The organism is Aeromonas sp. s4 (genome assembly GCF_040907855.1).
GTDB lineage: Bacteria > Pseudomonadota > Gammaproteobacteria > Enterobacterales > Aeromonadaceae > Aeromonas > Aeromonas caviae.
In genome coordinates, this window is the sequence record NZ_JBFOCP010000019.1 from 169,041 (window position 1) to 271,742 (window position 102,702).

The 102,702-nt window shown below is 61.0% G+C and carries 97 protein-coding genes (1 of these 97 cut by a window edge); 43 read left to right on the plus strand and 54 right to left on the minus strand.

What is annotated here, in order from left to right; genetic code table 11:
- The 5 genes from AB5Y89_RS05055 to AB5Y89_RS05075 form a co-directional block, all read left to right on the plus strand.
- Positions 1 to 314: the 3' portion of a hypothetical protein gene (locus AB5Y89_RS05055; protein WP_010673441.1), read on the plus strand. It extends 232 nt beyond the left edge of the window; only the last 314 of its 546 coding nucleotides appear in the window; the start codon falls outside the window, past its left edge; its stop codon occupies positions 312 to 314.
- 57 nt (positions 315 to 371) lie between these two features.
- Complete coding sequence (locus tag AB5Y89_RS05060; protein WP_010673440.1) at positions 372 to 1,430, plus strand: glycosyltransferase family 2 protein; 1,059 nt, start codon at positions 372 to 374, stop codon at positions 1,428 to 1,430.
- Positions 1,427 to 1,798 carry a GtrA family protein gene (locus tag AB5Y89_RS05065; protein WP_010673439.1) on the plus strand — a complete coding sequence of 124 codons (372 nt, stop codon included), beginning with the start codon at positions 1,427 to 1,429 and terminating at the stop codon, positions 1,796 to 1,798. Before AB5Y89_RS05060 ends, AB5Y89_RS05065 begins: the two co-directional genes overlap by 4 nt.
- Positions 1,798 to 2,964, plus strand: a complete 1,167-nt coding sequence (locus AB5Y89_RS05070; RefSeq protein WP_029313951.1) for a membrane protein — start codon at positions 1,798 to 1,800, stop codon at positions 2,962 to 2,964. The genes AB5Y89_RS05065 and AB5Y89_RS05070 overlap by 1 nt, the downstream gene beginning before the upstream one ends.
- A gap of 207 nt (positions 2,965 to 3,171) precedes the next feature.
- Positions 3,172 to 5,295, plus strand: a complete 2,124-nt coding sequence (locus tag AB5Y89_RS05075) for an alpha-amylase (RefSeq protein ID WP_324040747.1) — start codon at positions 3,172 to 3,174, stop codon at positions 5,293 to 5,295.
- Between the two features lie 63 nt (positions 5,296 to 5,358).
- Here the strand turns inward: AB5Y89_RS05075 and AB5Y89_RS05080 are convergent, their stop codons facing one another.
- Entirely contained in the window at positions 5,359 to 5,985 is a 627-nt protein-coding gene (locus AB5Y89_RS05080; protein WP_139700598.1) for a glutathione S-transferase, read from the minus strand.
- Between the two features lie 158 nt (positions 5,986 to 6,143).
- Between AB5Y89_RS05080 and AB5Y89_RS05085 the strand changes: the two genes are divergently transcribed.
- The 4 genes from AB5Y89_RS05085 (at position 6,144) to AB5Y89_RS05100 (ending at position 9,737) form a co-directional block, all read left to right on the plus strand.
- The gene (locus AB5Y89_RS05085) at positions 6,144 to 6,788 is read left to right on the plus strand and encodes a response regulator transcription factor (protein ID WP_045523565.1); all 645 of its coding nucleotides are present in this window, start codon (positions 6,144 to 6,146) and stop codon (positions 6,786 to 6,788) included.
- 159 nt (positions 6,789 to 6,947) lie between these two features.
- A complete protein-coding gene (locus AB5Y89_RS05090; RefSeq protein ID WP_039039448.1) occupies positions 6,948 to 7,529 on the plus strand; it encodes a TetR/AcrR family transcriptional regulator in 582 nt (193 codons plus the stop codon).
- A gap of 72 nt (positions 7,530 to 7,601) precedes the next feature.
- Positions 7,602 to 8,459, plus strand: a complete 858-nt coding sequence (locus AB5Y89_RS05095) for an alpha/beta hydrolase (protein ID WP_069785620.1) — start codon at positions 7,602 to 7,604, stop codon at positions 8,457 to 8,459.
- A 117-nt stretch (positions 8,460 to 8,576) separates the two neighbouring features.
- On the plus strand, positions 8,577 to 9,737 hold the full coding sequence (locus AB5Y89_RS05100) for a patatin-like phospholipase family protein (RefSeq protein WP_010673432.1): 1,161 nt from the start codon (positions 8,577 to 8,579) through the stop codon (positions 9,735 to 9,737).
- Between the two features lie 27 nt (positions 9,738 to 9,764).
- Here AB5Y89_RS05100 and AB5Y89_RS05105 read toward each other — a convergent pair whose 3' ends face one another.
- On the minus strand, positions 9,765 to 11,717 hold the full coding sequence (locus AB5Y89_RS05105) for a monovalent cation:proton antiporter family protein (RefSeq protein ID WP_010673431.1): 1,953 nt from the start codon (positions 11,715 to 11,717) through the stop codon (positions 9,765 to 9,767).
- Between the two features lie 193 nt (positions 11,718 to 11,910).
- On the opposite strand from AB5Y89_RS05105, the gene AB5Y89_RS05110 reads away from it, so the two are divergent.
- Positions 11,911 to 12,837 (plus strand): GGDEF domain-containing protein, encoded by a 927-nt coding sequence (locus tag AB5Y89_RS05110; RefSeq protein WP_069785593.1) that lies wholly within the window; start codon positions 11,911 to 11,913, stop codon positions 12,835 to 12,837.
- Between the two features lie 42 nt (positions 12,838 to 12,879).
- Here AB5Y89_RS05110 and tilS read toward each other — a convergent pair whose 3' ends face one another.
- Positions 12,880 to 14,214, minus strand: coding sequence for a tRNA lysidine(34) synthetase TilS (gene tilS / locus AB5Y89_RS05115; protein WP_368223017.1), 1,335 nt, complete (start codon positions 14,212 to 14,214; stop codon positions 12,880 to 12,882).
- A gap of 129 nt (positions 14,215 to 14,343) precedes the next feature.
- Between tilS and AB5Y89_RS05120 the strand changes: the two genes are divergently transcribed.
- The 4 genes from AB5Y89_RS05120 (at position 14,344) to AB5Y89_RS05135 (ending at position 19,610) form a co-directional block, all read left to right on the plus strand.
- Positions 14,344 to 16,374 carry a M13 family metallopeptidase gene (locus AB5Y89_RS05120; RefSeq protein ID WP_368223018.1) on the plus strand — a complete coding sequence of 677 codons (2,031 nt, stop codon included), beginning with the start codon at positions 14,344 to 14,346 and terminating at the stop codon, positions 16,372 to 16,374.
- A gap of 112 nt (positions 16,375 to 16,486) precedes the next feature.
- Positions 16,487 to 16,924 (plus strand): PliI family lysozyme inhibitor of I-type lysozyme, encoded by a 438-nt coding sequence (locus tag AB5Y89_RS05125; protein WP_010673427.1) that lies wholly within the window; start codon positions 16,487 to 16,489, stop codon positions 16,922 to 16,924.
- A gap of 349 nt (positions 16,925 to 17,273) precedes the next feature.
- Positions 17,274 to 19,001, plus strand: coding sequence for an ABC-F family ATP-binding cassette domain-containing protein (locus tag AB5Y89_RS05130; RefSeq protein ID WP_368223021.1), 1,728 nt, complete (start codon positions 17,274 to 17,276; stop codon positions 18,999 to 19,001).
- Between the two features lie 72 nt (positions 19,002 to 19,073).
- Entirely contained in the window at positions 19,074 to 19,610 is a 537-nt protein-coding gene (locus tag AB5Y89_RS05135) for a GNAT family N-acetyltransferase (RefSeq protein WP_124813402.1), read from the plus strand.
- A gap of 43 nt (positions 19,611 to 19,653) precedes the next feature.
- Here AB5Y89_RS05135 and yjeH read toward each other — a convergent pair whose 3' ends face one another.
- Together yjeH and AB5Y89_RS05145 are read right to left on the minus strand one after the other, a co-directional pair.
- Positions 19,654 to 20,934: an L-methionine/branched-chain amino acid transporter gene (gene yjeH / locus AB5Y89_RS05140; protein WP_041211297.1), complete on the minus strand. Its 1,281-nt coding sequence runs from the start codon at positions 20,932 to 20,934 to the stop codon at positions 19,654 to 19,656.
- A 125-nt stretch (positions 20,935 to 21,059) separates the two neighbouring features.
- Complete coding sequence (locus AB5Y89_RS05145) at positions 21,060 to 22,352, minus strand: HAAAP family serine/threonine permease (RefSeq protein ID WP_042864259.1); 1,293 nt, start codon at positions 22,350 to 22,352, stop codon at positions 21,060 to 21,062.
- Positions 22,353 to 22,848: 496 nt separating this feature from the next.
- Between AB5Y89_RS05145 and AB5Y89_RS05150 the strand changes: the two genes are divergently transcribed.
- Positions 22,849 to 23,754 carry a LysR family transcriptional regulator gene (locus AB5Y89_RS05150; RefSeq protein ID WP_039039436.1) on the plus strand — a complete coding sequence of 302 codons (906 nt, stop codon included), beginning with the start codon at positions 22,849 to 22,851 and terminating at the stop codon, positions 23,752 to 23,754.
- Positions 23,755 to 23,860: 106 nt separating this feature from the next.
- Positions 23,861 to 25,252, plus strand: coding sequence for an MATE family efflux transporter (locus tag AB5Y89_RS05155; protein WP_368223023.1), 1,392 nt, complete (start codon positions 23,861 to 23,863; stop codon positions 25,250 to 25,252).
- 80 nt (positions 25,253 to 25,332) lie between these two features.
- Here AB5Y89_RS05155 and accA read toward each other — a convergent pair whose 3' ends face one another.
- The 17 genes from accA to rpsB all read right to left on the minus strand — a co-directional run bounded on the left by accA (position 25,333) and on the right by rpsB (position 44,654).
- Positions 25,333 to 26,283: an acetyl-CoA carboxylase carboxyl transferase subunit alpha gene (gene accA / locus AB5Y89_RS05160; protein ID WP_010673419.1), complete on the minus strand. Its 951-nt coding sequence runs from the start codon at positions 26,281 to 26,283 to the stop codon at positions 25,333 to 25,335.
- A gap of 16 nt (positions 26,284 to 26,299) precedes the next feature.
- On the minus strand, positions 26,300 to 29,779 hold the full coding sequence (gene dnaE / locus AB5Y89_RS05165; protein WP_039039451.1) for a DNA polymerase III subunit alpha: 3,480 nt from the start codon (positions 29,777 to 29,779) through the stop codon (positions 26,300 to 26,302).
- A 53-nt stretch (positions 29,780 to 29,832) separates the two neighbouring features.
- Complete coding sequence (gene rnhB, locus AB5Y89_RS05170; protein ID WP_039039433.1) at positions 29,833 to 30,423, minus strand: ribonuclease HII; 591 nt, start codon at positions 30,421 to 30,423, stop codon at positions 29,833 to 29,835.
- 78 nt (positions 30,424 to 30,501) lie between these two features.
- The gene (gene lpxB, locus AB5Y89_RS05175) at positions 30,502 to 31,641 is read right to left on the minus strand and encodes a lipid-A-disaccharide synthase (protein ID WP_368223025.1); all 1,140 of its coding nucleotides are present in this window, start codon (positions 31,639 to 31,641) and stop codon (positions 30,502 to 30,504) included.
- On the minus strand, positions 31,634 to 32,425 hold the full coding sequence (lpxA, locus tag AB5Y89_RS05180; RefSeq protein ID WP_010673415.1) for an acyl-ACP--UDP-N-acetylglucosamine O-acyltransferase: 792 nt from the start codon (positions 32,423 to 32,425) through the stop codon (positions 31,634 to 31,636). The genes lpxB and lpxA overlap by 8 nt, the downstream gene beginning before the upstream one ends.
- A gap of 2 nt (positions 32,426 to 32,427) precedes the next feature.
- The gene (fabZ, locus tag AB5Y89_RS05185) at positions 32,428 to 32,889 is read right to left on the minus strand and encodes a 3-hydroxyacyl-ACP dehydratase FabZ (protein ID WP_010673414.1); all 462 of its coding nucleotides are present in this window, start codon (positions 32,887 to 32,889) and stop codon (positions 32,428 to 32,430) included.
- 24 nt (positions 32,890 to 32,913) lie between these two features.
- A complete protein-coding gene (lpxD, locus tag AB5Y89_RS05190) occupies positions 32,914 to 33,933 on the minus strand; it encodes a UDP-3-O-(3-hydroxymyristoyl)glucosamine N-acyltransferase (RefSeq protein WP_039039449.1) in 1,020 nt (339 codons plus the stop codon).
- A gap of 3 nt (positions 33,934 to 33,936) precedes the next feature.
- Complete coding sequence (locus tag AB5Y89_RS05195; RefSeq protein ID WP_029313943.1) at positions 33,937 to 34,449, minus strand: OmpH family outer membrane protein; 513 nt, start codon at positions 34,447 to 34,449, stop codon at positions 33,937 to 33,939.
- Between the two features lie 146 nt (positions 34,450 to 34,595).
- Entirely contained in the window at positions 34,596 to 37,019 is a 2,424-nt protein-coding gene (bamA, locus tag AB5Y89_RS05200; protein WP_139736830.1) for an outer membrane protein assembly factor BamA, read from the minus strand.
- Positions 37,020 to 37,053: 34 nt separating this feature from the next.
- Positions 37,054 to 38,406 (minus strand): sigma E protease regulator RseP, encoded by a 1,353-nt coding sequence (rseP, locus tag AB5Y89_RS05205; protein ID WP_039039430.1) that lies wholly within the window; start codon positions 38,404 to 38,406, stop codon positions 37,054 to 37,056.
- Between the two features lie 76 nt (positions 38,407 to 38,482).
- Positions 38,483 to 39,679, minus strand: coding sequence for a 1-deoxy-D-xylulose-5-phosphate reductoisomerase (ispC, locus tag AB5Y89_RS05210; RefSeq protein WP_042864260.1), 1,197 nt, complete (start codon positions 39,677 to 39,679; stop codon positions 38,483 to 38,485).
- A gap of 67 nt (positions 39,680 to 39,746) precedes the next feature.
- A complete protein-coding gene (locus tag AB5Y89_RS05215; RefSeq protein WP_039039428.1) occupies positions 39,747 to 40,604 on the minus strand; it encodes a phosphatidate cytidylyltransferase in 858 nt (285 codons plus the stop codon).
- A gap of 27 nt (positions 40,605 to 40,631) precedes the next feature.
- Positions 40,632 to 41,408: a polyprenyl diphosphate synthase gene (gene uppS, locus AB5Y89_RS05220; protein WP_124814246.1), complete on the minus strand. Its 777-nt coding sequence runs from the start codon at positions 41,406 to 41,408 to the stop codon at positions 40,632 to 40,634.
- A gap of 72 nt (positions 41,409 to 41,480) precedes the next feature.
- Complete coding sequence (frr, locus tag AB5Y89_RS05225) at positions 41,481 to 42,038, minus strand: ribosome recycling factor (RefSeq protein WP_010673406.1); 558 nt, start codon at positions 42,036 to 42,038, stop codon at positions 41,481 to 41,483.
- Positions 42,039 to 42,133: 95 nt separating this feature from the next.
- Positions 42,134 to 42,868, minus strand: a complete 735-nt coding sequence (gene pyrH / locus AB5Y89_RS05230) for a UMP kinase (protein ID WP_010673405.1) — start codon at positions 42,866 to 42,868, stop codon at positions 42,134 to 42,136.
- A 71-nt stretch (positions 42,869 to 42,939) separates the two neighbouring features.
- Entirely contained in the window at positions 42,940 to 43,821 is an 882-nt protein-coding gene (gene tsf / locus AB5Y89_RS05235; protein WP_010673404.1) for a translation elongation factor Ts, read from the minus strand.
- Between the two features lie 104 nt (positions 43,822 to 43,925).
- Positions 43,926 to 44,654: a 30S ribosomal protein S2 gene (rpsB, locus tag AB5Y89_RS05240; RefSeq protein ID WP_010673403.1), complete on the minus strand. Its 729-nt coding sequence runs from the start codon at positions 44,652 to 44,654 to the stop codon at positions 43,926 to 43,928.
- A 358-nt stretch (positions 44,655 to 45,012) separates the two neighbouring features.
- Between rpsB and map the strand changes: the two genes are divergently transcribed.
- From map to AB5Y89_RS05260, 4 genes are all read left to right on the plus strand, one after another.
- Complete coding sequence (map, locus tag AB5Y89_RS05245) at positions 45,013 to 45,801, plus strand: type I methionyl aminopeptidase (protein WP_010673402.1); 789 nt, start codon at positions 45,013 to 45,015, stop codon at positions 45,799 to 45,801.
- A gap of 64 nt (positions 45,802 to 45,865) precedes the next feature.
- Complete coding sequence (gene glnD / locus AB5Y89_RS05250) at positions 45,866 to 48,508, plus strand: bifunctional uridylyltransferase/uridylyl-removing protein GlnD (protein WP_042015535.1); 2,643 nt, start codon at positions 45,866 to 45,868, stop codon at positions 48,506 to 48,508.
- A 178-nt stretch (positions 48,509 to 48,686) separates the two neighbouring features.
- Positions 48,687 to 49,514, plus strand: coding sequence for a 2,3,4,5-tetrahydropyridine-2,6-dicarboxylate N-succinyltransferase (gene dapD, locus AB5Y89_RS05255; RefSeq protein ID WP_010673400.1), 828 nt, complete (start codon positions 48,687 to 48,689; stop codon positions 49,512 to 49,514).
- A 272-nt stretch (positions 49,515 to 49,786) separates the two neighbouring features.
- Positions 49,787 to 50,170 carry a DUF3461 family protein gene (locus AB5Y89_RS05260; protein ID WP_039039426.1) on the plus strand — a complete coding sequence of 128 codons (384 nt, stop codon included), beginning with the start codon at positions 49,787 to 49,789 and terminating at the stop codon, positions 50,168 to 50,170.
- 163 nt (positions 50,171 to 50,333) lie between these two features.
- Here the strand turns inward: AB5Y89_RS05260 and ptsG are convergent, their stop codons facing one another.
- The 3 genes from ptsG to AB5Y89_RS05275 all read right to left on the minus strand — a co-directional run bounded on the left by ptsG (position 50,334) and on the right by AB5Y89_RS05275 (position 54,584).
- Positions 50,334 to 51,767, minus strand: a complete 1,434-nt coding sequence (ptsG, locus tag AB5Y89_RS05265) for a PTS glucose transporter subunit IIBC (protein WP_045523587.1) — start codon at positions 51,765 to 51,767, stop codon at positions 50,334 to 50,336.
- A gap of 429 nt (positions 51,768 to 52,196) precedes the next feature.
- Complete coding sequence (locus AB5Y89_RS05270) at positions 52,197 to 53,171, minus strand: MalM family protein (protein WP_202042135.1); 975 nt, start codon at positions 53,169 to 53,171, stop codon at positions 52,197 to 52,199.
- A gap of 90 nt (positions 53,172 to 53,261) precedes the next feature.
- The gene (locus AB5Y89_RS05275; RefSeq protein WP_041214686.1) at positions 53,262 to 54,584 is read right to left on the minus strand and encodes a maltoporin; all 1,323 of its coding nucleotides are present in this window, start codon (positions 54,582 to 54,584) and stop codon (positions 53,262 to 53,264) included.
- Positions 54,585 to 54,899: 315 nt separating this feature from the next.
- Here AB5Y89_RS05275 and AB5Y89_RS05280 point away from each other — a divergent pair, with 315 nt between their 5' ends.
- Entirely contained in the window at positions 54,900 to 55,040 is a 141-nt protein-coding gene (locus AB5Y89_RS05280) for a hypothetical protein (protein WP_368223027.1), read from the plus strand.
- Positions 55,041 to 55,111: 71 nt separating this feature from the next.
- On the opposite strand, the gene AB5Y89_RS05285 is transcribed toward AB5Y89_RS05280, so the two are convergent.
- The 3 genes from AB5Y89_RS05285 to AB5Y89_RS05295 all read right to left on the minus strand — a co-directional run bounded on the left by AB5Y89_RS05285 (position 55,112) and on the right by AB5Y89_RS05295 (position 56,848).
- On the minus strand, positions 55,112 to 55,552 hold the full coding sequence (locus AB5Y89_RS05285) for a flavodoxin (RefSeq protein WP_042877869.1): 441 nt from the start codon (positions 55,550 to 55,552) through the stop codon (positions 55,112 to 55,114).
- A 184-nt stretch (positions 55,553 to 55,736) separates the two neighbouring features.
- Positions 55,737 to 56,516: a tRNA pseudouridine(65) synthase TruC gene (gene truC, locus AB5Y89_RS05290; protein ID WP_368223030.1), complete on the minus strand. Its 780-nt coding sequence runs from the start codon at positions 56,514 to 56,516 to the stop codon at positions 55,737 to 55,739.
- The gene (locus tag AB5Y89_RS05295; RefSeq protein ID WP_010673392.1) at positions 56,513 to 56,848 is read right to left on the minus strand and encodes a YqcC family protein; all 336 of its coding nucleotides are present in this window, start codon (positions 56,846 to 56,848) and stop codon (positions 56,513 to 56,515) included. Before AB5Y89_RS05295 ends, truC begins: the two co-directional genes overlap by 4 nt.
- Positions 56,849 to 57,045: 197 nt before the next feature.
- Here AB5Y89_RS05295 and AB5Y89_RS05300 point away from each other — a divergent pair, with 197 nt between their 5' ends.
- From AB5Y89_RS05300 to AB5Y89_RS05320, 5 genes are all read left to right on the plus strand, one after another.
- Positions 57,046 to 58,074, plus strand: coding sequence for a DUF3549 family protein (locus tag AB5Y89_RS05300; RefSeq protein ID WP_368223031.1), 1,029 nt, complete (start codon positions 57,046 to 57,048; stop codon positions 58,072 to 58,074).
- A gap of 68 nt (positions 58,075 to 58,142) precedes the next feature.
- Entirely contained in the window at positions 58,143 to 58,439 is a 297-nt protein-coding gene (locus AB5Y89_RS05305; RefSeq protein WP_039039421.1) for a DUF3301 domain-containing protein, read from the plus strand.
- A gap of 59 nt (positions 58,440 to 58,498) precedes the next feature.
- A complete protein-coding gene (locus AB5Y89_RS05310; RefSeq protein ID WP_039039420.1) occupies positions 58,499 to 58,735 on the plus strand; it encodes a DUF2789 domain-containing protein in 237 nt (78 codons plus the stop codon).
- 158 nt (positions 58,736 to 58,893) lie between these two features.
- On the plus strand, positions 58,894 to 59,199 hold the full coding sequence (locus AB5Y89_RS05315) for a DNA-binding protein (RefSeq protein WP_069651743.1): 306 nt from the start codon (positions 58,894 to 58,896) through the stop codon (positions 59,197 to 59,199).
- Positions 59,200 to 59,208: 9 nt separating this feature from the next.
- Entirely contained in the window at positions 59,209 to 59,994 is a 786-nt protein-coding gene (locus AB5Y89_RS05320; RefSeq protein WP_045523591.1) for a Zn-ribbon-containing protein, read from the plus strand.
- 86 nt (positions 59,995 to 60,080) lie between these two features.
- Here AB5Y89_RS05320 and syd read toward each other — a convergent pair whose 3' ends face one another.
- On the minus strand, positions 60,081 to 60,629 hold the full coding sequence (gene syd, locus AB5Y89_RS05325; protein ID WP_368223034.1) for a SecY-interacting protein: 549 nt from the start codon (positions 60,627 to 60,629) through the stop codon (positions 60,081 to 60,083).
- A gap of 105 nt (positions 60,630 to 60,734) precedes the next feature.
- On the opposite strand from syd, the gene queF reads away from it, so the two are divergent.
- From queF to AB5Y89_RS05360, 7 genes are all read left to right on the plus strand, one after another.
- Complete coding sequence (queF, locus tag AB5Y89_RS05330) at positions 60,735 to 61,583, plus strand: NADPH-dependent 7-cyano-7-deazaguanine reductase QueF (protein WP_368223036.1); 849 nt, start codon at positions 60,735 to 60,737, stop codon at positions 61,581 to 61,583.
- A gap of 116 nt (positions 61,584 to 61,699) precedes the next feature.
- A complete protein-coding gene (locus AB5Y89_RS05335) occupies positions 61,700 to 63,970 on the plus strand; it encodes a hypothetical protein (protein ID WP_279966552.1) in 2,271 nt (756 codons plus the stop codon).
- Positions 63,971 to 64,055: 85 nt separating this feature from the next.
- Positions 64,056 to 65,657, plus strand: a complete 1,602-nt coding sequence (locus tag AB5Y89_RS05340; protein ID WP_029313929.1) for a diguanylate cyclase — start codon at positions 64,056 to 64,058, stop codon at positions 65,655 to 65,657.
- A gap of 158 nt (positions 65,658 to 65,815) precedes the next feature.
- Positions 65,816 to 67,171, plus strand: coding sequence for a nucleotide 5'-monophosphate nucleosidase PpnN (ppnN, locus tag AB5Y89_RS05345; RefSeq protein ID WP_010673382.1), 1,356 nt, complete (start codon positions 65,816 to 65,818; stop codon positions 67,169 to 67,171).
- 122 nt (positions 67,172 to 67,293) lie between these two features.
- Positions 67,294 to 68,091 carry a flap endonuclease Xni gene (gene xni, locus AB5Y89_RS05350; RefSeq protein WP_201888479.1) on the plus strand — a complete coding sequence of 266 codons (798 nt, stop codon included), beginning with the start codon at positions 67,294 to 67,296 and terminating at the stop codon, positions 68,089 to 68,091.
- A gap of 142 nt (positions 68,092 to 68,233) precedes the next feature.
- Positions 68,234 to 69,241, plus strand: coding sequence for an isocitrate dehydrogenase (locus AB5Y89_RS05355; RefSeq protein ID WP_010673380.1), 1,008 nt, complete (start codon positions 68,234 to 68,236; stop codon positions 69,239 to 69,241).
- A gap of 120 nt (positions 69,242 to 69,361) precedes the next feature.
- Complete coding sequence (locus AB5Y89_RS05360) at positions 69,362 to 69,805, plus strand: hypothetical protein (protein WP_041211281.1); 444 nt, start codon at positions 69,362 to 69,364, stop codon at positions 69,803 to 69,805.
- Between the two features lie 66 nt (positions 69,806 to 69,871).
- On the opposite strand, the gene rlmM is transcribed toward AB5Y89_RS05360, so the two are convergent.
- From rlmM to dinB, 6 genes are all read right to left on the minus strand, one after another.
- A complete protein-coding gene (gene rlmM / locus AB5Y89_RS05365) occupies positions 69,872 to 70,966 on the minus strand; it encodes a 23S rRNA (cytidine(2498)-2'-O)-methyltransferase RlmM (protein ID WP_042864272.1) in 1,095 nt (364 codons plus the stop codon).
- Entirely contained in the window at positions 70,959 to 71,345 is a 387-nt protein-coding gene (locus tag AB5Y89_RS05370; RefSeq protein WP_010673377.1) for a DUF423 domain-containing protein, read from the minus strand. The genes rlmM and AB5Y89_RS05370 overlap by 8 nt, the downstream gene beginning before the upstream one ends.
- Positions 71,346 to 71,388: 43 nt before the next feature.
- Entirely contained in the window at positions 71,389 to 72,024 is a 636-nt protein-coding gene (locus tag AB5Y89_RS05375) for an alpha/beta fold hydrolase (protein WP_128273287.1), read from the minus strand.
- A gap of 12 nt (positions 72,025 to 72,036) precedes the next feature.
- Complete coding sequence (locus AB5Y89_RS05380; protein WP_029313926.1) at positions 72,037 to 72,957, minus strand: transcriptional regulator GcvA; 921 nt, start codon at positions 72,955 to 72,957, stop codon at positions 72,037 to 72,039.
- A gap of 286 nt (positions 72,958 to 73,243) precedes the next feature.
- Positions 73,244 to 75,379, minus strand: a complete 2,136-nt coding sequence (locus AB5Y89_RS05385) for a methyl-accepting chemotaxis protein (protein ID WP_041214676.1) — start codon at positions 75,377 to 75,379, stop codon at positions 73,244 to 73,246.
- Between the two features lie 67 nt (positions 75,380 to 75,446).
- Positions 75,447 to 76,499 carry a DNA polymerase IV gene (gene dinB / locus AB5Y89_RS05390; RefSeq protein ID WP_010673373.1) on the minus strand — a complete coding sequence of 351 codons (1,053 nt, stop codon included), beginning with the start codon at positions 76,497 to 76,499 and terminating at the stop codon, positions 75,447 to 75,449.
- A 216-nt stretch (positions 76,500 to 76,715) separates the two neighbouring features.
- Here dinB and AB5Y89_RS05395 point away from each other — a divergent pair, with 216 nt between their 5' ends.
- Positions 76,716 to 76,925, plus strand: coding sequence for a hypothetical protein (locus AB5Y89_RS05395; protein WP_214005261.1), 210 nt, complete (start codon positions 76,716 to 76,718; stop codon positions 76,923 to 76,925).
- An 80-nt stretch (positions 76,926 to 77,005) separates the two neighbouring features.
- On the opposite strand, the gene nqrM is transcribed toward AB5Y89_RS05395, so the two are convergent.
- The 9 genes from nqrM to AB5Y89_RS05440 all read right to left on the minus strand — a co-directional run bounded on the left by nqrM (position 77,006) and on the right by AB5Y89_RS05440 (position 84,831).
- Positions 77,006 to 77,230 (minus strand): (Na+)-NQR maturation NqrM, encoded by a 225-nt coding sequence (gene nqrM / locus AB5Y89_RS05400; RefSeq protein WP_010673371.1) that lies wholly within the window; start codon positions 77,228 to 77,230, stop codon positions 77,006 to 77,008.
- A gap of 11 nt (positions 77,231 to 77,241) precedes the next feature.
- The gene (locus AB5Y89_RS05405) at positions 77,242 to 78,279 is read right to left on the minus strand and encodes an FAD:protein FMN transferase (RefSeq protein ID WP_029313924.1); all 1,038 of its coding nucleotides are present in this window, start codon (positions 78,277 to 78,279) and stop codon (positions 77,242 to 77,244) included.
- Between the two features lie 3 nt (positions 78,280 to 78,282).
- Positions 78,283 to 79,506 carry an NADH:ubiquinone reductase (Na(+)-transporting) subunit F gene (gene nqrF, locus AB5Y89_RS05410; RefSeq protein ID WP_010673369.1) on the minus strand — a complete coding sequence of 408 codons (1,224 nt, stop codon included), beginning with the start codon at positions 79,504 to 79,506 and terminating at the stop codon, positions 78,283 to 78,285.
- A gap of 17 nt (positions 79,507 to 79,523) precedes the next feature.
- Entirely contained in the window at positions 79,524 to 80,120 is a 597-nt protein-coding gene (gene nqrE / locus AB5Y89_RS05415; RefSeq protein ID WP_005303538.1) for an NADH:ubiquinone reductase (Na(+)-transporting) subunit E, read from the minus strand.
- A gap of 3 nt (positions 80,121 to 80,123) precedes the next feature.
- Positions 80,124 to 80,756, minus strand: coding sequence for an NADH:ubiquinone reductase (Na(+)-transporting) subunit D (locus tag AB5Y89_RS05420; protein WP_005303545.1), 633 nt, complete (start codon positions 80,754 to 80,756; stop codon positions 80,124 to 80,126).
- On the minus strand, positions 80,749 to 81,537 hold the full coding sequence (locus tag AB5Y89_RS05425) for a Na(+)-translocating NADH-quinone reductase subunit C (protein ID WP_045523606.1): 789 nt from the start codon (positions 81,535 to 81,537) through the stop codon (positions 80,749 to 80,751). Before AB5Y89_RS05425 ends, AB5Y89_RS05420 begins: the two co-directional genes overlap by 8 nt.
- Positions 81,527 to 82,756 (minus strand): NADH:ubiquinone reductase (Na(+)-transporting) subunit B, encoded by a 1,230-nt coding sequence (locus AB5Y89_RS05430; RefSeq protein WP_010673367.1) that lies wholly within the window; start codon positions 82,754 to 82,756, stop codon positions 81,527 to 81,529. Before AB5Y89_RS05430 ends, AB5Y89_RS05425 begins: the two co-directional genes overlap by 11 nt.
- Positions 82,757 to 82,759: 3 nt before the next feature.
- A complete protein-coding gene (locus AB5Y89_RS05435; RefSeq protein WP_368223041.1) occupies positions 82,760 to 84,103 on the minus strand; it encodes a Na(+)-translocating NADH-quinone reductase subunit A in 1,344 nt (447 codons plus the stop codon).
- A 419-nt stretch (positions 84,104 to 84,522) separates the two neighbouring features.
- Positions 84,523 to 84,831, minus strand: a complete 309-nt coding sequence (locus AB5Y89_RS05440; RefSeq protein WP_010673364.1) for a BolA family transcriptional regulator — start codon at positions 84,829 to 84,831, stop codon at positions 84,523 to 84,525.
- A gap of 207 nt (positions 84,832 to 85,038) precedes the next feature.
- On the opposite strand from AB5Y89_RS05440, the gene AB5Y89_RS05445 reads away from it, so the two are divergent.
- The 6 genes from AB5Y89_RS05445 to AB5Y89_RS05470 all read left to right on the plus strand — a co-directional run bounded on the left by AB5Y89_RS05445 (position 85,039) and on the right by AB5Y89_RS05470 (position 90,231).
- Entirely contained in the window at positions 85,039 to 86,172 is a 1,134-nt protein-coding gene (locus AB5Y89_RS05445; protein WP_368223042.1) for a methyltransferase, read from the plus strand.
- Between the two features lie 24 nt (positions 86,173 to 86,196).
- Complete coding sequence (locus AB5Y89_RS05450; protein WP_039040711.1) at positions 86,197 to 86,769, plus strand: YajG family lipoprotein; 573 nt, start codon at positions 86,197 to 86,199, stop codon at positions 86,767 to 86,769.
- A gap of 14 nt (positions 86,770 to 86,783) precedes the next feature.
- On the plus strand, positions 86,784 to 87,335 hold the full coding sequence (locus AB5Y89_RS05455; protein ID WP_010673361.1) for a peptidylprolyl isomerase: 552 nt from the start codon (positions 86,784 to 86,786) through the stop codon (positions 87,333 to 87,335).
- 114 nt (positions 87,336 to 87,449) lie between these two features.
- The gene (locus AB5Y89_RS05460; RefSeq protein WP_042015623.1) at positions 87,450 to 87,779 is read left to right on the plus strand and encodes a hypothetical protein; all 330 of its coding nucleotides are present in this window, start codon (positions 87,450 to 87,452) and stop codon (positions 87,777 to 87,779) included.
- Positions 87,780 to 87,966: 187 nt separating this feature from the next.
- Positions 87,967 to 89,268 (plus strand): MFS transporter, encoded by a 1,302-nt coding sequence (locus tag AB5Y89_RS05465; protein ID WP_227263739.1) that lies wholly within the window; start codon positions 87,967 to 87,969, stop codon positions 89,266 to 89,268.
- A 156-nt stretch (positions 89,269 to 89,424) separates the two neighbouring features.
- Positions 89,425 to 90,231 carry an outer membrane protein OmpK gene (locus tag AB5Y89_RS05470; RefSeq protein WP_010673358.1) on the plus strand — a complete coding sequence of 269 codons (807 nt, stop codon included), beginning with the start codon at positions 89,425 to 89,427 and terminating at the stop codon, positions 90,229 to 90,231.
- A 103-nt stretch (positions 90,232 to 90,334) separates the two neighbouring features.
- On the opposite strand, the gene AB5Y89_RS05475 is transcribed toward AB5Y89_RS05470, so the two are convergent.
- On the minus strand, positions 90,335 to 90,817 hold the full coding sequence (locus AB5Y89_RS05475; RefSeq protein ID WP_010673357.1) for a YajQ family cyclic di-GMP-binding protein: 483 nt from the start codon (positions 90,815 to 90,817) through the stop codon (positions 90,335 to 90,337).
- A gap of 358 nt (positions 90,818 to 91,175) precedes the next feature.
- On the opposite strand from AB5Y89_RS05475, the gene AB5Y89_RS05480 reads away from it, so the two are divergent.
- Together AB5Y89_RS05480 and AB5Y89_RS05485 are read left to right on the plus strand one after the other, a co-directional pair.
- The gene (locus AB5Y89_RS05480; RefSeq protein ID WP_045523610.1) at positions 91,176 to 92,123 is read left to right on the plus strand and encodes a ketopantoate reductase family protein; all 948 of its coding nucleotides are present in this window, start codon (positions 91,176 to 91,178) and stop codon (positions 92,121 to 92,123) included.
- A 30-nt stretch (positions 92,124 to 92,153) separates the two neighbouring features.
- Complete coding sequence (locus AB5Y89_RS05485; protein ID WP_323950472.1) at positions 92,154 to 92,729, plus strand: DJ-1 family glyoxalase III; 576 nt, start codon at positions 92,154 to 92,156, stop codon at positions 92,727 to 92,729.
- A gap of 117 nt (positions 92,730 to 92,846) precedes the next feature.
- Here AB5Y89_RS05485 and AB5Y89_RS05490 read toward each other — a convergent pair whose 3' ends face one another.
- The 8 genes from AB5Y89_RS05490 to AB5Y89_RS05525 form a co-directional block, all read right to left on the minus strand.
- Positions 92,847 to 93,590, minus strand: a complete 744-nt coding sequence (locus AB5Y89_RS05490; protein ID WP_368223043.1) for a hypothetical protein — start codon at positions 93,588 to 93,590, stop codon at positions 92,847 to 92,849.
- Complete coding sequence (locus AB5Y89_RS05495; protein WP_323950470.1) at positions 93,590 to 93,787, minus strand: hypothetical protein; 198 nt, start codon at positions 93,785 to 93,787, stop codon at positions 93,590 to 93,592. Before AB5Y89_RS05495 ends, AB5Y89_RS05490 begins: the two co-directional genes overlap by 1 nt.
- Positions 93,788 to 94,085: 298 nt before the next feature.
- The gene (locus AB5Y89_RS05500; protein ID WP_368223045.1) at positions 94,086 to 94,829 is read right to left on the minus strand and encodes a hypothetical protein; all 744 of its coding nucleotides are present in this window, start codon (positions 94,827 to 94,829) and stop codon (positions 94,086 to 94,088) included.
- A gap of 11 nt (positions 94,830 to 94,840) precedes the next feature.
- Positions 94,841 to 95,095: a hypothetical protein gene (locus tag AB5Y89_RS05505; protein WP_368223047.1), complete on the minus strand. Its 255-nt coding sequence runs from the start codon at positions 95,093 to 95,095 to the stop codon at positions 94,841 to 94,843.
- A 60-nt stretch (positions 95,096 to 95,155) separates the two neighbouring features.
- Positions 95,156 to 95,887 (minus strand): hypothetical protein, encoded by a 732-nt coding sequence (locus AB5Y89_RS05510; RefSeq protein ID WP_319891313.1) that lies wholly within the window; start codon positions 95,885 to 95,887, stop codon positions 95,156 to 95,158.
- The gene (locus AB5Y89_RS05515; protein WP_368223050.1) at positions 95,887 to 99,069 is read right to left on the minus strand and encodes a T6SS effector BTH_I2691 family protein; all 3,183 of its coding nucleotides are present in this window, start codon (positions 99,067 to 99,069) and stop codon (positions 95,887 to 95,889) included. Before AB5Y89_RS05515 ends, AB5Y89_RS05510 begins: the two co-directional genes overlap by 1 nt.
- Positions 99,066 to 99,935, minus strand: a complete 870-nt coding sequence (locus AB5Y89_RS05520; RefSeq protein WP_368223052.1) for a DUF4123 domain-containing protein — start codon at positions 99,933 to 99,935, stop codon at positions 99,066 to 99,068. The genes AB5Y89_RS05515 and AB5Y89_RS05520 overlap by 4 nt, the downstream gene beginning before the upstream one ends.
- Positions 99,935 to 101,980, minus strand: coding sequence for a type VI secretion system tip protein VgrG (locus tag AB5Y89_RS05525; protein WP_368223054.1), 2,046 nt, complete (start codon positions 101,978 to 101,980; stop codon positions 99,935 to 99,937). Before AB5Y89_RS05525 ends, AB5Y89_RS05520 begins: the two co-directional genes overlap by 1 nt.
- A gap of 45 nt (positions 101,981 to 102,025) precedes the next feature.
- Between AB5Y89_RS05525 and AB5Y89_RS05530 the strand changes: the two genes are divergently transcribed.
- Positions 102,026 to 102,271: a hypothetical protein gene (locus tag AB5Y89_RS05530; protein WP_128274078.1), complete on the plus strand. Its 246-nt coding sequence runs from the start codon at positions 102,026 to 102,028 to the stop codon at positions 102,269 to 102,271.
- 62 nt (positions 102,272 to 102,333) lie between these two features.
- Here AB5Y89_RS05530 and hcp1 read toward each other — a convergent pair.
- The coding region (hcp1, locus tag AB5Y89_RS05535) for a type VI secretion system effector Hcp1 (protein ID WP_368223056.1) at positions 102,334 to 102,702 on the minus strand (369 nt) is incomplete at its 5' end.

Below are 102,702 nucleotides of genomic sequence, written 5' to 3' on the forward strand. Positions count from 1 at the left end.
AGCCCAGCGAGCAAGGCACCGAGCTGAGCGGTCAGGGCGGTCTCTATTTCGTGCTGCCCAAGCAGCAGGCCCAGCCGGAGCAGCTCACCATCCAGGCCAGGATCAACAGCCCCCAGGCTGGTGCCCTGCTCAAGGTGGCGCTGGGTCATGATTTCACCACCACGGTCAAGCTGGCCAAGGCGGGCATCAACGAGATCCGCCTCAGCCTGCCGGGCGACTCCCTGACCGCCGATCCCAAGCGTCCCAACTTCCTGGCGCTCTCCGCCCCGACACCGCTCAACGTCCAGTCCGTGCGACTGACCGTGGCTCAGTGAAGCGGAATGCCCCAAGTATCTGTTCCGTAAAATAATTCTTTCAATAAGGAAGTTCCCATGTCCCGTGCCGATTTTCGACTCTCTCTGGTCGTTCCCGTTTACAACGAGGAAGAGAGCATAGACGCCTTCATCAGCGCGATAGATACCGAACTGGCCCCGCTCAAAGACCAGCTTGAAATCGTGTTCGTCAACGATGGCAGCCGTGACCGCACCCGTGAGGTGGTCGAGCAGGCCATCGCCCGGGATCCCCGTGTGACCCTGGTCAACCTGGCCCGCAACTTCGGCAAGGAAGCGGCCATGACCGCCGGCCTGCACCAGGCCAAGGGCGACGCCATCGTCCCCATGGACGTGGACCTGCAGGATCCCCCCTCTCTCATTCTGGAGTTCGTCAAGCTGTGGCAGACCGGCGACTATGACACCGTCTACGGCATCCGGGTGGATCGCAGCGCCGACACCCCGATGAAACGCCTGACCGCCGGTGGCTTCTACCGCTTCTTCAACGCCCTCTCCACCAGCACCAAGCTGCCGGAGAACGCCGGTGACTTCCGCCTCATCGATCGCAAGGTGGTCGAGGCCATCAAGCAGTTGCCGGAGCGCAACCGCTTCATGAAGGGGCTGTTCGCCTGGGCCGGTTTTCGCGCCGTCGGCGTTCCCTACGAGCGCCCGGCCCGCCATGCCGGCGAAACCAAGTTCAACTACTGGAAGCTGTGGAACTTCGCCCTTGACGGCCTGATGAGCTTCTCCAGCTGGCCGCTGCGGGTGTGGAGCTACATCGGGGTCGGTGTCTCCTTCATCGCCTTCCTCTATATCCTCAAGATCATCACCCAGGTGCTCTTCTTCGGCATCGACGTGCCCGGTTACGCCTCCCTGATGTCGGTTATGCTGTTCCTCGGCGGCATCCAGCTGCTGTCGCTGGGCATCATCGGCGAGTACATCGGCCGCATGTTCGTCGAGGTGAAACAGCGCCCCGTCTACCTCATCGAAGGGGTCTACGGCCAGTACGCCAAGCAGGATGAAGAGCAGAAGCAGGAAGTGCCCACCACCAGCAAGAAGAGCGCTGGCAAGAAGGCCGCCGCGAAAGCCGCTGATGATCAGCAGGAGCAGGCGTCTCAATGATCTCCCGCGAGGAATTCTGGCGGCTGGTTCGCTTCGGTTTTGTCGGCGGGGGGGCCACCCTCGTCGATCTGGGTACCTCCATCGCCCTGTTTCATACCTGGCCGGCCATCTCCGAGCACCTGGTCACGACCCTGGCCTTTGCCGTGGCGTTCTGGTTCTCGTTCTTCGGCCATCGCTACATCACCTTCCAGAAACAAGGTGCCGCCAGCAAGTTCTTGCTGGTCGCCCTCTTCTCGCTGGCGGTGCGTAACCTGATATTGAGCGGTCTGCTGTTTGCCGGTCTTTCCGGCCTGTTGCCGGTGGTGATCGCCACCCTGACAGTCACCGTGCTCACCTACGTTCTCTCCCGTATCTGGGTTTTTGCCTGATGAATGATATGACCAATACCGCCCCGTCAACCGGGGCTGCACTCCCCTATCGCCCGTCACTGCGCATCAGCGGCCGCGACTGGCTGATGATTGTCGCCGCCTTTGTGCTGAGCCGGGTGGCGCTCTATGGCATGGGCTATTTCGGCGTCCAGCTCTATGGCGCCACCGACATCGGGCCGCTGCAGGCCTACTGCCAGTTCGACTGCGTCTGGTTCCAGCGCATCATCGAGAATGGTTACGACCTCTATCCACGCTGGTTGAGCAAGGGCAATGCGGCGAACTGGGCCTTCATGCCCCTCTATCCCATGCTGGCCGGCGGTCTCTCCAGCCTGTTTGACATGGAGAGCCTCATCGGCCTGATGCTGGTGGCCAACATCGCCTTCTTCATCAGCTTGCCCCTGATGCTGCTGGTGCTGCGCCAGCTCAAGCTGGGGGACGACACCGCCCGCTTCGGGGTCTGGCTGCTGGCCTTCTCCCCCTTCTCCGCCTATTTCGTCTCCGGCTATACCGAGCCCATGTTCATGGCCTTGATGCTGGGAATGTTCCTGTTCGCCTACCGCGAACAGTGGCTCATGGTCGCCTTCCTCGGCATCTTCATCTCCGCCACCCGCAACCTGGGGGTGATGATGGTGTTCCCGGTGCTGATCCTGGCCCTGCAAGCCTACGGCTGGCGCGAGTTCTTCCGCTTCACCGAGCGGGCCTTCAAGGTGGTGTTCACCCTCTGGCTCATTCCCCTCGGCCTCTTCTCCTACATGGTCTATCTCTATCACCTCACCGGGGATGCCCTGGCCTTCAAGCACATCCAGGTGGCCTGGGGCCGCTATATGGACAGCCCCCTGGACTGGTGGCTGAGCGGCTTCGAGCTGGGGGGGCGCAAGGCCTATCTCTCCATCATGGTGATCTTCGGCTGGTGTCTGAATGGCTACCTGTTCAGCCAGAAACGCTGGGCCGAAGCGACCCTGATGTTCATCTGCTGCACCATCCCCCTGATGACCGGGCTCAACGCCATGCCCCGCTACATGTTCGGCCTCTATCCGACCCTGCTGGCCATCGTGCTGCTGGCCCATCGCTGGCCTGCCATCCGCCCCGCGGTGCTCTGCATCAGCGGCATGGTTGCCTCCTTCATCGCGGTGGCCTTCGTCAACTTCAAGTTCTTCACCGTGTGACGCCACCCCGAATGCCTACAAGCCGGTCAACTGACCGGCTTTTTTCATGGCCGCGACACCCGGTTCACACTTTTCCATTCTTGAAAACGTAACCATTTGAACTGACGTCACAAATCGGTATTTTACCGGTCCAAGCCTGCCCCAGCGCACCCTAGAATGAGTGCCTCAACGGACCCTGCTCCTCACACTCTGCTCAAGGAATGGCTTATGCGTCTCTCTTCGCGCCCCGCTCTTCGCCCATCACCCCTGTGGCTGGCCGTGCTCGCCACACCGCTGTTCATCAGTCAGGCGATGGCCGCCCCCGAGGTCTATCTCCATGTGGATGGCAAACCGGTGGCCGAGGCGCTGACGCTGGACAAGGGCACCGTCACTCTGACCCACAGACTGGACAAGGGGAGCCACCAGATCCGCATCAGCGATGCGGGCAACAGCTGCGGCACCAGCTTCGGGCCAACCGAGGCCAAGCCCCTTCCCTTCGGCACCGCCCAGCCCATGGACAAGTGCAGCAAGGGGACAGACTTCAATCTGAGGGTGATGCTGGCGGGGGACTACGAGTTCACCTTCAACCCCGATACCCCCAGCCTCAAGGTGTTGCGGGCAACCAAAAAGAGCGAGTTCAAACGCCAGCCCCCGGAAGAGCCCTGCATCAGCTGGGATGGCGGCCCGGTCACGACATCACTCAAGGGCGTCTGGCCCGACGGCACCCGGTTGCGGGATGCCTACTCGGGACAGGAAGCCGTGGTCAAGGGCGGCAAGATCACCCTGACACCGAGCAAGGAGAGCGGCGGCCTGCTGCTGCTCGAGCCGGTCAAGGCCGCCAAGCCTGCTCCCTTCAGCTGGGATCAGGCGAGCGTCTATTTTCTGCTGACCGACCGCTTCCACAACGGCGATCCCGCCAATGATCACAGCTTCGGTCGTCAGAAGGATGGTCAGGACGAAGTGGCCACCTGGCATGGCGGTGACTTCAAGGGGCTGACCGAGAAGCTCGACTACATCAAGCAACTCGGCATCAACGCCATCTGGATCACCCCCATGGTGGAACAGGTCCACGGCTTCATCGGCGGTGGCGAACAGGGGAACTTCCCCTTCTACGCCTACCACGGCTACTGGGCGCTCGACTTCACCAAAATCGACCCCAACTACGGCGACGAAGAGAGCCTGAAAACCCTGGTGGACGAGGCCCACAAGCGCGGCATGCGGATCATCCTCGACGTGGTGATGAACCACGCAGGCTACGCCACCCTCGCCGACTTGCAGGATCTGGGGCTCACCGATCTCACCCAGAACACCGGCAAGCTGCCGAGTCGCTGGAACGAATGGCGCCCGAGCGGCGGCCTCAACTGGCATGGCTACAACCAGTTCATCGACTACCAGTCATCCCACTGGGACAAGTGGTGGGGCCCTGACTGGGTGCGGGCCGGCCTGCCCGGCTACCCGCAACCCGGCACCGACGACGTCACCGGCTCGGTGGCGGGACTGCCGGACTTCCTGACCGAATCCACCAGATCGGTGGGGCTGCCACCGCTGCTCGCTGCCAAAAAAGACACCAGGGCCAAGGCCCTGCCCAACGCCACAGTGAGCGATTACCTCATTGACTGGCACACCGACTGGGTGCGCCGATTCGGCATCGACGGCTTCCGTGCCGACACCGTCAAGCACCTGGAGCCCGCGGTCTGGGCCAGGCTCAAGCAGGCGGGCACCGACGCGCTCAAGGAGTGGAAGGCCGCCAACCCGGGCAAGGCCCTCGATGACCTTCCCTTCTACATGGTGGGCGAGGTGTGGGATCACGGGGTCGCCAAGGACTTCTGGTACCAGCACGGCTTCGATTCCCTGATCAACTTCGACTACCAGCGTGAATTCGCCCTGCCCCAGGCCCAGTGCATGGCGGGGGCAGAGCCCACCTATGCGAGCTACGCCAGCCGCATCAACCAGGATCCCGAGTTCAACGTGCTGAGCTACATCAGCTCCCACGACACCAAGCTCTTCTTCGGCGACTACCAAGACGTGGCGCTGCAACGGCGGGTGGCCAACAGCTTCATGCTGCTGCCGGGGGGCATCCAGATCTACTATGGCGACGAGTCCGGCCGGGGACTGGCCAAGGATGGCGGCGTGTTCGATCAGAGCGTGCGCTCGGACATGAACTGGCAGGAGCTGGCGAGTGGCGAGAAGGCGGAGCTGGTCAAGCACTGGCAACGGCTCGGCCAGTTCCGTGCCGCCCACCCTGCCATCGCGGCGGGCAGCCACAAGAAGATTTCCGATGCCCCCTACGGCTTCGTGCGGGAGAAAGGAGAAGACAAAGTGGTCGTGGTCTTCGCAGGTCGGCAGAAATAGCGACCTGGCCTGAATAAAAAGGGGAGCCGATGGCTCCCCTTTTTTGTCTTGCCGACGCCCGCATCAATCAGACTGGCGGGCCGCCTTTGGCCACTGCAACCTCGCCCTGAGCAGGGTTTCCTGCCACAGGGGCCAGGCCAGCAAGGCCTGCTGATAGGCGCCAGCCTGACCGGGCAGCGAAATGCCATAGCTTGCCAGCCGATAGGCCATCACCGCATAGAAGGCATCCAGAATGCTCGCCTCGTCGAAATAGAAGCGCCCCCGCGCCTGGGACCAGAGGGTCTGCAACCGGGCCAGCTCGTCGATGACCTCCACCGGCGGTTCACTCTGGGTGGGCGCCCCCAGGAAGAAAGGCAGCAGGGTGCGGATCTGGCGAAAACCGGCGTGCAGCTCGGCGCACAGGCTGCGGGCCAGGGCCCGTTCGGCCTTGTCCACCGGATAAAGGTGACGCTCCGGGCAGCACTCGTGGAGATATTCGGCGATGGCCAGAGAGTCGTGAATACGCAGCTCACCGTCGTCGAGCCAGGGCACCAGGCCGGCGGGGGCCGTGCGCTTGAGCCGTTGCAGCTCCTTGGCATCTTCCAGATCGAAGACCTGCTCCTGCCACTTGAGCCCGCTCATGGCCAGCACCAGCGCCGTTCTCATTGCCCAGGTGGAGCCCGTGCCCACCGTCAAAACCAGGGATCCCATCGATTGCCTCCTGCATGGGTTGTTTACTGGCCATCCCGCCGGCCCCGTGGCACGACATCCGATGACCACCTCACATTTGCGTACTGGCGGGTTTGACCCACTTGGGTAGCAGTGCTAGTTTGATTTTTCAAAACAATCAGTTAGCAACAATGTGAGCTATGGACAGCCAATTTACCATCGTCATCGCAGATGACCACCCCCTGTTTCGGGGCGCCCTCTATCAAGCGGTGCACATGGCCATCGACGACGCCAGATTGCTGGAGGCTGACTCCATCGACAGCCTGAGCCACCTGCTCGATGAACATCCCGACGTCGACCTGCTGCTGCTGGATCTCAAGATGCCGGGGGCCAACGGCTTCGAGGGGCTGGCCTATCTGCGCGGACACCACCCGGATCTCCCCATCGTCGTGGTCTCGGCCTCCGAGGATCCCGCCATCATCCAGCAGGTGCTGCGCCTGGGCGCGCTCGGCTTCATTCCCAAGTCCGTCCCCATGAAAGAGCTGGTCAGCGCCCTCAATACGGTGATCGGGGGGGACAACTGGGTGCCGGAAGGCATCTCCCTCCATCCCGAGCCCAGCGAAGGGCCCGATTTCGCCACCAAGCTGGCCAGCCTCACCCCCCAGCAATACAAGGTGCTCATCATGTTGCGGGATGGCAGCCTCAACAAACAGATCGCCTGGGAGCTCAACGTCTCCGAGGCGACCATCAAGGCCCATATCACCGCGATTTTCCGCAAACTTGGGGTCAAGAACCGCACCCAGGCAGTCATCGCCCTGCAGCAAATGGGCATCAAGGACGACTGAGCTCGTCCCCGGCTGACTCGTAACAAGCCAGCCACACCCGCCTCCCAGAAGACTCTCTGGCCCCCCGCGGCAGCCGGAAACGGCCTCCCTGCACCATTTGCGGCTCGACAATTAGCACGGTCGTACTTTATGCTGCCAACCCAGAGAGAGGAGAGCCGGATGAGCAAGGGACGTCTGACCCGCGACACCATTTTGCAGACTGCATTCGAGCAGGCGAGCCAGCAGGGGCTGGAGAGCCTCACCATAGGCTCCCTCGCAACGGCCTGCGAGATGTCAAAAAGCGGTCTGTTCGCCCACTTCCAGTCCCGCGACAACCTTCAAATCGCCGTGCTCACCCATTCCGCCGAGGTATTTCGGGAGCGGGTGATCCAGCCGGTGCGCCAACAGGGGTACGCCACCCAGCAGGAGAAACTGCTCGCCCTGTTGCAGGCCTGGCTGGCCTGGAACCAGAGTTTTGCCGGCCGCTGCATGTTCCTCGATGCCTGGACCTCCGCCCAGGAGGGTGAGGTCCAGCAGGCGGCACGCGAGCTGGTCCGTTTCTGGCTCGACTACCTGGCACGCCAGGTAGTGCAGGGGCAGGCCAGAGGGGAGTGGCGCAGCGATCTCGACCCCTGGCGCGCCGTCTATCGCCTTTATGGCCTCTATCTCGGGGATCAGGTGTTCCATGCCCTGGGGCTCAGCGAGGATCCGGCCCGCCACTTCTGGCCGGAGGTCACCGCTCTGCTGGCCAGCTGGCGCTGACCCGACGGGCTCTTCTTTTTAAAAACCCGCAAAAAAGCACGATCGTTCGCACACAAAAGACACAGGATGACCATGAGCAGCAAGATCTACTTCAACACACGCCGCTTCAGCCCGAGCAAGTTGCTGCTGGGCCTCGGCACCCGCCTGCATCACGTGCTCGCGCCCACCCACGCCAAGCGCACCGCCAGCAAGCTGCTGCTCACCCCGCAGCGGGCGACCCGGGGCGTCGCAGCCCCAGCTGGCCTGGTCGAGCAGGCCATCCACACCAGTGAAGGGACCCTGATGAGCTACCGGCTCGGGCAGGGGCCGGTCTGGCTGTTGATGCACGGCTGGTCAGGCAGTGCCAGCCAGTTCTATCCGTTGATGAGCCACATCGCCGCCCAGGGCTATACGGCCCTCGCCTACGATCACCCCGCCCACGGCCGGAGCGAAGGGAACAGGGGTCACCTGCCCCGCTTCGTGCGCGCTTTCGACGAGATCCTCGAGCGGGTCGGCCCCGTCCAGGGCGTCATCACCCACAGCATGGGGGGCGCCGTCACCCTCAGCAGCCGTCACCCGGCAATCGATACGCTGCCGCTGCTGCTCATCTCCCCGGTGCTCGACTACGTGCCCCAGCTCTACGGCATGGTGGCGCGCTCCGGCTACTCCATCCGGCTGTTCGATGCGGTGGTCAAGGAGATAGAACACGAATACCAGCACCCGCTCAGCACGGTTGACCCCCTTGGCCGGCTCGCCCGGCGCAGCGGCGCCGCCCTCATCGTTCACGATGAGGAAGACCGCTTCGCCCCCCACCGGGACTCCCTGCGCGCGGCCCAGGATGGCAGAACCCGACTGGTGAGCACCCGGGGGCTCGGCCATGGCCGTATTCTGGCAAGCCCTCCAGCCTTCGCCGCCTTCGATCAACTGAGCCAGACGCCCTTGGCAAACTGAAAATGAAACGGGCCGCAAAAATTGAGCGTGCGGCCCATTTTTATCCGGTATACAACGTCTTATAGTTGAATTGCGCGGTGGCAACCCGCCCTGGCGATCACGATAAGGCGCACCCTCATGGCCAGACCCAATACTGCTCTTCTGCTGACTGGTGGTGGTGCCCGCGCCGCCTATCAGGTCGGCGCACTCAAGGCGGTGGCCGAACTCTACCCCCGCAACATCGGCATCCCCTTCCCCATTTTGTGCGGCACCTCGGCGGGGGCTCTCAACATCACGGCGCTGGCGTGCTACGCCTCCTGTTTCCATCTGGGGGTGCGCAAGCTGGAGTGGGTCTGGCGACGATTCGAGACCCACCACATCTTCGACTTCCACCCTTGCCAACTGCTGTGGCGCACCCTCTATCAGGGCTCGGCCGGCCTCATCACCCCCCAGAGCAACCGAGCCTTTCACCTGTTTGACAACGCCCCCCTGCGCCGTCTGCTGGATCAGCTCATCGACTATCACCGCATCGATGACAACATCCTCTACGGCAGCCTGGAGGCCATCGCCATCACGGCCTCCGACTACGATGACGGCCTCTCCACCACCTTCTTCCAGGGGCGGGCCGAACATCAGCCCTGGGAGCGCGCCAGACGACGTGGCCTGCGTACCCTGCTCACCTCGGATCATCTGCTGGCCTCGTCGGCGCTGCCCTTTGTCTTTCCCGCCACCCCCATCGGCGATCGCGTCTACGGGGATGGCTCCATCCACCAGCTGAGCCCGCTCAGCCCCGCCATCCACCTGGGGGCGGAGCGGATCCTGCTGGTGACCCTGGACTCCCCTCACAGGGAGAACCCGACTCCCCGCCAGGGGCACCTGACCAGCTCCAACATCGCGAGCCATCTGCTCAACACCGTCTTCTCCGACACCCTCAATTCGGATCTGGAGCGGCTCGGGCGCATCAACCAGACCCTTTCCCTTATTCCGGCACGGGAGCGCAGTCGACTGAAACTGCGCCAGGTGGAGACCTGCGTGATCCGCCCCAGCCAGGATCTCGACCTCATCGCCCTCGAATACCTCCCACGGTTGCCGACCCAGCTGCGCCGTCTGCTGCGAGTGCTCGGGGTCAACGGCGAAGAGAGCAGCAGCCTGGCCAGCTTCCTGATGTTTGACCCCGGCTATTGCCAGCGGCTCATCAAGCTGGGATACCAGGACGCGCTGGATCACCGCCAGCGCATCGAGGCCTTCCTCGACCTGCCGGGCAGCGGGAGGCAGCAGCAGTTTCGCGAAGAGGCCTGAGGGGCCTTATCCCATGGCAAGGAGATCCTAGCGTCCCTCCAGCAGGCGCTGCTCGGCCTGTTCCATGGCCACGGCCGTGCCGAAGAGCACCAGGGTATCTCCCGCCGCCAGTACCAGCTCGCGCCTGGGATCCAGGCTGCGCTCCCCGCGATGAATCGCCTTGATGCGCACCTCTCCCAGGGCGAGATCCCGCACCCTGTGTCCCACCGCCCAGGCCTGGTCGTGCAGCAGCACGGGATGCAGCCGCTCGAGCTGTTGATCCGTCTCCAGATTGCCCGCACTCTTGCCGCCCCAGTAGAAACCGTGCAGAAAGCGATACTGGCTGCTGCGCTCGTGCTCCATGCGCCGGATCACCCGGCCGATGGGAATGTCGCAGTTGAGCAGCAGGTGGGAGACCAGCATCAGGGCTCCCTCCTGGGATTCGGGGATCACCTCGAAGGCGCCGGCCTGCTTGTAGTGTTCAAGGAAACTGTCATCCCGGGTACGCACCAGCACCTTGATCTCCCCCGCCAGCTCCCGGATCAGCGTCAGCATGGCATCGACCCGCTTTTGATCGTCGAAGGTGATGATCACCAGCCGCGCCCGCAACAGACCGGCCGCCAGCAGGATGTCGCGCCGGCTGGCATCGCCGAACGCCACCTGCTCCCCCGCGAGCTTCGCCTCACTCACCCGCTCGGGATCGAGATCCAGGGCCAGGAAAGGTATCTCTTCGAGCTTGAGAAAGCGGGCACAGGTTTGGCCGGTGCGTCCGAACCCGGCGATGATGACGTGCTGGTGTTTGCTCAGGCCCGACTGGGCCACCTCGGCGCGAGAGAGCAGGGCACTGTCGGTGAGGGAGTGGGCAAGCCCCAGCGCCCGCAACACCAGCCAGGGGGTGAGGGCAATGGAGATGACACCGATGCCGATGAGCAGAGAGACCAGCTGGTGATCCAGCAAGCCGTGATGACTCGCCAGCGCCAGCAGCACAAAACCGAACTCCCCGACCTGGCTCAACATGATGCCAGCGGCCATGGCGTCGCGCTTGCGCTCCCCCATCAGGCGGCCCGCCAGCAATATCAACAGCGACTTGCACAGGATGAGCCCCGTCACACAGGCCAGCACCTGCCACCAGGCGTCCGCCACCAGCGCCCAGTCCATGGTCATGCCGATGGTAATGAAGAAGAGCCCCATCAACACGTCGCGAAACGGCTTGATGTCCACTTCGAGCTGATGACGATAGTGGGACTCCCCCAGCATCATGCCCGCCAGGAAGGCACCGAGCGCCATGGAGAGCCCCATCCACTGGGTCAGGGAGGCCGCCAGCAATGCCACCAGCAGGGCACTCAGTACGAAGAGTTCGTCTGAACGTGCGCGCGCCACCTCGAAAAACAGCATGGGCAGCAGCCACTTCCCCACCGCCAGCAGCACGGAGAGCGCAAACAACCCCTTGAGGGAGGCCCAGGCGACCTCCGCCAGCAGGGCGCTGCCCTGCACCTCGGGCTGGGCCAGGATGGGGATCATCACCAGCAGGGGCACCACGGCGAGATCCTGGAACAGCAGCACGCTCACCCCGAGCTGGGCTCGCCGGGTATGGAGCTGCTTGAGCTCGCCGAGCTGCTTGATCACCACGGCGGTGGAGGAGAGCGCCAGGGTGCCTGACACCACCAGCGCCTGGGCCAGGCTCAGCCCCCACCACCAGCCGAGCCCGAAAAACAGCAGTGAGGTGAGCAGCACCTGCAGGCTGCCGACCCCCAGCACCAGCTTGCGCATGGCGAGCAGACGCGGCAGGGAGAACTCGAGCCCGAGGGAGAACATCAGGAACACGATGCCAAGCTCCCCTATGGTCTGCATCATGGCCTGACCCGTGACGATGGCCACGCCATGGGGGCCGAGCAGCATGCCGGCAAACAGATAGGCAAGGATCACCGGCTGGCCGAGGCGCCGGAAAATGGCCACCAGCACAACGGCGAAGATCAGCAGGATCAACACATCGGCGTACACCCATCCCTCTCCTTCATCTGCCCGGCGCCCTCTTCCCTGACACAGCAAGCACAGCGCCCGCTCCCCATATGGCACGCCACTCGCTCAGCGGCAGGAATTTCCCCTCCCGTTTCATCCCGTTAAGCCTAGCCAGCCCCCTTGTTTTTCATCGGACATATTTTAGGCACAGGGCTTGCAGGAGCCTGTGCAATGAATGGAGAGGTGTAAGGGCTGTAACGTGGAAAACACATCGTCATTGAACGGCTTCGGACATGGCATAGAGCAGTGGGTACAGCAGATGGAGCGGCTTGCGCCCTTGACCGGGCAGGACCGCTATCAGCAGATAGAGCAGTTGCTGGGGCAACGGGATCTTGACGCCCTGCTGGCAATCTTTGCCGAGCGGGTGGCAAACATTGTCCGGATCCACTCGCTCCAGTTCGACTGTGGCCAGCCCCATCCCCTCATCTCGCACCCGCCCCAGGCCAGGCTGACCCTGCATGCCTATCGCTTCGAGCTGCGGGGACGACACGAGCAGTTGCTCGGCCACTTGCACTACGAGCTGGAGCACCCTCTGAGCGACGGCCAGAGGCGGTTGCTTGAGCAATATCATCAGCTGTTCAGCCTCCCCCTGCCCCTCTATCTGCGGCTGGATCGGCTGGAACAGCAGGTGCGGCTCGACCACCTGACCGGGCTTGGCAATCGCGCCTACTTCGACGAGGCCATCGGCCGGGCGGTGGAGCAACACAGCCGGGAACCCCACGGCCTGGTGCTGGTGCTGCTGGATCTCGACAGATTCAAGCAGGTCAATGACACCTGGGGCCATCCGGTGGGCGACCTGGTGCTAAGCCGCTTCGCCCAGTTGCTGCAGGGGTGCATTCGCGGGACGGATCAGGCGTTTCGCCTCGGCGGTGACGAGTTTGCCCTGCTGCTGCAACCCGCGGACCCCGAGGCCTGGCGCCCGGTCTGGCTGCGGTTGCAACATGTGCTCCACAGCCACAAGGAGCTCAGCGCCTTCTCTGTGGGGTGCAGCCTGGGAGCCGCCAGCTGGCAGTCTGGCATGGATGTGCAGCGCCTCTACGAGACGGCCGATACCCATCTCTACGCCCGCAAGAAAGCCGGGGGCTCCGGCCTGCCCGAATAGGGCATCCCCCTTCCCCTCCCGGCCCCCTGTCACTCTGCGATGTCAATCCGCATCCTGGGGGACGGGGGGCCGCCACTCCCACGCCACCCCCTCTTCTGGCGCCAGAAATCCGTCGCAGACAAAGAGCCCGGCCACCAGTGCCACCTGTTCACCGTAGTAGAGGATGGGAATGCGCCCCCGCTGCCAGGAGGGCACCCCGTACTCTTGCAGCAGCTTCTTGAGCCGCCGGCTGCCCACCCGCCCCACCGGTTTCAGCATGACGCCGGGGGCGACCTGAAAACGCACCGAGAGCGGCTCGTCCCCCCTCGGTGTCCGCAACCCTTCGCCATCCGTTCTCCAGAGCCTGAACTGCCCGAGCCCGTCCGGCAGAGTGAGCGTCTCTTCCATCCGGATGGGCAGCACCTCCTCGCGGGGGGCGAGATCCGGCGCCACCAGGTACAAACGCCCCTGATAGCGGCGACACGCCAACCCTTGCAGGCTCAGCCTGGGGTTGGCGTCATCACGCGCCAGCGCCACCTCCTGCCACAGCAGGCCCAGCAGCTCGCGGGAAGGCATCTCTCCCCCCTGGCGGCGGATCCAGTGGCGCAGCAGGTTGTTGCGCCGCACGGGGGAGAGGAAGAGGAGTCCGTCAATGCGCAGCCCTTCTCCCTCACCCACCGCCTGCCAGTCCGCCTCGGCCAGCTCGCTGATGAGCGCCTCCTGCTCGGCGCACAGGGCCATGGTGCGCGCCGTCGTCCGGGCCATGGCGGGCCAGCGGTCCTTGAGCAGGGGGATGATCTGCTGGCGCAGGAAGTTGCGGTCATAGCTCGGGTCCTCGTTGCTCTCATCCTCAACCCAGCCATAAGGAAGTGACTGCGCGGCTTGCGCCAGCTCGGCCCGGCTCATGTCGAGCAAGGGGCGCAACAGATGGCCTGCGGCAAAAGGCTGGCTTGCCACCATGCCCGCCAGTCCGCGCAGACCGGTACCCCGCTTGAGCGCCAGCAGCAGGGTCTCCAGCTGATCATCCTGATGGTGAGCGGTGAGCAGCCACTCCCCTTCCCCCAGGTGGGCGGCGAGTCGCTCATAACGCACCGCCCGCGCCTGGGCCTCCAGGCTCTCCCCGTTGCCCCGACAGAGCTGCACCCGCTCCACGATGAGGGGCACCGCCAGTTGCTGGCACACCCCTTCGCAGTGAGCCACCCAGTGGTCGGCATGTGGGCTCAGGCCGTGATGAACGTGCAGGGCGTTCAGGGCGAGGCCGTGGGCGCGGGCAAAACGGGCCGCCAGCACCAGCAAGACGGTGGAGTCGAGCCCGCCGCTGAAAGCCACCAGCAGACCGCGGGAACCTTCCGGCGCGGGCAGGGTCTGACAAAAACGAGAATAAATACGAGAAATCATAGGCTTCCCCAATACGACCAGGCCGATCTTAGCAGAGTCGGGCTTATCAAGCGCTAACCCGGCTGCTAGAGTGAATCGCTCCCTGCGTGGGCAAGGAAGCCATATAACCCGAATTGGAATAAAACCATAATGAACAACAAGAAACACATCCTGGCCACCCTCGTCGGGCTGGCCCTGCTGGCCGGTTGCAGTCAGGCACCGAGCCAACCGGACAAACACTCCGGCCTTGCGCTGGCCAACATGGACACCAGCGTCAAGCCTGGTGACGACTTCTTCCGCTACGTGAACGGCCACTGGCTCGCCACCGCCAAGATCCCCGATGACAGGCCCGCCGACGGCGCCTTCTACCTGCTGCGGGACAAATCCCTGGCGGACGTGCGGGTGCTGGTGGAGGGGCTGGATGGCAAAGCCGCCGCCGGCACCCCGGCCCAGCAGATCCACGACCTCTACCAGAGCTATCTGGATCAGGCCGCCCGCAACGCCAAGGGCACCACGCCCCTGCTGCCGATGCTGAGCGAGATAGAGCAGATCAGCACGCCGCAGGATCTCGCCCGGGCCTTCGCCCAGAGCGCCCGCACCGGTGGCGGCTCCCCCTTCGGTTTCTGGATAGACGCCGACGCCAAGGCCCCTGACAGCTATGCCGTCTACCTCTACCAGGCCGGCCTCGGCCTGCCGGATCGGGACTACTACCTCAAGCGCGACCCCAGCAGCCAGGCGCTGCTGCACAAGTACGAGCAACACATCGCCGCCATGCTGACCCGCTTCGGTGAGACGGATGCCCAGGCCAAGGCGAAACGCATCCTGGCCCTCGAGACCAGGCTCGCCCAGATCCAGTGGGACAACGTGGCCCTGCGGGACAGAGAGAAGAACTACAACAAGGGACCGGTGAGCGAGCTGGGGCGCCTCGCCCCCGCCATCGACTGGGACGCCTACCTGGCCCAGGCCGGCCTTGCGGGGCAGCAGAGCCTGGTCATCGGCCAGCCCACCTATCTCTCGGCCCTGAACGAGGTGATGCAGCAGACCCCGGTCGCTGACTGGCAGGCCTACCTCAAGTGGCAGCTCATCACCGATTACGCCCCCTACCTCGACAGCCAGACCGATGCCCAGAATTTTGCCTTCTTCGGCACCGCCCTGAGCGGCACGCCCAAGCAGCGCGCCCCCTGGGAGCGGGCCCTCGGGGTGCTGGACAACAATCTTGGAGAGGCGGTGGGCAAGCTCTATGTCGAGCGCTACTTCCCGCCAGCGGCCAAGGCCCGCATGGAGCAGCTGGTGGAGAACCTGCGCACCGCCTACGGCCAGAGCATCCAGGAGCTGGACTGGATGTCCCCAGCCACCAAGACCCAGGCCCTCGAGAAGCTCGCCAAGTTCAGACCCAAGATCGGCTACCCGGACAAATGGAAGGACTACAGCGCCATCACCATTCGCCCCGACGATCTGGTGGGCAACCTGCAGCGGGCCCGCGCCTTCGAATACGCCGACAACCTGGCTCGCCTCGGCAAGCCGGTCGATCGGGACGAGTGGCACATGTCACCCCAGACGGTGAACGCCTACTACAACCCGAGCAACAACGAGATCGTCTTCCCGGCCGCCATTTTGCAGCCCCCCTTCTTCGACATGACGGCGGACGATGCGGTCAACTACGGCGCCATCGGCGGGGTGATCGGCCACGAGATGGGCCACGGTTTTGATGATCAGGGGGCCAAATCCGACGGTGACGGCGTGATGCGCGACTGGTGGACGCCGGCGGATCTCAAGGAGTTTCGCTTCCGCACCAGCCGGCTGGTGGCCCAGTACAACCGCTTCGAGCCCATCAAGGGGCAGTACGTCAACGGCCAGTTCACCCTGGGGGAGAACATCGGCGATCTCGGCGGCCTCACCATCGCCCACAAGGCCTACCTGCTCTCCCTGGATGGCAAGGAGGCCCCGGTGCTGGACGGTTTTACCGGCGAGCAGCGCTTCTTCCTCGGCTGGGCCCAAGTGTGGAAGGGCATGTATCGCCCCGAGCTGATGCAGATGCTGCTCGCCTCGGATCCCCACTCGCCGCCGGAATACCGGGTCAACGGCGTGGTACCGAACATCCCCGCCTTCTACGAGGCGTTCAAGATCCAGCCCGGCGACAAGCTCTATCTGGACCCGGCCAAACGGGTCAAGATATGGTGATGACAACCCGGGCAGGGGGCGGCCGACCAGCGGCCCCCTGCCCGCTTCCGACGTGGCAGGGAAGCGTCCCCTGCCCCTCACAGACACACAAGCAGCAACAAGGGTCCTCTCCATGAAAGCCTTATTCCTTACTCTCGGCCTGCTCACCCTGCCCCTCGCCAGCCAGGCGGCGGACGGCTTCTTCAAGCAGCTGACACTCCCCTCCGGCCAGGTGGTGACCGTAAGTGAAGGGCGCGGCGAGCCCGCCTCCACCGGCAGCTACGACGTGCGCCTCTACTCCGGTGCCAACCCCCAGTTTCCGCTGGATCAGTTCATCGACGGCAAGGTGCTGCCGCGCGATGGCAGCATCAAGGAGATCAAGCTGCTGGATCTCAACGGCGACAAACAGCCTGAAGTCATCGTCGTGGTGGAGAGCGCCGGCAGCGGCAGCTACCTGAGCGCCGACGCCCTCACCATCAATCCCCAGGAGGGGCTGGAGAGCTTCAACCACGTGGAGGGACTGGCCCCCAGTGACGATGTGATTGAGGCCCTCAAGACTCCCCGCGACTGACCCCCCACGCCCCGTATCACGGGGCGTTTTTTACCCCGCACCTACCGATGCGGTGCCCACGGCCCCCCACAGGGCGGATGGACGACTGTTTTTTTCTGTGCCTATAATCGCCGCACCCTGCCATAACGAAACACAAGGAGGTAAAAAATGGTTATCCAAGCGTGTCCGATGTTCTCGGCTCGCCTGTTCGGCACATTCAAGTGCTCTTGCCTGCATACCATCGCGCTGCGATAGCGGGTTCGAGCAAAGCCGACTCCCTTCCATACCGAGACCTTTCTCGACTCTGCCGTTGTCGCCAGCGCTCCTGATGACAGGGATTTCCCATCCCGCGATTTAAGAGAGCAAGAGCATGACAACCCTGATGAGTACCCATTCCCTGCAGATGAGTGCGGGGCACCTTCCCTTATTTGATCACCTCGAACTCGGCATTCGCGCAGGCGACCGACTCGGCCTGATTGGCGCCAACGGCTGCGGCAAGAGCACATTGCTCGCGCTGCTGGCGGGCGAGCGCACGCCCCAGGCCGGCCGGGTCGTGCAGGCCGCCGCCTGCCGCTGCGAGTTCGTGGCCCAGCAACTGCCCGCCGGGCTTTCCACCCTCAGCACCCGCGCCGTGCTGCTGGATGCACTGGGCAACGACCCCGCCGCCGAATGGCAGGTGGACAAGCTGCTGGCCGAACTGCAGCTGGAGGCCCAGGCCACATTGCCGGTCAGTGCACTGAGCGGTGGCCAGCACAGCCGGCTGCAGATAGGCCGCGCCCTGCTGCGCCAACCCAACCTGCTGCTGCTCGATGAGCCCAGCAACCACCTGGACTTGCCCGCCTTGCTCTGGCTCGAGCAGTTTCTGCTGGGCTGGCGCGGCGCCTTCGTGCTGGTCTCCCACGACGGTCGCCTGCTGGACAGCGTCACGGATCAGACCCTGATCCTGCGAGACGGCCAGTTGCACCGCTTCGCCCTGCCCTGCAGCCAGGCCAGGGCGGCGCTGGCTGCCGAGGATGAGCAGACCCGTCTGCGCCGGGCGGATGAGCAAAAGGAGATAGACCGCCTGAGCGCCAGCAGCAAACGCCTCGCCATCTGGGGGCGGGAGCATGACAACGAGAAGCTGGTGCGCCAGGCCAAGTCCATGGAAAAGCGCATCGCCCGCCTGCAGGAGGAGCAGAGCCAGGTGGCGGCGCTGGCCCCCTGGCGGCTCGAGCTGCGCGGAGTGAGCCTGCCTGCCGACACCCTGCTGCGACTGGAAGCCCTCGACGTATCGCCGGCACCGGCACTGCCGCCGCTGCTGCGTGCCGAGGGGCTCTGGCTGCGAGCGGGGGACAGGGTCGCCCTGCTCGGTGCCAACGGCACCGGCAAGTCCTCCCTGCTGCGCCAGTGCTGGCGCGAACTGACCATGCAGAGTCCGCAGGCGGGCTGGTACTGCCACCCCGGCGCCAGCATCGCCTATTACGATCAGTCCCTGCAGCAGCTGGCTGACGACGCCACCCTGAGCGACGCGCTGTACCCCCTGGCCCCTCTGCCTGAGGTGACGCGGCGACAGGCGCTGATCCGGGCGGGCTTCCCCTATGCCCGCCACGGCCAGCAGGTGCACACCTTGAGCGGGGGCGAGCGGGCACGGTTGCTGTTCCTCGCCCTGTCCCTCGGCAGCCACCACATGCTCTGGCTCGACGAACCCACCAACCACCTGGATCTGGCGGGCAAGGAGGAGCTGGCCGAGGCGATTGCCGCCTTCCCGGGGGGCGTGCTGCTGGTCTCCCACGACCGGGAGCTGATCGAGCGCAGTTGCAACCGCTTCTGGCTGATACAGGACGGGCGCATCCAGGAGGCTCACAGTGCCGAGCGGGCCTATGCCGAGCTGCTGGGCGATGCCCCCTTGCCGCAGGCGGGCAGCCCGGCTCGATCAGGTGACCCGCAGACCGCGGCCGCCACGGGGGATGACGAAGAGGCGCTGCTGGCGCGCTGGTATGAGCTCGATGCCCTGCTCGCCGCCGATCTGGCCCGCAAGCCCAGGCACCAGACCCCGCGCCTGCAGCAGCAGTGGCGTGACGAGCTGGCGCGCCTTGCCGAGCGCCTCGGCTTTGCCTGACGCCAGCCCGGATCATCCATCTCTTGTTACGCAACACACGCGGCCAGCCACGGCTGGCCGCAAGGAGTCATCATGACATCAGCACCACCCCACATCAGGCTGGATCCCGTCACCGACACCGACCTGCCTCACATCTATCGCGGCCTCTCCGATCCCCGGGTCGTCGCCTACTACGGCGTCAGCTACGACAGCCTGGCGGCATGCCGGGCACAGATGGATTGGTATGCCGAGCTGACCCGCACCGGCCGTGGCGCCTGGCACCTCATTCGCGACCGACTCTCGGGCGAGCCGCTGGGGGCCATCGGCTACAACGATGCCGACCCGACTCACCGGTGTGCCGAGCTGGGCTACTGGCTCTATCCCGAACACTGGGGCAAGGGGGTGATGAGCGCGGCGCTGCAACTCTGGCTACCGCTCACTTACCGCACCACCGACCTGCACCGGCTTATGGCAGTGGTGGAGGAGCCCAACCTCCCCTCAGCCCGCCTGCTGGAGAGGGCCGGTTTTCACTACGAGGGCACGGCGCGGGAGTGCGAGCGCAAGGGGGATGGCTTCATCTCCCTGCGCCACTACGCCATCTTGCGCAGCGACCTGCCCGCCAGCCTGTGACCAGCAACAAAAAGCCCCGCACTGCGGGGCTTTTTTTCGGGAGTTACTTGATGGCGCAGACACCCTCATCGGACGCCGAGCGGCGGCGTCTGCGCCGCCACAGGGAGAAGCCGCCATACCCCAGGCTCAGCACGACGGCATAGAGCACCTGGGTAGCGAGGGCCAGCAGCACCAGGGTGCAGAGCAGCACGCTGAGGCCCGCCAGCCCCTTGCCGGTCCCCGACAGCAAGCGCCAGCCGGCCGCCATGCAGAGCAGATAGACCAGCACGAAGTTGCCGTTGGCGTAGCGGATCAACGCATCGAGGGGCAGACGCAGCCAGAGGATCAGGGTGATGGAGACGAAACAGATGGCGAGCACCCAGGCAAGGGCATGCAGGGGAGCGCCCCGGGCCGAGAGGCGAGAGAGGGAGACCGGCAGTTTGCCCTCCCGCGCCATGCTCCAGATAAGGCGCGCAAAACCTTGCAGGTAGATGTTGATGCTGGCGAAGCAGGAGAGATAGCCCAGCACCGCCACCAGCCACTTGGCGGTGGGACCGAACAACAGGGAGAGCAGGGCCGGAATGGCGGTGGCATTGGTCGCCTCGTCCCCGTAGAGGTCATATTTGAGCACCACCAGGGAGTGCACCCAGTAGATGAGCCCCGCCAGCAGCACGCCCCCCAACAGGGCAAGGGGGTAGTCCCGCTCTGGCCGCTTGAACTCCTCCCCCATGTGGGCGAAGGCCTCGAGCCCCACGAAACACCAGAACATCACCGCCAGCGCCGATCCCATGGCGGGCCATTCGCTCGCCGTTGGCAGAGGCTGGGCGGCATCGCGCCAGCTGAGATCCCCCTTGACCCAGATAAGCAGGGTGAGCCCGAGAATGGCCAGGGCGATCAGCAGTTGCAGGTTGCCGGAGGAGCGCGCTCCCCGCAGCCCCAGCAGAAAGACCCCGAGCAAGGTGAGCAGCTGGATGCCCCAGAGGGTCCACTCCCCCATGTCGAACAGGGCGTGCCAGAAACCGGCGGCGATGGTGAGGGCGGCAGGCAGGCCCACCGGCAGCACCGCCAGAAAGAGGAAAGCGGAGAAGCGCTCGGCGCCGTTGCCAAAGGCGAGGCCAATCAGATGGGGGGCGCCCCCCGCGTGGGGATAACGCCGCCCGAGGCGGGCGAAGGTAAAGGCGATGGGCAGCACCAGGGCAATCAGCAGCAACCAGGCCCACAGCGACGCCCCTCCCGCCAGCGAGGCGGCGGTGGCCGGTACCACGAAGATCCCGGTACCGAGCAGGGAGGTGGCGAGCAGCCCCATCCCCTGCCAGAGCCCGAGATCCTTTTTCAACCCAGACATATCCTGTTGTCCCGTCTAGAAAAACATCCCGCCATGTTAGGCCGCCACCACCGCTTTGTTAAGCATTTGTGCCCATAAAAAAACCGCCCCGGGGGGCGGCTTTCTCACAGGGATGAACGCTGTCATCAGGCAATCAGCTTGTAGATGATGCCGGACATGGCGATGAGGCCGATGAGAGTGACGAAGCCGTTGCTGAGGTTGCCAGCATATTTGCGCATGGCCGGTACCTTGGCGATGGCGTACATCGGCATCAGGAAGAGCAGCATGGCGATGATGGGGCCGCCCAGATCTTCAATCATGCCGAGGATGCTCGGGTTGATGGTGGCCACGGCCCAGGTGGTCAGGATCATGAAGACTGCGGTCACCTTGTTCAGCTGCTTGACGTCGACGTTCTTGCCCTTCTCGCGCAGGGACTTGGCCATCAGGCCGTTCATGCCCTCTTGCGCACCCAGGTAGTGACCCAGGAAGGACTTGCTGATGGCAACCATGGCGATGAGCGGTGCCACGGTGGCGATCACCGGGTTGTCGAAGTGGTTGGCCAGGTAGGAGAGGATGGAGATGTTCTGCTCCTTGGCCGCCGCCAGGTCAGCCGGGGAGAGGCTCAGCACGCAGCTGAACACGAAGAACATCACCGTCATCACCATCATGACGTGGGCGCCCAGCAGGATGTTGCTGCACTTCTTCTCGGCGTTGGCGCCGTAGCGGCCTTTGTTGTCCACCGCGAAGGAGGAGATGATCGGGGAGTGGTTGAAGGAGAACACCATCACCGGGATGGCCAGCCACAGGGTCTTGATGAAGTCGCCGTTGAAGGCCTCACCCAGCGCAGGGGCTTCGGTGATGATGGCACCGTTCCAGTGCGGGATCAGGTAGAGCGCCAGGCCCATCAGGGTGATCACGAACGGGAAGACCAGCACGCTCATCGCCTTGACGATGACCTGGCCGCCCAGGCGAACGATCGCCATCAGACCCAGGATCAGCACCAGGGAGAGGATGGCACGGGGAGGTGCCGTCATGCCCAGCTGGTGCACCATCAGGCTCTCGACAGTGTTGGTAATGGCCACGGAGTACATCAGCAGGATGGGATAGATGGCGAAGAAGTAGAGCAGGGTGATGAACTTGCCTGCGGTCTTGCCGAAGTGCTCTTCCACCACCTCGGTGATGTCGCCGTCACGGGTGGAGCCGGACAGCACGAAGCGGGTCAGGCCACGGTGGGCGAAGAAGGTCAGCGGCAGGGCCAGGATCAGCATGGCGACCAGCGGCCACAGGCCACCGACACCGGCATTGATCGGCAGGAAGAGGACACCGGCGCCGATGGCGGTACCGTACAGACCCAGCATCCAGACCACGTCGGCCTTGTTGATGCCACGGGAGGAGGCTTTGCTCAAGCTGCCTTCAACTGCAATGTTCATGTCAGACATAGGGGTGTTCCTGTCATCAAGGAAAGTGGGATCTTAACTTGTCAGTGGGCCTGGGCCCGGTTCCTTTCCCTGGAACTCCAGCTATTCGTCCTGTTTGTTCCTCCGCCCCGGCCATCCGGCCGCCACTCCCTGTGGCAACCTGATTGCAACAAACACGGGCGGGGAGTCGTAATACAGAGGGGATCGTGCTCGCTCGTTAACAACGGGATAACGCTCACCTCATCCGATGAGATGACTCTAGTTAAAAGGCCCTATTAATCACAGCGTTTTTTTGAATTAATCAACCAAAGTTTGATTGGAATCGCCTTTCCGTCGCTTCAGATCACACTTGAATCGCCATATTGCGATTTTTTTTTAACATATAAACTTTTTGGTGTGATCCACCTCACCCTTGAAACGCGCAACAATTTCGTCACAACCCCCTCATTGCCCCCCGATTGTCTCCCGTCGCCCCATGGCGTACCCTTTGTGTCCGCCCCTTTTCTGCGTACCGACCATGACCCTCTCCCGCACCGATCTCGCCGAGCTGGCCGTGTTTGCCGCTGTCGCCCGTCACCGCAGTTTCAGCAAGGCTGCCCTCGAGCTCGGGGTCTCCGCCTCGGCCCTGAGTCATGCCCTCAAAGGGCTGGAGAGTCGCCTGGCCGTCAGGCTGCTCAATCGCAGCACCCGGGCCGTGGTGCCGACCGAAGCGGGCGAACGGCTGCTGGCCCAGGTACTGCCGACCCTGGGGCAACTGGAGGCGGCGCTGGCGGAGCTGACGCGCCACGCGGGCGAACCCGTGGGCAGGCTCAGGCTCTGTGCCCCGCGAGCCGCCATCCAGGAGGTGCTGGCCCCGGTGCTCATCGACTATCTGGTGCGCTACCCGCGCATGCAGGTGGAGGTGGAGGAGCTGGAGCTGATGCCCCGCCTCATCGAGGATGGCTACGACGCCGCCCTCTTCTACGGCGACCTGCTGCCCCAGGAGATGATCTCGGTTCCCCTGGGCCCGCAGCAGCGCTATCTGGTGGTGGGCTCCCCCGACTATCTGGCACGGCGTGGCACCCCTCGCCACCCCTCGGATCTGCGCCAGCACGACTGCATCGGCTACCGGCTCACGCCCCATCACCACTATCGCTGGGCCTTTGCCGCCGAGGGGGAACTGCTGGAGATCGAAGTGACGGGCCCGCTCACCACCAGCACGCCCGCGCTCTATCTGGGGGCGGCCGAGGCGGGGCTCGGGCTCGCCTACTGCCATGAAGGGGAGGTGTTCGACGCACTGGCATCGGGGCGGCTGGTGAGCGTGCTGGATGACTGGAGCCCCAGCTTTGCCGGGTTCAACCTCTTCTATCCGGGCCGGCACCAGCTGGGGCAAGGGCTGCGAGCCCTGATCGACATGCTGAAGGAGTATCACAGGATCCGTTGATTGATGAAATCCATTCAGCAATCCATCAAATGAAAGCCTGATTATCAATTAAACCATAAGAAACTAGACTGTCTGCTCGATTCCGGCCCTTTTCCCGAGTACAGATATGTCCGCCTACTTCCGTCTGCGTCAACGGGCCATGGCCCGCCGTTTCTGGGGCTATGCCCTCCCCTCCGTCATGGCCATGCTGGTCTCCGGCGCCTACTACCTGGTAGACGGCATCTTCGTCGGCCACTACGTGGGGGCCGCCGGCCTTGCCGGCATCAACCTGGTCTATCCGGTCATCATGGTGCTCATCGGCCTCGCCGCCATGATCGCCATGGGGGCCGCCACCGCCATCTCCTTCCAGCAGGGCGCCAGGAACCTCGCTCTGGCCCGCCAGGCTCTGGTCAGCGCCCTCTGGCTGCTGCTGATCCTGGGCACGGTAGCGCCGCTGCTGCTGCACCACTGGCACACCGATATCCTGCAGGCCCTGGGAATGGCCCCCGGCACCGACACCTGGCAGCAGGCCAGCGACTACCTCACCTGGATTGGCGGTGGCACCCTGCTGCTCGCCAGCAACCTGGCGGTGCCCTACCTGCTTCGCAACGACGGCCGCCCTCGTCTCGCCATGGTACTGGTGAGCGGCGGCGCCCTCCTCAACATCCTGCTCAACTACATCATGGTGGGCCGGCTCGGGCTCGGCCTCACCGGCACGGCCCAGGCCACCCTCCTCTCGGAGGCCATGGTCAGCCTGCTCGGCCTGGGGTACTTCTTCACCCACCACGCCCGGTTGCGGCTGACCTGGCGCCAGCTGGTGCCCCGCTTCCCGGCCATGCCCGGCCTGCTCTTCACCGGGCTGCCGAGCCTCATCGCCCAGTTCAATCTGGGGCTGCTGTTGCTGCTGCACAACAGCCAGCTGATGGTGCACGGCACGGTCAAGGATCTGGCGGGCTTTACCGTGGCGGGATACACGGAGGCGGTCTTCATCGTCATCCTGCAGGGACTGGCGTTTGGCATCCAGCCCCTGGTGAGCCAGGCAGCCGGGGCCGGGCGCCATCGCGACCTCCAGTTCCTGATGGCGATGGGGCTCAAGATCACCCTGGTCTATGGCCTGGGGGTCTGGCTGATTGTCCAGCTGCTGCCGCAGCCGGTCGCCATGCTCTACACCGGTGATCAGGACGCAGAGCTGCTCGCCGCCGCCATCAGCAGCCTGACCCTCAACCTCGCTGCCCTGCCCCTGGAGGGGATCGTCATGTTCGGCATCGTGCTGTTGCAGGCCATGGCCCGCACCCGCCAGGCCCTCGTCATCTCCGTGGCCAAGACGGTGCTGCTACTGCCCCTCATCTTCCTGCTGCCCCTCTGGTGGGGGCGCGACGGGGTCTTGATGGCACAGCCCGCCACCGTGCTGCTGCTGACGCCCCCCCTGTGCTGGCTGCTGTGGCGGGAGTGGCGGGCCCTGAGCCCTGCCGGAGGGCGTGCTTCCGTCCGTATGCAACGGGCGCTGACCGCCCCCTGAGGCCCGCCCCGGCGTCCCCCACAAACGTCGCCCATAAAAAAAGTCCCCGCATGCGGGGACTTTTTATTGGAAGCGGCAGATCAGCAGTAGCCGTAACCCAGCAGACGCTGATAGCGCTGCTCCAGCAGTTGCTCGCTGTCGAGGGGGCGCAGGGCATCCAGATCCTGCTTGATGCGCGCTTTCAGGTGCTTGGCCATCTTCTCCACGTCGCGGTGGGCACCGCCGAGGGGCTCCTCGACGATGTTGTCGATGAGCTTCAGCTCCTTCAGGCGCTGGGCGGTGATGCCCATGGCATCCGCCGCCACCGAGGCCTTCTCGGCGCTCTTCCAGAGGATGGAGGCGCACCCTTCCGGGGAGATGACGGAGTAGGTGGAGTACTGCAGCATGTTGACGCGATCGCCGACACCGATGGCGAGAGCGCCGCCGGAGCCGCCTTCACCGATCACGGTGCAGACCACCGGCACGGTCAGGCCGGCCATGACTTTCAGGTTGCGGGCGATGGCTTCGGACTGGCCACGCTCCTCGGCACCCACGCCGGGGTAGGCACCCGGGGTGTCGATGAAGGTGATGATCGGCATCTTGAAGCGCTCGGCCATCTCCATCAGGCGCAGGGCCTTGCGGTACCCTTCCGGGCGCGGCATACCGAAGTTGCGCTTGATCTTCTCCTTGGTCTCGCGACCCTTCTGGTGACCGATGATCATCACGGGCTCGCCGTCGAGACGGGCGATGCCGCCGACGATGGCCTTGTCATCGGCATAGGCGCGATCCCCGGCCAGCTCGTCGAAATCGGTGAAGATCTGCTCGATGTAGTCGAGGGTGTAGGGGCGCTGGGGATGACGTGCCATCTGGGATACCTGCCAGGCACCCAGATCGCCGAAGATCTTCTTGGTCAGCTCTTCGTTTTTCTTCTCCAGCCGGCGAATGTCTTCGCTGAGATCCACGGCACTGTTGTGCTCGCTCACATGGCGCAGTTCATCGATCTGTGCCTGCAACTCGGCGATCGGCTGTTCAAAATCCAGAAAAAGACTCATAGGGACAATAGATCCTCTAATCAAAAACCAATTCAACCCGCTCTCGTCCAAGCAGGACTCGCAAGTCATCTATCAGTTGATCGGTGGGCGTCACCCGCCACTCGGTACCGAGCGTCAATCGCACCCGGGAACCGGGGCGACGATAGTTTACCTGAACCGGACAGACTCCGGCACGGGCGGGCTCCAAAATCTCGCACAAACGCGGGAAAAAGCGCTCGTCAATGCGTTGTTCATCGAGGGAGATGCGGATTGCCCTGGCAAAACGCTCCCTCGCATCGTTGATATCCAGCAACTCGCGGGCCGACATTTTAAGGCCACCGGAGAAGTCATCAAAGCTGACCTGTCCAGAAACCACTAAAATACGGTCTTTTTGCATCAATTCTTCGTATTTTTCCAGCGCTTCACTGAAAAGGGTCACATCCAGACGGCCGGATCTGTCGTCCAGGGTGAAGATCCCCATCTTGTTGCCGCGCTTGGTCACCATGCTGCGCGCCGCGATCACCAACCCCGCCGCCGTGGTCACCGTATCCCGGGAGGTGGGATGCAGATCGCACAGTCGGCCCGAGGTGTAGCGCCGCAGCTCGCTGCTGTACTGGTTGATGGGGTGACCGGTGAGGTAGAGCCCGAGGGTCTCGCGCTCCCCTTCCAGCCACACCTTGTCGGGCCAGTGCGGCACGTTGGCGAACGCCTTCTTGACGTCGTCGATCTCCTCCGTGAGCACGCCGAACATGTCGACCTGCCCCACCGCCTGGGCCTTGGCGTGCTGCTCGGCGGCGCGCATCGCCTCCTCCAGGGTCGCCATCAGGGCGGCGCGGTGGGGGCCGAGCCTGTCCATGGCGCCGGAGAGGATGAGCTTCTCCATCACCCGCTTGTTGAGCTTCTTGATGTCGACCCGGTTGCAGAAATCGAACAGGTCGCGGAACGGACCGTCCCGATCCCGCGCGTCCAGGATCGCCTCGATGGGCCCTTCCCCTACCCCCTTCACCGCGCCGATGCCGTAGACGATGTGGCCGTCCTCGTTGACGCTGAAGCGGTAGCGGCCGGTGTTGACGTCCGGCGGGATCACGGTCAGCCCCATGCGCTGACACTCGTCCACCAGGGTCACTATCTTGTCGGTGTTGTCCATGTCGGCGGTCATCACCGCCGCCATGAACTCCGCCGGGAAGTGGGTCTTGAGCCAGAGGGTCTGGTAGGAGACCAGCGCATAGGCTGCGGAGTGGGACTTGTTGAAGCCGTAGCCCGCAAACTTCTCCACCAGATCGAAGATCTTCATCGCCAGTTCGCCGTCGACGCCGTTCTTGACCGCCCCCTCCTCGAAGCCCGCCCGCTGCTTGGCCATCTCTTCGGGTTTTTTCTTGCCCATGGCCCGGCGCAGCATGTCCGCGCCACCCAGGGTATACCCCGCCAGGGTCTGGGCGATCTGCATCACCTGCTCCTGGTAGAGGATGATGCCGTAGGTGGGCTCGAGTATGGGTTTGAGGCTCTCGTGCTGCCACTTCTCGTCCGGGTAGGAGATGGCCTCCTTGCCGTGCTTGCGCTCGATGAAGTTGTCCACCATGCCCGACTGGAGCGGGCCCGGACGGAACAGGGCCACCAGTGCGATCATGTCTTCGAAGCAGTCGGGCTGCAGCCGCTTGATGAGATCCTTCATGCCGCGGGATTCGAGCTGGAACACCGCCGTGGTCTCGAAACGCTGCAAGAGGGCGAACGACTTCTTGTCGTCGATGGGGATGGCGGCGATGTCCACCGGCGGCTTGCCCTCTTTGGCAAGACGGGGGTTTATCATGCCAAGGGCCCAATCGATGATGGTGAGCGTTCGCAGCCCCAGGAAGTCGAACTTCACCAGGCCCGCGTACTCCACGTCGTTCTTGTCGAACTGGGTGACCGGGTGATGCCCCTCGTCGTCGCAATAGAGCGGCGCGAAGTCGGTGATCTTGGTGGGCGCGATCACCACGCCACCGGCGTGCTTGCCGGCGTTGCGCACCACCCCTTCCAGGCGGCGGGCCATGTCGATGAGGTCCTTGACCTCCTCGTCCTGCTCGTAGAGCTCCGGCAACTTGGGCTCGGCTTCGAACGCCTTGGCCAGGGTCATCCCGGGGTCGGGCGGGATCAGCTTGGAGATGCGATCGACAAAGCCGTAGGCGTGGCCCAGCACCCGGCCGACGTCCCGCACCACCGCCTTGGCCGCCATGCTGCCGAAGGTGATGATCTGGGACACCGCCTCCCGGCCGTACATCTCGGAGACGTGATCGATCACCTCGTCGCGCCTGTCCATGCAGAAGTCGACGTCGAAGTCGGGCATGGAGACCCGCTCGGGGTTCAGGAAACGTTCGAACAGCAGGTCAAATTCCAGCGGATCCAGGTCGGTGATCTTGAGGGCGTAGGCCACCAGCGACCCCGCCCCCGAGCCCCGGCCCGGACCGACGGGGATGCCGTTGTCCTTGGACCACTGGATAAACTCCATCACGATGAGGAAGTAACCCGGGAAGCCCATCTGGTTGATCACTTTGAGCTCGATGTCGAGGCGCTCGTCATACTCGGGACGGCGCTCGGCCCGCACCGCCGGATCCGGGAACAGGAATTCGAGCCGCTCCTCCAGCCCCTCCTTCGACTTCATGACCAGGAAGTCCTCGGTGGTCATGTCGCCGGTGGGGAAATTGGGCAGGAAATACTCGCCAAGGCGCACCGTCACGTTGCAGCGCTTGGCGATTTCCACCGTGTTTTCCAGGGCTTCCGGGATGTCGGCAAACAGCTCCGCCATCTCCTCCTGACTGCGCAGGTACTGCTGGGGGCTGTAGCGGCGCGGTCGGCGCTTGTCCATCAGGGTGTAGCCGTCGTGGATGGCGACCCGGATCTCGTGGGCATCGAAGTCATCGGCGGTGAGGAACACCACCTCGTTGGTGGCCACCACCGGCAGCTCGAACTCGGTGGCAATGGCCACCGCCATGTGGAGGTAGACCTCCTCATCCGGGCGGCCGGTACGCAGCAGCTCCAGGTAGTAGGCATCCGGGAAGTGGGTCTGGTAGAAGGCGAGGCAATGCTCCACCATCTGGCGGTTGCCCTTGAGCAGGAACTTGCCCACATCCCCCTCGCGCCCGCCGGAGAGGACGATCACCCCCTTGGCATGTTCGCCAAGCCAGGCCTTGTCGATGACGGGGCGCCCCTGCACATGACCGCGCTGATAGCCACGGGAGATGAGCAGGGTGATGTTCTGGTAGCCGTCGTTGTCCATGGCGAGCAGGGTGAGGCGAAACTGCTCGTCCCCAAGCTCGTCGCTCTGCACCCAGAAATCCGCCCCGACCAGGGGCTTGATCCCCTTGCCGTGGGCAGAGCCGTAGAAGCGCACCAGGCCGCACATGTTCATCTGGTCGGTCAGGGCCAGGGCCGGCATGTTGTTGGCGGCGGCAGCGGAGACGATGGGACCGATCTTCTGCAGGCCGTCGACCATGGAGAAGTCGGAGTGCACCCTCAGGTGGATGAAACGGGGATCAGCCATGGTCACGCCCTCTCATTGCGCAAGCAGAAATCGTTCAGACAGATCGGCATCGGTTATTCGATCCCCAGGGCGCGGCGCACCGGCTTGAAGCTCTGACGGTATTCGGGCAGCGGACCCCGTTCGGCCAGAATGGCGAGGTGCTCCGCCGTCGGGTAGCCCTTGTGGCGGGCGAAACCGTACTCGGGATGGCGGCTGTCCAGCTCGGTCATCTCGGCGTCCCGGGTCACCTTGGCGAGGATGGAGGCGGCGCTGATGGCGGCCACCAGGCTGTCCCCCTTGACCACGGCGCGGGCCTCCATCGGCAATCTGGGGCAGCGGTTGCCGTCGATGAAGACCAGCTCGGGCGTCACCTTGAGCCCCGCCACGGCGCGCTGCATCGCCAGCATGGTGGCGTGCAGGATGTTGAGCTCGTCGATTTCCGCCGGGCTGGCGCGGCCGATGGCATAGGCCAGCGCCTTCTCTTTGATCTCGCCAAACAGGGCGAGCCGCTTCTTCTCGGAGAGCTTCTTGGAGTCGGCGAGGCCAAGGATGGGATTGGCAGGATCCAGGATCACTGCGGCGGTGACAACGTCACCCACCAGGGGGCCGCGACCCACTTCGTCCACCCCGGCAATCAGCTTGTCTTCGGGAATATCGATCGTCATCTCATAGCCTTGAATCAAAACCGGCCCCGCAGGGCCAGTATCAGCACAACATCACGCCTGACACACAGGCAGAGCCCACTAACGCTCCAGCAGCGCGGCAACCGCTTCCGCTGCCTGCACATCCGCATTGCAGCGGATCTTCTCGTGCAACCGGGTGAAGGTGGCGATGAGCTCGCTGTTGTCATGGTCCAGCAGCTTGCTCACCTCTTCCACCAGGTTGGCCGGGGTGCACTCGTGCTGGATGAGCTCGGGCACCAGCATCTTGTCCGCCAGCAGGTTCGGCAGGGAGACATAATCCGTCTTCACCAGCCACTGGGCCAGCAAGTAGCTGAAGGGTTTGAGCTTGTAACCGACCACCATGGGCTTTTTCACCAGCATGGCCTCGAGGGCCGCGGTGCCGGAGGCGAGCATCACCACATCGGCGGCAATCATGGCCTCGCGGCCCTGGCCGTCCAGCAGCACCATGTCGAGCTCCGGGGCCAACTCGGCCTTGATGGCGAGGAACTGCTCGCGCCGTTTCTGGTTGACCAGAGGCACGATGAAACCGAGATCCGGGTTGTGCACCGTCAGGTGCTTGCACGCCTCGAGGAAGACCGGCGCCATGAAGCCCACTTCCGCCGTGCGACTCCCCGGCAGCACCGCCAGCCAGCGACGGGCGGGATCGATGCCGAGGGCCTCGCGCACCGCCCCTTGATCCGGGACCAGCGGGATGTCGTCCGCCATGGTGTGGCCGACGAAGCGACAGGGGGCATCGAAACGGTCGTAGAAGGCTTTCTCGAACGGCAGGAAGGCGAGCACCATGTCGGTGGCCGCCTTGATCTTGTGAATGCGGCCCTGACGCCAGGCCCAGACGGAGGGGCTGACATAGTGGACCGTCTTGATACCGGCGCGGCGCAGTTTCAGCTCCACCCCGATATTGAAATCCGGTGCATCCACACCGACGAAGATGTCGGGCGGATTGGCGATGAAGTGGCGCAGCAGTTCGCGGCGCACCTGGAGGATGCGGGGCAGACGGCCCAGCACCTCGGTGATGCCCATGACGGAGAGCTCCTCCATCTCGAACAGCGCCTTCACGCCGAGAGCCTGCATCCGCGGCCCGGCGATCCCTTCGAACTGCGCATCCGGGTAGCGGGCTTGCAGTTCGCGCACCAGCCCTGCGGCCAGGATGTCGCCGGAGGTCTCTCCGGCGACGATGCCGATGCGAATGGGATCAGGCACGGATGATCCCGCGCTCGTTGTCCTTGAGGAAATCCACATAGAGCTGGATGGCCGGTTCGCTTTGGGCCATCTCGCTCAGCACGGGCAACACCTCTTCAATGGTCTTGCCGGAGCGGAAGATCTCCTTGTAGGCGCGCTTGACGGCAGAGATCGCCTCGGCGCTGAAGCCACGACGACGCAGGCCTTCGGAGTTGACCCCGAACGGCTTGGCGTAGTTGCCGGCGGCCATCACGTAGGGCGGCACGTCCTTGTTCAGGGCAGCGCAGCCGCCGACGAAGGCGTGGGAGCCGACGCGGCCGAACTGGTGAATGGCAGACAGACCGCCGAAGATCACGAAGTCACCGATGTGCACATGGCCCGCCAGGGTGGCGTTGTTGGCGAAGATGCAGTTGTCACCGATGATGCAGTCGTGGGCCACGTGAACGTTGACCATGAACAGGTTGCCGCTACCCACCTTGGTCAGGCTCTGGTCCTGGGTGGTACCGCGGTGCACGGTGCAGTTCTCGCGAAACACGTTGTTGTCGCCGATCTCGAGGAAGGTGCGCTCGCCGGCGTACTTCTTGTCCTGGCAATCCTCACCGATGGAGGTGTGCTGGAAGATCTTGTTGCCGCGACCGATCTTGGTCGGGCCCTTGATCACCACGTGGGAGCTCACCCAGGTGTTGTCACCGATTTCCACCTCGGCGCCGATGACGGTGAAGGGGCCGATTTCAACCCCTTTGCCGATGACGGCAGACTCATGGACGATGGCGGTGTCGTGGATGATGGCAGTCTGATCGATCACGGTTATACCTCGCGCTTGGCGCACATCAGTTCGGCAGTACAGACCACTTCACCGTCGACGGTGGCGACACCGGTGAACTTGGCGATGCCGCGACGCTCCTTCAGGAACTCCACATCCAGCACCAGCTGATCGCCGGGGCCCACCGGGCGCTTGAAGCGGGCATTGTCGATGGAGGCAAAGTAATAGAGCTCGTTGGGTGACGGCTTGCCCACCATGGTGAAGGCCAGGATACCGGTGGCCTGGGCCATGGCTTCCAGGATCAGCACGCCGGGGAAGACCGGCTTGGCCGGGAAGTGGCCCTGGAAGATCGGCTCGTTGAACGAGACGTTCTTGATGGCGCGCAGGGTCTTGCGCTCATCGCTGATCTCGTAGTTTTCCACCTTGTCCACCATCAGGAACGGATAACGGTGGGGCAGCAGATCCATGATTTCCTGGATACCCAGGCTCTTCTTTTCAGTAGTCAAAACAGTACCCTATACCAATCGTGATTATTCTTGATCCAGCTTTTTCTCAAGCTTGCTCAACCGCTTGTGCATCTCTTCGATACGCATCACCCGGGCGGCGGTCTTGCGCCACTCTTTATTGGTTTGCAGGGGGATGCCGGAAGAGTAGATACCGGGCTCGGTGATGGGACGCATCACCATGGCCATGCCGGTGACGGTGGCCTGGTCGCAGATCTCCATGTGCCCGTTAAAGACGGAGGCACCACCAATGATACAGTATTTGCCGACCTTGAGACTACCGGCCATCACGGTGGAGCCCGCCACGGCAGTGCCGTAGCCGATCTCGACGTTGTGGGCGATCTGGCACTGGTTGTCGATGATGACGTTGTCAGCGATGCGGGTATCTTCCAGCGCACCGCGGTCGATGGTGGTGCAGGCACCGATCTCGACCCGGTTGCCGATGGTCACGCCACCGAGCTGGGGGATCTTGATCCACTCGCCGCGCTCGTTGGCATAACCGAAACCGTCTGCCCCGATCACGGTGCCGGCCTGTACCAGACAGTCCGTGCCCAGGGTCACGTTGTGATAGAGGGTGACGTTGGCCCACAACCGGGAGCGCGCTCCCAGTCGGGTATCCTTGCCAACGAAACAGCCCGGGCCGATACGCACATCGTCACCCAGCACGACGCCGGATTCGATCACCGCATTGGCACCGATGGCCACTCTCTCGCCCAGTTGCACGTCCGCCGCGATGACGGCGCTCGGATGGATATCCATGGCCGGCTGCGGGGTGGTGTCCAGCAGTTGGGCAACCCGTGCAAAGCCCACGTAGGGGTCCTTGAGCACCAGGGCGTTGGTGGGGCAAAACGGCAGGTCTGCCTCGGTGATGAGCACGGCAGTGGCCTTGCTCTGCTCCAGAAAATGCCGGTACTTCTTGTTGGACAGGAAGGCTATCTCCCCCTCCCCGGCTTTTTCCAGTGTCGCGACCTTGCGAATTTCCCGGGTCCCATCCCCATGGACCTCGGCCCCCAGTTGCTGGGCCAGCTGTGCGAGAGTGAATGCCATCAATTAGTTGCTCTTGCTAACCTGAGAAATAACCTGGCCGGAGATGTCCAGCTTGCTGGCTGCATAAGGGGCGGCGTTGCGCTCCAGCACCAGATCGTAGCCATTGCTCTTGGCGATGGCGTCGATGGCAGCCTGCACCTTGGTCAGGATCTTGTTGCGCTCTTCGGACTGACGGCGACCGTTGTCCTGTTCAAACGCCTGACGCTTCTGGTTGAATTCCATCTGCAGCTTGGCCAGCTTCTCCTGGCTCTGCTTTTTCTGCTCGGCGCTCATGAAGGCTTCGTCCTTCTTGAACTTCTCGACCAGTGCCTGACCGTCGGACTCCAGCTTCTGCAGTTCACGCATGCGCGGCTCGAACTCGCCCTTCAGCTTCTTGGCAACGGCTTCACGCTGGGGCAGCTTTTGGAAGACTTCGCCCATGTCGACCACGGCAATCTTGGTCTCAGCGAAGGCAGAACCCATGCCGGCAGCCATCAGTGCAAAGCTCAAACCAGCTACTTTCAACGCTTTATTCACACTTACTCCTTGGTCCCTCGGTCGAGGGCTACCTGATTTACCTGATTGTGCAAGCGATCCACGAGATCGTCTTGTTACCTGGTGAGGCACGCAAACGCGCGACCCATCATGCTTCCCCCGCCATGGCGGGGGGGCGTCCGCTCCCCTTAGAAGGTACGGCCGATGTTGAAGGAGAAGACTTCGGTGTCGTCCCCTTCATATTTCTTGATTGGTCTTGCCAGCACGAACACCAGCGGGCCCATGGGAGAGAGCCACTGCAGCGACAGGCCGGTCGACATCCGGATGTTGCTCGGGTCGGAGTAGTCCATCAGATAGTTGCAACCACTGAAGCAACGGTTCTGATACTGGCTGTAGTCGAAGTGGGTATCCCACACGGAACCGGCGTCGATGAAGAAGCTGGTCCGCAGCTGGGGCTGATAGGTCTCGGAGGCAAAGGGCGTCGGCACGATCATTTCCAGCGAGGCCACCGCCAGGGCGTTGCCCCCGACCGAGCTGTCAGTGCCCTGGATGACGTCGTTGCCGCCCAGGTTGTAGTAGTAGAGCGCCTTCGGACCGACCGTGTTGCTCTTGAAACCACGCAGGGTGTCGAAGCCACCGGCGTAGTAGTTCTCGAAGAACGGCAGGACGTGCTCGTAATCGCCATTGGTGCCGTAGCCATCGCCGTAGGAGGCACGGGCCTTGGCCAGCATGACCCATTTGTGATCGGCATCAAACGGGAAGTAGTGGGCATCTTCGGCGTTGAGCTTGAAGTACTGCAGATCCATGCCGGGCACCGTCACCTTGGCGTTCACCCGCTGGCGGTCACCGGAGGTCGGGAACTGACCCTTGTTGAGGGTGGAGCGGGTCCAGCCGGCGGTGACGTCCACGGTGTTGAACACCATGCGGTTGTCGCCATCCAGATTGCCGTTGTAGACCTTCCAGAACTCGTCCACCTGTACATAGGGGTTGGGCTGGGACAGTTTGTTGTTCTCGTAGCCCAGGCTGAAGTCGAGACGGTTGTTCTCGTTGACCGGGAAGCCGCTGGAGAGACGGAAACCGACGGTGGTGTTCTCGTAGTCCACGATGTTGGCGTCGGCCGCACTGAACTTGTTGTAGTAGAGACGGCCGCCCAGGCTCACCCCGTCCACGGTGAAGTAGGGGTCGTTATAGCTCAGGTCGACGCTCTTGGAGTAGTCGTTGGTGCTGGCGTTGATGCCGATCTTCTTGCCGGTCCCCATGAAGTTGTCCTGCTGCAGACCCGCCTGCAGGCTCAGACCCGACTCGGTGCCGTAGCCGATACCGGCGTTGATGGACCCCGCCGGCTGCTCCTTGACCTTGAAGTCCAGATCGACCTGGTCATCGCTGCCCGGCACCCGCTTGGTGTCCACTTCCGCGGTCTCGAAGAAGCCGAGGCGGTTGAGACGGGTCTTGGACTGCTCGACGTTGTCGGAGGAGAGCCAGGTGCCCTCCATCTGGCGCATCTCGCGACGCAGCACTTCGTCCTTGGTGGTGACGTTGCCGCTGAAGTTGATGTTGCGCACATAGACCCGGGGACCCGGCTCCACGTTGACGATGAGCTCCACTTCCTTGGTCTGGTCGTTGATCTGGGGGAAGGTGACCACTTTCGGATAGGCGTAGCCGTAACGGCCGAGGAACTTGGAGAGCACCTCTTCGGTATGGGTCACCTGACTGGCGGAGTAGACGCTGCCCGCCTCGATGGGGATGAGGCCCTTCATCTCGCCGCCGCGGTCGATGAGGTCGCCCTTGAGCTGGATGCCGGAAACCTTGTACTGCTCCCCTTCCTTGACGTTGAGGGTGACATAGACCCCCTTCTTGTCCGGGGTCATGGAGACCTGGGTGGACTCCTGGGTGAAGCGGATGTAGCCGCGGTCCATGTAGTAGGAGCGCAGCACTTCGATGTCACCGGCCAGCTTCTGCTTCTGGTAGCGCTGATCGCCGGTGAAGTTCCACCAGGGCACGTCGTCCTTGAGGGAGAGCTGGGCCAGCAGCTTCTCTTCCGGGAAGACGTTGTTGCCGACGATGTTGATCTGCTGGATCTTGGCCGCTTCCCCTTCCACGAAGGTGAACTTGAGGTCGACCCGGTTGCGCGGCAGCGGGGTGACGATGGCCTTGACCTTGGCGGAGTACTTGCCCACGCCGTAGTAGAAATCTTCCAGCCCTTTCTCGAGGGAGCTCAGCACGGTGCGATCCAGCGGATCACCCACGCGGATCCCGGAGGATTCCAGGCTCTGGGTCAGTTGCTCTTCCTTGATATCCTTGTTGCCGGAGAACTCGATGCTGGAGATGGTCGGGCGCTCCTTGACTACCACTTGCAGCACCTGACCGTCGCGATAGACCTTGACGTCCTCGAAGTTGCCGGAGGCATAGAGCTTCTTGATGGCGTTCGCCAGGGACACGGAGTCGACGGAATCACCGACCCGCACCGGCAGATTCAACAGGGCGGCACCCAGGGTCACCCGCTGCAGGCCCTCGACCTGAATGTCTTGCACCACAAAAGAGGCCGGGGCAGCCTGAGCCAGGAAGCTGGCCCCCAGCAGGCAACTCAACACCAATGCTTTTTTAACAGCCATTTTGTTCTTATGTGTCCTTGTTGATGCTCTGGCCTCAGAGGCGAGCGAAATCATTAAACAGCGCAATGCCCATCAGTAACATCAGAATGGCGGCGCCTATCCTGAACCCAACTTCCTGAATTTTTTCCGATACCGGCTTGCCGGTGATCGCCTCGATGAGGAAATAGACCAGATGGCCACCATCGAGCACCGGCAGGGGGAACAGGTTGATGATCCCCAGGTTGACGCTGATGAGCGCCAGGAATCCGAGGAAATAGACCAACCCGTAATCGGCGCTGCTGCCGGCCCCCTTGGCGATGGAGATGGGGCCGCTCAGGTTGTCCAAAGAGACGATGCCACCGATCAGCTTGCCTATCATGTCGAAGGTCAGGGTGATCAGGCTCCAGGTCTTCTGGACCCCATGCCACAGGGCTTGCAAAGGCCCATACTGTAACAGAGTTCGATACTCATCCGGTAATGGAACCAGTTGCGGCGACAAGCCCACAAAACCGACCAGCTGGCCCTTCACTTTCTTCCCGTCCGGGGTCAGGGTCAGGGTCATCTCGCTGCCCCCGCGCTCCACCGTCACCTGCAGCGGCTGCGCCGGTGACTGCTGGACACGCTCGACAAACTGGGCCCATTCGGTGATGGCCTCTCCATCGACCCCCTTGATGCGATCCCCTATCTGAAGGCCGGCCTTCTCGCTGGCGCTCGATGGCACCACGGCCTCCACCACCGGCAGCACCTTGCCACCGAGGGGCACTATCCCGAGGCTGCCGATGGGAGACTCCTTGTCGGGGTCAAACTTCCAGCCTGCCAGCTGCAGGGTCTTGTCCACTGCATAGCTGGTGTTGGCCGCCTTGAGCTTGAGCTGGACCGAGTCATCGCCAAGGTGGCTGATGAGGGCGTAGGTGACGCTCTCCCAGTCACCGGTCTCCTCGCCGCCGACGCCGACGATCTCCATGCCTGGCAGGATGCCGGCCTCTGCCACGATGGAGGCGGGACGCACCTCGCCCACCACGGGTTTGACGCTCGGCACCCCTATCATGAACATCAGCCAGAAGGCGAACAGGGCGAACACGAAGTTCGCCATGGGGCCGGCCGCGACGATGGCCATCCGGGCCCAGACACTCTTGTGGTTGAAGGCCTGCGCCTCCTCCCCCGGTTTGAGTTCATCGACCCGGCCATCCAGCATCTTGACGTAACCGCCAAGGGGGATCAGGGCCAGCACGTATTCGGTACCATCCTTGCCAAGGCGACGCCAGATGGCCTTGCCAAAGCCGATGGAGAAGCGCTCCACCTTGACGCCGCAACGACGAGCCACCCAGAAGTGGCCAAATTCATGTACCGCCACCAGCAGCCCGAGGGCCACGATGAAGGCGCCGATATTCCACAGAAGCCCGCCCATCAGCCGCGTACCTCGCGGTCATGTCCAGTCCTGCGCTCGAGAGCATGGAGAGGGGCTGGCTGCCACCACAGTCCGTTCATACGGCAAGCTCCTTTATCAGTTGCTGGGCACGGGCTCGGGCCGTACCGTCCAGGGCGATGAGATCCGCCAGAGAGCCGGCGGCACTGCTGCCCAGCTCGGCCATGACGGATTCGTTGACTCTGGCAATATCCATAAATCCGATCCGCTCTGCAAGAAAAGCCGCGACGGCCTCCTCGTTGGCGGCATTGAGGGAGGTGGTCGCCCCCTGCCCCTGCTGGCACGCCCTCATGGCCAGCGCCAGACAGGGATAGCGCTCATAGTCGGGCCGGATAAAGCTGAACTCTCCGACACTGAAGAAATCCAAAGGTTCCACACCGGACTCGATCCGTTCCGGATAGGCCAGAGCGTGGGCAATGGGGGTGCACATGTCCGGGTTGCCGAGCTGGGCCAGTACGGAGCCATCCTTGTACTGCACCATGGAGTGAATGACGGACTGGGGGTGGATCACCACCTGGATCTGCTCGGGGGCCGCATTGAACAGCCAGCGCGCCTCGATGTACTCCAGCCCCTTGTTCATCATGGTGGCGGAGTCCACCGAGATCTTGGCCCCCATGGACCAGTTGGGATGGGCAATGGCTTGCGCCGGGGTGACATGGTGCAGTTCACCCACATCGGCATAGCGGAAAGGTCCACCGGAGCCGGTCAGCAGGATCTTGCTGATCCCCGCCCCGGCCAGATCGCAGAAACCGGGCTGGCGCTGCACGTCGACCGGCAGGCACTGGAAGATGGCGTTGTGTTCGCTGTCGATGGGTAGCAGCTCGGCGCCGTGCTCGCGCACCGCCTCCATGAAGAAGGCGCCTGACATCACCAGCGCCTCCTTGTTGGCCAGCAGAATGCGCTTGCCGGCGCGCACGGCAGCCATGGTGGGTGCCAGACCCGCCGCACCGACAATGGCCGCCATCACGCTGTGGGCATCGGGGTGAGCAGCCACGTCGCACAGGGCTGCCTGACCGGACAACACCCGGGTGGTGCTGCCGTGAGCCTTGAGCCGACCCGCCAGATCGCTGGCGGCGCCTTCGTCCACCATGACGGCGAACCGGGGGGAGAATTCGAGACAGTCGCGCAGCATGGCGTCCACGCTGCGAGCAGCGGTCAGCGCCAGCACCTGCCAGCGCCCGGGGTTGTGGCGCAGTACCTTGAGGGTGCTCTGACCGATGGAGCCTGACGCTCCCAGGATCACCAGGTTTTGCATCAAGACTCCTGATTGGGTAACAGACTGATGGAGCGGGACGCTCCCGGGATCATCAGTGCGCGAAACATCAAAACTCCGGACCGAGCAACAGGTAGCTGAGCAGGAAGACGGGCAGCGCCGCCGTCAGGCTGTCGATGCGATCGAGAATGCCCCCATGGCCCGGCAACAGGGTGCCGGAATCCTTGATGCCGGCTTCCCGCTTGAACATGCTCTCGGCCAGATCGCCGAGCACGGAGGCCAGCACCGCCAGCAGGGAACAGAGCAGCACGGTGCCCATCTTGGCAGGCACGAAGCCCATGAACCAGGTCACGCCGATGGCCAGCAGGCTGGCGGTAAACAGCCCACCCAGCATGCCTTCGATGGTTTTACCCGGGCTCACGGCCGGTGCCAGCTTGTGTTTGCCGAACGCCTTGCCGAAAAAATACGCGCCAGAATCTGCCGCCCAGACCAGTCCCATCACGAACAGCAGGATCCAGGCCCCCATCATGGGGTCGTGGTAGAAGTTGTAACCGCGAATGGCCACCAGGGACCAGAAGAAGGGAACCAGGGTCACCAGACCGAACAGGGATTTGAGCCAGATGGATTCACGCCACAGCCTGGCGCTTTGCGGGTAGCGCAGCACCAGCAGCAGCCCCAGCAGCCACCAGCTGACAGCGGTCCAGAGCACGCCCATCACCAGCGGATGCAGTTGGGGGATCCAGAGTTGCTCCACGGGCACCCAAAACAGGCTGGCCCCCAGCAGCAGACAGAACACCAGCGGCAACCACTGTTGCGGCTGGGCAGTGACGAAGGCACTCCACTCACGGCTGGCCAGCAGAAAGACCAGGGCGGCGAGCAGGGCAAAGAATTTCAACGGCAGAAAAAACAGCGCCCCCAACACCAGGGGTACTAACAGTAATGCGGTAATAATTCGTTGTTTTAGCAAAAGAAACCTCTCTCTTGGGAGCGGGGTTTAGCCGGTCTGTTGCGCGGCGATCAATTCCCGGATCTGTTCACCCGTACACCCGAAGCGACGCTCGCGAGCAACGAAGGAGGCAATTGCCCCACTGAACTCGGCCTCGTCAAAATCGGGCCACAGGACCGGGGTAAAATAGAGTTCGGCATAGGCGAGCTGCCACAGGACAAAGTTGCTGATGCGATGATCCCCGCCGGTGCGGATCAACAGATCCACGGGGGGCAGATCAGCCATGCAGACATGACGACCCAATGCCGCCTCATCGACCGCCTCGGCATCGAGTTCACCCGCCGCCACGGCCCGTGCCAGGGTCCGGGCCGCCTGGGCGATGTCCCACTGACCGCCATAGTTGGCGGCGATATTGAGGGTCAATCCCTGATTGTTGGCGGTCAGGGCCTCGGCCTTGGCAATCTTGGCCTGCAGCCGCTCGCTGAAGCGGGCAGTGTCGCCAATCACCCGAAGGCGAATGCCGTTGCTGTGCAACTTGCTCACCTCGCGACCCAGCACCGTCATGAACAACTCCATCAGGGCGTTCACTTCTCCTTCCGGACGGCGCCAGTTCTCGCTGGAAAACGCAAACAGGGTCAGCGCCTCCATCTTGGCACGAGCGGCAAAGGCCACGGCCTCACGCACGGATTTCACGCCCGCCTTGTGCCCGGAAACCCGCATCTTGCCGCGGTTCTGGGCCCAGCGACCATTGCCATCCATGATGATGGCGACGTGACGGGGCAAGGACGAGCTGGCGCTATCGCCTAGCGCTGCCAAAAGCGACATTCATTTCTCCCACAAAGACAAAAGCGCCGTGCAGGGGCACTACACGGCGCTCGTAATATACCTGTCGGAGGCTTAGATTTCCATTAGCTCCTTTTCCTTCACAACCAGGGCGTCATCCACCAGCTTGATGAAGGTATCGGTCAGCTTCTGGATCTCTTCCTGGGCGCGACGGTCGTCGTCTTCGGAGATCTCTTTCTCTTTCAGCAGGGCTTTCAGGTCGGCGTTGGCATCGCGACGGATGTTGCGAATGGCAACCCGGGCACCTTCGGCTTCGGCACGGACGATCTTGGTCAGATCACGGCGACGCTCTTCGGTCAGCGGCGGCAGCGGTACGCGCAGAGTCTGGCCGTTGCTGGACGGGTTCAGGCCCAGATCGGAGGTCAGGATGGCTTTTTCCACCGCCTGGATCATGGAGCGATCGAAGATGGAGATGGAGAGAGTACGGGCATCTTCTGCCACCACGTTGGCCAACTGCTTCAGAGGAGTGGCAGCACCGTAATACTCCACCTGGATGCCGTCGAGCAGGCTCGGGTGAGCACGGCCGGTACGGATCTTGGACATCTGGGTCTTCAGCGACTCTACGCTTTTGCCCATGCGGTCCTTGGCGTCGTTTTTAATCTCGTTGATCACAGTGGTTTTCCTTTTGGCGAACGAGCCGACGGGCGGCTCGTATCTATCTTGTTGACTGGCGTAATGGACAAGCGAGCCTGGGGCTCACACTTGCCTTACTTGCTGGCCTGGTGGATCAGGGTACCTTCCGGCTCACCCATGATCACGCGGCGCAGCGCGCCCGGTTTGTTCATGTTGAACACCCGGATCGGCAGATCGTGGTCGCGGGCCAGGGTAAAAGCAGCAAGATCCATCACTTTGAGTTCTTTTTCAAGAACTTCATCATAACTCAGTTCCTGATAGAGCACGGCATCCGGGTTCTTGACCGGGTCATCGGTGAACACGCCATCGACCTTGGTGGCTTTCAGCACGACGTCGGCTTCGATCTCGATACCGCGCAGGCAGGCTGCCGAGTCGGTGGTAAAGAAGGGGTTGCCGGTACCGGCAGAGAAGATCACCACCTTGCCGGCACGCAGCTGGCTGATGGCTTCGGCCCAGCTGTAGGAGTCGCAGACCCCTTGCAGGGAGATGGCCGACATCAGGCGGGCATTCACATAAGCACGATGCAGGGCATCACGCATGGCCAGGCCGTTCATGACGGTCGCCAGCATGCCCATGTGGTCACCCACCACGCGATTCATGCCTGCCTTGGCAAGGCCGGCACCACGGAACAGGTTGCCGCCACCGATGACCAGACCGACCTGAACACCCAGCTCAACCAGCTCTTTGATCTCTTGGGCCATCCGTTCCAGCACCGCCGGATCAATGCCAAAACCCTCGGATCCTTGCAGGGCTTCACCACTCAACTTCAGAAGAACACGTCTGTATGCAGGCTTGGGATTGGTACTCATGTCACTGATTCCTGGTCATATAAAGACCGCGACATAAGTCGCGGTCTGGGGAAACGGAAAAACCGGTTCGATTAGGCCTTCTGAGCGGCCGCGATCTGGGCTGCTACTTCAGCAGCGAAGTCGGTCTCTTGCTTCTCGATGCCTTCGCCCACTTCGAAACGGGTGAAGGAAACAACGTCAGCGCCTTCTTTCTTCAGCAGCTCGGCAACGGTCATGGAAGGATCTTTCACGAACGGTTGACCAGTCAGGGAAACCTCACCGGTGAACTTCTTCATGCGGCCTTCAACCATCTTCTCGGCGATCTCTTTCGGCTTGCCGGAGTTGATGGCGATGTCGATCTGGATTTCGCGCTCTTTGGCAACGACTTCGGCAGACACGTCTTCCGGTTTGACGAATTGCGGGCTGTTGGCAGCAACGTGCATGGCCAGATCTTTGGCCAGCTCGTCGGTACCGCCAACCAGCTTGGTGATAACACCGATGCGGGAGCCGTGAACGTAGGTGCCCAGGTTGTCACCTTCAACCAGCATCACGCGACGCAGGTTCATGTTCTCACCGATCTTGGCGATCAGGTTGGTGATGGTCAGCTCGACGGACTCGCCGTTGCCGAAGTCGGCGGCTTTCAGCGCGTCAACGTCAGCGATTTTCTGGGTAGCAGCGATCTCGACGATCTTCTGACCCATGGCCAGGAAACCGGCATCCTTGGAAACGAAGTCAGTCTCGCAGTTCAGCTCGATCATGACGGCAACGTTGCCTTCGGTACGGGCGAAGATCACACCTTCAGCGGCGATACGGCCAGCTTTCTTGGCGGCCTTGGCCTGACCGGATTTGCGCATGTTCTCGATAGCCAGCTCGATATCACCGTTGGCTTCTTCCAGCGCTTTTTTGCAATCCATCATGCCAGCGGCGGTGCGCTCGCGCAGTTCTTTTACCAGGGCGGCAGAAATGTTTGCCATGTCCAGTATCCTCGGTCTTGAATTGACAAGAAACAGGGGCCACAAGGGCCCCTGCTAACCAATTACATCAGCTTGGTTAATAAGGGCTTTTCAGTCCTTATCAATTACTCAGCTTCAACGAAGCCATCTTGTTCGGCTTGAACAACGATGTCCTGCTCACGGGCTTCCAGAACGGTGTCAGCAGCAGCGTTCAGGTACAGCTGTACGGCACGGATAGCGTCGTCGTTACCCGGGATGACATAGTCAACGCCGTCCGGGTTGGAGTTGGTATCAACGATGGAAACTACCGGGATACCCAGGTTGTTGGCTTCTTTGATAGCGATGTGCTCGTGGTCGGCATCGACAACGAACAGAACGTCAGGCAGGCCGCCCATGTTCTTGATACCACCCAGGCTCTTCTCCAGCTTTTCCATTTCGCGAGTACGCATCAGCGCCTCTTTCTTGGTCAGCTTGTCGAAGGTACCGTCTTCGCTCTGGGTTTCCAGATCTTTCAGGCGCTTGATGGACTGACGAACGGTTTTCCAGTTGGTCAGCATGCCGCCCAGCCAGCGGTGGTTTACATAGAACTGGTCGCAACGCTCAGCGGCTTCTTTGACGGCTTCAGACGCGGCACGCTTGGTACCTACGAACAGTACCTTGCCTTTCTTGGCAGCTACGGAGCTGATGAAGTTCATGGCATCGTCAAACATCGGAACGGTTTTTTCCAGGTTGATGATGTGAACTTTGCTGCGGGCGCCGAAGATGTAGGACTTCATTTTCGGGTTCCAGTAACGAGTCTGGTGACCGAAGTGAACGCCGGCTTGCAGCATGTCGCGCATAGAAACTTTAGCCATTTTATACCTCTGTATTGGGGTTAGGCCTCCACACATCCCATATAACCGACCCGTTAAGGCACCCCGGCATATGTGTCGATGTGTGTGTGTTGTTGAGTAAGGGTGATGGCATGAGGACACGAGTTCCCCATTCCGGCGCGCTTTATACCATAACTTTGGTCATGACACCACCAGCCCGGGTGCTAAAAATGGATCCCGGACCATGGTGCGACCGCCTGATGACGTTGCGATGACGATCACACTGGAAGTAAACGGGGGTTGGGGATAAAATTTCGCCCTGATTGCAAACGCATCTATTTTTCATTACCTGGTTGTTGGGCATCGGCAGGATGCGCAATCAGGCCCCAAGAGAGATCCCATGTCCATTAAAATCAAGACACCGGAAGAGATTGAAAAAATGCGTGTCGCCGGCCAGCTGGCCGCCGACGTGCTGGTCATGATCGCCCCCCACGTCAAGGCGGGCGTCACCACAGACGAACTGAATACCCTCTGCCACGACTACATCGTCGACGTGCAGCAGGCCATCCCCGCGCCGCTCAATTACCACGGCTTCCCCAAGTCCATCTGTACTTCGGTGAACGATGTCATCTGCCATGGCATCCCGAACCACAAGAAGCTGCGGGAAGGGGACATCATCAATCTGGATATCACCGTCATCAAGGATGGTTATCACGGCGATACCTCCGCCATGTTCATCGTGGGCCAGACCACCCCCCTGCGTCGCCAGCTCTGCAAGGTGGCCCAGGATAGCCTCTATGCCGCCATCAAGCGGGTGCGCCCGGGCATGTGCATCACCGAGATCGGCGCCGTCATCCAGCCCATCGTCGAGCAGGCAGGCTTCTCCGTGGTACGCGACTACTGCGGCCATGGCATCGGTGCCGAGTTCCACGAAGAGCCGCAGATCCTCCACTACCGCAACGGCGGCAAGCTGGAGCTGAAAGCGGGCATGTGCTTCACCATCGAGCCCATGGTCAACAGCAAGAAGTACCACTGCAAGGTCAATCCGAAGGATGGCTGGACCGTGACCACCAAGGACGGCGGTGACTCCGCCCAGTGGGAGCACACCCTGCTGGTGACCGAGGATGGCTGCGAGGTCCTGACCCTGCGCCCCGACGACACTATCGAGCGTTTTATCCGCCACGTTTGACATTCAACCCCGGCCGCGCGCCGGGGTTGCTCTTTACCCGGCCCGACCGAGAGTGTGACATGCCATGGATGCCAGCCTGCTTTCTCCCCATCTGCTCCCAGACGATCAGCTCACCCGTGACAACTGCAAGGAGTACCTGAGCCGCTTTCTCGCCTGGCTGCATGAGCGCTTCGACGCCGGTGACAACATCATCGAACTGGTGGCCACCCGCTCCGAATACATGGACGCGCTGCTGACCAGGCTCTGGCACAAGTTCGGCTTCGACAGGACCGAGCTCACCCTGATCGCGGTGGGGGGCTATGGCCGCGGCGAGCTGCACCCCCACTCCGACATCGATCTGCTTATCCTCTATGAAGGGGACGAGCTGGACGAGGTGCTGGGGCTGCGCATCGGCGAGTTCATCACCCTCTTGTGGGATCTCAAGCTGGAAGTGGGGCAGTCGGTGCGCAACGTGGCCGAGTGCATCGAGCAGGGTCGCAACGACATCACGGTTGCCACCAACCTCATCGAGGCCCGTTACATCACGGGTCGCCTGGCGGGATTCGAGCAGTTGCAGGCGGCCACCCAGCCCCAGCACTTCTGGCCGAGCGAAGCCTTCTTTCGTGCCAAACGCGAAGAGCAGGCCCTGCGCCACCAGCAGTTTCTCGGCACCGCCTACAAGCTGGAGCCGGATCTCAAGAACAATCCCGGGGGCCTTCGCGACATCCAGACCCTGGCCTGGGTCGCCCGCCGCCACTTCGGCGCCACCACCCTGTTCGAGATGACCAGCCACGGTTTTCTCAACCGGGCCGAGTACCGGGAGCTGCTCGACTGTCAGAACTTCCTGTGGAAGGTGCGCTTCGCCCTGCACATGGCCATCAACAAGGGGGACAACCGCCTCTTGTTCGACCGCCAGCGCACCGTGGCCCAGATGCTGGGGTTCGAGGGGGAAGGAAACGGCCCGGTCGAGCAGATGATGAAGCGCTTCTACCAGACGGTGCGACGGGTGGCCGAACTCAACGAGATGCTGCTGCAACTCTTTGACGAGGCCATTCTTGGCAACACCGCCATGGACGTGCGCCGCATCAGCGACGAATTCCAGCTGCGCGGCCGCCTCATCGATGCGGTGGACTCCGAGCTGTTCGGCCGGGATCCTGCCGCCATCCTGCGACTCTTCTACCAGATAGCCCAGCACCCGGAGATCGCCGGCATCCACTCCGCCACCTTGCGCCAGTTGCGCGAGGCCAGACGCACCCTCAACTGCTGGCTGCAAGATCTACCCGAGTGTCGCCGTCTCTTCATGGCGCTCCTGCGCCACCCCAACGGCATCGGCCAGCCGCTCACCCTGATGCACAAGTACGGGATCCTCGCGGCCTACCTGCCCCAGTGGAACCTTATCGTCGGCCAGATGCAGTTCGACATGTTCCACGCCTACACGGTGGACGAGCACACCCATCGGCTGCTGCAGAACATCCATCGCTTCCCGAATCCAGCCAGCCGCCAGACTCACCCGCTCTGCCACGAGGTGTTCACCCAGTTGCGCAAGCCCGAGCTGCTCAGCATCGCCGCCCTCTTCCACGACATCGCCAAGGGCAGGCGCGGCGATCATTCCGAACTCGGGGCCGTGGATGCGCTGGAGTTCTGCCAGTTGCACGGGCTGGATCGCTACGAGAGCCGACTGGTCGCCTGGCTGGTGCGCCACCATCTGCTGATGTCGGTCACCGCCCAGCGCCGCGACATCTACGACCCGGATGTGGTCACCGACTTCGCCCAGAAGGTGCGGGATGAATTGCACCTCGACCTGCTCTATTGCCTGACCGTGGCCGACATCTGTGCCACGAACGACAGTCTGTGGAACGACTGGAAGGGCACCCTGCTGCGCGAACTCTACTTCGCCACCCAGAAGGCCCTGCGCCAGGGGTTGGAAAACCCGCCGGACATGCGCCTCAAGATCCGTGAAAACCAGCGCCAGGCCAGGCAGATCCTGACCCAGCGCGAGGTGCCACAGGAGGCGGTCACCGCCCTCTGGAACGACTTCAAGGCCGATTACTTCCTGCGCCACAGCCCGGAGCAGATCGCCTGGCACTGCCGCAAGATCATCGCCCACGGTGACAACCCGGCCCCCCTGGTGCTCATCGGCAAGCACCCCATACGGGGCGGTAGCGAGGTGTTCATCTATTGTCGCGATACTCCCAACCTCTTTGCCACCGTGGCCTCGGCGCTGGATCAGAAGAACCTCAGCATCCACGACGCCCAGATCATGAATTCGCGCAACGACTACGTGCTCGACACCTTCATCGTGCTGGAGCCAAACGGCGAGCCCATCAGCCCCAACCGTACCGCCACCATCAAGAAGGCGCTGGAGAAAGCCCTTCAGGAGCCGGGCAAGCTGGTGCTGCGCAGCAAGCCCCTGTCCAGACGCCACCGCCAGTTCAGCGTGCCGACCAGGGTGGTCTTCCTGCCCCACAAGGGGGAAAACCGCCACACCCTGCTGGAGCTGACGGCCCTGGACACTCCGGGCCTGCTGGCCCGTATCGGTGCCGTGTTCCAGCAGTGCGGCCTCTCCCTCCATGCCGCCAAGATCACCACCATCGGTGAGCGGGTGGAGGACTTCTTCAGCCTCACCACCCTGGCCGGAGAGCCGCTGAACCCGGAGGAGCAGCAAGCCCTCGAGGAGAGGCTGGTCAATCAGCTCAACCCCCAGGAACCGGTTGGCGAGAGTGCCTGACACGCTCGGATGAAGCCTCGAAAGAGGCTTTTTGACATATTGATTCCTCAATCAGAACAAATGGTTGGACCACTCAAGTACAATAAATCGCCCTGATTCTGAAGAAATCGGCGAGAGCCCTTAAAAACGATTGGAAAAGTGTGATACAACAAACAGAATTTTATAAAGGAAACCTGTCATGACCCAGTTGCAACAGACCATCGAAGCGGCCTTCGAGCGCCGTGACTCCATCACTCCCGGCTCCGTCGATGCCGCCACCAAGGCCGCCATTCTGGAAGCCATCGACCTGCTGGACTCCGGCAAAGCCCGGGTTGCCGAGAAGATTGCCGGCGAGTGGGTCGTCCACCAGTGGCTGAAGAAGGCCGTGCTGCTCTCCTTCCGCATCAACGACAACGGCATCATCAAGGGCGACGATGCCCAGTACTACGACAAGGTTCCCCTGAAGTTCTCCAACTACACCGAAGAGCAGTTCAAGGCTGCCGGTGTACGCGTCGTGCCGCCCGCAACCGCGCGCAAAGGCTCCTTCATCGCCCCGAACACAGTGCTGATGCCCTCCTACGTCAACATCGGCGCCTTCGTCGATGAAGGCACCATGGTCGACACCTGGGCCACCGTGGGCTCCTGCGCCCAGATCGGCAAGAACGTGCACCTCTCCGGCGGCGTCGGCATCGGCGGCGTACTGGAGCCACTGCAGGCCAACCCGACCATCATCGAAGACAACTGCTTCATCGGTGCCCGTTCCGAAGTGGTGGAAGGGGTGATCGTCGAGGAAGGCTCCGTCATCTCCATGGGGGTCTTCATCGGCCAGTCCACCCGCATCTATGACCGCGAAACCGGTGAAATCCACTACGGCCGCGTCCCGGCCGGCTCCGTGGTCGTTTCCGGCTCCCTGCCCTCCAAGTGCGGCAAGTACAGCCTCTACGCCGCCGTCATCGTCAAGAAGGTGGATGCCAAGACCCGCGCCAAGGTCGGCATCAACGCCCTGCTGCGCTCCATCGACGAGTAATCCACGCCGATGTCATCAAGGGCACCTCTGGTGCCCTTTTTCATGCCCGCTCTCATGGGCGGGCGCCAACTCCCCTGCCCCACCATCACTGCCCCCCATGAGACGACACCGCTTATGGCAGTACTGACAAGGCGTTCACCTCTCCCCCTTGGCTCGTTGATTAAAAAAGACCTTTTTGACACCAATTTGAATTTGGCGCGCCTGTCACAGGCAAGGCGTCCGGACTCGGGTAAGATAGAGGGGTCAGGATCGTTTCAAACCAAGGAAGCCCGATGTACGAGAATCTCAAGAGCCTGGGGATCCAGGAACCCACCTCGGTGGACAGCTACACCCTGCGCCAGGAAGCCAACCACGACATCCTCAAGATCTATTTCAAGAAGCAGAAGGGTGAATTCTTCGCCAAGAGCGTCAAATTCAAATACCCCCGCCAGCGCAAGACCATGCTGGTCGACTCGGGGACCCATGAGTACAAGGATGTAACCGAGATCAACGCCAACCTCAAATACGTGGTGGATGAGTTGGACAATCTGACCCAGGGCGGCCAGCCTTCCGCCGATCCGGACATCAAGCAGAAGATACTGCGCGACTTGCGTCATCTGGAAAAGGTGGTGCAGAACAAGATCAGCGAGATAGAACGGGATCTCGAAAAGCTTTAAGCCGGTCTGATGCAGCAAAGGCGCCCAGGGGCGCCTTTTTCATTGGATAACACCATGCTGGCGCCGTCAGGAAAGTCCCCGCACATGTCCCGCCACCAAACGCAACCCAGCAAAAAGGGAGGCTTGCGCCTCCCTTTTCGGAACTCGGATATCGGAGCGACAATCAGTTGCTCTTCATCCAGATGTCCATTTCAGTTTTCAGGTTGTCGGACTTGGTGCCGAAGATGGCTTGTACACCGGAACCCGCCACCACCACACCGGCGGCACCCAGCTTCTTCAGACCAGCCTGGTCAACCTTGGCCACATCCTTCACACCGACACGCAGACGGGTGATGCAGGCGTCCAGAGAGGCGATGTTCTCTTTGCCACCGAAGGCGGAGACCAGTGCAGCAGACATCTCGTCCTTGCTTTGACTGGCAGAGGACTCTTGAGCGGCTTCGTCTTCACGACCCGGAGTTTTCAGGTTCATGGCACGGATGACCACAGTGAAGACCACGTAGTAGATGACCGCGTAGACCAGACCCAGACCCACCAGCAGCAGCATGTTGTCGGCACGCGGGGATTGCACCACGAAGTCGATGAAGCCGTTGGAGAAGGTGTGACCGTGAACGACACCCAGCATGTTGGTCAGGACATAGGCCAGACCGGCCAGCAGGGCGTGGATGGCGTAGAGTACCGGGGCCACGAACAGGAAGGAGAATTCGATAGGCTCGGTGATACCGGTCAGGAAGGAGGTCAGGGCAGCAGAAGCCATGATACCTACGATCTTGGCGCGGTTTTCCGGCTTGGCGGAGTGCGCAATGGCAAACGCGGCAGCAGGCAGACCGAACATCTTGAACAGGTAGCCACCCGCCAGTTGACCGAAGCCGTTACCGGCAGCACGGGAAGCGTCATCAGCAGTCAGGAAGCAGGTCATGATGCCGTGTACGGTTTCACCGGCGGCGTTGACGCAGGTACCAGCCTGATAGAAGAACGGCACGTTCCAGATGTGGTGCAGACCGAACGGGATCAGGGAACGCTCAACCACGCCGTAGATACCGAAGGCCAGGACCGGGTTCTGGTTGGCAGCCCAGTCGGAGAAGGCACCGATGGCACCACCAATCGGCGGCCAGATGAAGGAGAGCACGACACCCAGACCGATGGAAACAAAACCGGTGATGATGGGCACGGCGCGCTTGCCAGCGAAGAAGCCGAGGTACTCTGGCAGCTGGATCTTGTAGAAGCGGTTGAACGCCCAAGCAGCCACGCCACCGGCGAGGATACCACCCAGCACACCGGTATCGATCTTCTCGACACCCATCACAGGCGCCATCACAGTCAGGGTGGCGGTCATGATGCCGTAGCCGACGATGGCGGACAGGCCGGAAACACCGTCGTTATTGGTGAAGCCAAGGGCGACGCCCACGGCGAACAGCAGAGCCATCTGGCCGAATACGGAACCACCGGCCTGCTCCATCAGTTGGGAGACGATTTCCGGCAACCAGCTGAAGTGGGCAGCACCCACCCCCAGCAGAATACCTGCAACGGGCAAGACCGATACGGGCAGCATCAGCGCCTTACCGACCTTTTGCAGATTAGAGAAAGCATTTTTTAACATGTGTGCGCTCCTGAATGGATTTTTTTCCGACAACGACTCAGGGCAGTTTATTGATGACGATATGCTTCATCCGTCACTGCGCCAAGTGCGTTTCCCGGGTTGCTTATTTTGACCAGCAGAATATAACCCAGCGGGGGTGGAAATGCCTCTGTCGGAAACAAGGGAATAATAAATTTGGAGGAGAGATCACAAGATAATAAATAAGCAGAGAGGGGACTGTCTTGAATATTATTTCGTATTGTTATAGCTTCACCACAAAAAGAAATAAATCACTTCAAAATAAATCACAAAGAAACCAAATAATACCCAGCGATACTCACTGTAACTGAATGTAACTTATTGCGGATTTATATTATCCAGTCTACCGATTAAAAAGGCCTCCAACAAGGGAGGCCTCCAATAAATATCGATTTTAATAAACCGAGATATTTAGTTCTTCTGTGAACGTTTCACTGCATCAATAAAGACCGATTTCGCCTTGGTTGAACCGGCACGCTCGGCTTCATTCACGAGTTGCATCGCCTTGTCGATGTCACCGGCCTTAACCGCTTTCTCGATCTGGGCGTTGTAGAAGCTCTCGGTCTCGCTCAGCATGGCGGGAGCCGGCTTGCTCGGCGCTGCGGCAACGGCTGCCGTGGTGGCCGCCGTCGCAGCCACGACAGTGGTAGCAGGCTTGGCCTGGCTCATCGCCACCTTGTCGGCGTATTCAGGCTTGAACACGGCTTCCAGGCCTTGTCCCTTGGCCATGTCCGTGACCTTGATCTGTACCAGACCCCAGGGCGAATGGGGGATCACGGGGTCCTTGATATCCGGCTCGACCGTGCCGTTGGCACGGGCAAAGGCCTTCGCGGGGTGCAATATGGTGGTGCTGCCCGCCGTCTCGTTGGCCGGCGCATAGACCACCATATAGGTTTCAGTGGCGGGATTGCCCGGCATGCTGCGGTCCACAAACACACGCCCCTCAATCCTGTCGTTGTCGAGCAGGTGGGCTGGTTGATAGGCAAAGACCGACTCACCCAGCACGCGAGTCACCTTGAACTGGGCATCCAGCATGATCACCTTGGGAACCAGGACCGTCTTGCTGACCTGGGAGGCCAGGGTGATGGCCAGATTGCCGGTATTGGCCGGCAGACGATAGGCGGCAAAATAGCTCATGCCCTCGTCAAACTGATAACTGGGCTGCTTGCCGTCGATGGCCAGCAGCGTCTCGCCTTCCGGCAGGGAGACATAATTGAATTCGTTGAACCCTGTGCAACAACTGGTTGCCTGGGAGAGCGCCTGCTTGGCCTGATCGGCATTACTCAGAATGGAGGCGTGCTCCTGCACGGGCACCACCATGCTACCGGAACAACCGGCCAGCAGCGCGGTAACCATGGCCGCGATAGACATCTTTACCAGTTTCATTCTTCTTATCTCCATAACCCGGTTGCCACATCATGCGAAACAAAACTGCCCCCATAAGGGGGCAGTGACTAACTTAACTGAAGATATTGCTTACCACCAGGCTTCTGCTTGTACGCCAACCTGATAGGTGTCTTTGGAGGTGTTGCCTTCAAAGGCGTTCTGGTCTTCGGTGTTCTTCAGGTAGGTGGCGAACACGCGGATTTCCGGACGGGCCCAGAAGCTGGAGCCGGCAGACCAGGCCTGAGCCAGGGTCAGCTTGTAAGCGCCATCTTTGTCGGTGGTACCGGAAGTGGACTTGTTCTTGTCCTGGAAGTAGCCGCCTTCGAAGATGGTCTTGTTGAAGTCATCCCACTTGTACATCGGGCGAGCGACGACAGACATGGTTTCGTACTTGTCGTTGCCGTTCCACATCTCGTTGCCTACCCCGTAGACCAGCTGGTGACCCATCTCCCAGGAGTTGCCCATCGGGATGACGCCCCAGTTGATGATACGGTAGCCATCGGCACCGGCTTTGGCTTCGGCACCGTACCAGGAACCGTCACCGTAGAAGGCCATGGTCTTGGAGTAGCCTTCGGTACCGTACTGCAGAACGGTCTTGTTGAAGCCACCGAAGATGCCTTGGGTCAGTTCGGCAGTCAGCATGACGCCGTTCTTCATGTTGTCGTTCTTCAGATCTTTCTGGGCGTCTGTCTCATTGACCAGGGCATACATGGCGCCCACTTCCAGAGAGCCGTCCTGCCACAGCGGGATGCCGGCATAACGCACGTCCAGGGTGTTGACGTTCAGATCTTCGTTCTTCTGGTAAACCGGATCACCGTTGCCATCTACACCGGTCTGGGTGTACTGACCGAAGACATCACCCGCGCTGCGGTCGTTGCGGACCCAGGCCAGGGAGAGCTTGCCAGGACCAGCCTGGATGCCTTCGATACCGGCGCCGGCACCGGAGATGTTCCAGTAGTAGAAGTCAGAGATGTGGATGTCGTGACGTTGGTAGTAACGCTTACCGGCCCACAGGGTGGCTTCCGGCGCGAAGCCCAGCAGCCCCTTGGCTTGCACGTTGAACTGACGCAGGGCGAAGTCGGAGTCGCCGTTGCACTGCTTGGCATCGAAGTTACAGACGGTGCCGGTACCTTCCCAGTCGTTGGAGCCGTTGGACGCCATGGCGAACATGGAGTCTACGTAGAAAGTCTTGCCATCTTTGTTGAAGACTTCCTGACCCAGCTGGACTTCGCCGTAGGTATCATTTTCGTTACCCAGACGACCAACCTTGTTGACGTTGTATTTGACCATGTCCCCGTCACCGGAAACACCGACACCTGAACGGAAGTAGCCGTGGAAATCAACGGCGAAGGCGGCTTGGGAAGCCAGGGCTGCGGTTACTGCTGCAGCGATCGGGAGCCACTTTGCTTTCATTTTCATTTTCCTTATTCCCGCTGAGAGGAGTGTGATCCTGATATTCAAGTTCTTATCACCGGAAAAACGTTTTGGTGATAACCGAGGTCGATTATATGTACCCAAATTCCCTGCAAACATGAGCTGATTCACAAAACGATGACAAATCGCACGCCACCCACAACCGCAGCAACAACAACCCAATAAATTTTCACTTCATAGCATTAAAAACCCCATGAACAACAAAAAGAGGAGCAACAACACCAAAGAAAGCGCTTTCAAATATTAATTCGCGACGAGAGTTAAGTGACAAATCCGTGTCGCAGTAGCAAAAACATGACTGAAATCGCTTTCAATGCGGAACTTTTAATTTTTCAATTTGTCGTGGGTGATGATGAATATGGCCAATCGGTTATCATCATTGGCGAGAAAAATAACCGGACGAAAGAGAGGATATATTTGGGGGCTGAGGCGTGACGCCCCAAAAATAAAACACCCCCGTCAGCACGCTCACGGAGGTGAATTTATTCTCGGGGAGAAGGGGCTGGCTACAGTCTATTTTCCCAGGTTTTCAACCAGGCCAGCGCTGCCACTTCAGGCTCATCTTCTACCGTCGCATCGATTTCCAGGTGCACAACCAGTGGCTCGGCAGCCAGCTCCTGCAACAGCGCATCCAGCGTTCGCCCCGCTCCGCAGAAGTGTTCATAGCTGCTGTCTCCCATGGCGATGAGGGCATAGCGCCATCCCTTCATATAAGGAGCACGATCGGCCAGGGCACTGGCAAAGGGCTGCAAATTGGGCGGTATATCCCCCTGCCCCGTGGTGGCGGTCACGATGAGCAGAAAGCGGGAGGCATCGATGTCGGTCAGCGCCGCGTCATCGAAGATCTGGCAGACATGGCCATCGGCTTGCAGGTGGTCACAGAGGGTCTCGGCCACCAGCATGGCAGAGCCGTAGACGGTGCCGACCAGGATGTCGATCTCGGCCATCAGCGACTCCTCAGGGACAGACATTGGGCCCGGCAAGACCGGGATGGGTAGGAAGAGCCCCCCTGAACAGGCGGGGGGTACGCGATTGCGCAGGCGATATCTCGTTGAGCCATAAGTCATTCCTCTGACGTACCTAGGTTACAGCATGCCACAGCCCGGTCAGAGGCAACAGATGGAAAGAGGCTCAGGCGCCGTAGTCTTGCTCGCTGGCAGGCCAGCCCAGACGGGCGAACAGACCCAGCACCTCGGGGCCCAGGGGCGCCTGGATCCGCATCGGCACCTTGAGCACCGGATGCTCGAAGCTCAGACGGTGCGCGATCAGCAGCAGGCGGTCGCACCCGTAGTGCTCGCGAAAGAAGCGGTTGTGCCGGCCATCCCCGTGGGTGGTATCACCGACGATGGGGTGGAACAGGTGATCCAGATGGCGGCGCAGCTGGTGCTTGCGCCCCGTCTTGGGAAAGAGGCGGACCAGGCTGTAGCGACTGGTGGGATGCTTCTTGGAGACGGCGAAGGGCAACTCGACCTGATGCAGACGACGAAACGCGGTCACCGCCTCCTGGGCGGGGCGATCCGGGTCGCTGAAGGCATCGGCAATCTTGTCCAGCTGCTCCTTGAGCGGATAGTCGATGAGCCCCTCTTCGGGGGCCCATCCCCGCACCAGTGCCAGGTACTCCTTGTGGACCTGACGGGCAGCAAAGGCCTCGGTCAGAGTACGGGCCACGGCAGGATCGAGAGCAAACAGCAGCACACCCGAAGTGGGCCTGTCCAGTCGGTGCACGGGGTAGACATGACGACCCCCGATCAGATCCCGGGTCATCTGCATGGCGAAACGGGTCTCGGCCTTGTCGAGCCAACTGCGGTGCACCAGGAGACCGGACGGTTTGTTCACCGCCACCAGCCAGTCATCCTGATAGAGCAGAGTCGGCTGCAAGGCATCCGCTGTCCGGGTCTGCGCGTCCATCATTGTTCGACCACTTTGCCGGAGAGCAGCAGATCGAAACGGGCGATCAGACGAAGCAGGGCCTCGACCTCCGCCAGCTCCTCTTTATAGACCTCACTCGCCATGGGATAGAGGGAGACGCTGGTCGGCAGCGGAGCCTGCAGCAGCACCAGCTGCTCCATGCGCGGGATCAGCACGAACTGCAGCCACTGATCGAAACTCAGGGTATCGACACAAAACGGCAGCTCGCTTGCCAGCGCCTCGCTCCCCGGATGGTCGGCTTGCCAGCGTTCCAGACGTTGCAACTCGGCAGTCAGCTCTCCCAGCAGACCGGCAACCAGCAGATATTGATTCATCTCGCTCACTTCCTCATCGCGGGCCCGGTCTGCGACGGGGCCCCACTCAATACGGCCATCAAAAAGGGGCGCTACTATACACCGACCCCACAATGGCTGCCATGTTGCCGTCACCTTCATACCCTGCATCACCGCCTCTGGCTATCTGGTGCAGCCCCCTTATAATCGCCCGCATTATCTTCAAGCGGGATCTCTTCATGTCTTCCATCAACACCCTGACCGAGTTTCTGACCCAGGCCGATACCCAGTTCCAGCTGTTCGATCTGGGCCGCCAGGTGCGCCCACTCCCCAGCGACCTCTTCGTGCGCATCGAGCAGCAGCAGGAGCCCTACCCCTGGCCGTTGCAGCAGCACGCCTGGCTCGGCGTGCACTTCTTCCAGCCGACCGAATCCAGGCACTACCTCTGGTTCCTCAAGTTCGCCCTCGATGAGCGCGGCCTGCTCATCTCCAGCGGCCCCAAGCATTTCATGGATCAGGTAGTAGAGACTCTGGGCTACAAGCTCACCGGTGAACTGGACGAAGAGAAGGCCCAGCGTCTGGCGGACAACCCCTACACCTTCCGCCCGGCCGAGGCCAAGATGGCCAGTGTGCACGCCAAGCTGGCCCGCCAGCTGGAACAAGCCCCTTCCGCTTACTACGAGGCCCTCTGCCACTATCTGGCGACGCCGGGGGAAGAGGGGTGGCAGGCCCTGGGACTGCAAGGGTTTGCAGATCTCGCGGAGCGGCTGCAGGTTGAACGCAACCTGGCACTGGTCTGCAAGGCCTTGCCCGTGCTGCCGCAGGCCCCCCTTTACGCCCTGTGCCAAAGCCTGGAGAACGCCCCCCTGCCTCCAGCCCTACAAGGCGCATTGCTGGAGCGCATCGGCAAGGAGCAGGAGTGCGCCGAGCCTGACCCCGAAACCCTGGCCTATCTGTGCCGGGCACTGGCCTCCTGCCCGGGCAACGGACTGCGCACCAACAAGCTGCTGACCCTGCTGCAAACCCGGCCAAGCCCCTCCCTGCTCCTCGCCATCGCTGGCCGCCTCTGGCCCGATCTGAAACACCCCGAACTGCTCGGCCTGTTTCTGGAGCAGCTCGCCCTGCAACCCACCCAGTTCTTCAACCAGGTATTTGCCGAGCTCGTCACGCTGCCGGCCCTGCGCAATGATATGCTGGCAAAACTGCGTGACCCCGAACGCAGCGAGGCCCTGGGTCTGGCCATCGGTCGCCTGTTCGCTGCCACCTAGGCCCGACACAACGGCCCTGTTGCCTGAGGCGAACAGGGCCCCACACACATCACAGAAGGAACCCGCTGATGGGAGAAATGCTTGGGATCTTGCTGCTCGGCCTCGTTGGCTGGGCCTTCTGGCAACAGCGCCGCCAGGCGGAGCTGGCTTGGCAATACATGCGCCGCTACTGCCAGCACCACGACCTGCAACTGCTGTCGCTGGCGCGGACACACCGTGCCCTGGGGCACAAGCCCCTGCGCCTGCTCACCTACTACCAGTTCGAGTTCTCCAGCGACGGAGAGAGCCATTATCAGGGACAGCTCTGCATGCAGGGGCTGCATGTCGCCGGTGTCGAGCTGCCACCCCATCGTCTCCCCTCCTAGATTTGAGAGCACGGGGGCTGGCTATACTCTTCCACAGCCCCCTTCCAAGGAGTACCGACATGGAATTGCTCACCCATGATATGGCCGCCCTGTTTGCCCAGCTGGGGCTGGCCAGTGACGACATCAGCCAGCAGCGTTTTATCCGCGACCATCCCATCGATCGCCATACCCAGTTGCCCGATGCGCCGTTCTGGACGCCTTCCCAGGCAGGCTTTCTGCGCGATGCCCTCAGCCACGACGCCGACTGGGCGGAAGCCATCGACCAACTGGATGTGATGCTGCGCCAGGGGACCTGATCCCCCCACTCCCGGCGGCCAGCGTTGGGTAGACGCGGAGCCGCCAATCCCCTCCCTCTCGCCACCCACGCCCTTCGCTCCGCTTTCCTGATGGACAGGCTTTGATTAAGCTCTGTGCCACTATCCACCCGCAGCAAGACGGCCGTGCAGGAGCCAAGATGTCAGCCCAAGAGATCATCCAGATAGCCAACGAACTCAGTGCCAGGGGGATCACCCCCTCTACCGCCATGGTCAAGGCCCGCCTCAGCCATCCCGTGCCCATGGCCGAGCTGCTCAAGGTGTTGAGCCAGTGGAAGCAACAACCCCAGCCTGCGGCGACAGCGCCCGCCCCCGCCAGTGCCCCCGAGGCGCCCCCTTTGGCCACGGAAAGCGTCACTCTTCAGCAACTGAGCGAACAGCTCGCCCGGCTGGAGCAGAAGGTCGATCGCCTCACCGACCTGCTGCTCAACCAGAAGCCGGATTGACCCATCGCCATGTATATCCTCGAACTCACCTTTGAGTGCTACCGCGATACCTCCCTCGGGGAGGCCGAACGGGCCATCGTCCACTACCTCGACATGCTGCGCTATCAGGGTCAGATCCTGGGGCGGGAGTTTCCCACCAGCATGCACGAAGGCTATTTCGTCAGCCGGGTGGTCTGCCCGGAGCAGGACAGCCTGCACCCTGACAACCAGAGCGAGCTGGTCGCCCTTGCCGAGCAAGGTCTGCACCAGGCGGGCCTGCTCGCCCCCAAACTCCACCTGCAAGGGGCGGATCTGCTCTCGGACAGTACGGACCCGTGCGCAGAACAGGGAGAGCGTCCCAGCTGGATGCTGCTCTACACCAGCTTCCTGCACAGTTGCTCTCCCCTGCGCTGTGGCGATCACTTCGCCCCCATCCCGCTCTATCGGCTGCCCGCCGTCGCCAACGGTGACCACAAGCAGATCATCAAGTGGCAGGAAGATTGGGAGGCCTGCGATCAGTTGCAGATGAACGGCTCCATTGCCGAGCACGCCGCCCTGCACGAAATCGGCGAGGTGGGCAGCCGCCTTCATCGCCGGGGCAGCGATCTCGCCAGACGGCTGGAGCTCCTGAGCGGCATTCCCACCTATTACTATCTCTACCGGGTAGGCGGCCTGAGCGCCGCCGAAGAGCGGGCTCGCCCCTGCCCTGGCTGTGGTGGTCCATGGGCGCTGGCCGCCCCCCTGCACGAGATCTTCGACTTCAGGTGCGAGCCTTGCAGGCTGGTGTCCAACCTCTCCTGGGACTTCAAGGAGTAGGAGCCTACCGCGCACAATGGCGCAATAAAATGGCGCCATAAAAAGAGAGGGCCTTGCCAGGTGGCAAGGCCCTCTCTTTTGGGGCATCACTGGGGCAAGGTTTCCAGTCGCGCCAGAAAGGCCGGCAACGAGGGGGCCAGCGTCAGGCGCCGTCCGGAGTCCAGCCACTCCAGCCACACCTGGCCGCTCTCGTTATCGAGGGACACCAGCGTCATCTCGTTGCGGGTCGTGGCAATGAAGAGTGAAGGGGATCGCTTCAACTTGCGCAGCATCAGCAGGTGGCCGATGAGGTTCTCCTTGAGCAGATCCAGATCGGCGTCGTTCCACGGCAGGATGAGTTCGATGCGCAGCCCCTTGAAAGAGCAGGGCAGAGGGCGGCTGAACCAGTGGCCAAACAGGGCGATGGCGCTGGGATGCAGGGTCAGCTCCAGGGCGTTCGCCATGGCCGTGAAGTCGGCTGCCTGCTCCCGCTGGAACGGACGCCAGGCTACCCGCCCCTCCCTGGGTTCATCCAGCTCGCAAGGAGAGCGCCAATCGGCCTCCCAGTCACACAGGGGCAGCCCCCACCTTCCTTCACCATCGCGCTGCCAGCGTAAAAAGAACTGCTCCAGGGCAGACAGGACTTGATCCGACATCGATATTCCCCACAATAGCGGCCTCTGATGGCCGCAAGTACCTGATCGAAAAATCGGGCCATTGCACCATCAAACCCCTTATCAGACAAGCGTGAGCAAACCAGCATGAGCAAACAAGAGAGATACGCCGGCGCCAGTGCGCTGCAAGGCCTGAGCCTGGGGCAGCAGTCCGCCTACATCAGCCAGTACACCCCGAGTCTGCTGCAGCCCGTGCCACGCAGCCTGAACCGCGACGATCTTGGCCTGAGAGGTGAACTGCCGTTCCAGGGGTGCGACGTCTGGACCCTGTATGAACTCTCCTGGCTCAATGCCAAAGGCAAGCCCGTGGTTGCCATCGGGGAGGTCTTTGTGCCTGCTACCAGCCCGAATCTCATCGAGTCCAAGTCGTTCAAGCTTTACCTGAACTCCTTCAACCAGACCCGCTGCGACTCCCTGGAGGCAGTGCAAGCGCTGCTGGTTCAGGACCTGAGTGGCTGCGCTGGTGCCCCGGTGAGCGTCACCCTCTTCACCCTCGACCAGGCCCCCCACCAGATAGCCCAGCTGCCCGGTGAGTGCATCGACAGCCTGGATATCGAGGTGGACGGCTACGAGTTTGACGAGACCCTGCTGCAAGGGGCCGCCGGTCGCGAGATCGTGGAGGAGACCCTGCACAGCCACCTGCTCAAGTCCAACTGCCTGGTGACCAGCCAGCCGGACTGGGGATCCGTGGTGATCCATTATCGCGGCCCGCGCCTCGACCGGGAGAAGCTGTTGCGCTACCTCATCTCGTTCCGCCAGCACAACGAGTTCCACGAGCAGTGCATCGAGCGCATCTTTACCGATCTCAAGCACTTCTGCGCCCCGGAGCAACTGACCGTCCATGCCCGTTACACTCGCCGCGGCGGCCTGGACATCAACCCCTTCCGCAGCGACTGGGAGCCGGTTCCGGCGAACCAGCGCCTCATTCGCCAGTAATCACCGGCGCCGCCATCCTGCGGGCTGCGGCCGGCTGCGCATCACCTCAGTAAACTCTGGACGGGCGGGGGTGGGCTTGGATAACATGCCTGCACCTCCGTGCCGTTCTTAATCCAATGAATCAACTGTTTTTTCTGGCAATGATGATGTCCTCCCTGTCGGCTCCTGATCTGGATCTGGCCAAGGAGCAGTTGTCCATCGACCTGCAGCAGGCCCAGACCCTGGTGCTGACCGATCCCGCCAGATGTGCCCAGATTGCCACCTCCTTCCTCGAACGCACGGCTAACAATCCCAAGCAGATCATCAGCAACCGTCAGGAATACGGCTATCGCGAGCCGATGCTGAACTACGGTACCGCCACCCAGACCACGGGAGCCTATCTGCTCAAGGGGGAGTGTCTGCAGCAGCTAGGGCAGTTCGCCCAGGCACAGGAGTCCTTTGAGCAAGGCATCGCCATGGCCGAGAAAGAGCAGCAGTTCGAGCTGCAGGCCCATGGGCTCTATCTACTGGTTAGAAGCCGCAACCTGCAACAGCATACCCATGGCGCCGCGGCCCCCCTGCTCGACAAACTCGACAAACTGCTGGCCAATCCCGACCTCAAGGAGAGCCAGTTGCAGGTCTACAGCCGCTTGCTGCGCGTCAACGCCAGCATAGAGGAACGGCAATTCGATCTCGCCAAACAGCAGCTGGCCGAGACCCGCAAATGGGCGGATCACGCCAAGCAGCCTCTGGCCAGGGCCTGGACCAGCGCCGTGGGCGGGGATCTCTATCAGGCTCTGGGTCAGCCCCAGCTTGCACTGGGGGAGTACATCGAAGCACAACAGCAAGCCAAGCCCCTGCAGGATCCCCTCTTCCTCGGCCTGCTCTCGAACCAGATGGTCAGCCTCTATCAGGAAGAGCAGGAGCCACAAAAAGCGCTGCAATACGCCAGCGAGGCGGCCAACTATTTTCATGCCCTCGGCAATTCCTCCATGCTGAGCGACGCCCTGATCGTGCTCGCCCGTCTCAACCGGGATCAGGGCGAGATGAACATGGCGCTGGTCTATTTCTTCAATGCCCTCGACCTGCTGGACGAGAGCAGCAACCGCACCCGCATCGCCCATCTCAAGTTCGAGATAGGCAAGACCTACCTGCAGACCGGCAACCTCAACCTGGCGCGAAACTACCTGAACGCCGCACGCCAGTCCCATGAGCTGGGGGATGACAAGGAGTCGCTCATCGACACCCTGCTGTTGCTGGGAGAGCTGCACCTCAAGCAGCAGGAGGCCGGCATCGCCATCCTGCAGTTGGAGAACGCTCTCACCCTGGCCAACCGGATTGGGGACATCCGGCGCCAATTCGAGATCTTCCGCCTGCTCTCCGTCGCCTATGAGCAGAAGGGTTACCTCCAGCAGGCCCTGGAGAGCTACAAGAATTACCACCAGCGCAGCGAACTGGTTCGCCAGCAACAGCTGGCGCTGGAGCAGGAGGCGGTGCGCGACAACTACGCCCAGGTGGAGCGTGTGCAACAGGTCAAGGAGCTGGAACAGCAACTCGACGTCAGCCAGCACCAGCAGGAGCGATACCTCTGGACCAGCGTCAGCACCGGGCTGCTGCTGGCACTCTTCATCTATCTGTTCTTCACCCTCTGGCTGAAACTGCGGGTCGCGCGCCTTCATGCCAAACAGCTGGGAGAAGCCCTGCTGGTAGAGCCGCGCAGCGGCCTGGCCAACTGGCAGCGACTGATGAGCCGCTGGCCGCGGGAGATGGCCAAGCGCCAGCAAAAATCCGAGCGCTGGTACCTGAGCGAACGCCCCACCAGCGAATTTGACGACAAGCTGCACTACCTGCTGTTCCGGGTTCCCTTCCTGATCAACAGCCTGGAGCAGCACGGCTATCAGGTCAGCCGCGAGATAGAGCAGGCCTTCGGCCGTTACGTCAACGAACTGACCCCGCAGGATGGCCGCATCTACGACCTGCGCGAAGGCCACCTGCTCTATGTGGTGCCCCAGCGCCACGTGGCCCAGTTGCATCAGCTGGCCCAGACCCTGCTCGACACCCTGGCAGCCTTCCCCTGCGAGCACCCGCTGGACAGGCGCATCAGCCTCGGCATCGTCAGCCATCCCTTCCTGCCCAAGGCGGCCATGGCCCTCGATCACCACGGCCTGTTCGATCTCTGCTACCTGGCCCTCTCGGGTGCCATTCAGCTCAGCGAAAAATGCCAGCAGAGCGTCTGGCTTGAGCTGGCCGCCATCGATTGCCAGCAGGCCGCATTTTTTAACGGAGATGTGTGGCAATGCTGCTTGATGGCAATTGACAAGGGACTGGTAAAAGTAAATTCTTCTCATGAAAAGCAATGGGTTAACTGGCTTGCGCTTTCACGGACGAAGGTTGCGGACAATCCGTGACAAAAAGGTACTCAACGGGGTCTTTGATTGGCTTTCTGTTGCTGGACGAAACAAAAACGATAATGACAACAGGGCGACCTGAAGAATGAATGATATGGCTGCCGTAACAGGACAACTGGCAAGACTCAGGGAATCCCTCCAGCAGAAACAGCAGGAGCTTGACGGCATGGCGAGCTTCTCCGATGCCGAACGCACCCGCAGTATCCAGTTCATCGGCAAGTTGATGCAAGCCTGTCGCGGCCACGATCGCGAGCTCGACAACCGGCTCGCCAAGCTCAAGCAGAAACTTGAAGGCAACCCTCCGCTCACCTCCATCGATGCCGATCTGATCGCCATCGAGAAGCTGTTGCAGCAGCACAGCCACACCATGGAAGAGTCCATCAGCCTGACCCGGGCAGCCATCGATCTCGGCAGCAAACAGCTCAAAACCATCAAGGGGTTTCCGGAAGATACCCGCCGCGCCCTCAAGGAGTTTCTCGCCAGCCCGGAGAGTTACGGCATCGGCGATCACCAGAAGAAGGTGATCCGGCTGCTGGAGTTCTACCAACAGGCGATCAAGATCCAGCTGCTGCCGCGCAAGCCGCTGATCCCCCCTTCGGCGGAGATCCCCACCGAGCTCTCCAGCCCGGCCCCTACCGACTCCTTTGACATCAAGGCACATGCCCAGATTTCAGACGAGTTGCAGCGTCTCATCACCGAGCTCGACTTTGCCGGCGCCGTGGGCGAGAGCCTCGCAGACATCCGCCGCCAGTTGCTCGGGGGCATCACCCCTGCCCTGCTGGCCGAAGTCTGCCTGCAGATCATCGAACTCATCATCGAGGGTACCCGGGAAGAGCGCAAAGCCTCCCAGGCGTTTCTCAGCACCCTGAACGAGAGTCTCTCCTCGGTCCATTACAGCTTTACCGAATCCCTGGATGAAGGGCGGGCGCTGCAAAATGCCGCCCATCTCAGCGGACAGGCGCTGGAGCGGGAACTCGCCGCCATCGATCGCGCCATGGCAGCCCATGACTCGCCACAGATACTCAGGGGCGCCATCTCTGGGCATCTGGACACTATCCGCCGGCTGCAGCAGGAGCGGGAGGAGATGGCCAACCGCGAGCGCCACCTGCTCACCCACCTCTCCAACATGGAAGCCAAGCTCAGGTTGATGAAGGACGAGACCGCCGAGTACAAGAAGCGGCTCACCATCCAGAAACACAAGCTCTTCCTCGACAGCCTGACCCAGGTACACAACCGGGCGGCCCTGGACGAGCGGCTCGAGCTCGAATACAAACGCTGGTTACGCTATGGCACCCCCCTGTGCCTGGCCATCATCGACATCGACCACTTCAAGCACATCAATGACAACTACGGTCACATGGCCGGCGACAAGGCATTGAAGGTGGTTGCCAAGGCCCTGCAGAACGCCTTGCGCGACACCGACTTCATCGCCCGCTTTGGCGGTGAGGAGTTCGTGGTCTTGCTGCCGAACATCAATCCGGACAAGTACCAGAAGCCGCTGGAGAACCTGCGTCAGACCATCAAGAGCATCCCGTTCCGCTTTCGAGATGCCAGGGTCGAGATCACCATCTCCATCGGTGCCACCCTGTTTCGGACCGGCGACCATACCACGGATGCGTTCGAGCGTGCCGACAAGGCGCTTTACAGTTCCAAGCACTCCGGCCGGGATCAAGTCAATCTCGCCTGAATCCGCTTTGAGGAGCGGCTAAAAAAGCGGCAAACGCACAGTCCCCCTATTCCCCTGCCCACCCCCTTGCCTCTACTATCGAACCCGAGGGATGCCAAAGCATCCCGTTTTCTCCCCAGGGAAAGCACAACGATAACAAGCGAGTGAAAGGGGAAATTATGATTACACACATCAATCCCGTGGGCAGCATGGACCTGCTGTCCCAGCTCGAGGTGGATCGCCTCAAGCAGACGGCCTCCAGCGATATCTATCAACTGTTTCGCAACTGCTCGCTGGCGGTCCTCAACTCCGGCAGCCATACCGACAGTTCCAAAGAGATACTGGAACGTTTCAAATCCTTCGATATTCACGTGATCCGGCGCGAGCGCGGGGTCAAGCTCGAGCTGTTCAACGCCCCCGAGCACGCCTTCGTCGATGGCGAGATCATCCGCGGCATCCAGGAGCACCTGTTCTCCGTGCTGCGGGACATTCTCTATGTGTCGACCCAGCTCGAGTCCAATCGTCTGGTCAACCTGACCAGCTCCACCCATATCTCCAACGTGGTGTTCGCCATCCTGCGCAACGCCAAGGCGATCCTGCCCGGCGCCGACCCCAACCTGGTGGTCTGCTGGGGCGGCCACTCCATCAACGAGGTGGAATACCAGTACACCCGGGCAGTGGGTAGCGAGCTGGGTCTGCGCGAGCTCAACATCTGTACCGGCTGCGGTCCGGGTGCCATGGAGGGCCCCATGAAGGGGGCCGCCGTCGGCCACGCCAAGCAGCGGGTGCGCAACGGCCGTTACATCGGTCTCACCGAGCCTTCCATCATCGCCGCCGAACCGCCGAACCCCATCGTCAACGAGCTGGTGATCCTGCCGGACATCGAGAAGCGGCTGGAAGCCTTCGTGCGTCTGGGTCACGGCATCATCATCTTCCCGGGCGGGGTCGGAACTGCCGAGGAGCTGCTCTACCTGCTCGGCATCATGATGCACCCGGCCAACGATCGCCAACCCATCCCCATCGTGCTGACCGGCCCGAAAGAGAGCGCCGACTATTTCCGCGCCATCGACGACTTCGTCAAGGCGACCCTGGGGGAAGCCGCCACCAGTCTCTACCGGATCATCATCGGCGATGCGCCCGAGGTGGCCCGCGTGATGAAGGAGGCGATGCCGAAGATCCGCGAATACCGCAAGTCGGTGGGAGATGCCTACTCCTTCAACTGGTCCCTGCGGATCGAGCCCGAGTTCCAGCTGCCGTTCGAGCCGGATCATGCCAGCATGGCCAGCCTGGATCTGCATCGCAACCAGCCGCCCCAGCTGCTGGCAGCCAACCTGCGCCGCGCCTTCTCCGGCATCGTCGCAGGCAACGTCAAGGAAGGGGGCATCAGGGCCATCGAGAAGAAGGGTCCCTTCAAGCTGCACGGCGACAAGGAGCTGATGCACCTGATGGACAGGTTGCTGGAAAGCTTCGTCAAGCAGCAGCGCATGAAGCTGCCGGGCAGCCAGTACGTTCCCTGCTACGAGATAGTCAAATAGTCGGGACACCACAATGCACCGGAGGGGCCCATGGGCCCCTCTTTCATTGACTGGTCTTCTATGGGGTTAGCAGGAGACGCCACCATTGTTACAATGACACTCCCCGACGCCCGGAGTGCCCCATGCCACACCTGCTCATCATCGATGCCCTCAACCTCATCCGCCGACTGCACGCGGTGCAGAGCCAGCAGGGACTGACCCCGGCCCAGGCCCTGCTCGCCACCCGTGCCAACCTCATCAACACCAGCAAGAAGCTCCTGGCGGCCAGCGAGCCGACCCACGCCATCGCGGTCTTTGACGGTGAGGTCCACAGCTGGCGCAAGACGCTCTATCCCCCCTACAAGGAGGGCCGCACCCCCATGCCGGATGAGCTGAGGGAAGGGCTTGCCGACCTGCAGGACGCCTTCTGGGAGTGCGGTGTGGATGCCCTGCTCTCCCAGACCGACGAGGCGGACGATCTCATCGCCACCCTGGCAAGCGGCATTGCCCAGCACGGCGCCAGCGCCACCATCATCTCCACCGACAAGGGGTTCTGCCAGCTCATCTGCCCGCAGATCCGGGTGCGGGATTACTTCAACAAACGCTGGCTGGATGCCGCCTTCGTCCAGCAGCAGTACGGCGTTACACCGACCCAGCTTGTGGACTTCTGGGCCCTGACCGGTATCGGCGGCTCCAACATCAAGGGGGTGCCCGGCATCGGCCCCAAGACCGCCACCCAGTTGCTGCAGCAATACGGGGACCTGGCTGCCATGCTGGAGGCCTGTGAGCGGGAGGAGGCCACCAGACCCCTGCTCAAGCTGCGCCAGCACCGGGAAGAGGCCCTGCTGGCCCAACGCCTGGTCCGGCTGCAGCACGATATCCCGCTCGGGTTCAACCTGCGGGAGATCCGCTACCCTCCCGTCCCTGATGCCGGGGCGTGATCCCCAGCACACCATTTCCCAAGACAGGCCGTACCTGTTGACATAAATGGGTAAAATGTAAAGAAACATGGAGGATGTGGTGCAAAAATGGTATAAAGCCGACGAATCCTCCCCCTCTGTTCCCTAGAAGTGGATACGCCTCATGTCAAAAAGAAAGATTACCGTCATCCCGGGCGACGGCATCGGCCCCAGCATCATCGAATCCGCCATCCAGATCCTGACCCACGCGGGTTGTGACTTCGACTACGAATACGCAGACGCCGGTCTGGTAGCCCTGGAAAAACATGGCGAGCTGCTGCCCCAGGCCACCCTCGACCTGATCGAGAAGAACAAGGTCAGCCTGAAAGGCCCGCTCACCACTCCGGTCGGCGGCGGCTTCACCTCCATCAACGTCTCCCTGCGCAAGAAGTTCAATCTCTACGCCAACGTGCGCCCCGTCCTCTCCTTCAAGGGCACCAAGAGCCGTTACGACAACATCGACATCATCACGGTGCGCGAGAACACCGAAGGCATGTACTCCGGTGCTGGCCAGAAGCGCAGCGATGACAACCAGAGCGCCGAGGCGATGAGCATCATCACCCGGGAAGGGGCCGAGCGCATCGTCACCTTCGCCTTCGAGCTGGCGCGCCAGGAAGGACGCAAGAAGGTCACCATCATCCACAAGGCCAACATCCTCAAGTCCACCTCCGGCCTGTTCCTGGAAGTGGCCCGTCAGGTCGCGGCCCGCTACCCGGACATCCAGAACGAGGAGATGATCGTCGACGCCGCCTGCATGAACCTGGTGATGTACCCGGAGCGCTTCGATGTGATGGTCACCACCAACCTGTTCGGCGACATTCTCTCGGATCTCTGTGCCGGTCTGGTGGGGGGGCTGGGCATGGCGCCAGGCGCCAACATCGGTGAAGGGGCCGCCATCTTCGAAGCGGTACATGGCTCTGCGCCGGACATCGCCGGCAAGAACATCGCCAATCCCACTTCGGTGATCCTCGCCTCCATCCAGATGCTGGAGTATCTCGGCATGCAGGACAAGGCGGAGCGCATTCGCGAGGCCGTGCGGGCGACCATCGAGTCCGGTGATCGGGTGACCCGTGACCTGGGGGGCACTGCGTCCACCAGCGAATTCACCCAGGCCATCATCGACCGTCTATAAATAGAATCCAACCATATGATTTTAAAAGGGAGCTTCGGCTCCCTTTGTTTTATGCCAACGCCTCCCTACCTCCCTCGCCAGATGAATACTATGTTGATATGAGGGATAAGGAGATCCACCATGCGTGCTACTTTCATCTTGCTGATCGTCAGCAGCAGTGCCACGGCATTAGACAGGCCAGTCGACAATGCCTGGTTGACGCCGCCTCCCCAGCACGAGGCGCCAGCCAAGCAGACCTGGCAATCCACCCTGGATACCAACGATCTGCTCAAACAGCCCAAGCCGCTCTCCCTGGGGGTGGATATCACCACCGACAGCAACGGCAATCGGCAGGTCACCCCCTATCAGAAGCTGAACCTCACGGCAGAGAAGAGCGTCAGCCTCTCCTTCGAAAAGCAAAAGCCCAGGATCAAGTTCAACGCTGGCGGCATCAACACCTCGGTCAAGCTTCGCGGGGATGGCGTCAAGATGCAGTTCAACCCCAGTGACAAGACCATTCCCCTGCAAATTGAGCTGAAGATCACCGACGACGAGTCCATGATGCGTCTGGACTACCGCTTCTGATGACCCAGACACAAAAAAACCGGACGTCACCGTCCGGTTTTTTCATGCCCTGTTCCCGATGCTGCTTCAGGACTTGGGGGACAACTTGGAGACCCAGAACTTGTTGTAGACGTGCACCGTGATCTCTTCGCGATCGTGATAGAGCTGCTTGGCCTGAATGATGAAGCCGCTGTCGATCTCCGCCAGCAGTCCGCGCAGCACCTCGATGTTGTGCACCGCCTCGGCATAGCGCTTCTTCATCGGCAGCTTGAGGTTGAACATGGCTTCCTGACAGTCGTTCTCCCTGAACCAGTCGGCCACCATGTGGGTCACTCGCGCAGGCTTGTCCACCATGTCGCACACCAGCCAGTAGGTATTCTTCTTGCTCGGCCGCCACACGAAACCATCGTCACGGATGTGCTTCACCTGACCTGTGTCCATCAGGGATTGGGCCATCATGCCGTTGTCCACCGCCGTCACCATCATGCCGCGACGCACCAGCTGATAGGTCCAGCCACCCGGGCAGGCGCCAAGATCCACGGCCTTCAGGCCGGAGCACAGGCGCAAGTCCCACTCTTCCTTCGGCACGAAGACGTAGAACGCCTCTTCCAGCTTGAGGCTGGAGCGGCTCGGGGCATCGGCCGGGAATCGCAGGCGCGGGATCCCCATGTGGAAGGCAGAGTTGTTGAAGGAGTAGGAGTACCCCAGCATCAGGTGGTCATTGGCCAGGAAGAAGGCGTGGAACACGGGACGGTTCGGGGTCTCCTTCTTGGTCAGGATCTCGTTGCTGCGCAGCGCCTGGCGAAGCGGCACGGTGAACTTGCGGCAAAAGGCGGAGAGCTCCTTCGCCTCGTTGGTATCGGCCGTCTCCACCCGCAGATCACCGCAAATGGCGTAACCGCTCGCCGCCTCCAGGATGGGAGAGACCCGATCGCTTATTTCCAGATCTTTCAGCTCGTGGGTCACCACCAGCATCTGGCGAATGAAGATGAGCTCGCGGAACGGCAACTTGCGCGCCAGCAGATCGGCCTGCTCCTCGTCATACAACTCGAAGATCACATAGCCGCTGTCGTCCTTGACCCGGGCAAAGCCGTAGCACTGCATGTTGCCGGCACGCTCGGTGATCTCTGCCGCCGCCTCTTTCTCAAAACCCGGGCGGCAATAAAGCAGCAGATTATTCATTCTTTCCTCCAAGACGACAGCCGGCCCACATCAGAGCCGCCCATCCCAACATAAAACAGAGGCCACCGGCCGGGGTGATGAGCCCCAGCCCCTTGCTGCCAAGCAGCACCATGGCGTAAATACTGCCGGAGAATCCCAGGATCCCCAGCACAAAGACGGCGCCCGCGAAGGTGATCACCTTGCCGCGCACGCCGCACAACCCCAGCACCAGCAGGGCCAGGGCGTGGAAAAACTGGTATTGCACGGCGGTGTTGAACGCCGCCAGCAACGAAGGAGCGATGCCGGTCGCCGCCAGCCCATGAGCGCCGTAGGCCCCGAGCATGGTGGCCGTCAGGCCGAAGAAGCCCGCCAGCACCAGCCAATGTCGTTGGATCTGCATCTTCTCTCCTTGCACGCTTCTTCTATCGACCCGCTCGAGATGGTCAGGAGCGGCCCACCGCCGCGATAAAACCCTTGATCCGCTCCGCGGCCAGTCGCAGGTTCTCCTGCTCGCTCATGCCGCTCGCCTTTCTCGGTTTGAAACCATGATCCCCGTCGGTCAGCCAGTGGACCGATACGGCGGGTGAGAAGGGGAAATCGGCCAGCTCGGCGCGAGAACCGAAGGTATCGCGCTCCCCCTGCAGCAGCAGCGTGGGCGTCGTGATCTGCTTGAGCACCTCGCCCCGCCATGCGTCGGGCTTGGCCGGGGGGTGGAAAGGATACCCGAGAACGATCAATCCTGCAGCATCCATCTCGTCGCCCCCCTCGCAAAACAGCTCGGCCGCCATCCTCCCCCCCATGGACTTGCCCGCCAGAAACAGCCGGGGATGGGCAAACTGACGCACCATCTCGCGCCAGTGAGCCAGCAGCACGGGTTGTCTGTCCGGCGGCCTGCGTTTGCCGTCCTGAGCTCGTTTGGTCATATAGGGGAAGTTGAAGCGCACCACCTCGATATCCGGCCCCGCCAGCAGTCGCGACAACTCGGCCAGGAAGCTGTGCTCCATGCCCGCCCCCGCGCCGTGGGCCAGCAGAATGCGAACGGGGGCGTCACTCGCCCCCTCTCTTGTCAGGTCAGTCACCAGGTCAACTCCTCAGGCATCGGCAAGGCGGGCACGCCTGCGGGCCTCTTCCTGCTCCACCAGTTCCAGCATCCAGTCGCGAAAAGCCACTATCTTGCCCTGATCGGACTGCTGCTCCTGACACACCAGATAGAAAGCGTTCTTGCTCACCAGCACCTGTTCGAACGGGCAGATGAGACGACCCGCCTCGATCTCCGGCTGGGCCAGCACGCTGTGGCCGAGCGCCACCCCCTGACCGTGGATCGCCGCCTGGATCACCATGGTGGAGTGGCTGAAGATGGGCCCCTGATTGACATTGGGTGCGTCGATGTCAAGCTGGCGGAACCAGGCCTTCCAGTCGCGCCGGGAGGTGTCGTGCAGCAGGGTGTGACGGGTCAGATCGTCCGGGGTGCGCAGGGGCTTGGGGCCGGTCAGCAACAGGGGCGAGCAGACCGGGATCAGGTACTCGGTGTGCAGCTTGTCCGAACGAAGACCCGGCCAGTTGCCGCGGCCGTAGTAGATGGCCACGTCCACGTCGTCGGTGAGGGAGCCCTCGTCCATGTCCACCGCCTTGATCCGCACATCGATGTCCGGGTGGCGTTCGCTGAACTTGACCAGGCGGGGCACCAGCCACTGGATGGCGAAGCTCGGCTGCAGGGAGACGGTGAGCGCCCCCTTGGCGCTGCGGGCCAGCAGCTTGTCGGTCGCCTCGGAGATGGAGGCAAAGATGTCCTTGATATCGAGGAAGTAGCTCTGCCCCTCCTCGGTCAGTAGCAGGGAGCGATTCTTGCGGCGAAACAGCTTGATGCCGAGATACTCCTCCAGCGCCTTGATCTGGTGGCTGATGGCTGCCTGGGTCACGAACAGCTCTTCTGCTGCGCGGGTAAAGCTCAAGTGACGAGCCGCGGCTTCAAACGCTTTCAGTGCATTGAGCGGAGGTAAACGACGAGACATGGAATCGGCCGACGATGAATTTTTCTAATGGGGCGCATTATAAATTGTCGGTTGCGGGTCGACCAGTGAATAAACATAATTCGCCACGCAATTCGTTGTCATATGGCTCACACCTTCTCTTCCATGTTGGTTTACATGTGGTTTTTGTGAGTGAGTCGACAGTGATTGTGGTGTTGTGTTTCTTCCTCTGCGGGAAGAAGGGCTAAATCAGGTCGATTTAACCCAGTCTGTCATCTGAATGTGTTTGGCGCCTCCGGTTGGATGGCGCCTTTTTTCTTATCCTCCCCTACACCCGGAACTGGCCCACCAGTTGCTGCTGCTTGTCCGCCAGTTGCGACAGCTCGCGCCCATTGTCGGCGGAGGTCGCCGCTTCCGCCCGAATGGTATGGCTCACATCGCGAATATTGCTGACGTTGCGATTGATCTCGTCCGCCACTCCGCTCTGCTCCTGCGCGGCCCTCGCGATCTGCTCGTTCATCTGGTGGATGGTGCCGACAGCCTGGATGATCTGCTCCAGCACGCTGACCGACTGCTCCACCTTGGTGAGGGTCAGATCCGCCTGGTGATGACCGGTCAGGATCGCCTTCACCACCGCCTCCGTCCCCGACTGCAACTGGCCGATGAGGTTCTGGATCTCGACGATGGCGTTCTGGGTTCGGCCCGCCAGGTTGCGCACCTCGTCGGCGACCACCGCAAAACCGCGCCCCTGCTCACCGGCTCGGGCCGCCTCGATGGCCGCGTTCAAGGCCAGCAGGTTGGTCTGCTCGGCGATCCCCTGGATCACCACCAGGATGTCGTTGATGTTGTCGCTGTTGGCAGAGAGGTGCTCCACCACTGGTTTGGCATCGCTTATCACCGTCATCAGTCTGGACATGGCCTCCTGGGTCTGCGCCACCACGGACTTGCCCTCCTGGGCCGCCGTGTCGGCCTCATCGGCCGCCGCCACCGCCGCATTGGCATTGCCGGCGACCTGCAGGGCGGTAGCGCTCAACTCTTCAAACGCGGTCGCCACCAGATCCACCTCCTGATACTGGGACTGCATGCCGGCGCTGGTACGAGCTGCCCCTTGCGCCGCCAGGGCCGCACTGGCCCGAGTGCCCGCAACGGTGTCGATCACCTGGCTGATGGTGGATTGCAGCTTGTCCAGGAACTTGTTGAACCACTTGGCCAGCTCGCCTATCTCGTCATCCCTGCGCAGATCGATGCGCTGGGTGAGATCCCCCTCCCCGCTGGCGATGTCCTTGAGGCGTGCCACCACGGCGCGGATGGGCGCCACGATGCGCTGGGCCATCAGCCAGATGCAGAGCAGGGCGAGCGCCGAAATCCCGCCACCTATCGTGAGCTGGGTTGCCACGCTGCGCTGGGCCTGATCCTCAAGCTCCCCTTGCAGTTGCAGGGCCGAGGCGAGCACCACGGCGCGGGGCAGCTCGATATAGATGCCCCACTTGCGATCCGTACCGCGCATGCTGACCGGCACGAAGGTCTGCAACAGTGCGCCATCCGGGCTCCAGCGCGTCACCACATCTCCCTTGGTCAGCCACCCCTTGAGATCCTGCGCCAGCCCTTGCTGCTCCAGCAGATTGCCAAGGGCGACCGGGAACCCTTCCACGCCGGCCACCCGCCCTTCACTGCTGAGCAGAAGCACCTTGCCCTGCCCCTTGTAGAGGGTCCGGCCCATCTCTTCCACCAGACTCTGCAGGGTCCCCAGGGAGATGTCGACCCCCACCATGCCAAGCAGGGAGCCCTGGTCCAGCAGCGGCACGGTTACCGAGGTCATCAACACCTGCTGGGTCCCCACCTCGTCCACATAGGGTTCGAGCAGACAGAGCGCCTTGCTGCGGATGCTGCAACTGTACCAGTCGTTCTCAAGGCCGCCGTGTCCGGAGGGCTTGTCGTTGGCCAGCATCGCCTCGTCCATCACCTCCAGGTTGACCTTGCCGTCGACCCTGGCCCAATAGCTGGAAAAACGCCCCTTGTCGTTGGCGCCGAGCGCCGTCGACCCCTGATAGTTGTCATCCTCCCCGTCAAGCTGGTTGGGTTCGAATACCGCATAGACACCGAGCAGGTTCGCTGACGACTCCGCCGCATCCTGCAACTGCTGGTTGACGGCATTGCGCAGCGCCTCGGAGTGAACGAAGTTGTCGGCCGCGTTCTTGCGCTGGAACAAGATGCCCTCGGCAAGCAGGGTAGCCCTGAAGTAAGCCTCATCGAGGTAGCTGGTCACCCGGGCTGCCTGGGTCGCCCCCATGGCCTGCATCCAGTTTTCTGCCGCGTGCTGCCCCTCCAGGGTGGTGGAGGTGAGCACCTGCTCCTGCATGCGGGCCGCGTTGAAAAGAGAAGAAGCCACCAGCGCGACGGCACTGGCCAGCAGACAGCAACCGGCGATCAGGGTGATCCGTCCCTGAACAGAAAGAGAACTCATGCCACTATTTCCTAACGTCTACAGATGTGAACACTGTATCGGTTTTGGATACAAAAACTTAACTAAATCAGCAGAGATCCAGGCTTAATTGATTGATTTCACCCGCTCCGGGCAAACCAACGACCAGACCGAGCAGGCGAATGGGCTTTCCTTGAGCCCGTTGCAGTCCCTCGTGCAGCAGATCGTGGAAACGTGCCGCCTGATAACTCCCCTTGCGGTAGACGGTGGTCTGGTGAAAATCGGCAAACTTCAACTTGATCCCCTGCCCCATCAGCATCTCCGCAGGGCAGGCCTTGGCAAAACGCTGCTCCAGCTCGGGAATGAGCCGGCTGAGCACCTGCCAGCAGGCGTCCTCGTCCAGCACGTCGCTGGCGAGCGTCGTCTCCACACCGATGCTCTTGCGCACCCGCCTGGCCTGCACCGGCTGATCGTCATGCCCCCAGATGCGGCCGGCCAGCATCTCCCCGAGCTTGCCGAAACGGGCGATCAGCTCCTCGTTGCCGAGCTGGCGGGCATCTTCGCACGAATACAGCCCGAGGGACTCCAGCCGCTCTGCCGTCTTGCGGCCGATGCCGGGCAGCTTGCCAAGGGGGAGCTGGCGCACGAACTCGTCCACCTCCTGGGGGCGGATGACGAACAGGCCGTCAGGCTTGCGCTGCTCGGAGGCGAGCTTGGCCAGAAACTTGTTCGGCGCCACACCGGCCGAGGCAGTCAGCCCAAGCTCGGCGCTGATGGCGGCGCGGATCTCCGCCGCCATCAGGGTGGCGCTGCCACCGCAGCGGGGACTCTGGGTCACGTCGAGATAGGCTTCATCGAGAGAGAGCGGCTCCACCTGCTCGGTGTAGCGCAGGAAGATGGCGCGCAACTGGCGCGAAGTTTCTTTGTAGACGGCCATCCGCCCGGGGATCAGCACCAATGGCGGACAGAGCTTTCTGGCCAGGGCGCTCGGCATGGCGGAGCGCACCCCGAAGCGGCGCGCCACGTAGTTGCAGGTGGAGATGACTCCGCGTCGGTCAGCAGCGCCACCGATGGCGAGCGGCACCTCCCTAAGGGCCGGGTTGTCCCGCATCTCCACCGCGGCGAAGAAGCAGTCCATGTCGATGTGAATGATCTTGCGCATGGCCGTGTCTGTTGCTGTGTCGACAGCCTCCCGAACAGATCATAGGGATAGACCCTGGGCATCCGGCGAGGAGGCGTGTCGAACGACAAAAATACTGTATGGATAACCAGTTGAACGTTCCATGCTACCCCAAGCCTGTCATTTCTGCCAGCGCGCCAGCGCGGGCTAGGGCATAGACTCTCAGGGCTCCCATTTGCGGGGGCTGGGAGGTGCAGGATGAGAAGATTCTGGCCGCTGCTGGGCCTGCTGCTGCCGCTGACGGGCACGAGCAAGGATCACCCGACTGCGGAGTGCAACTGGCTCTATCAGCGCATCGCCGCCTTGGAAAAAGCCATACAGCAAGGGGATAAACTGGGCACCAGGGAGGAGCTGGCAAAGCGAAAGAAAGAGTTCAAGGCAAAGGCATGCAGCCAATATGACTACTGACCCCATGCCACATAAAAAACGAGCCGACCCAGGGGTCGGCTCGCTTCGTTGCAAGGCTGCCTTCAGAGCGATATCCGCCGTTAGATGATGCGGTTGTCCACCAGCATCTTGCGACGGGCCTCTTCCTTGGCCATCTTCTTCTTGCGGTTGTCGCAAGGCTCGGGGCAGTCGCACTCCTTCTCGATCCCGATGGAACCCAGGCCGCCACAGGAGCCGGAGATGGACTTGCGCTGGAAAATGTAGCCGATGGCCATGGCCACCACGACCATCAGAAACACCCCGAAGGTGATCAGAAAGATCTGCATGTAGTTACCCCTTACTTCTTGACCAGATATGGTTTGAAGGCATCCGAATAAGCCTCTTCGAACCCGTCATCCGTCTTGGTGATGGTGAAGATGGCCAGCCCCCGTTCCTTGGCATAGGCCAGGCTCTTCTCCGGCCCCATGACCATGAACACGGTCGCCAACCCGTCTGCAGTCATGCAGGAGGGGTGGATGACGGTCACCGACACCAGGCGGTGCTGGATGGGCTTGCCCGTCAGCGGATCCATGGTGTGGGAGAAGCGCTTGCCGTCCAGCTCGTAATAGTTGCGGTACTCGCCCGAGGTGGCCACCCCGTTGTCACCGGGCAGGATCACCTCCTGTACTGAACCGGCATTGACGGTCGGCTTCTCGATGGCGACACGCCAGGGATGCCCCTTGCCGTTGACACCGTTGATGCGCAGCTCGCCGCCTATCTCCACCAGATAGTTGCGCGCCCCCTGGGACTCCAGGTACTCGGCCACCTTGTCTACGCCAAACCCCTTGGCAATGGCGGAGAGATCCACGTAGAGGTCCGGGATGTCCTTTTGCAGGGTATCGGCATCGGCAGAGGTTATCACATGCAGATTGCCAAGGCCCGTCTTCTGCCGGGTCTGGGCGATCAGCTCGTCGGACGGCACCTTGGTCGGTCTGGCATCCGGCCCAAAGCCCCACAGATTGACCAGAGGACCGACGGTGACGTCCAGCGCCCCGCGGCTCTCGCGGCCAATGTGAATGGCCTCGGTCACCACCCGCGCGGTATCGCGGGAAACCACCACAGGGGTATTGCTCTTGTGCTGGTTGAAGCGTGACAGCTCGGAATCCGGGCGATAGGTCGACATCTGATCGTTGACCCGCTCCAGCAAGACGTCGACCTCGGCTTGCAGCCTGGCGGCATCCTGAACGGCGCTATCTGCCACCTTGATGGAGTAGTAGGTACCCATGGTGCTGCCGGTGATGTGGATCTCCGGCTTCGATTGGACCGTTTCCTGACCGCACCCAGTCAAGAAAAAGGCTAGCCCGAAGGCTAGCCAGGTCTTTACAACGCTGTGCATGGATTAACCACCGAAGTCATCCAGCAGGATGTTCTCGTCTTCAACACCGAGGTTCTTCAGCATGTTGATGACGGCGGCGTTCATCACGGGAGGCCCGCACATGTAGAACTCGCAATCCTCAGGCGCCTCGTGGTTCTTGAGGTAGTTCTCGAACAACACGTTGTGGATGAAGCCGGTGTAGCCATCCCAGTTGTCTTCCGGTTGCGGATCGGACAGGGCGACGTGCCACTGGAAGTTGTCGTTCTCGGCCTGCAGCATGTCGAAGTCTTCGACATAGAACATCTCGCGCTTGGAACGGGCACCGTACCAGAAGCTCATCTTGCGCTTGGTCTTCAGACGGCGCAGCTGGTCGAAGATGTGGGAGCGCATCGGCGCCATACCCGCACCACCACCGACGAACACCATTTCGGCGTCGGTGTCCTTGGCGAAGAACTCGCCGAACGGACCGGAGATGGTCACCTTGTCACCGGCCTTCAGGCTGAAGATGTAGGAAGACATCTGGCCGGGAGGGGCAGTCCAGTTGCTGGGCGGCGGAGTTGCGATCCGCACGTTCAGCATGATGATGCCGAACTCTTCCGGATAGTTCGCCATGGAGTAGGCACGGATGATCGGCTCGTTGACCTTGGACTCCAGCTCGAAGATCTTGAAGCGATCCCAGTCGCCACGATACTCCTCGGGAATATCGAAGTTCTTGTACTGCACGTGGTGGGCAGGCGCTTCGATCTGGATATAACCACCGGCGCGGAACGGCACGCTCTCGCCATCGGGGATCTGCAGCTTGAGCTCCTTGATGAAGGTGGCCTTGTTGTCATTGGAGATGACGGTACAGTCCCACTTCTTCACGCCGAAGATCTCTTCCGGCAGCTCGATGTCCATGTCGGAACGCACGGTGACCTGGCAGGCCAGACGCTCGCCATGACGGGCTTCGCCCTTGCTGATGTGATCCAGCTCGGTCGGCAGGATGTCGCCGCCGCCGGATTTCACACGCACCTTGCACTGACCACAGGAGCCACCGCCGCCACAGGCGGAGGAGACGAAGATACCACTGCCGGCGAGCACGCCAAGCAGCTTGCCACCCGCCGGGCTGGTCACAGCCTTGGCCGGGTCGCCGTTGATGCTGATTGTCACGTCACCGGCGGTCACCAGCTTGGACTTGGCGAACAGAATGACTGCCACCAAGGCCAGCAGGATCACGGTGAACATGACCACACCCAGAATAATTTCCATCTATATTTCCTTTCCGATTACAGGGAAATACCAGAGAAGGACATGAAGCCCAGCGCCATCAGACCCGCGGTGATGAAGGTGATGCCGAGGCCGCGCAGGCCTTCCGGAACATCGGAATATTTCATCTTCTCGCGGATCCCTGCCATCGCGACGATGGCCAGCATCCAGCCTGCACCCGAACCCACGCCATAGACCACGGACTCAACGAAGTTGTAGTCACGCTGCACCATGAAGGAGACGCCACCGAAGATGGCGCAGTTCACGGTGATGAGCGGCAGGAAGATACCGAGGGCGTTGTAGAGGGCCGGGAAGTACTTGTCCAGCGCCATCTCCAGGATCTGTACCAGGGCCGCGATCACCCCGATGAAGGTGATGAAGCTCAGGAAGCTCAGATCCAGACCGGATACCAGGGCACCGTCTTTGAGCACGTAGTTGTAGATCAGGTTGTTGGCCGGGACGGCCACGGTCTGAACCACGATAACGGCAATCCCCAGCCCCATGGCGGTCTTGACCTTCTTGGACACCGCCAGGAAGGTACACATCCCCAGGAAGAAGGAGAGCGCCAGGTTCTCGATGAAGATCGAGCGAATCAACAGACTGATATAGTGTTCCATACCTTAATCCTTCGCCTCCACCTGCTTGGGATCCTTGGTGCGCACGCCCCAGATGATCAGACCAATGATGAAGAACGCACTCGGCGGCAGCAGCAGCAGGCCGTTGGGCACATACCAGCCACCATTGTTCACCAGCGGCAGCAGTTCGATGCCGAACCAGGTGCCGGAACCCAGGATCTCGCGCACGGTGGCCACGGTCAGCAGCACGGCGCCATAACCCAGACCGTTGCCGATACCGTCCAGGAAGGAGGGCAGCGGGGCACTCTTCATGGCGTAGGCTTCGGCACGACCCATCACGATACAGTTGGTGATGATGAGGCCGACGAACACCGACAGTTGCTTGGAGATGTCATAGGCATACGCCTTGAGCACCTGGTCAACCACGATAACCAGCGAAGCAATCACCGCCATCTGGGCGATGATCCGCACGCTGTTCGGGATCTGGTTGCGAATCAGGGAGATGAACAGGTTGGAGAAGGCGGTGACCGCGGTAACGGCCAGCGTCATCACGAACGCCGTCTTCATCTGGCTGGTAACGGCCAGCGCGGAACAGACACCCAGCACCTGCAGTGCGATGGGGTTGTTGCCGAGCACAGGCGTCAACAGCAACTTTTTCATTTCGCTCTTGTCAGCCATTGTTGATTTCTCCTGCACGTACTTTGGCCAGGAAGGGACCGAAGCCCTTGGGGCCCATCCAGAAGTCGAAGGTGTGCTGTACACCATTACCGGTCAGGGTTGCACCAGACAGGCCGTCGATTTCATGCTCGGAACCAGCCGGAGCATGGCCCTTGATCACCCGCAGCGCAGGCTGACCGTTCTGGTCGAACAGCTTCTTGCCGACGAACAGCTCGCGCCAGGCCGGGTTCTCGATCTCGCCACCCAGACCCGGGGTTTCACCGTGGTCATAGTAGGTGATGCCCTTGATGGTCTGGCCATCGGCCGCGACCGCTACGAAGGCGTACATGGTGGACCACAGACCCTGGCCGTAGATCGGCAGGATGATGTTGTCGACCTTGCCTTCGGCATCTTTGGCGAAGAACACCGGGATCAGTTTGGAGATTTGACGCAGGCCGGCCTTGTCGTCGGCCGGGGCCAGACGGATGCTCTTGGCCGGGTCCTTGGCGGCAACCTTGGTGTCGAAGTTGTCGGCATCGCCGTCAACGAACTCACCAGTGGTCAGATCCACCAGACGCGCTTCAATCTTGTCGCCATAGAGCTGGGCCAGGTCACGCTTGGCCACGGCGCTGATGTCGACGCCGGCGACGGACAGGATGTTGCTTTGCTTGTCCAGCGCCTTGTTTTCCAGCTGGGCCGGACGCAGACCCACGGCGGCCACGGAGACCACGATGGAGCAGACCAGACACAGACCGGTCACTACGGCGAGAGTGCCGGTAGTAGAGTCTTTATTAAACGCCACGTGCGATCCTCCGCTTGATGTTCGCCTGTGCCACGAAATGGTCAAACAAGGGGGCAAACAGGTTGGCGAACAGAATGGCCAGCATCATGCCTTCCGGGAATGCAGGGTTCACTACCCGGATCAGCACCACCATCACGCCGATCAGGGCGCCATACCACCACTTGCCCTTGTTGGTGAAGGCAGCGGAAACGGGGTCGGTCGCCATGAAGGCCATGCCGAACGCGAAGCCACCCAGCACCAGGTGCCAGTGCCACGGCATGCTGAACATGGGGTTGGTATCGGAGCCGATGACGTTGAACAGCAGGGAGGTCGCGACCATGCCGACCATGACGCCGGCGATGATGCGCCAGGAGGCGATGCGCATGTAGACGATCATGGCTGCACCGATGAGGATCATCAGGGTGGAAACTTCACCGATGGAACCGGGCAGGTTGCCAAGGAAGGCATCCATCCAGCTGATGGCTTCACCGGTGGCACCGTTGATGAGCGCCATCTGGCCGCCCTGGGCCCACTGGCTCAGTGCGGTTGCGCCGGAGAAGCCGTCAACGGCAACCCAGACCGCATCACCGGAGATTTGACCCGGGTAGGCGAAGAACAGGAAGGCACGACCCGCCAGCGCCGGGTTCAGGAAGTTTTTGCCGGTACCACCGAACACTTCCTTGGCCAGCACCACACCGAAGGTGATACCCAGGGCAGCTTGCCACAGGGGCAGCTCGGGCGGCACGATCAGGGCGAACAGGATGGAGGTCACGAAGAAGCCTTCGTTGATCTCGTGCTTGCGCACCATGGCGAACAACACTTCCCAGAAACCACCGACGATGAAGACGGTGATGTAGATCGGGAAGAAGTGCGCCGCACCGATCAGCATCTTGCTGCCGATGCCGGCGACGGCCGGATCCAGCGAGGCACCGAACAGGGTGGCCAGGGCGTATTGCCAGGAATCGGCACCGGCCGCGCTGCCCATGTGGGCGATGGCGGCGATGGACTGGTTGCCGACGTTGTACATGCCCCAGAACATGGCCGGGAACACGGCCAGCCACACCATGATCATCATGCGCTTCAGATCGATCGCATCACGGACGTGGGCGGCATTGCGGGTCACGGAACCCGGGGTATAAAACAGGGTGTACGCCGCTTCGAACAGGGCATAGTACTTGGCGTACTTGCCACCCGGCTCGAAGTGATGTTCCATATTTTCAAGAAGTTGCTTGAAACTCATCGCTTAACCTTCCAGTTCGATCTTGGTCAGGCACTCACGCAAGACGGGGCCGTACTCTGTCTTGCCGGGGCAGACGAAGGTACAGAGCGCCAAATCTTCCTCATCCAGCTCCAGGCAGCCGAGCGCCTGCGCGCTGTCGGTATCACCGGAGATCAGATCCCGCAGCAGCAGGGTCGGCAGGATGTCGAGCGGCATCACACGCTCATAGTTGCCGATAGGCACCATGGAGCGATCACTACCGTTGGTGGTGGTAGTGAAGTTGATGAGTTTGCCCTTCATCAGGTGAGAGAGGGTGGTACGGGTGATGGAGAACTTGTTGGCACTGGGTTTGACCCAGCCCATGAACTCTTTCTCACGGCCTTCGCCCAGCACGCTCACCTGGTTGTGGAAGCGACCCAGGTAGTCATGGACCCCTTCGGCCTTGGCACCGCTCAGCAGGGAACCGGAGATGATGCGGTTTTCGTCCGCACGCAGCTCGTTGTTGGTCAGCTGGCTGAGGCTGGCACCCAGACGGGTACGCAGCAGACGCGGCTTGATGACGTTCGGGCCAGCCAGGGCGATCACCTTGTCGGTAAAGATCTGGCCGGTGGTGAACAGCTTGCCGTAAGCGATCACGTCCTGATAGTTGATGTGCCACTGCACCTTGTTGGCACCGACCGGATCCAGGAAGTGGATGTGGGTGCCCGGCAGACCGGCGGGATGCGGACCGACGAACACGGCTTCCTTGACCTGGGCCAGGGAGGAGTGCGGCAGGCTGGCTTCGCCCTTGCAGACGTGGACGGTACCATCGGTCAGGCGGGTCAGCACGGCCAGACCGTCGAGGAAGGCCTGGGCCTGTTCCTTGATGATCAGCTCCGCACTGGCGGCCAGCGGGTTGGTGTCCATGGCGGTGACGAAGATGGCGCGCGGGGTGGAACCCACGGCCGGCACCTTGCTGAACGGGCGGGTACGCAGCGCGGTCCATTGGCCTGATGCGACCAGGATCTCCTGCACCTTGCTGCGCTCGAGCTGTGTCAGCTCGGCGGAGGCAAAATGCTCAAAGGTCACCTGCTCGTCGGACCCATCGATGTCGATGACGACGGACTGGAGAACACGCTTGGCACCACGGTTGATCTCAGAAACCACACCGGTGGCAGGGGCCGTGAATTTAACGCCGGGATTCTTCTTATCTTCGAAGAGCTCCTGACCTTTAATGACGCGATCACCTACTTTGACAAACATAGTAGGACGCATCCCCACGAACTCTTCGCCGAGTGTAGCAACACGGGTGATGGCCGGGCCATCGTAGATTACTTGCTCCGGAGCACCCAGCACGGGGATGTCCAGTCCTCTTTTAATTGTAATCATACTCACTTGCACTACCGTTAAGGGAAGACAGGTTGGTTAGCGCCGAGAAATACATCACGACGAGTTGTTGAATGAGCCCGTCAACATCGCGGAAAGCTGTCGAAGAAATAAACAAATCAGCAACATACAGGATCATTCAAAAGCGCCTGAGTTTACCACCTTAGGCGAGTTAGCCGCCACGCCAAATGGGGAAAATCCCCGCCCTATCACAAAATTAACCTTCACTGAATATTTCGCGCACGTCCTTGCAAACCGTGGTTTTAAAGGACTTTTCGCAAAACTAACCATATAGAGGTATTTTTCAGGCATAAGGAAAAGGATTAGAAAAAATAATGCCACCCCCCTCATCCCTGGCTGCACACCATTCGTGATAGCGCTGTTAATGGCCCGAGGAAGGCGCCATCAGAAGGTCCAACGGCTCACGCAAAGGGGGATTTGCTGACGCAACCCGGCGTCTTTGGCGCCTGCTCCCGGGCCTGCCACTCGGATTCGGTATAGGTATGCAGCGCCAATGCATGAATGGCTCCCGCCAGCTCGTCGGCCAACACCCCGTTCACCTGACGATGGCGACCCAGCAAACGCTGTCCCTCAAACGCCTGGCTCACCACGACTACCTTGAAGTGGCTTTCGGAGCCCGGTGCCACCCTGTGCATGTAGCTCTCATTGATCACTTCCAGGTGGCTCGGGGAGAGCGCGGCGGCCAGCTTGGCCTCTATCTGTTGTTGCATGCTCACGGTAAGGACTCCTCGTTGAATATCCGGCCATTGTAGCCAGGGTTGTGCGCCCGATGCATCAGGTACGAAGGATCCGCTCGCTCTCGCCGCACCGGACTGGTGAATTTCTCCGCCGCCGCTAGAATAGCGCCACTTTCACCGCTGCCGGGCAACACGGGGCAGACGGTCGCCATTCATCAATCACACGTTGGACTCTTGCCTATGCAAACCCTGCTCGACACGGCCCACTGCCACCTGACCCTGTATCGTTACCCGCGGCAGAGCCAGGACCCCCTGCAGGCCTGGGATGCGGCGGACGAGTACCTGATAAGCCACCTTGCCGAATCGCAGCAGGCACCTGACGGCCCCGTCATCATCATGAACGACGGCTTCGGCGCCCTGGCAGGCTATCTGCATGCCCACGCCCCCGTCTGCGTGACCGACTCCCACATCAGCGAGCGGGCCACCCTGGCCAACCTGGCGGAAAACGGGCTGGCTCCCCACGCCATCACCCTGCAGGATGCGCTGGCCCCCCTGCCCGATGCCCCCGCCCTGGTGGTGATCAAGGTCTCCAAGTATCAGGCGCTGCTGGAGCAGCAACTGCTTGCCCTGCGCGGGGTCGTCACCCCCACGACCCGCATCATTGCTGCCGGCAAGGCCAAGGACATCCACACCTCCACCCTCAAGCTGTTCGAGAAGTATCTGGGGGAGACCCGCACCTCACTCGCCTGGAAGAAGGCGCGCCTCATTCATTGCACCCCGGCCGCCGAGCGCCCGTCCCTGACCAGTCCCTTCCCGACCGTCTGGCCGCTGGAAGGCACCGACATGCTCATCCACAACCATGCCAACGTGTTCTCGCGCACCAGCCTGGATATCGGCGCCCGCTTCATGCTGGACAACCTGCCCATCCACAGTGCCCGCAGAGTGATCGATCTGGGATGTGGCAACGGCGTACTCGGGCTCTCCCTTCTCGCGCGGGACAGCGAGGTGGAGGTGACCTTCATCGACGAATCCCGGATGGCGGTAGCGTCCGCACGGCTCAACGTCGAGCACAACCGGCCCGATGCCCTGCCCCGTGCCCACTTTATGGTCAACAACTGTCTCGATGACGTTCCCGTCGGGGCAGCGGACAGGATCCTCTGCAATCCCCCCTTCCATCAGCTGCAGGCGATCACCGATCACATCGCCTGGCAGATGTTCAGCGATGCCCACCGGGTGTTGCCTCAGGGGGGCGAACTCTGGATAGTAGGCAACCGTCATCTGGACTATCACAACAAACTCAAGCGCCTGTTTGGCAACGCACAAGTCGTTGCGTCGAACAGCAAATTCGTTATTTTGAAAGCCATCAAACGCTAAAGATAAAGCTAAAGGAAACCCATGATGAAAAAGTCACTCTTGCTTCTGGCCGCTCTGGTATTGGGCGGTTGTGCTACTCACTGGCCCGAGAGCGCCCTGCTCAACCCGCAAGTCATCCCCTCCAACCAGCAGTACTACTCCGGCAACCGCATCACCATGGAAGGGGTGGACAAGCGTGAAGCCGCCTATGTTTTCTCCATCAAGAAAAAAGAGAAGGCTCCTGTGCTGGTGAACAGCAGTCAGCCTCTCAACAGCCTGCTGGCTGAAAAACTGGCGGAAGGGCTGCGCAGCCAGGGCCTGGAAGTGGGCAACAGCGGCACCACCAACCTGACGCTGGCCATCTCCACTGCCGCCGTCACCGTGGAAGAGAAGACCTTCACCTATGTCACCAAGTCCCGCGTCAGCCTGCAGGTGATTGCCGACTTCCAGGGCAGCAAGCTGACCAAGCAGTTCAACATGTCCTCCAGCAAGGAGGGCCCGGGCGAACCGAGCATGGCCGATCTGGAATCCACTCTGAACCAGCAACTGGGCAGCGTGCTGCAGCAGATCATGGCCGACGAGGCACTGCGCGGTTATCTCAAGGGCCAGCCGAGCTGAGCGAGGACATATAAATGAAGAAACTCTGGTTACTGGTCACCCTGATCGCCCCCCTGGCTTTTGCCGGTCAAAAAGTCCAGATGGAGACCAACCATGGCACCATCGTCGTGGAGCTGGCCCCCAAACAGGCGCCCCAGACCGTGAAGAACTTCCTGCGCTACGTGGCAGACGGCAGCTATGACGGTAGCCTGTTCCACCGGGTGATCCAGAACTTCGTGGTGCAGGGTGGGGGCTACAACCAGCAGTTCCAGCCCCTGCCGACCTTCGATCCCGTGGTCAACGAGTCCAGAGGCGGCCTGCCCAACAAGCGCGGCACCATCGCCATGGCCCGCACCCAGGCGGTCGACAGTGCCACTCGCCAGTTCTATTTCAATCTGGTGGACAACGACAACCTCAACGCCAATGCCGGCGCCGGTTACACCGTGTTCGGCCAGGTCGTGAAGGGGATGGAGGTGCTGGACAAACTGGCCCAGGTCCAGACCGGCTACAGCTCCATCCTGCGTGCCAACGACGTCCCCACCAGCCCCATCATCCTGAAGAAAGTGGTGCTGCTCGCGGACAAATAACGCGGCCCGGATCACATTCCACCGCGTCCCTGAACGGGTCACCAATCTCTTTTTCTATACTCTGCTCCCCGATGTGTGCCACGCATCGGGGAGCAGAACCAGAAGGAGGAGCCGGTGACCTGTCATGATTACATAACCCAACACGCCGGCCCGCTGGCCCAGGCGGTTCGCCATTTTCTGGCACGCAAGATTCCCTATCAGCAGCTGGAAGACTTGAGTTGGCAGCTCCTCTCCCATTGGCAGGCGCTCTGCGTGATCCCCATGGACAAAGCCCCCGCCAACGAGCAGGAAGGGGTGTTCTGGCATCTGCTTCACAGCCTGCACCTGTGGGATGAGCAGCACCTCCTCTGTGATGACGCGCTGCGTCTGCAACTCATGGCCTGCGCCAATTTTCTCGCCGACGGGGGCCCCTGCCCGCACCACTGCATCGGCTCGCGCCCCTGAAACCTGCCGCTCCCCCCTCGGCTTGCCTTGGCTACGCCTGCCGAACCTGACAAAATGACCCCCTTTTCCCCGAGGAGTCAGGCAGTTGAACAATCTCCGCCCGCCCAGCCACACACCGGGCCGCGCCACCCGCTGGCGAGATGCCCTCGCCGTCTATCTGGAAGCGCGGGTACTCATCCTGTTCGCCATGGGATTCTCCTCCGGCCTGCCCTTGCTGCTGGTCTTTGGCACCCTCTCGTTCTGGCTGCGCGAAGCGGATGTCAGCCTGACCGACATTGGCTACATGAGCTGGGTAGCGCTGGCCTACGGTTTCAAGTGGCTGTGGTCGCCCCTGGTGGATCGGCTGCCCCTGCCCCTGCTGTCACGGCTGCTTGGGCGGCGACGCAGCTGGATGCTGTTCTCCCAGGTGCTGATCGCCCTCTCCCTGGTGGGGATGGCCTATTGCGATCCCAAGACCCAGCTCGCCCAGCTGGCCCTCTTTGCTCTGCTGGTGGCCCTCTCCTCTGCCACCCAGGACATCGTCATCGACGCCTATCGCATCGAATCCGCTCCCGAGCGGCTGCAGGCGGCCATGGCCGCTTCCTATATGACGGGGTATCGACTCGCCATGATCATGGCGGGAGCGGGGGCGCTGGCGCTGGCGGCCTGGCTCGGCAGCAACAACGGCTATGACTATCGCGGCTGGCAGCTCACCTATCTGCTGATGGGAGGGCTGATGTCTCTTGGCATCCTCACCACCCTGATGAGTCACGAGCCGCAGATCGATCTCAAGAGTCAGGACGAGCAGCAGATGGCGCGCAAGGCTACCCTGCTGGCACGGGGTTGGTCACCCACGCTGGCCGGGCTGGGGGCCTGGACCTACGAGGCCATCTGGTGTCCCTTCGCCGACTTCTTTCGCCGCTACGGCTCCTCGGCCCTGCTGATCCTCGGGCTTATCGCCTGCTATCGCATCTCGGACGTGGTGATGGGGGTGATGTCCAACAGCTTCTATGTGGATCTGCAGTTCAGCAAGACGGAAGTGGCCACCATCACCAAGGTCTATGGTGTCATCATGACGCTGGTGGGAGCCGCGCTCGGGGGCGTGCTGGTGATGCGCTTTGGCACCCTGCGCATCCTGTTCCTCGGCGCCGTGCTGACCGCCAGCACCAATCTGCTGTTCGCTCTCCTCAACGAAGTGGGCCACAACCTGGAGCTGCTGACTCTGATCATCTCGCTGGACAACCTCAGCGCCGGCATAGCGACGGCTGCGTTTGTAACCTATCTATCGAGTCTCACCAACGTCGCCTTCTCCGCCACCCAGTACGCCCTGTTCAGCTCCATCATGCTGTTGCTGCCCAAGTTGCTGGCGGGGTTTTCTGGTCGCGTGGTGGAGCAGATCGGCTACAGCCACTTCTTCATCGGCACCAGTCTGCTCGGCATTCCGGTGATGATCCTGATCATCATGGTTGCCAAACGAGGCAGCACCTTGTCACCACAAACGCACAAATAGCAAGCGTTTGCGCATTTTAGGGGGTGATTAGATTCACAAATCCTGACAAAGTTCCCTGGTGCTTGTTTATCCGCTGAATTTATTTGGCTAGAATCCCTTCCGCTCCTTGTGGGCAGGCTACGGAAAACCTCAACTAACGCACAAGAGACCAATAAAATGGCCAAATTTACCAAGACTCTGATCGCTGCCGGTCTGCTGGCTGCCTCCGCCACTCCGGCACTGGCTGCCGATTACAGCGGCGACATCCACAAGAACGACTACAAGTGGTTCCAGTTCAACGTGATGCACACCATCGATCAGCTGCCCTACGCTGAGTCCGAAGGTGGTTACAACGATACCTACTTCGAAATGGAGTTTGGTGGCCGTTCCGGTATCTTCGATCTGTACGGTTACGTCGACGTTTTCGACATCTTCCAGAACCGTCACGACGACAAGCACAACCAGGACAACCTGTTCATCAAATTTGCACCGCGCATCTCCATCGATGCCATGACCGGCAAAGATCTCTCCTTCGGCCCGGTGCAGGAAGTCTACATCGCCAACCTGATCAACGTAGGTGGTCCGGATGGTCTGTTTGAAGCCATGACCGGTCTGGGTGCAGACGTCATGGTGCCCTGGTTCGGCAAAATGGGCATGAACCTGTATGCCCGTCACGTCAATGAAGGCGGTGGCGAGCAGGGCTGGAACGGCTATCAGTTCTCCATGAACTGGTTCAAGCCTTTCTACACCTTCTCCAACGGCAGCTTCGTAGCCTATCAGGGTTACCTGGATCACCTGTTTGATGCCAAGGACACTTCCACCGACGGTACCGCCATGTTCAACGGCCTGTACTGGCACTCCGACCGCTACGCCGTCGGTTACGGTCTGAAGTACTTCAACGACATCTATGGCATCCAGAACGGTTCCTACGGTCTGAAGACCACTGGTTTCGGCCACTACTTCTCCGTGACCTACAAGTTCTAATCGAACTCGTCACACGGACACAAAAAAACCGGAGCAGCTGCTCCGGTTTTTTTATGCCCTCATGCTGGCAGTGGGGGGAGAGCCGCGCCCTCCCCGTTCGCCATCAATCGCGGAAGTTCTGGAACTGCATCGGCTGGCCCAGTTCGGCGCCACGCACCAGAGCCATGGTCTCTTGCAGATCGTCGCGCTTCTTGCCAGTGACCCGCACCTCGTCGCCCTGGATGGCGGCCTGCACCTTGATCTTGGAATCCTTGATGAGCTTCACCAGCTTCTTGGCCACTTCCTTGTCGATCCCCTGCTTGAACTTCACGGTCAGGTGGAAACGCTTGCCGGAGTGGACGCTGTCACCCACGTCCATGGAACTGTTCTCGATCTGGCGCTTGAGCAGGGCGCCGCGCAGGATCTCGACCATCTGCTTGAGCTGGAAATCGGCGTCGGCTTCCAGCTTTACTTCTTCCTTGTTCAATTCGAAGCTGGCTTCCACACCACGAAAATCGAAACGGGTCGCCAGTTCACGGTTGGCGTTATCAACGGCGTTCAACACCTCGTTCATTTTGACTTCAGAGACAATATCGAATGACGGCATAGCCGGGCTCCTCATGCTGTACTTCAGGTTGTGCTGACAGGTGGGCAAATCTACCAGAAAACGGGCAAATTTGCTGATTTCGATGGGATTGCTCTGCTAGAATCCCCTGCGCACAGGAATGGTGAGACCCGTTAGAACCCGTCCAGGAGCGGTCGCGAGAGGTCCGACACTCGGTGAAGTGCAGCCCAGGAACCCGTATGGTCATGCATACATGAGGCTCCCTGGCTGCGCATGAGCCTTGAGCACGACCCGACAGCCAGCTCATGCACCGGTTCCAGGTATTCACCAAGCGACATCTTCCCTTATCCCGGGTTGGCGGTTGACAGGATGGCAGCCCTTCCCATGATCGAGCCTCTTCATGCCAAGCGGATTACGCGACAACAACCTGAAAACACGCCGTCACCCTGTCTCTCCCGAGTGGACCTTGCTGGGCTGCGGCGCCCTGGGCGGCGTCTTCGCCTCCCTGTTGACCCAAAGCGGCCAAGCAACCCGCCTCCTGCTGCGCGAGCGCCATCGTGCCACCTTGCACCCCGGCGTCGACTTTACCTCCCTTGAGGGGCATACCCAGCTCCTGGCCATCGAACGCGCCTTCATCGACAAGCCGGGCAGCATCAAACGCCTGCTGGTCATGACCAAGGCGGGGCAGGTGATATCGGCCCTCACTCCCCTGGTCGGGCAACTGGCGGCAGGGGTGCCCATCGTGCTGCTGCACAACGGCATGGGGATCGCCGATCAGGTGGTCGCACTCTTCCCAGACAACCCCGTGATCGCCGGCGTCACCAGCCATGGCGCCATGCAGAGCGGCCACTTCGTGTTCCGCCACACCGGCAAGGGGGAGACCTGGCTGGGCCCTGTCAACGAAGCGGCCCGTGCCCATGCCCACCTCGCCGACGAGCTGGCCAGCGCCCTGGGTCAGGCCGGCTGGGATGAGCAGATCCTGACACGCCAGTGGCAGAAACTCGCCGTCAACTGCGCCATCAATCCCCTCACCGCGCTCTACAAGCTCAAGAACGGCGAATTGGCTGGTCCGCGTTTTGCCGATGCCCTGCAGCAAATCTGCGTGGAAGTGGCTGACGTCATGCGGGCCGAAGGTCAGCCTACCGGCAGCGAGGAGCTGTTGCGCCGTGTCATGATGGTGGTGGAGCTCACCGCCGACAATTACTCTTCCATGTATCAGGACATGGAACAGGGCCGCGAGACCGAGATCGAAGCCATCACCGGCTTCCTGCTGAACAAGGCCGCCCTTCACGGTATCGCGGTGCCGGTCAATCAGGGCCTCTATCAGGCCGTCAAAGAGAAGCGCTGAGCAGAGCAGCTGGCAAGCAAGGAGTGCAGGATGAGCGTACTGGTACTGGTGGCCCCTGGGTCGGAAGAAATAGAGACGGTTGCCATCGTCGATACCCTGGTTCGGGGTGGCATCGATGTGGTGCTGGCCTCCTGCTGCCCCACTGGAGCGCGCCAGATCCGAGCCTCTCGCGGGGTGCAACTGGTGGCTGATTGCCATCTCGACGAGCTGACCACCCGTGACTTCGATGCCATGGTCGTGCCGGGCGGTCTGCCCGGCAGCGAAGTGATCCGCGACACCCCCCTCGCCATCGACCTGCTACGGGAGCAAGCAGGCCTCGGCCGCTGGCGCGCCGCCATCTGTGCCGCACCCGCCGTGGTACTGCACCATCACGGCTTGCTGGGGGATGCGAGCATCACCTGCCACCCGGGCTTTCAGGCCCGTCTGCCCGCGACACAATTGAGCACGGCAAGGGTAGTGACCGATGAAGCCCATCGCCTGATCACCAGCCAGGGCCCGGGTACCGCTATCGAGTTCGCTCTCGAGATAGTACGGGTACTGCGAGGTGACGAGGCCGCCCGTACGGTGGCCGGTCCCATGGTGTTGCCCCCCTCGCTATCGCCATAACCACATCGGGCACTCCGATGAAAGCGACAGAGCCCCCTTGCCAGTGGCAAGGGGGCTCTGCTTTGGAGGCTCAGACGGCATGGAGATGGTCCTCACCTGACAGGTAGAATATAAAAGTCAGGTCATTGGATGACCTTTAATATACTTTATTTCGGCACATCGAATCTGCTTTTTGAGCAGTTCAATAATATTCTCAAAATCTTCAGATTTACAATATAAAGTATCACTGTATGATATTTTAAAAGGGGTTGATTCAAACCTTACAGCCTTCTTCTTATTGGATATAAAAAGTGTATAGATCCAATCTTTTTTAAACATGGTCTCATGCTCTGACACTTCACTTTTAAAGTCAGTGAAAAATATCGCAAGGAGTGCCATCCCACCAGCCCCCACCAGAGAAAATGGTCCCAATACAGCCACTGCAAATACACAGACCACCACGCCAAGCCAAGCCAAACCACGGACTATCGTATAAGCTACTTCTGGAATAACATCCTGATAAGTGACAATAACGCCTTCTGTTGTAAGACGGTAATGATAGTTTTTATCTGCCATCACTAAATAACGAAAATAAGGGATCATTGCTATAGCAACACCGAATGCTAGATAAGCAAACCCCCAATCAACATCACCTGTAAGTAATACACAACCTACAGCAAATAACGTCATAACTGCAGTGACTAGAAAAATAATAAGCCAAGCAAATGGTGTAGAAACCCGAATATACCACTCCTGAAGAATTGGGGCCTCACGCACTTTTTTTTGATTGGCATCGAGAATACGTTGTTGCTCTTCCTGTGGTAATAGACGAAAAGGAATCTCCTGCTCATTCACATCAACTTCCTCGTTTGACTTATCCATTATTTATTCCCTTGCTTGCCGACCACCAACGCGGGCATGGTATCCAGATCACCGCTGCAGCTATTCAATGTGACAGGGCCGCCACTGCTACTGTTGCCCTTGAAAATAAACTCCCGCTGAATCATGCCCCCGAGATAGCCCAGTTCCAGCTTGATGGCCGAATTGGTATCCACTCCCAGCGGCAGGGAATAGACCATGTCCTCCCAGCTCCCGCGATATGTCTCCAGCGTTCTGGGTTGCATGGCGGTCTGATAGCTGGCCAAGTCCTCTTTAGTGTGTACCGGCACCGTTTGACCGACCAGAGCCAGAAGTTGGCCGATAACGCTTAGCCCAATGGTCAACCCCCGTAAGAGGTTAGCCACCAAGTGTTGAACTTTTATCAACCAGAAAGATGGCTTGCCCCTGATGGATTACAACGGTAGAAATTTCATTACGTAAAAATTGACGACCCGCTCTATTTAACAGAACAAAAAATAAGTCACTGAGGTTTTTTCGTTAAATGCCAGGGTGACCTTTTATATACTTCACGCTCTCAATGAAAATCTGAGATCTTATTAAGTTAGTAATAAGTTCCATATCCTCGACTCTACAATAAACTATACGACTGAACGCTGACTTAAACGGTACAGATTCAAACCGCAAAGCTCTATGTCTCTTCGAGATGGTAAAGACGTGTGGCCATTTTTTGTTAAATAGAGTGAATTCCTCACAGACTTCACTCTTAAAGTCAGTGAAAAATACAGCAAAGAGAGCCATGCCACCTGCACCAACCAGTGCTAATGGCCCCAATACAGCCACCGCCATCACGCAAACCACCACCCCCAGCCAAGCCAACCCACGGACTATGGTATAGGCCATTTCGGGAATGGCATCTTGATAAGTGGTCATTAAACCTTCTGTCGTTAGCCGATAATGGTAGTTTTTATCCGCCATCACCAAGTAACGTAAATAGAGCGTCATCACTATCGACATACCGACCATCATATGAACAAAAGTCAAATCATTATCTCCAGCAAACCATACCGCAGCACCTCCAAATAGCATCATTGAACCAACGACTATTAATATCATTGGCCATGCAAATGCTGTAGATACCCGGATATCCCATTCATGTAGTGTAGGAGCCTCACGAACCCTTTTTTGATTGGCATCGACAATGCGTTGTTGCTCTTCCTGCGGTAGCTGATGGAAAGGAGTCTCTTGCTCATCTGTGTCTATGACTTCGTTTTTCTTGTCCATTATTCATTCCCTTACTTTCCGACCACCAACGTGGAAATTTTACCCAGATCGCCGCTGCTACTATTCAATATGAGAGTACCGCCACTGCTTCTACCACCCTTGAAAATATATTCCCGCAGAATCATACCTTCGAAATAAACCAACTCCAATTTGATAGCCAAATTGGTATCAATCCCCAGCGGTAGGGTATAGACCATGCCACCCAAACTTCCGTATTGGGGTTCAAGAAGATCGCCGGGTAGTAAGCCAGCTTGTCCACCGAACAAACTGGCCTCCTAGTGAATAGCAATAACCGTTATTTCTCAATGGCAGTCGAGACATTAGAGTCAAATAATTGGATGACCTTTTATATTTTTTATATCGACACACCTGATTTGATTCTTAATCATTTCAATAACACGTTCAAAATCCTCAGACTTACAATATAAATTGTCGCTATATGCGACTTTAAAGGGGGTGGATTCAAATCTCAGTGCCTTCTTTCTATTAGAAATAGAAAGCGTGTAGGGCCAGTCTTTTCTAAACATGGTTTCATGCTCTGAAACTTCACTCTTAAAGTCAGTGAAAAACACCGCAAAGAGCGCCATGCCACCTGCACCAACCAGGGCTAATGGCCCCAATACAGCCACTGCCATCACACAAACCACCACACCAAGCCAAGCCAAGCCACGCACTATGGTGTAGGCTGCCTCTGGAATAGCATCCTGATAGGTGACGATAACACCTTCCGTTGTGAGCCGGTAATGATAGTTTTTATCTGCCAACCATAAGTAACGAGTAAAGGCCGCAACTATTGCCCCCATGATAATAGGAGCCCAACCAGCATCATTATCGCTATACACTAGCCATATACCAATAGACATCATAATACCAACGGGGATTGAAATGACTAGCCAAACAAAAGGTGTTTCTACCCTAATATTCCACTCATGTAGCGTAGGGGCTTCACGCACTTTCTTCTGATTAGCATCGAGAATGCGCTGTTGTTCTTCCTGCGATAATAGATGAAAAGGGGTCTCCTGCTCGCACGCTTCAACTACCTCGTTTACCTTATCCATTATTTATTCCCTTGCTTGCCGACCACCAACGCGGGCATGGTACCCAGATCGCCGCTGCTGCTATTCAATGTGACTGGGCCACCACTGCTACTGCTGCCCTTGAAGACAAATTGCCGCTGAATCATGCCCCCGAGATAACCCAGTTCCAGTTTTATGGCTGAATTGGTATCGACACCCAGCGGCAAGGAATAGACCATGTCATCCCAGCGCCCTCGTAGCGTCTCTATCACCTTGGGTTGCATCGCAGTTTGATAGCGCACCAGCTCCTCCTTGGAGCGCGCCGCTACCATCTGACCAGCTCTCGCAATTGGCTGGCCGATGACCTTCAGGCCTATGGTCTGCCCTCGCAAGTGCGCAGGGAGCGAGAGTTGCAACTGCCACTGGGAACGACCTGTGTCCATCCACCCCTGAGGTGCGGTGCGTACCACAGTCAGGCTGGCGCCCGGTTTATTGACCAGCAATTCAAAGCGAGCCAGTTCGTCTTCCGAGGACCAATTGGCGGGCTGTTTGCCCCAGGTAGATTGCAGCAACCATTTCTCCAGATCCGAGCGTTTGAAGATATTAAGCAACACTGTCAGTACCAGATAGGCGATACCCAGCACAAAGAGCCCGACAACCATCCAGGGGGCAAAAACGGTACCAATTGCGAATCCCCCAACACCACGACTCACCAGCGTAAGCAATACTTGGACCCCAAAAATGCCCGTTTGTCCCCAAAGAACATATTCCTTCGAAGCCAACAAAGTTCTTTCCATCTCGCTAATTAAAGGGTCTTTGCTAGCCAATGAGGCATCCCAAGCTTCCAGTCCTGCTGCCACAGCACCTAACCCAGCAAACGCCAGCATCCGTAGAGAGAAGGCTTTAACCCAGACCGCATGCTCACCTTCTTTTATTGCTGCTTTTATCGAGATTGCTGTCAGGGCTCGTTTACCCCCATCAGTAGTGAGCGGCTTTAACTTCTCCCATGCAGCCCCCTGATAGAGCGCGGCGATGGCATTGCCCGTCCAGGCGAAGGCAGAGCCCAACTGCATATTTGCCCGTTCCCGACCGATGGACTGGGCGTTTTGCGCCGTCCCTGCGATGACTACTGTCAGATTCCAGAGGTTGAGCAGGGCAACCAGCCCGCCAAAGGTCGCCAGATTGGGAATTCTCTCGTTCATGGCCGTGATGCGTTGATTCACACCGCTACGCACGCTCGCCAGATAGTCACCAACATATTGTCTGGCTTGCTGCTGGTAGAGATCGCCTTTCAGTTTCACCAGCAGGGGCATTTCGCTGGCAATCAGGGTATCAAGCTGTTGCTGCAAGGTTTTTAGCTGACCGTTGATGGCCTTCACCGTGGTGCTGCGCCCGGGAGGGGGGGAGCTGATGGCCGACATCTCCTTCACAATGATCCAGACCTTCTGCTGGAAGCGGTTGTGGAGCATCCGATAGTCTCGGTTGACCTGCAGCGGCTGGTCGCCGAGCAGGGACTCCAGCAGTACCAGTCTGAGGTTGCCTGCCAGGCTGTTCTTCCAGGCGTGGGGCAAGATGGCCGCCATGATCTGGGCGTGAGCGCCCTTGGCCATGGATTTTCCAGCCACTTTCATGGCTTCAATGACGGCTTCGATCGTCTGGAACCAGGATTTTTGCTTGAATCTCTCGTCCCCCAGTAACGTCTCCAGATCAGCCGTTCTGCCAAAGAGGGCCGTCATATCCCCAGAGGAGGTGCTGAGCCAGGCATTGTCTACCGTCAGCTCGCTCAATCCCTTGTGCAACGCGGCATCAAAGCCATAAGGGGCCAGCGCCAGCAAGTTGTCGCGGCTCTTTTCGCCCAGCAGTTTCTCCAGCGCTTTCTTCCTCTCCTCCGTGCGGCAGCTAAGAGAGAGAACCGGCCCGGCCTCGGCAAACAGGGTCTGCAGATAGGCTTGTCCCTTGGGTGTTCTGTTGTCCAGACCAAAGGGCAGCGGATCGGCCTTGAGGCGGGTCACACCGTTGAACAGGTCTTCATGAGCCCGCGTCAGGGCCAGATCCAGCTCATTGAGTGGCACCTGATACTGCTTGATAAAGGCATTGAGCCCGCTCCAGTTGACCTCATCCTGGAAGGCTGCGCGCTCTTTCCATTGGGAAACCTGTTTTTGGGATGGATTGAAACCATATTGTTCCCGCAAGATTTTCAGCTTCTCATCAGCCCGTTTCTCCATGGGGGAGTTGAACCGCACCATCCCGGGCTCTGCCGTCATGCTCTCCATGTCGGCGAGGTAGCGATCCCCAAGATAATCATCCAGCGCCTCTTCAAAGGCCTGGGTCCTGGCGACATTGCCCCTGACGGAGGCGGGCAACTCCTTCTCGTCGAGCCGCACCCTGGCCAGGTTGCGCGTGACCTCCGCCATCATCAGCTTGTGGCTGTTGACCTTCATGGTGGCATCATCTTTCCCCAGCAGTGCTTCGCGCTTGGCGAGCAGTTGATTGACCTTCATGGAAAGGTCGGCAAGGTCGGCCAGCGGGTCCTCCAGAGCGACCACCATGGCGCTCTTGGGATCCGGTATGCCCGCCTTGTAGGCAGTCGGCGAACTCGCAGGTTTGTGAGCCAGCAACTTGATCCCCTGCTTGTCCTCTTCGGCAGGCTTGGCAAGGGGGGTAGAAGAGAGCACAAATCCCTTGTTGGACATCCCCAGGTCCGCAACCTTGTCGAGCACATCTGGCAGACCGCAATGAGGGGCCTTCATGGTGCTGGCAAAACTGCCCAGTTTCACCTGCCGCATCCAGGTGGTGCGCAAACCGCCGCTCTTTTCCATCTCATGCTTGATGCGCCCCGTCCAGCGCTGGGGAGAATAAGCGAGGGAGAGGGTATGGCTCGCAGGGTAGAGCAGATGCCCCTTGCTTCCCTTGCTCTGGCTGATAAAGGTCGCTCCCTTTATCTCGTACTCATCAAATGTCTTGGTCTTTTCGTCATAGACATAGAGCCAGCCATCACGCAGTTGGCGCAAGGCATAACCGCTCTCTTTCAACTTGAGAGGCACCACAAAGCCTGCTCCGGCGGGGACTGGGTGAGACTGCTTTTGTGGCGGGGAGAACGGCTCATCCAGGGCATAACGCACCGGGATGATGGCAATCTTCTTGTTCTTGAGCGGACAGACTCCTGCCGGGCTCTTGCTGTCGGTCGTGTTTGCACACTGGGCGGCTTGATTGGGCGTACTCATGCGTCTTGATCCTTGTTGCTCAATGCGGCAGCAAGCTCGGCGGCCTGCTCGATACGTTGCGAAGGGGTCTGGGGCGAACGCTGGGTAATCAACGCCTTGATCCGGGGATGCTCATCTTCATCAAACCAGTCACTGCCGAGATACCCCATCACATTGAAAAACAGCAGCAGATCCCGCTCGCTCTCGAATCCCTGGGCATAGGCGTAATCAGCCCAATGGGCAATCCAGGCCATGGGTTCTGGCAGCGTCAGCATGCGAGCCCCAAACCAGGTGTGCATGTGCGCTCTTATCCCATCGAGGGTGTTCAACCAGCTCACCTCTCCCAGACGGCGCCACTGCGCATCGGAAAGTCGCAGGCGCACCCCCATGGGGGACCCCATTCCAGGCGCGGCAACCTTGTGCTGCCACACCTGCCCCTCCCCTTGCCGGGTCGGGATCCAGACTTGAGCCACCCCCTGCCAGAGCCAGGGTTCATCATCCATAAACAGCCGCCACATGGTCTCCGGCATGGCCAGCTTGAGCAAAATCCTGCTGCCATAGGGACTCTCCACCTCGATAAGCCCACGCAGTCGCTCGGCCAACGACAACAGAGAAAGAGGGGACGATAACAGGTAACCCCATGATGCATCGCGGTTTTGCATAAACCAATCCAGCAGATTAGGCGTTGCACAGACCAGACAGGGGCTCACTTCTCGCAAGCTGTCCCAGGGGGCGTGAAGGTAAACAGGCTGATAGGAAGGCGATGGGTCCTGCTCGAACAACGCGCGTTCCAGCGCGGGAATGCGCGCCCCATCGAGCAACAGATAGAGTTGCTCTCCACTGTTCAGCTCGATGTCGGGACGCTCTGCGACGAAAGCCATGGCCATCAGCCACCACCCTCCTGTCTGGCCAGTTGCTCACAGATCTCGCACACAGGTTCGGCAGACTTGAGCGTCGCAATCTGACGTGCAGGGTCCATGGGAGGCGGGGGCGCCACCACTTCAACCGCTCCGGGTTGGATCGGCATCTGGCCACTCCAGCCAGAGCCAGAACCCGGGCTGCCGCCTGAGTTCATCTTGATGGAGCCGCCCGAGAGGGTGACACCGCTCGGGTCGATTTTGACAAAACTCCCCCCCACCTTGAGGGTCAGCTCGGCACCCGCCTCCATCACTATCTTCATGCCCGCCTTGTGGTGTACCTCGGACCCCGCCTCCACCAGCAGGGATTGCCCCAACTTCTGGTGCAAACTGGCATCCACCGTCAGCGAGTAGTCGGCTTTTATCTGGTCGCGCTTCTCGCCCTCCACTGTCAGGTGGTCATTGGCCTTGATGCGGGTCACCCGCTCATTGTCGATATCGGTGTGCTGGTCGTGCTTGATGTGCCAGGCGGCATCGTTCTCTATCAACACGTTCAGGTCTTTCTGACCGTGGATGTAAATCTCTTCCTGCCCCGCCTGGTCTTCAAAGCGCAGCTCGTTGAAACCCTCCCCCTGATGAGTCTCGGTACGCAGCACGGTGCGGGTCTTGTTGGCTGGCAGCTCGTAGGGCGGCCGGTTGGTGGCGTGGTAGGTGCGACCGGTGATGATGGGCTGGTCGGGGTCCCCCTCCAGGAATGACACGATGACCTCGTGGCCGATGCGCGGGATGGCCATCATGCCGTACTGACCGCCGGCCCAGCCCTGGGAGACCCGCACCCAGCAGGAGCTCTGGTCGTTGCTCGAGCCGTAGCGGTCCCACGGGAACTGCAGCTTCACCCGGCCGTGCTCATCGCAGTAAATCTCCTCCCCTTCGGGGCCCACCACCATGGCGATTTGCGGGCCATCCACCATCGGCTTGTGGGGGGCTTCCGGGCTGCCAATACGGGCCCGCCAGGTGGTGCTGGCTTTCACCACGCCGAACTCATTGTGATAGACGGTGGGGCCACTGCCCCCCTCCTCTTCCAGCGCCTGCGGCTGCAAGCCGGTATGCTGGATGCGCACGATTTGCCAGTCGGTGTTGAGGCTGCCATTGGGATGTTCGGTGAGTGCAAACGTCTGCCCCGGCTGCAAGGCGGCGCAGTTGGACTTAGCCTGGCCCGCCACGGCATCACTGCGCAGGGCATCGAGCCGGTGCTGGGCAAACGCCTTGCCGCTCTGGTCCGCTTTGTAGCGACCCGGATAGTCGAAGTGCTGGTAGGTGTCGCGCTGGTGGGTCAGCTCCGCTCCCACCTTTTTGTGGGAGAGACCGTAGGCCGGGGTCTTGAAGCTGTAGTCCTTGAGCTCCACATCCGAGGGGCGCACTGCCTCCCGATAGTGGAACTGCCGCACATAAGGGCCCTGCTCCAGCGAACGGTTGCCGAGGTTGAAGAAAAGCTCGGGGCCTTGGGTCAATGCGGCCGCGTCGTCGGCAAACACGATGCGGTGCTTGCCCGCTTCAAACTCGTGGAAGTAGAACATCCCCTCTTCGGCGGCGAGGCGGTTCACGAAATCGAGGTCGGTCTCGCGATACTGAACGCAGTATTCCCGCTTGGCGTGCTCATTTTTCAGGGCAAAGGCGTAATCGGTGATGCCGTGCTCTTGCAACAGGATGGAGAGGATTTCATCGGGCTTTTGTGCCTGGAAGATGCGGGAGTTGTGGCGAAGTGACAGCCGCCACAGGGCCGGCTGCACCATGAGCTGATAGCGGGTGCGGCGAAAGCCGCTGTCACCCTGTGCAAAATCACTGACCACCCCGCACACCCGGCGCTGCGGCTCGCCGTTGTACCAGACCAGCAGCTCGCAGGGCTGGTCCAGCACGGCGCCAACGTCGATGTCGGGCTGGGCACTGGCCAGCTCAAGGCGCAGGTTGAACGGCCGGTTGAGCGCTTCATCCAGCGCAAATTCGGCCACCACAAAGGTGCTCTCGGGCAGGGCCCCCACCTTGACGGTAAATTGTAATCCTGTGCTGTCTGCCATGAGGGCTCCTTAACCTGCCAGTTCGCAGCCCCGGGAGCTGCACGGATGACGTCTGAGATCAGGCGCGTCGCAAGATGGGTCACCATCGCCATCAGCATCGCGAGGGAAGGCACGGTGCAAACTGAGAAGCGCCGCTTTCATCTGACAAGGCAATCGTGGGAGATGGTGCGACCGGCCTTCGTTGTGCTTTGCCATCCAGCCGCCATGCAGCCGGATGGCAAAACACAAAAGCTCCGACCACATCCGGTTGAATGGGTCGGAGAAAGCTTGCACGGGTCTGGTGACGGCTGACACGGCAGTCATCAGGCCCTGGGGTGCACTACAAGGAACAACGGCAATCAATAAATCGGTGATCAGGCCTCGATCGGCGCGCGCCAGTCATCCGCACCAGAGGTACCGGCAACGGTGTGCTCCCAGTCGATCTTGCGGTAGGCCATGGAGACCTGGATCAGCTGGGTGAAGTCGGACTTCGCCGGGTCCTGGCAGTGGGGCATCTGGCAGTCAATGTCAACGATGGTGGCATCGGTCAGCACAGTGCTGAAGAAGTGCTCCTGCTTGCCCTCGACGGAGGTGCGATACCACTTCAGGGTCACTTTCGGCAGCATCTCGCCGGAGGCCAGGGAGTTGTACATCAGCGGCACGGCCTTGTTCAGGGCAACGGTGAACTTGAACGGCTTGTGGACACGCTGACCCGCCGGCTGACCGGATTGCGGATCGGTCGG

Bases quoted from the DNA above. Each gene is read 5' to 3' on its own strand.
- AB5Y89_RS05060 (WP_010673440.1), top strand. From the start codon at position 372: ATGTCCCGTGCCGATTTTCGACTCTCTCTGGTCGTTCCCGTTTACAAC.
- AB5Y89_RS05065 (WP_010673439.1), top strand. From the start codon at position 1,427: ATGATCTCCCGCGAGGAATTCTGGCGGCTGGTTCGCTTCGGTTTTGTC.
- AB5Y89_RS05070 (WP_029313951.1), top strand. From the start codon at position 1,798: ATGAATGATATGACCAATACCGCCCCGTCAACCGGGGCTGCACTCCCC.
- AB5Y89_RS05075 (WP_324040747.1), top strand. From the start codon at position 3,172: ATGCGTCTCTCTTCGCGCCCCGCTCTTCGCCCATCACCCCTGTGGCTG.
- AB5Y89_RS05080 (WP_139700598.1), bottom strand. From the start codon at position 5,985: ATGGGATCCCTGGTTTTGACGGTGGGCACGGGCTCCACCTGGGCAATG.
- AB5Y89_RS05085 (WP_045523565.1), top strand. From the start codon at position 6,144: ATGGACAGCCAATTTACCATCGTCATCGCAGATGACCACCCCCTGTTT.
- AB5Y89_RS05090 (WP_039039448.1), top strand. From the start codon at position 6,948: ATGAGCAAGGGACGTCTGACCCGCGACACCATTTTGCAGACTGCATTC.
- AB5Y89_RS05095 (WP_069785620.1), top strand. From the start codon at position 7,602: ATGAGCAGCAAGATCTACTTCAACACACGCCGCTTCAGCCCGAGCAAG.
- AB5Y89_RS05100 (WP_010673432.1), top strand. From the start codon at position 8,577: ATGGCCAGACCCAATACTGCTCTTCTGCTGACTGGTGGTGGTGCCCGC.
- AB5Y89_RS05110 (WP_069785593.1), top strand. From the start codon at position 11,911: ATGGAGAGGTGTAAGGGCTGTAACGTGGAAAACACATCGTCATTGAAC.
- tilS (WP_368223017.1), bottom strand. From the start codon at position 14,214: ATGATTTCTCGTATTTATTCTCGTTTTTGTCAGACCCTGCCCGCGCCG.
- AB5Y89_RS05120 (WP_368223018.1), top strand. From the start codon at position 14,344: ATGAACAACAAGAAACACATCCTGGCCACCCTCGTCGGGCTGGCCCTG.
- AB5Y89_RS05125 (WP_010673427.1), top strand. From the start codon at position 16,487: ATGAAAGCCTTATTCCTTACTCTCGGCCTGCTCACCCTGCCCCTCGCC.
- AB5Y89_RS05130 (WP_368223021.1), top strand. From the start codon at position 17,274: ATGACAACCCTGATGAGTACCCATTCCCTGCAGATGAGTGCGGGGCAC.
- AB5Y89_RS05135 (WP_124813402.1), top strand. From the start codon at position 19,074: ATGACATCAGCACCACCCCACATCAGGCTGGATCCCGTCACCGACACC.
- yjeH (WP_041211297.1), bottom strand. From the start codon at position 20,934: ATGTCTGGGTTGAAAAAGGATCTCGGGCTCTGGCAGGGGATGGGGCTG.
- AB5Y89_RS05145 (WP_042864259.1), bottom strand. From the start codon at position 22,352: ATGTCTGACATGAACATTGCAGTTGAAGGCAGCTTGAGCAAAGCCTCC.
- AB5Y89_RS05150 (WP_039039436.1), top strand. From the start codon at position 22,849: ATGACCCTCTCCCGCACCGATCTCGCCGAGCTGGCCGTGTTTGCCGCT.
- AB5Y89_RS05155 (WP_368223023.1), top strand. From the start codon at position 23,861: ATGTCCGCCTACTTCCGTCTGCGTCAACGGGCCATGGCCCGCCGTTTC.
- accA (WP_010673419.1), bottom strand. From the start codon at position 26,283: ATGAGTCTTTTTCTGGATTTTGAACAGCCGATCGCCGAGTTGCAGGCA.
- dnaE (WP_039039451.1), bottom strand. From the start codon at position 29,779: ATGGCTGATCCCCGTTTCATCCACCTGAGGGTGCACTCCGACTTCTCC.
- rnhB (WP_039039433.1), bottom strand. From the start codon at position 30,423: ATGACGATCGATATTCCCGAAGACAAGCTGATTGCCGGGGTGGACGAA.
- lpxD (WP_039039449.1), bottom strand. From the start codon at position 33,933: ATGGCATTCACTCTCGCACAGCTGGCCCAGCAACTGGGGGCCGAGGTC.
- bamA (WP_139736830.1), bottom strand. From the start codon at position 37,019: ATGGCTGTTAAAAAAGCATTGGTGTTGAGTTGCCTGCTGGGGGCCAGC.
- rseP (WP_039039430.1), bottom strand. From the start codon at position 38,406: ATGGGCGGGCTTCTGTGGAATATCGGCGCCTTCATCGTGGCCCTCGGG.
- ispC (WP_042864260.1), bottom strand. From the start codon at position 39,679: ATGCAAAACCTGGTGATCCTGGGAGCGTCAGGCTCCATCGGTCAGAGC.
- uppS (WP_124814246.1), bottom strand. From the start codon at position 41,408: ATGTCGCTTTTGGCAGCGCTAGGCGATAGCGCCAGCTCGTCCTTGCCC.
- pyrH (WP_010673405.1), bottom strand. From the start codon at position 42,868: ATGAGTACCAATCCCAAGCCTGCATACAGACGTGTTCTTCTGAAGTTG.
- tsf (WP_010673404.1), bottom strand. From the start codon at position 43,821: ATGGCAAACATTTCTGCCGCCCTGGTAAAAGAACTGCGCGAGCGCACC.
- rpsB (WP_010673403.1), bottom strand. From the start codon at position 44,654: ATGGCTAAAGTTTCTATGCGCGACATGCTGCAAGCCGGCGTTCACTTC.
- map (WP_010673402.1), top strand. From the start codon at position 45,013: ATGTCCATTAAAATCAAGACACCGGAAGAGATTGAAAAAATGCGTGTC.
- glnD (WP_042015535.1), top strand. From the start codon at position 45,866: ATGGATGCCAGCCTGCTTTCTCCCCATCTGCTCCCAGACGATCAGCTC.
- dapD (WP_010673400.1), top strand. From the start codon at position 48,687: ATGACCCAGTTGCAACAGACCATCGAAGCGGCCTTCGAGCGCCGTGAC.
- AB5Y89_RS05260 (WP_039039426.1), top strand. From the start codon at position 49,787: ATGTACGAGAATCTCAAGAGCCTGGGGATCCAGGAACCCACCTCGGTG.
- ptsG (WP_045523587.1), bottom strand. From the start codon at position 51,767: ATGTTAAAAAATGCTTTCTCTAATCTGCAAAAGGTCGGTAAGGCGCTG.
- AB5Y89_RS05270 (WP_202042135.1), bottom strand. From the start codon at position 53,171: ATGAAACTGGTAAAGATGTCTATCGCGGCCATGGTTACCGCGCTGCTG.
- AB5Y89_RS05275 (WP_041214686.1), bottom strand. From the start codon at position 54,584: ATGAAAGCAAAGTGGCTCCCGATCGCTGCAGCAGTAACCGCAGCCCTG.
- AB5Y89_RS05280 (WP_368223027.1), top strand. From the start codon at position 54,900: ATGACTGAAATCGCTTTCAATGCGGAACTTTTAATTTTTCAATTTGTC.
- AB5Y89_RS05285 (WP_042877869.1), bottom strand. From the start codon at position 55,552: ATGGCCGAGATCGACATCCTGGTCGGCACCGTCTACGGCTCTGCCATG.
- truC (WP_368223030.1), bottom strand. From the start codon at position 56,516: ATGATGGACGCGCAGACCCGGACAGCGGATGCCTTGCAGCCGACTCTG.
- AB5Y89_RS05295 (WP_010673392.1), bottom strand. From the start codon at position 56,848: ATGAATCAATATCTGCTGGTTGCCGGTCTGCTGGGAGAGCTGACTGCC.
- AB5Y89_RS05300 (WP_368223031.1), top strand. From the start codon at position 57,046: ATGTCTTCCATCAACACCCTGACCGAGTTTCTGACCCAGGCCGATACC.
- AB5Y89_RS05305 (WP_039039421.1), top strand. From the start codon at position 58,143: ATGGGAGAAATGCTTGGGATCTTGCTGCTCGGCCTCGTTGGCTGGGCC.
- AB5Y89_RS05310 (WP_039039420.1), top strand. From the start codon at position 58,499: ATGGAATTGCTCACCCATGATATGGCCGCCCTGTTTGCCCAGCTGGGG.
- AB5Y89_RS05315 (WP_069651743.1), top strand. From the start codon at position 58,894: ATGTCAGCCCAAGAGATCATCCAGATAGCCAACGAACTCAGTGCCAGG.
- AB5Y89_RS05320 (WP_045523591.1), top strand. From the start codon at position 59,209: ATGTATATCCTCGAACTCACCTTTGAGTGCTACCGCGATACCTCCCTC.
- syd (WP_368223034.1), bottom strand. From the start codon at position 60,629: ATGTCGGATCAAGTCCTGTCTGCCCTGGAGCAGTTCTTTTTACGCTGG.
- queF (WP_368223036.1), top strand. From the start codon at position 60,735: ATGAGCAAACAAGAGAGATACGCCGGCGCCAGTGCGCTGCAAGGCCTG.
- AB5Y89_RS05335 (WP_279966552.1), top strand. From the start codon at position 61,700: ATGAATCAACTGTTTTTTCTGGCAATGATGATGTCCTCCCTGTCGGCT.
- AB5Y89_RS05340 (WP_029313929.1), top strand. From the start codon at position 64,056: ATGAATGATATGGCTGCCGTAACAGGACAACTGGCAAGACTCAGGGAA.
- ppnN (WP_010673382.1), top strand. From the start codon at position 65,816: ATGATTACACACATCAATCCCGTGGGCAGCATGGACCTGCTGTCCCAG.
- xni (WP_201888479.1), top strand. From the start codon at position 67,294: ATGCCACACCTGCTCATCATCGATGCCCTCAACCTCATCCGCCGACTG.
- AB5Y89_RS05355 (WP_010673380.1), top strand. From the start codon at position 68,234: ATGTCAAAAAGAAAGATTACCGTCATCCCGGGCGACGGCATCGGCCCC.
- AB5Y89_RS05360 (WP_041211281.1), top strand. From the start codon at position 69,362: ATGCGTGCTACTTTCATCTTGCTGATCGTCAGCAGCAGTGCCACGGCA.
- rlmM (WP_042864272.1), bottom strand. From the start codon at position 70,966: ATGAATAATCTGCTGCTTTATTGCCGCCCGGGTTTTGAGAAAGAGGCG.
- AB5Y89_RS05370 (WP_010673377.1), bottom strand. From the start codon at position 71,345: ATGCAGATCCAACGACATTGGCTGGTGCTGGCGGGCTTCTTCGGCCTG.
- AB5Y89_RS05380 (WP_029313926.1), bottom strand. From the start codon at position 72,957: ATGTCTCGTCGTTTACCTCCGCTCAATGCACTGAAAGCGTTTGAAGCC.
- AB5Y89_RS05385 (WP_041214676.1), bottom strand. From the start codon at position 75,379: ATGAGTTCTCTTTCTGTTCAGGGACGGATCACCCTGATCGCCGGTTGC.
- dinB (WP_010673373.1), bottom strand. From the start codon at position 76,499: ATGCGCAAGATCATTCACATCGACATGGACTGCTTCTTCGCCGCGGTG.
- AB5Y89_RS05395 (WP_214005261.1), top strand. From the start codon at position 76,716: ATGAGAAGATTCTGGCCGCTGCTGGGCCTGCTGCTGCCGCTGACGGGC.
- nqrM (WP_010673371.1), bottom strand. From the start codon at position 77,230: ATGCAGATCTTTCTGATCACCTTCGGGGTGTTTCTGATGGTCGTGGTG.
- AB5Y89_RS05405 (WP_029313924.1), bottom strand. From the start codon at position 78,279: ATGCACAGCGTTGTAAAGACCTGGCTAGCCTTCGGGCTAGCCTTTTTC.
- nqrF (WP_010673369.1), bottom strand. From the start codon at position 79,506: ATGGAAATTATTCTGGGTGTGGTCATGTTCACCGTGATCCTGCTGGCC.
- nqrE (WP_005303538.1), bottom strand. From the start codon at position 80,120: ATGGAACACTATATCAGTCTGTTGATTCGCTCGATCTTCATCGAGAAC.
- AB5Y89_RS05420 (WP_005303545.1), bottom strand. From the start codon at position 80,756: ATGGCTGACAAGAGCGAAATGAAAAAGTTGCTGTTGACGCCTGTGCTC.
- AB5Y89_RS05430 (WP_010673367.1), bottom strand. From the start codon at position 82,756: ATGAGTTTCAAGCAACTTCTTGAAAATATGGAACATCACTTCGAGCCG.
- AB5Y89_RS05435 (WP_368223041.1), bottom strand. From the start codon at position 84,103: ATGATTACAATTAAAAGAGGACTGGACATCCCCGTGCTGGGTGCTCCG.
- AB5Y89_RS05440 (WP_010673364.1), bottom strand. From the start codon at position 84,831: ATGCAACAACAGATAGAGGCCAAGCTGGCCGCCGCGCTCTCCCCGAGC.
- AB5Y89_RS05445 (WP_368223042.1), top strand. From the start codon at position 85,039: ATGCAAACCCTGCTCGACACGGCCCACTGCCACCTGACCCTGTATCGT.
- AB5Y89_RS05450 (WP_039040711.1), top strand. From the start codon at position 86,197: ATGAAAAAGTCACTCTTGCTTCTGGCCGCTCTGGTATTGGGCGGTTGT.
- AB5Y89_RS05455 (WP_010673361.1), top strand. From the start codon at position 86,784: ATGAAGAAACTCTGGTTACTGGTCACCCTGATCGCCCCCCTGGCTTTT.
- AB5Y89_RS05465 (WP_227263739.1), top strand. From the start codon at position 87,967: ATGGGATTCTCCTCCGGCCTGCCCTTGCTGCTGGTCTTTGGCACCCTC.
- AB5Y89_RS05470 (WP_010673358.1), top strand. From the start codon at position 89,425: ATGGCCAAATTTACCAAGACTCTGATCGCTGCCGGTCTGCTGGCTGCC.
- AB5Y89_RS05475 (WP_010673357.1), bottom strand. From the start codon at position 90,817: ATGCCGTCATTCGATATTGTCTCTGAAGTCAAAATGAACGAGGTGTTG.
- AB5Y89_RS05480 (WP_045523610.1), top strand. From the start codon at position 91,176: ATGCCAAGCGGATTACGCGACAACAACCTGAAAACACGCCGTCACCCT.
- AB5Y89_RS05485 (WP_323950472.1), top strand. From the start codon at position 92,154: ATGAGCGTACTGGTACTGGTGGCCCCTGGGTCGGAAGAAATAGAGACG.
- AB5Y89_RS05490 (WP_368223043.1), bottom strand. From the start codon at position 93,590: ATGGATAAGTCAAACGAGGAAGTTGATGTGAATGAGCAGGAGATTCCT.
- AB5Y89_RS05495 (WP_323950470.1), bottom strand. From the start codon at position 93,787: ATGGTCTATTCCCTGCCGCTGGGAGTGGATACCAATTCGGCCATCAAG.
- AB5Y89_RS05500 (WP_368223045.1), bottom strand. From the start codon at position 94,829: ATGGACAAGAAAAACGAAGTCATAGACACAGATGAGCAAGAGACTCCT.
- AB5Y89_RS05510 (WP_319891313.1), bottom strand. From the start codon at position 95,887: ATGGATAAGGTAAACGAGGTAGTTGAAGCGTGCGAGCAGGAGACCCCT.
- AB5Y89_RS05515 (WP_368223050.1), bottom strand. From the start codon at position 99,069: ATGAGTACGCCCAATCAAGCCGCCCAGTGTGCAAACACGACCGACAGC.
- AB5Y89_RS05520 (WP_368223052.1), bottom strand. From the start codon at position 99,935: ATGGCCATGGCTTTCGTCGCAGAGCGTCCCGACATCGAGCTGAACAGT.
- AB5Y89_RS05525 (WP_368223054.1), bottom strand. From the start codon at position 101,980: ATGGCAGACAGCACAGGATTACAATTTACCGTCAAGGTGGGGGCCCTG.
- AB5Y89_RS05530 (WP_128274078.1), top strand. From the start codon at position 102,026: ATGACGTCTGAGATCAGGCGCGTCGCAAGATGGGTCACCATCGCCATC.